Source organism: Streptomyces sp. NBC_00989 (assembly GCF_045162655.1).
Taxonomy (GTDB): Bacteria; Actinomycetota; Actinomycetes; order Streptomycetales; family Streptomycetaceae; genus Streptomyces.
The window spans coordinates 804,622-919,964 of sequence record NZ_CP108728.1; the positions used below are offsets into that span (position 1 = coordinate 804,622).

Consider the following 115,343-nt stretch of genomic DNA (forward strand, 5'->3'; position numbering starts at 1 on the left):
CGAGCCTGCCGATGTCCTCGCCCATGAGCAGGACCTGTGGATCGTCGCAAAGGGCCTGGCGCAGGCCGTCGTTGAGGGCCTTGACCATGGAAACGGTCATGTCCGCTCTCCGTCCTGCGGGCCGGCGGAGACGAACTCCACGTGTGCGCGCAGCTGTTGGCGCAGATCGGCGGGCATGTGCGCGTAGGTGTGCTCGAAGGGAGAGGACGGGTCGGGGTCGGCCAACCCGCGGCAGCCGGACCGCAGTTGTTCGGCCAGGTCCCGCTCGCGCTGTTCGAGGTCGGTGAAGTACTCGTCGTTCACGGCGCCCACGGACTCGAGATGCGTGCGCAGCCGCTCCAGTGGGTCCCGGGCGGTCCAGTCCTCGGTCTCCTCGGCGTCCCGGTAACGCGTCGCGTCGTCGGCCGTCGTGTGGGCGTTGACCCGGTAGGTGACCGCCTCGATCAGCGTCGGGCCACCGCCGGTTCGCGCCCGGTCCAGCGCCTGGCGCGTCGCGGCGAGGCAGGCCAGCACGTCGTTGCCGTCGACGCGGATGCCCGGAAAGCCGTATCCGGCGGCTCTTTGGGCCGCGGGGATGCGGCTCTGCACGCTGTAGGGGGCTGAGATGGCCCATTGGTTGTTCTGGCAGAAGAAGACGACCGGCAGGTTCTGGGCGGCGGCCCAGATGAACGCCTCGTTCGTCTCGCCCTCGCTCAGCGCGCCGTCGCCGAGGAACGCCAGCACGGCCGTGTCGCGATCGGGATCGCCCGAGCCTGTGCTGCCGTCCCGGTACAGGCCCATGGCGTAACCGACCGCGTGCAGGGTCTGCGCGCCGATGACCAGCGTGTACAGGTTGAAGTGATGGGCGTAGGGGTCCCAACCGCCCAGCGTGGTACCCCGGAAGAGTCCGAGGAGCGACACCGGGTCGAGGCCGCGGCACCAGGCCACGCCGTGCTCGCGGTAGGTGGGGAAGACCATGTCCCGGTCGTACAGCGCGTACGCCGCTCCGACCTGTGCCGCCTCCTGCCCGCGCAGCGAGGGCCACAGCCCCAACTCACCTTGCCGTTGCAGGGCGATGGCCTCCGTGTCCAGGCGGCGGACGAGCGTCATGTCGCGGTAGAGGGCGGGGAGGTCGACGGTCGCCGGGTCGAGGGGCAGCCGGGGGTCCGTGCCCAATCTCCCTTCCGGATCGAGCAGTTGGATGGGCGGATCGGCCAATGCCGTTTCCGGCAGCGGGTCTTGTACGGCGTGTGCCATGCGCGTTCTCTTTCCGGGAGATGCCCTCGACGTGGAGAGCGGGTCAACGGGCCTTGTCGGTGCGGGGGTTCAGCGCGGGGCCATGCGCAGGGCGCCGTCGAGGCGGATGACCTCGCCGTTGAGCATCGGGTTGTCGAGAATCTGGGTGACCAGGCCGGCGTATTCGTCCGGTGAGCCGAGCCGGGACGGATGCGGTACGGCGGCGCCCAGTTGGGTCCGCGCCTTCTCCGGCAGGCCCGACAGCAGCGGGGTGTCGAACAGTCCTGGGGCGATCGTGACGACCCGGATGGCCGAGTCCGCGAGGTCCCGGGCCGCGGACAGGGTCAGCGAGACGACCCCGCCCTTGCTCGCCGCGTAGGCGGCCTGGCCGATCTGGCCGTCGTAGGCGGCGATGGACGCGGTGCAGACGATGACGCCCCGATCCCCGTTGTCCGGGGTGTTGTCGGCCATGACGGAGGCAGCGGCGGCGAGCACGTGGAAGGTCCCGAGCAGGTTGATCTCGATCACGCGCCGGAAGTCCTCGGCCGGCAGCACTCCCCGTTTGCCCAGGATGCGGCCCGGCGTCGCGACTCCGGCGCAGTTGACCGCCACGCGCACCGGCCCGTGGTCCACCGCGTGCGCGAAGGCCTGCCGGACCTGCGCCGGATCGGTCACATCCGCCGCGACGAAGTGGGCGCGCTTCCCCAACGCGGCGGCCGCGGCCTCCCCTTGGCTGTTCGGGAGGTCCAACAGCACGACGGTACGGCCCTGTCGGTGCAGCCGGTGTGCGGTCGCCCGCCCCAGCCCCGAGCCGCCTCCCGCTATGACGGCAACAGCATCGCGAGGTGTCACGGTGCCCGCCTTCCTTCAAGTCGTCGGAACGTGCAAGTCGTAGGGAATGTGCAAGTCGCGGAGAATGAGGCCGAGTTCAGGAGTCGGCGAGATGGCGGCCGATGACCATGCGCTGGATCTGGTTGGTGCCCTCGAAGATCTGCGTGATCTTCGCCTCGCGCATATAGCGCTCCACGGGGTGCTCGCGGACGTATCCGGCACCGCCGAGGACCTGTACGGCATCGGTGGTCACGGCCATGGCCGTGTCCGTCGCGATGAGTTTGGCCATGCTGGCCTGGCGGCTGAACTCCTGGCCGGCGTCCTTGCGGCGGGCGGCGACCAGGTAGGTGGCGCGGGCCGCTTCGGTGCGCGCGGCCATGTCGGCGAGCAGGAACCCGACGCCCTGGTGCTCGATGATGCGACGGCCGAAGGTCCGGCGCTCGCGGGCGTAGTCGACCGCGTGATTGAGCGCCGCCTGCGCGATCCCGACCGCGACCGCGGCGATGCCGAGCCGGCCTGCGTCGAGTGCGGACAGCGCGATCCTCAGGCCCTGGCCGGGCTCGCCGATCAGCCGGTCGCCCGGGACCCGCACATCGTCGAAGTGCATCAGCGCGGTGGTCGAACTACGCAGCCCCATCTTCCGCTCCGGGGCACCCGCACTCAGGCCGGGCGACCGGGCGTCGACGTGGAAGCAGGAGATGCCGTTGCGCGGGTCCGCGGACGTACGCAGGAAGGCGGTGTAGAAGTCGGCCTCGCCGCCGTGCGTGACCCAGGCCTTGGTGCCCCGGGCCACCCACGCCTCGCCGTCACGTGCCGCGCCGGCCCGGATGGCGCTGGGGTCGGAACCCGCGTGCTCCTCCGACAGGCAGTAGGCGCCGAGGGCGGCGCCGCTCAGTTGCCACGGCAGCAGCGCCTGCCGCTGTGCCGCGGAGCCGAAGGCCGAAACCGGGTGGCAGGACAGGGTGTGGACGCTGACACCGACGGCGACAGCGGCCCAACGGGCGGCCACTTCTTCGAGTACTTGCAGGTAGACGGCGTAGGGCTGTCCCCCTCCCCCGACGTCCTCACCGAACGGAAGGGTCAGCAGCCCCGCTTCGCCCAGGAGGCCGAACACCTCACGGGGGAAACGGCCCTCCTCCTCGAACTCGGCCGCACGCGGGGCGAGTTCCTTGTCCGCGAGGTCGACCGTCAGCTCCAGTAGCTCCCGGGCCTCGCCGGAGGGTAGTTCGCGCTCAACCTTCACCGCTGGGTCCCTTCCTCACGCCCTCGAACGGCGGTCGCCGACCAGTTGCAGGCGTTGTCAGTGGACCGGCGGGACACAGGCGCTGGCAATTAAGTTGCGGGTATCTTGCACGTGATGCAAAAAAGCTGATCGAGAACAGGCTCACTCGCACAAAACGTGCATCAGGAGGCGGACCACATGACCGACACGGGGCTCATCGACAGCGTCGACCGCGCGATTCTCGAGCTACTGGTCGAGGACGGCCGCCGGACGATGACGGAGATCGCGGAGCGGGTCAGCCTCTCCCCGTCGGCGGTCAAACGCCGGGTGGACCGGCTGGAGCGGGTCGGAGTCATCACGGGCTACACGGTCACCCTCGACCACGGCAAGCTGGGCTCCAGTTTCGAGGCGTTCGTCGAGTTGCGGTTCGCCGGCGACGTCAAGGTCGAGGCGATCACGATGGCCGCCACCAGCGTCCCGGAGGCCCTGGAGGTCTTCACCGTCGCGGGCGATCCCGACGCCCTGGTCCGCGTCCGGGTGACCAACGTGCAGCACCTGAGAGACGTCATCGACCGGCTCCGGCGCACGGGCGCGGTGATCGGCACGAAGACGCTGATGGTGCTGGGCGCGTGGCGCAGGGGCGACTGAGCAGACAGGAGCCTTGTGCCTCATGGGCAACTTTTCTTGCCTCTGAGGTTGACAGCGGACGGGAGATGGTTGCAGCCTGAAAGAAATTCACCATGCATCGGAAAGGACGTCCCGATGTCCATCACCACCGGCGGCAACGACATCGACTTCGAGAACACCGAGGAACTGGACATTCCTCGCCTGGCGGAGAGCCGCGAGACCATCGAGGCCGAACGCGCCCACCGCAAGCGGCAGTTGGCGGCGGCGTTCCGGATCTTCGCCCGCTACGGCTTCGACGAGGGCATCGCCGGCCACATCACCGCGCGGGACCCCGAGTTCCCCGACAGGTTCTGGGTCAACCCGTACGCGGTGCACTTCTCCAAGATCCGCGTCAGCGACCTGCTGCTCATCGATGAGGAAGGCCGGGTCATCGAGGGCGGACGCAGGACGAACAAGGCGGCCTTCTGGATCCACTCCTCCATCCACCAGGCCCGCCCGGACGTCGTGGCCGTGGCGCACGCCCACACCATCCACGGCAGGGCCTTCGCGTCGCTGGACAAGCTCCTGGACCCGATCGTGCAGGAGTCCTGCGCCTTCTACGACGACCACGTCCTGTTCGACGAGTACAAGGGCCTGGTGCTGGAGCGGACCGAGGGCGAGCGGATCGCCGTCCGGCTCGGCGAGCGGCGGGCCGCCATCCTCCGCCACCACGGCCTGCTGACGGTCGGACGCTCCGTCGAGGAGGCCGCGTGGTGGTTCATCACCATGGACCGCGCATGCCAGATGCAGCTCCTCGCCGACGCCGCCGGCAAGCCCCGCGTCATGACCGAGGAGGAAGTCACCCTGGCCCACCGCCAGTTCAGCAACGCCAACATGGCGCGCCACAACTTCAACCTCCTGGCCGACCTCGTGGTGGAGGAGGAACCCGACGTCCTGGGCTGAGGCGCCTCGACTCCAGCCGCACGTCGACGGCTACACCTCGGGCGCATAGTGCTTGCCGTCACCCCGCCGCTCCTCCGGCGGCAGGTTCCGCCGCGGCGTCTCGACCGGTCCTACGGCGAGACCGCGCGCCCGCCGCCAACCCGCCCTGGCCCGTGGGTGGTAGCGCCGCTCGAACGGCACGAGGTGCCAGCCGAGTGCGACGGTGCGGCCCACCAGCCACAGCCCGACCGCGCTCCGACGGGACCATCGGTAGCCCAGCTTGGCACGCACGGTGGGCGGATACATCCCGACGGTGAGCCAGACGAAGGGCCGTGTCAGCGGACCCCGGATCACTCGCCACACCGCCTCCGGCAGCCACTTCAGAAAAGGCGGCTTACCGATACGGCCGATGTCGAGCACGGCGCGTGCCGCCCAGTTGTCCTCCAGGGTGTCGGCGCACATCCGCTCGAAGTACGCGCTGAATCCCGCCCAGCCGGCCGGAGCGGGCCGGTCGCTGACTCCGTAGAGCCGGTACCACTGAAGGCTCTCGGCGTAGAACTGCTCCTTCTGTTCCTCCGTCAGCGGCCGGCCGAAGTACTGGCACACCAGGACCGGGACCATGACGAAGGTCGCCTGCGCCCAGAAGAAGGTGTCCGGATCCAGGGCGTGGTAGCGCCGCCCCTGGCTGTCAACACCCTTGATATCGACGTGATAGTCGCGCACTTCGCGGGCGGTACGGGCCGCGTCCGGGCCGTCGTAGATCACTCCGGCGATCGGGTAGAGCGAGCGGAGCAGCCGTTCCCAGCGCTCGTCGAAGAACTCCGAGTGTTCCTCGACTCCGGCGCCGAGGGCGGGATGCATGTTCTGCATCGACCCGGCCCAGAGGCCGATCAGCATGCCCCGCCAGTCGCTGAAATACCGCCAGGCAAGAGACGACGGCCCGAGCGGCTCGGGCGTCGACGAGTCGCCGGATGTGCTCACGGGCCGCTCCTGACTGCCGAGTTGTGGTTCCTACAGCCCACCGGCACTACAGCCGTCGGCTCTCCGCCGCGGCTCTCCGGGCCGGGCCGGACAACCCATGGAGCAGTTCCACCGTCTTGGTGGGCGTGAATCTCAGTTCCGCATCCGGGCCGCCCTGTTCATCGCGTACGCCGACACCACCCTCGTCACTCGCGGCCGAGAAGTACACGCGCATCACCATGCCGTAGAGCGTGCCCTATGCAGCCGCTTGACGGCGACTGTCGTACGGTGACCGCTCACGGTGGGGGGAACGAAAGGGTGGGAATAGGAATGTACGGGGGCGAGTCGGTGCGCACACTGCCGGACATCTTGCGGGAGCACGCGACCCGGATCGGCGGGAAGACCGCGTACCAGGACGACCGACGTGCCGTCACCTACCGGGAGTTGGAGCAGCGCACCGCCCGGCTGGCCGGGCATCTGGTACGGCTCGGGGTACGGCGTGGGGACCGGGTCGCGCTCCATCTGGGCAACCGGGTCGAGCTGGTGGAGACCTGGCTCGGTGTGCTCCGCGCCGGAGCGATCGGCGTACTCCTCAACCCCGCTGCCTCGCAGGAGGAGTTGGCGTACTTCCTCGACGACTGCGGCGCCGTGGCCGTGGTGAGCGAGGGACCGCTCGCCCAACTCGCCTCCGTACAGCGGGTGATCATCGTCGGGCAGGGCGCCCCGGCCGAGGGCGCGATCGCCTTCGAGAGTCTTGCCGGTACGGATTCGGGTACGGCACCCCGTGACGACCTCGATCTCGACGAGCCGGCCTGGATCCACTACACCTCGGGCACCACCGGGCAGAGCAAGGGTGTTGTCTCCACGCAGCGTTCGGGACTGTGGTCGGTGACGGCGGCCTACGTGCCGGCGTTCGGACTGGAGCAACAGGACCGGCTGCTCTGGCCGTTGCCGATGTTCCACGCCCTCGGCCACTCCGTGTGCCTGTTGGGCGTCCTCTCGGTCGGTGCGACCGCGCGCGTACTCGCACCCGGCGCGAACCTCGCCGAGGCGCTCACCGCCGAGCCGTTCACGATCCTGGGCGGGGTGCCCGCCACCTACCGCCTCCTGCTGGAGTCACTGCGGGAGACGGCGCGTCCGGTGCCCACGTCGCTGCGGGTGTGTGTCAGCGGAGGCGCGCCCTGTTCCCCCGAGTTGCGGGCCGAGGTCGAACTGGCCCTGTCTGCACCCCTGTTGGACGGGTACGGCTCCACGGAGACCTGCGGGAAGATCGCGATCGAGCGTCTCGACGGCCCCCGACAGGACCCCTCGCGTGGTTTTCCGCTGCTGGTGCTGGACGTCCGGATCACCGATCCGTCCACCGGCGCGGAGGCCGGCGACGGGGACGAGGGCGAGGGCGAGATCTGGGTGCGTGGTCCCGGGTTGATGGCCGGCTACCACAACCGTCCGGACACGACCGCCGAGGCGTTCACCGACGGCTGGTACCGAACCGGCGACCTCGGCCGGCGCGACGCGCACGGTCATCTCCATGTCACCGGCCGCGTCAAGGAGTTGATCATCCGGGGCGGTGTGAACATCAACCCCGCCGAAGTGGAGCGGGTGCTGCTCGCCCGCCCCGACATCGCCGACGCGGCTGTGGTCGGCCGGCGGCACGACGTGCTGGGTGAGGTGCCGGTGGCGTTCGTCGTGCCCGGCCCGGACGGGGTCGACACGGAGCGGGCCCTCGCCGCCTGCCGGGAGCGGCTGTCCGGGTTCAAGGTGCCGGACGAGATCTATCCGACCGCCGCCCTCCCCCGTACCGCTTCCGGCAAGATCGCCCGGGCCGTGCTCGCCGAACAGCTGCCGGAGCGCCTCGCCGCGGAACGTACGTCCGCGTCGGCCGCGCTGCGCGAGCGACTCGCGGCCGCGTCCGACGCCGTACTCGGCCTGGTTCTCGACGTGACGGCACGGACTCTCGACGTACCCGTGCGGGAGCTGGACTCCGAAGTGCCGTTCAGCGAACAGGGTTTGACCTCGCTCGGCGCTGTCCTCCTGCGCGACCGGCTCGGCACGGCGACCGGCCTCTCACTACCCGCCACCCTCGTCTTCGACCACCCCACGCCCACCGCCGTGGCGACCCTGGTACGCGACGCGCTGCACGGCGACAACCGCCCCGGCCCCACGCGTACGCCCGGCGACGGCCACCGCACCGGACCCGGCGAACCGATCGCCATCGTGGCCATGGCCTGCCGCTACCCGGGCGGAGTCGAATCCCCCGAGGAACTGTGGCAGTTGGTCGCCGACGGCACCGACGCGACCTCCGACTTCCCCACCGACCGCGGCTGGAACGTGGCCGACCTGTACGACCCGGACCCCGACCGCCTCGGCAAGTCCGTCACGCGCCGGGGCGGATTCCTGGACCGGGCGGCCGACTTCGACGCGGCCTTCTTCAGCATGTCGCCCCGCGAGGCGCTCGCCACCGACCCCCAGCAGCGACTGCTCCTGGAGACCAGCTGGGAACTCCTGGAGCGGGCGGGCATGGACCCGGCAGGTCTGCGCGACAGCGACACCGGCGTCTTCGTCGGCGTCATGCACGCGACCTACGCGAGCCGTCTACTGCACCGCGGCGGGCACGAGTTGGAGGCGCATCTCGCCCTCGGATCGGCGGGCAGCGTGGCCTCCGGCCGTATCGCCTACACGCTGGGGCTGCGCGGGCCCGCCGTGACGGTGGACACCGCGTGCTCGTCGTCGCTGGTCGCGATGCATTCGGCGGTACGGTCCCTGCGCGACGGGGAGTGCTCGCTCGCCGTCGCCGGCGGGGTCACGGTGATGGCGTCCCCCGGCCCGTTCGTCGCGTTCAGCAGACTGCGCGGGCTGGCACCGGACGGCCACTGCAAGCCCTTCTCGGCGGCGGCCGACGGTACCGCCTGGGGCGAGGGTGTCGGCCTGGTCCTGCTGGAGCGGCTCTCCGACGCACGGCGCCACGGCCATCCCGTACTCGCCGTGCTGCGCGGCTCGGCCGTCAACTCCGACGGCGCGTCCAACGGGCTCACGGCCCCCAACGGCCCTGCCCAGCAACGGGTGATCCGCTCGGCGCTGGCCGACGCGGGACTGTCCCCGGCCGACATCGACACCGTGGAGGCGCACGGCACGGGCACCGCGCTCGGCGACCCGATCGAGGCACAGGCGCTGCTCGCCACCTACGGTCAGGACCGCACCGCCCAACGCCCCCTGTGGCTCGGCTCGTTGAAGTCCAACCTCGGGCACACCCAGGCCGCGGCCGGTGTCGCCGGCGTCATCAAGACCGTCCTCGCGATGCACCACGACCGACTCCCCCGCACCCTCCACGCCGACGAACCGTCGCCCCACGTGGACTGGTCGTCGGGCACCGTACGACTCCTGTCCCAGGACGAGGAATGGCGACCCGAGCCCGGCCGCCCGCGACGCGCGGCGGTGTCGGCGTTCGGCATCGGCGGGACCAACGCGCACGTGATCCTGGAGGAGCCCGAGGCGGCCGCGGTCGACGAACCACCGCTGCGCGACCCCGTGACACCCCCACTGCTGCTCTCGGCCGCGAGCCCGACAGCCCTGCGCGAACAGGCCGCACGCACCGCCGACTTCCTGCGCGCCCACCCCGGACTCCCCTTGCCGGACCTGGCGTTCACGCTCGCCACCGCGCGAGCCGCACTACCGCACCGAGCCGCCGTCACCACCGACGACCGCACGGCGATCCTGTCCGCCCTCGACGACCTGACGGCATCCACTCCACCGCACACCACCAGCTCCGTCGCCCGCCTGGCTCTGCTCTTCACCGGCCAGGGAGCCCAACGCACGGGCATGGGAAGGGAGTTGTACGACACCTTCCCAGGGTTCGCAAGCACCTTCGACGCCTTGTGCGCGCGCTTCGACACCCGTCTGGAACGTCCGCTGCGCTCCGTCCTCTGGGACGCGGACGCGAGCGCGCTGCTGAACCGCACGGACTTCGCCCAGGCCGCCCTGTTCACCTTCGAGGTGTCCCTCTTCCGGCTGCTCGAATCCTGGGGCGTACGCCCGGAGTTCCTGGCCGGACACTCCGTGGGCGAGCTGGCGGCGGCCCACTGCGCGGGCGTGCTGTCCGAGGCGGACGCCGTCGAACTGGTCGCCGCGCGTGGGAGGTTGATGCGGGAGCTCCCGGAGGGCGGTGCCATGGTGGCGCTCGACGCCACCGAGGTGGAGGTGACGGCCGAACTGACCGACGGGGTCGCGATCGCGGCCGTCAACGGACCCCGTGCGGTCGTCGTCTCCGGCGCCAAGGAGCCGGTCCTCGCCCTCGCGGAGCGTTTCGCCGTACGCGGCCGTCGTACCGTCCGGCTACGGGTCAGCCATGCCTTCCACTCCCCTCTCATGGAGCCGATGCTCGCCGAATTCGGCCGCGTGGCGGGTGAGTTGACGTATCACTCCCCCAGCATCCCGGTGGTCTCGGGCCTGACCGGGCTTCCGGCCACCGGGGACGAGCTGCGGTCGGCCGAGTACTGGGTCCGACATGCCCGTGAGGCCGTGCGGTTCGGGGACAGCGTGCGCTGGCTGGCGCACGACGGACGGGTGACCGCGTTCGCCGAGATCGGCCCGGAAGCCCAGCTCACGGCCCAGGCCGCGGCGAGCCTGGCCGGGACCGGCACGGAACTCCTCTTCACCTCGGCAGCCCGCCGGGACAGCGCCGAGCCACGGACAGTGTTCGACGCGCTCGGCCGACTCCACGTCCATGGTGTGCGGTTGGACTGGCGCCGGGTGTACGCGGGCAGCGGCGCCCGACGCGTCGACGGCCTGCCGACCTATCCCTTCCAACGGCAGCGCTACTGGCTGCCCGACAGCGGCACCGACGCGACCACCGGCCACGGGCACCCGCTCCTCACGCAGACGGTCACCGTGCCGGGCACCGAACGCCTCCTGTGCACGGGCAGGTTGTCCGGCGCGGCCCAACCATGGCTGCGCGACCACGTCGTGGGCGGGCACGAACTCGTCCCCGGTGCCGCGTTCGTCGACCTCGTACTGCACGCGGGCGACCTGTGCGGTCTCGCCGTAATGGAGGAACTCGCCCTGCTGAACCCGCTGTTCCTCCCCGAGGACGACGAAGCGGGCATCCAGCTCCAGGTGGTCCTGGGTGAGCCGGACGACTCCGGACGCCGAAGCGCGGACGTGTACGCGCGGCCCGAGGAGTCCGGTGCGCTCGGCGCCTGGACGCAGCACGCGACCGGGCGGCTCGGCCCGGCCGTTCCCGGCGCCCCGGACAGCACGGTCTCCCTCACGGCGTGGCCGCCGGCGGGTGCTGTGCGGGTGGATCTCCCCGGTGCCTACGAACGAGTGGCCGCGGCCGGGCTGGCGTACGGCCCGGCGTTCCAAGGCGTCACGGCGTTGTGGCGACGGGGCGAGGAACTCTTCGCCGAGGTCGGCCCGTCGCCGGTCGCGGACGCCCGGCGCCACATGCTCCACCCGGCTCTGCTGGACGCCGCCCTGCACCCGGGACTGCTCGCCGAACCCCCAACCGGCGCACCCCGACTACCGTTCGCCTGGCGGGGGTTGACCCTGCACGCCACGGGTGCGACGGCCCTGCGGGTCCGTATGACGTCGACCGGTCCGGATTCGATCACCCTCGACCTCGCGACCTCGACGGGCGTGCCCGTGGGCCGACTGGAGTCGATGACGACCCGACCCGCACCGGCGATGACTCCCACCCCGGCCGGCGAGCTGTACCGGCTGCGCTGGACGGGCGTTCCCGCCACCGGTGAGGTACCCGCCGTAGCGATGTCGGAGACGGACGACCTGGACCTGGCCGCGTTCCTCGCCTCCGCCGACGACGAGTCGTCCTGGTCCGAGAAGGACCCGGAGTTGGTCGTGGCGTCCTTGTCCGCTCCCGGCGACGCGCACCGGGACCCGGTTGCCGCAGCGCACGAACTGACCGTACGCGCGCTGGAGTTGCTGCAAACACATCTCGCCGGTTCCGGGCGACTGGCCGTGGTCACGCGCGGTGCCGCCGATGCCTCCCCCGACCTGCCGGCCGCCACGGTCTGGGGCCTGCTGCGGACCGCGCAGTCCGAGTACCCAGGACGCCTCACCCTCGTGGACGTCGACGGCCGCCCCGAGTCCCTACGACAAGTGTCCGCCGCCCTTGCCACCGGGGAGCCCCAAATCGCCGTCCGTGACAGCGTGTTGAGCGTCCCCCGGCTGGCAGGCACATCTGGTTCCGCGACCAACGACTCCCTCGGCGGGGGCACCGTCCTCATCACCGGTGGCACGGGGTCCCTGGGGACGATGCTCGCTCGCCATCTGGTCGACCGACACAGAGTCCGACGTCTCGTACTCCTCAGCCGTCGCGGCGAACAGGCCCCGGGTGCACGGGAGTTGCGGGACGATCTCCAGCAGGCGGGCGCGCAGGTTGACCTGGTGGCCTGCGACATTGCCGAGCGGGACCAACTCGCCGCCGTACTCAAGACGTTCGGGCCCGACCTGACCGCCGTGGTTCACGCGGCCGGGGTGCTGGACGACGGCGTGCTGGCCTCGATGACTCCTGAGCGGCTGGCGGTGGTGCTGCGGCCGAAGGCCCACGCGGCTTGGCGGTTGCACGAGTTGACGAAGGATCTGCCGCTGGTGCGGTTCGTGCTGTTCTCGTCGGCGGCCGGGCTGCTGGGCAATCCCGGTCAGGCCAACTACGCGGCGGCGAACTCCTTCCTGGACGCGCTCGCCCGCCATCGCGCCGAACTGGGCCTGCCCGCACTGTCGTTGGTCTGGGGCGCGTGGGCGGACGAGGAGGGCATGGCGGCCCGCAGCGGCCGGGTGCACGGCGGGCCGGTGCGCGCGGTCTCCCCTGAGCAGGCGTTCGCGCTCTTCGACGCGGCGCTCGGCAGCGCTGAACCGGTCCTCGCGCCACTGCCGTTGGACCGCTCGCCGAAGGCGGTTCCGGCCGGGACGGTCGTCCCCCCGCCGCTGCGCGGGCTGTTGCGCGCGGACCGGCGCTCGGCCTCCTCCGCCATCCCGGCGGACGGTGCCGCCGGGACCTGGCGGGACCGGCTCGCGGCACTGCCCGTGCCCGAGCGGCTGCCCGCGCTACAGGCGCTGATCCGTACCGAGGTCGCGGGTGTCCTCGGGCACACGGACGCCGACGCGGTCGACCGGGACTTCTCGGAACTGGGCCTCGACTCCTTGACGCGGGTCATGCTCTGCAACCGGTTGAGCCTGCTGACCGGGACACCCCTCGCGGTCACCGTGGCCTACGACTGGCCGGACACGGAACAGCTAGCCGAGCATCTGTACGGCGAGCTGCGCGGCAGTCTGTCCGACGGGACCGCCGCCGCGAGCGCCCCGTCGCCGGTCCGGCACGGTGGGCCCGGGCGCGGCGCCGGGCGGTCACTGCCCACCCTGTACCGGAAGGTCTGCGAGACCGGAGACGTCGTATCGGCCATGCATCTCCTGGTGACCGCGTCCATCGGCGCGCCCGCCTTCGGGCCCGAGGATGCCGCCCGGCACGCACTGCCGCCCTTGCGGCTGGCCGCCGGTACCCAGGGGCCCGCCCTCGTCTGTGTTCCCGGCTTCGCCAGCAACCTGGGCCACCCCTGGTACGCGGGGCTCGCCCCCTGTTTCGAGGGCGAGCGGGACGTCTTCGAGGTGCGGCACTCCGGCATCGACGACGGAGACGCGGTGGCACGGGACCTGGAGTCGCTGACCGCGTCGCACGCCTCGGCCGTACGGCACCAACTCGGCGACCGGCGTTACGTGTTGGTCGGGCACTCCATGGGCGGTACGGCCGCCCACGCGCTCGCCACTCGCCTGGCGTCCCTCGGCACTCCCCCGGCCGGACTCGTGCTGATCGACTCGTACCACCTCACCCCGGACCGGGAGGCCGAGCCGTGGCTGCTGTCCCTGCCCGCCCGGATTCCGCTGATGGCCGGCGAGAGCTTCGACACGATGGTGGACGATCTGACGCTGTTGTCGCTGGGTGCGTACACCCGGATGTTCCGGGGCTGGCAGCCGGAGCACACCGAGGTGCCCACCCTGCTGGTGCGCGCTTCCGAGCCGCTCCCGGACATGCCTCGGGAATGGCGTTCGTCCTGGCCGGGTGTGCGGGACACGGCGGACACGGCCGGCACGCATCTCAGCGTGCTGGAGGAGGACACCCCGACGACCGCCAAGGTCGTCCGCGACTGGATCGAGGCGCTCGCGTAGTCCGGCACGAAACCCAATATCTACGTCGGCGACATGAGAAATGAAATTAACGACCGCACACGGCCGATCGCGCCGTGCTACTATTGATCTCAGTTGCAGTTGTGGTTGCCAAACCCTTCAGATGCCCACACCGCCCTCCGGGACGGTGGAGCATTTTTTTGTGTGTCCGGTTTCTTTCCGGCGGGGTGATCATCACGGCGACACGGAGTCCGCACACTGTGGGCTCCGCTGACCGCCCCGAAGGAGAACAAAATGGCCAGTGGCACCGTGAAGTGGTTCAACGCGGAAAAGGGTTTCGGCTTCATCGAGCAGGACGGTGGCGGCGCTGACGTCTTCGCCCACTACTCGAACATCGCCGCCCAGGGCTTCCGCGAGCTGCAGGAGGGTCAGAAGGTGACCTTCGACATCGCGCAGGGCCAGAAGGGCCCGACGGCCGAGAACATCGTTCCTGCGTAACGACGACGTTTACTTCGCAGCTGGGGCCCGCACCTTGGGGTGCGGGCCCCAGCTCGCTGCATTTTCCAAGCTTTCGGCGCTATTCCGCCGAAGCCACCGGCTCGTTCTTGCGATTCTCTGCGCCGTTCATTCACCGCGGGAATTCCTTGATACGTGCCATATCAAGGAAGGTTCCACATTTTGAACCGCGCACGTACGAATGACCGCTTCTCGCGAAAGCGTAATGGAAATCCGGAATCCGGAAAGAGCGGCGGCGGCTACCGCTCGGCAGCTCCGTCCGGCAACCGCTCCAGCGCGCCGCGCCGCTCCAAGGGCGGCGGCGGTGGCCGCCCGGTCGCCCTGCAGGGCGAGTTCGCGCTGCCGAAGACGGTCACCCCCGGCCTCCCGGCCGTGGAGTCGTTCGCCGAACTCGACATGCCCGCAAAGCTGTTGGCCGCGCTCGGCCACGAGGGCGTCACCGTCCCGTTCCCGATCCAGGCGACGACGCTCCCCAACTCCCTCGCCGGCCGCGACGTGCTCGGCCGCGGCCGCACCGGCTCCGGCAAGACCCTCGCCTTCGGTCTCGCGATGCTGGCCCGTACGGCGGGCCGCCGCGCCGAGCCGCGTCAGCCGCTCGCACTGGTCCTCGTCCCGACCCGCGAGCTGGCCCAGCAGGTCACCGACGCGCTCACCCCGTACGCCCGCGCCGTCAGCGTGCGGATGACGACCGTCGTCGGCGGTATGTCGATCGGCCGTCAGGCCGGGGCGCTCCGCGGTGGCGCGGAGGTCGTGGTCGCGACGCCGGGACGCCTCAAGGACCTCATCGAGCGCGGCGACTGCCGCCTGGACAGCGTGTCCATCACCGTCCTCGACGAGGCCGACCAGATGGCCGACATGGGCTTCATGCCGCAGGTCACCGCGCTGCTCGACCAGGTGCAGACGGGCGGCCAGCGGATGCTGTTCTCGGCCACCCTGGACCGCAACGTGGACCTCCTGGTCCGCCGCTACCTGACCGACCCCGTCGTCCACTCCGTCGACCCCTCCGCGGGCGCGGTCACGACGATGGAGCACCACGTCCTGCACGTGCACGGCACGGACAAGCAGCGGGCGACCACCGAGATCGCGGCGCGCGAGGGCCGGGTCATCATGTTCCTGGACACCAAGCACGCGGTGGACCGGCTGGTGAAGCACCTGCTGAACAACGGCGTCCGCGCTGCCGGTCTGCACGGCGGCAAGTCCCAGCCGCAGCGCACCCGCACGCTCGCCCAGTTCAAGGACGGGCATGTGACGGCGCTGGTGGCGACCAACGTCGCGGCGCGCGGCATCCACGTCGACAACCTCGACCTGGTCGTCAACGTCGACCCGCCCACCGACCCCAAGGACTATCTGCACCGCGGCGGCCGTACGGCCCGTGCGGGCGAGTCCGGCAGTGTCGTGACCCTGGTCACCCCCGACCAGCGCCGTGACTTCACCCGCCTGATGACCATGGCCGGCGTCACCGCCGAGGTCACCTCGGTGCGGTCGGGCGAGGAGGAGCTGACCCGGATCACGGGCGCCCAGGCCCCGTCCGGTGTCCCGGTCGTCATCCAGGCCCCGGTCGTGGAGCGCGAGCGCACCCGCCGTAGCCCGTCCTCCTCGTCGTCGCGGGGCCGTCGTGGCCGTCCGGCCGGGGCAGGCGAGGGCCGGTCCGCCGGTGGTGCGGCTCGGCGTGGCGGCAGTGGCGGCAGCGCCGGCGGCAGCAGCAGCCGGGGGCAGCGACGGTCGTCCTTCGGTCCTGCGGCCTGAGGACCAACTCGGCGCCTTCGGGCGCCCGTTCGGCCCCCGATCCTCCTTCTCTCTGTGAGGCAACATGCGCTGTGTCATCGCCCGGTATCCCTTCGACCTCACCAAGATGGGTGTCCTGGAGACGATGAAGGGCATCAAGCCCGAGCTGATCACGGGTGAGTCCGTGACCATCGGGCGGCGCCGCTACCCCGTCAAGCAGGTGGGGCAGGTCATCACCCGGCAGGACCCCCGCGACTTCAACAGCGGCGAGGTCATCCGGGCCATGACCCGGCTCGGCTTCACCTGCCACGGACTGCCCGAGGCCGTGCCCGCGCACGTCCTCACCCCGCTGGAGAACGCGTCGGCCCTGCTGGGCAGCGGCGCGGCCCAGGACGTGTCGGAAACCGTGTAGAAGCGACACCAGTACAGCTGAGAGGGGCCCTGCCGACGCGCGTCGGCAGGGCCCCTCTCGGCGTTCTCCGGGCCGGGCGGTACCCCTGCTGAACGGGCAGATGAACAGCGGGTTAGCATATGAGCGCCGCCTAGCTCGAAAGAGAAACCTGTGCCTGTCAACGAGGACTCGTTCACCAACTGGAAGACCCGCGAGGAGATCGCGGAGTCGATGATCCCGATGATCGGGAAGCTGCACCGCGAGCGGGACGTCACGGTCCTGCTGCACAGCCGCTCCCTGGTCAACAAGTCGGTGGTCAGCATCCTCAAGACCCACCGGTTCGCCCGCCAGATCGCCGGCGAGGAACTCTCGGTCGTCGAGACCCTCCCCTACCTGCGGACCCTCACCACGCTCGACCTGGGCCCCTCGCAGATTGACATCGGCATGCTCGCCGCGACCCACCGGAGCGACGAACGCGGCCTGTCCGTCGAGGAGTTCACCGCCGAGGCCGTCGCCGGTGCCACCGGCGCCAACAAGATCGAGTGCCGCGAGGGCCGCGACGTCGTCCTCTACGGTTTCGGCCGCATCGGCCGCCTGGTCGCCCGCCTGCTCATCGAGAAGGCCGGCTCGGGCAACGGTCTGCGGCTGCGCGCCATCGTCGTACGACAGGGTGGCGAACAGGACATCGTGAAGCGCGCCTCGCTGCTGCGCCGCGACTCGATCCACGGCCAGTTCCAGGGCACGATCACCGTCGACGAGGCGAGCAACACGATCGTCGCCAACGGCAACGAGATCAAGGTGATCTACGCGGGCGACCCGTCGGAGGTCGACTACACGGCGTACGGGATCAAGGACGCCATCCTGATCGACAACACGGGCAAGTGGCGTGACCGGGAAGGGCTTTCGCAGCATCTGCGGCCCGGCATCGACAAGGTCGTACTGACCGCGCCCGGCAAGGGCGACGTCCCCAACATCGTGCACGGCGTCAACCACGACACGATCAAGCCGGACGAGCAGATCCTGTCCTGCGCGTCCTGTACCACCAACGCGATCGTGCCACCGCTGAAGGCGATGGCCGACGAGTACGGTGTGCTGCGCGGCCATGTGGAGACCGTCCACTCGTTCACCAACGACCAGAACCTGCTGGACAATTACCACAAGGCCGACCGGCGCGGCCGTTCGGCGCCGCTGAACATGGTGATCACCGAGACCGGTGCCGCCTCCGCAGTCGCCAAGGCGCTGCCCGACCTCAAGGCCCCGATCACCGGCAGCTCGATCCGGGTCCCGGTGCCGGACGTCTCGATCGCGATCCTCAGCCTGCGGCTCGGCCGCGAGACCACCCGCGCCGAGGTCCTCGACTATCTCCGCGATGTCTCACTGACCTCGCCGCTCAAACGGCAGATCGACTTCACCACCGCCCCGGACGCGGTGTCGAGCGACTTCATGGGCTCGCGCCACGCCTCGATCATCGACGCGGGCGCCACCAAGGTCGACGGCGACAACGCGATCCTCTACCTCTGGTACGACAACGAGTTCGGCTACTCCTGCCAGGTCGTCCGCGTCGTCCAGCACGTCTCCGGGGTCGAGTACCCGACGTATCCCGCACCCGCCGTCTGAGGCCTTCTGCCCCGGCGCGCCGAACGTGTGACGGCCCGGCCACCCCCAAGTCGGGGCGGCCGGGCCGTCGTTGTCACAGACTCGCGCGGACGTGCGTTGCGTCAGCGTGTACTGCGCTTACCTCGGTAGAGCACCACGAATCCGGCGACGAGGAGCAACGCGCCGGCCACCGCGGGCCACAGATTCGCGCCGGTCTCCGCCAGCCCGCCCTCTGCCTGCGGTTGGTTCGGGCCTACGGCGGCGTAGCTCTCCCCGCCCGAGGACGAGTCGGGCGGTGTCGCCACGGGGCTGCCGACCTGGCCGCCGGAGCCGTTGTCCGAACTCCCCTGCGTCTCGGTCGGCTTGGACCCCTCGGTCTTCGTGTCGGCCTTGGGGACCGAGACGGCGGTCGTCAGGTCACCGGGGTCGGTGGTCTGGGTGTCGGTGGGCTCGGAGGCATTGGTCCCGGTGTCCGGGGCGCTCGTCGCGGGATCAGCGGTGGGCTGGTCACCATTGCCGCCGTTACCGCCGTTGCCGCCGTTCCCCTCGTTGCCACCGTTCCCGGCGGGCTCGTCGGACGCGGTGGCCGTGGGCGCCGCCGTAGCGGTGTCGGTGGCCGACGGGGACTCCTGCGGCTCACCGGAACCCCCACCGTTCCCGGAGCCGCCACCCGAACCCGAACCGGAGCCGTCACCGGAACCGGAGCCGTCGCCCGAGCCCCCGGGGTCGTTGTCCGTCCCGGCGCCGCACCTCTTGTCGTCGTTGATGCAGTTGACCATGTCCTTCATCAGGCCCTCGTCGAAGACGTTGATGAAGTCGCCGTGGTCGGTGACGGGCTTGTGCTGCTGCTCGGGGAAGGAGTCCACCGCGAACAGCGGGGTCGTCTTGCCGCCGTCCTGGAGGCTCGGCGCGTCGACGTCGTAGACGATCCGCTGCACCAGCTGCGGAATGGCCTCGAAGCCCGCGGGGCAGGTGCCGTCGGCGGCCTCGAAGGCCACGTGGGTGCGGTGGTTGGCGCTGTCGATGTTGCGGCCGTCCCAGCAGCTCTGGAACTTGAAGGTGCGCACCACGTCGCTGCCCGAGGGGCACAGCGGGTACTTGTCCTTGAGCTGCCGGTCCTCGAACCCGGTGCAGCTCCAGGAGGCGTTGGCGTTGGCCGGGCCGTTCACGAAGGCCTTGGCGTCGCCGGTGATGATGCGCAGGAGGCGCGGCATCGCGACGACCTTGCTCTTCGGGTTTCCGACGAACGTCAGCGTGGCCGCCTTCGCGGTGACGATCTGACCGGAGTTGCCCTCGGTGCCGCCGCCGGGCTTGTCGGCGTCCTGCTCCTGCTTGCCGTTCTGGAGGCGCAACACGGGCCAGTAGTAAGTGGACTTGTCGCCCGGGTTCTCGCAGCTCGTGTCGGCCTTCGCGAGATCGTCGTCGCTGGCGAAGGCGTTGTTCGACTGGTTGCCGATGTAGTCGTGGAAGTGGTGGGCGCCGTTGGTGACTCCGGGCGCGACGATCACGTTGTCGGAGTTGAACAGGCCGTTCTCGTTCACGCCACACGCGGTGACGAACGTGCCGCGGGAGGCGTCGGCCTGGTCCTGCGGAGTGTTCACGTTGGGCTGTACGGAGGTGATGTCCGCGTAGTCCGAGGCGACGGGCCCGTTGGTGGACTGCTGGTTGCCCTGCTGGTCCTGCCCGTCGCCCTGCTGCTGGTCCTGGCCGCCCTGGTCGTCGCCGCCGCCGTCCTGGCCGCCGCTCTGATCGCCGTTCTGGTCACCGTTCGTGGGGGCGATCAGGGTGCAGCCGGCGAGTGCGTCGAGGCCCTCCGGGCGGTCCCCGACACGCGCGATGGCGTCGTCGATCCGTCCGATGGTCGCGGCGCGCTTCTCCTTCAACGGATTCATGATCGCGTTGTCGGCGAAGGAGGCGTCCTGGCGTATGGACTCCGTCGAGTCCTTCAGTTTCTGGTAGGCCTCGGTTATCTGCTGGTCCAGAAGCGCGAGTTGGGTGTCGACGTCGGTCTTCGCCTCGTCGGGGACCGTCGTCAACTGGGTGCCGATGTCCGGGCAGTCGATCGTGGCGCCGTCCGATGCCGCATCCGGAGAGCCTTGCTGGGCAGAATCACCGCCCCAACCACCTTCGGACGCCGACGCGTAGACGTTCGCCGCCACCAGTCCTCCGCCGCCCAGCATCAGGGCGACTGCTGCCATCGTCGCGCGTCGTGCGCCTGTGGGGCGTCTGCGCGTGTTGCGTGCCAAGGAAGTTGCTCCTACGCGTATCGGTCGGCCCGGATCGTCCCGGCATGGAAATCCCCCGTCCCAATACGGAGCCGGACCCCGGTGTGTTCAACCGTCCCAAAAATTCATAGCGACCTCATATGGATCACCCGGCCCGATGGGCCTCATGAGCCCGGGTCACGTTCAGGAGAGGTAAAGGTCACAAAAACGTATCGGACATATCGCGCTTCAACCTTCACACGAGGCACACACGTTGGCTAAGTTGACGCTCAGACCGTACGACCTACTCCGGCGATCAGCGCCGGGCCGCACGGTTTGCGCCGAGTCCGGTGTGTCGCTCGCGACAGCCGGAGCCGAGGACCCAACCGACTTGGGGTGAATCGGCCCAACTGCCCGTTTGGGCAAGGGTCGTAGGGCAATCCTTCCGTGATCGGCCGCCCGAACCCGACAGCTAACTCGGTAGGCGCGTTACGGAAGGAGCACGTCTGCCATGCCGGCAGAACGAAGTACGCGCACCGGAGGCAGTGGCCCCACCGTGGACGACCGACCCAGCCGTGACGAAGTTCAGCGGCGGATCAACTCCCTTTACGACAGGGCCGAGACGGCCACCGGAAACTACAACGCCACACGCAAGATGTCCGGCGGCCCGCGCAAGCGCGTCGAGCCCCGTCCCAGCGCGTCGCGTCCTTCCGACCCCGCCCAAGACGCAGTCACCCGGCAGTTGTTCGACCGCGCTCGCGCCCAACTGGGCCCGACCGTGCCGGCGAAGCTGCCGCCCGGCAGGACTCCCGCCCGCTCGGCGGCACCCCGGCCCGAGCGGTCCGAGCGACGCCCCGAGCCCGAGGGCGGCGGCCGCGCACTCGAGGCGCAGCCCAGCCGAGCCGTGGCCGAACTGACCGCTGGGACCGGCGCACCAGAGTTCGCCGCCCCGCAACTCACCGCGCCTGTCGCGGAGTTGACGGCCGGACCCATCGCCGCACTGCCGCCCGCCGCACCCCAGTTGCCTCAGATGCAGCAGCTGGCTCAGATGCCCCAGCCGACCGTCATCGACCTGCCGCCCGTGCCCGCCATCGAAGTGCCGCCCACGCCCGCCGTACAGCCGCAGCAGTTCGCCGTCGCGGCCGCCCCGGCGCCGGTCTTCGACCCGCTGACCGCGGACCTGGAGCTGCTCCCGTACATCGCCGGACCGCGCACCGAACCCGCTCAGGCGAGTGCCCCCTGGCCGACGCCGGAGACGGCCTGGTCCGCCCCGGAAGCGGCCTGGTCCACCGGGCAGATGCCCATGGTCACCGAGCAGCAGCCGGCCTGGGCCACCGGTCAGATACCTGTAGTTGCCGAACAGCAGCCCGCCTGGTCCACCGGCCAGATGCCCGTGATGACCGAACAGCAGCCGTCTTGGTCAACCGGACAGATGCCCGTGGTCACCGAACAGCAGGCCTGGTCCACCGGGCAGATACCGATGGTGCCCCAGCAGCCCGCCGGCCAGCCCACCTGGTACACCACACCGGAACCGGACTGGCGCCCGCCGCAGCAGGAGTGGCAGCCGACCGCCCCCGCCGCCGAGGTCTCCTTCGCCGCGGCCCCGGCCGTCGCCCCCGAACTCACGCTGCCCACGGCTCCGACGATGGCCCCGGAAATCATCCTCCCGCCGGCCCCGACCATGAGCCCGGCACCCACCGCGGCCGCACCCGCCGCACTTCAGGACCCCACCGCGCAGAGCAAGACCAGCACGGCGCTCGCCTTCGCCCGCGCACAGATCGGCAGGCCGTGCCTGTGGGGCGCGGCGGGACCGGACGCGTACGACTGCTCCAGCCTCACCCAGGCCGCCTGGAAGGCGGCGGGAGTCCTCCTCCCGCGCACCACCCAGGAACAGTCCGGCGCCGGCGCCCTCGTCCCGCTCACGGACATCCGCCCCGGCGACCTGATCTTCTTCTACGACAGCATCGACCACGTCGGCCTCTACACCGGCAACGGCCTGATGATCCACGCGCCGAGCCCGGGTACGCCGATACGCGAGGAGTCGATCTTCTACGCCGGTGCCGCCGCGATCCGGGGCGCCGTACGGCCCGCCTGATCCGATCGGGGCCGGGCATTTCCCGGCCCTGACCGCACACCCCGCGACACTCCCGGCCAAGCGCCTCATTGATCCGTACGAGTGGTGCATCCTGGGACACGGTCGTAGCGTCGTCAGAGACACGACGACCGTGCCCCGGCAGGCGGGCCCACCGCCGGTGCGGGTGCGGGGCGACGAGGACGAACAGACGGCCGGGAGCGGACATGTACAAACACACCATGGTCGGAATCGTCACGCTCTGTGCCGCGGCCCTGATCGGGCCGACCGTCGGCACCTCGTCGGCGGCCCCGGCCACGGTCCCGGTGACCGCCCACCGACAGCTCCAGGACCCCGTGCTCGTCGACTGCCTGTGGCACCCCGAGGTGCGCCCCACCGACTTCATGCTCGCCTGCGGCGACGGCAACAGCCGCCTCACGTCGCTGCGTTGGACGTCCTGGAACGCCAACTCCGCGACGGCCACGGGCATCAACGTGGTGAATGACTGCAAGCCCTATTGCGCGGTGGGCAAGTTCCACTCGTTCCCGGTGACCGTCCGCCTCGACTCCGCGCAGACCTGGAAGCGGCATCCGCAGGTGCGGCAGTACGGCGAGATCACTCTGACGTACCCCGGCGCGAGGCCGGACAAGTTCCAGCACACCGTGACCTACCCGCTGTGGAACTGACTCAGAGCGACAACTCCGCCACCAGCGGCCGGTGATCCGAGATCTCCGTCCTCGGCACGCACACCTCCCCTACGGCGCCCTCCCCTAGCCCCGTCGTCATGATGTGGTCGAGCTGGACGAGCGGCCGGTGTGACGGAAAGGTCGCCGGCCGGGCCGAACTCCGCCAGCCACGCGGCGCGGTCGCGTTCAGGGTGAGGCGGGGAAGGGCTCCGAAGAGGTTGAAGTCGCCCATCAGCACCTGGGGTTGGGGCAGCTCGGCGATCCAGCGGCGCACGGTGCGCAGTTGCCCGATGTTCCACCCCGGCACGAACGAGAGATGGACGGCCACGACGGTGAACGGGCCGCGCGGTCCTTCCAGTACGGCGGCCAGGACGGCCCGGGGCTGATCCCGGGCCAGCACCGGAACCGCCCGCCCGGCCACCCGCAGCGGCATGCCGAAGGGCGCCGCCGGCAGCCGTAGGGCCCGCCACTCGTGGACCGGAAGCCGGGACAGCAACGCCAGTCCGTGCGAAGGGACTTCGGGCTGCTGGACGGTGGGGCCGTAGACGCGCATCCCGGGTTCGGTCGGGTCCTGGACCCAGCCCCGGCCCGGCACAGAACGGCAGTGCAGCGCCGTCGCGTAGCGCCAGTCACGGGCGCCCATCGCGTCGGCGGCGACGGCTGCCTGATCGACACCGCCCGACCGTTCCTGGAGGCAGTCGATCTCCTGGAGTGCCAGCACGTCGGCGTCCAGGCCCGCGACGGCTTCGGCGAGGGGAGCCGCGGGATCGCCGGGGGCACCGCGGGTCGGGCGGCCGTCCGGCTGGATCCGCCGGCCGTGCAGCACGTTGAACGTCGCGCATCTCACCAGTAACTCACCCATGATCAGGCCGCATTGTACGTAGGTCACCTGTGGGTGAGCTCCCCCGGTTCCCCCGCCGCGAAAATATACTTGCGTAACTCAATCAATCCGCTATAGTTGAGTAAGTCAAGCAAACTTACGCGGTCGCATCACAGAGGCGCAGCGTACGGAGCGGATGGAGACCGCCATGGACGACGCGCCCCGGACCCCGGCCGCTCCCGGTCCGCTCGCCTCCTTCGCCCGGTTCGTGGCGCTGGGCGGCGGTGTCGGGCTCCTCTCCAGCGGCGCCGTCGCGCTGCTGGCCGAGCAGCTGCCCTGGGCGCTGGCGAACGCGCTGATCACCGTCGTCTCCACCCTCCTGTGCACGGAACTCCACGCCCGTTTCACCTTCGGCTCGGGCCGGCACGCTGGATGGCGCCAGCACTGGCAGTCGGCGGGCTCGGCCGCGGCTGCCTACGTGGTGACCTGCGCCGCGATGTTCGTCCTGCACCTGGTGCAGTCGTCGCCCGGGGCGCTGACCGAGCAGATCATCTACCTCGGTGCTTCGGGGCTCGCCGGACTCGCCCGGTTCCTTCTGCTGCGCCTGTACGTCTTCGCCACCGGTCGTGGCCGGGCGGCCCCGACCGGCTCGTGGCAACTCCAGCGCCCTCAGGGCATGTTGAAGGCTCCGGCTACCGTAGGCACCTTGCATCAGCGACAGTTCGTTCTCGCCTCCAACTGAGTTCTCCCGGTGATCAGTTACGCTGACCGTTTCCAATTCACAGGCGGCGGGGGCATGTTCACCAAGCGATTGATTGCGGGCGCACTGACAGCACTTCTGATCGGAGCGCTCAGCGCATGCGGCGGCGGAAGCGGGAGCGACGACAGTTCGCGTGCCGTGTCCGGTGTCGGTCAGAGCGGTTCGAGCACCGCGCAGGAGGCCCGGCCGACCCCCGACACCGTGACCGGGCTCCGCGACTCGGTCCGTCACCTCGCCAGGCAGACGACGAAGGGGACCCGGCCGCACACCGTCACCAAGTGCTCGTCCGCCACCAAGAAGGTCCGGCACACGTCCAGTTCGGGCACGGGCTCCAAGAAGAAGACCCGCACCTGGTCCACCACCGAGCAGTACCGGAAGTGCTCGAAGGTACGCAGCGGCACCGAGACGTACACCCGGATCGTCCGCGCGGAACGGTGGTGCGTGAGTCTGGACGACGTCGGCGGCAACACCGCAAAGGACGACGTCTGGTACCAGGTCACGCGCGCCGCCTACGACGAGGCACGCATCGCGGACGAGCACGCGCGCGTGGAGTTCACTCCGACCGGTTCGGGCTGCTGAGAGCCCGGTCCGACGACGCGACCCCGGAACGAATTACGAATCGGGGTCCCGTTCTTCGAGTCATTTCGCGATCACAGACGTACCTGCGGTCATGGGCGCCCAGCGCCGACCCGCCACGTCACCGACTCGGAGAACAGGCACCCCATGAACGCATCCGCACCGCACAACCCCGCCGCCGACGGAACCGCCCAGATCGGCGTCACCGGCCTCGGCGTGATGGGCCGCAACCTCGCACGCAACTTCGCCCGCAACGGCTACACGGTCGCCGTCCACAACCGATCGCCGCACCGCACCCATGAGTTGATGAAGGAGTACGGCGACGAGGGCGCCTTCGTCCCGGCCGAGACGGCCCAGGAGTTCGTGGCCGCGCTCGAAAAGCCCCGCCGCCTGATGATCATGGTGCAGGCCGGTCCGGCCACCGACGCCGTGATCGACGAGTTCGCCGCGCTGATGGAGCCCGGCGACATGATCATCGACGGCGGCAACGCGCACTTCGCCGACACCCGCCGCCGTGAGGCCGCCCTGCGCGACAAGGGCCTGCACTTCGTCGGCGCCGGGGTCTCCGGCGGCGAGGAGGGCGCGCTGAACGGGCCGTCGATCATGCCCGGCGGTTCGGCGGAGTCGTACGCCGTGCTGGGTCCGATGTTCGAGTCCGTCAGCGCGAAGGTCGACGGTGAGGCCTGTTCCACGCACATCGGGACCGACGGCGCCGGGCACTTCGTCAAGATGGTGCACAACGGCATCGAGTACGCCGACATGCAGCTCATCGCCGAGGCGTACGACCTGCTGCGACAGGTCGGCGGCTACACCCCCGCCGAGATCGCGGACGTCTTCCGCCGCTGGAACGAGGGCCGGCTCGGCTCCTACCTGATCGAGATCACCGCCGAGGTCCTCGCCCACACCGACGCGGAGACCGGGAAGGCCTTCGTCGACATCGTCATCGACGCGGCCGGGCAGAAGGGCACCGGCCGCTGGACCGTGCAGACCGCGCTGGAGCTGGGTTCGCCGGTCACCGCGATCGCCCAGGCCACGTTCGCCCGTGCCTCCTCCAGCCAGGGCGACCTGCGCGCGGCCTACCGCGGACTGCCCGGCGGCACCACTCCCCCGCTGAGCCGCACCGAGGCCGACCGGTTCACCGCCCAGGTCGAGCAGGCGCTGTACGCCTCGAAGGTCATCGCCTACGACCAGGGCTGGAAGATGATCCAGGACGCGGCGACCGAGTTCGACTGGTCGATCGACCTCGCCGCGGTCGCCGGGATCTGGCGCGGCGGCTGCATCATCCGCGCCTCCTTCCTCGACCGCATCCGTGCCGCGTACACGGCCGACCCGGGGCTGGTCAGCCTGCTGGGCGAGGAGCGTTTCGCGCAGGAGATCGGCGACGCGCAGGTCCCCTGGCGCGAGGTGGTCGCCTCCGCGGCCCGCCGCGGCATCCCCGTCCCCGCGTTCTCCGCCGCGCTGTCGCACTACGACACGCTGCGCGCCGACCGGCTGCCGGCGGCCCTGCTCCAGGGCCAGCGCGACTTCTTCGGCGCCCACACCTACGGCCGTACGGACCGTACCGGTGCCTTCCACACGCACTGGTCCCGGCCCGGCCGCCCGGAGACGACGGCCTGAGCCGTGCGCGCATGACGTTCCGGCCCTCCTGCTCAGGCAGGGGGGCCGGAGTTCTGTGTGCCGCTACCCGACGGGCGGTGCCGTGCTGTCGCGTATGACGAGTTTCGTGGGCACCAGCGTGGTGCCGTGCTCGTCACCGCGCTCCCGCATCCGCCGTAGGACACCTTCGACGCACAGGCGGCCGACCTCGGCGAAGTCCTGGTGGACGGTGGTGAGGGGTGGCAGGAAGGAGCCGGCCTCGGGGATGTCGTCGAAGCCGATGACGCTGACGTCCTCGGGGATGCGCCGGCCGCGCTCGTGGAGGGCCCGCAGCAGGCCCAGCGCCATCTGGTCGTTGGCCGCGAACACCGCCGTGCAGTCGGCCTGTTGGGCAAGTTCCAGTCCCACGCGGTAGCCGGACTCCGCGGACCAGTCGCCGCGTACGACGGGGGGCACGAGCCGTCCCGCGTCGGTGAGTTCGGCGCTCCAGGCGTCGGCTCGGCGCTGGGCCGCGAAGGACTCCTCGGGGCCCGCCAGATGCCAGACCGTGCGGTGGCCGAGGTCGAGGAGGTGGCGTACGGCGGCCCGCGCGCCGCCGTTCTGGTCGGTGTCGACCACGCTGTAGCGGTCGCCCGCGTCGGAGTCGGCGACGACGACCTGGACGTGGGGTGGCAGGGAGATGGTCGCCGCGTCCAGGAGGTGGACCTCCATGATGGCGATGACGGCGTCGACGGCGAGTTCGCCGAGGCGGGAGAAGGCGCCGCGCACCTCGTCCTGGGTGGGCACGGCGACCGGCAGGAGCGTGACGGCGTAGCCCTCGTGCGCGGCGGAGGTGGCGATCGCCTCCAGGGTGCGCATGTTGCCGGTGGTGGAGAGGTTGAAGGTGATCACGCCGATGGTGCGGAACTCCCCGCGTTTGAGCGCGCGGGCGGCACTGTTGGGCCGGTAGCCCAGCTCCTTCATGGCGGCGAGAACCTGTTGCCGGGTCTCCTCGTTGACGCCCTCGAAGCCATTGGACACGCGGGAGACCGTCTGTGACGACACGCCGGCGACACGCGCGACATCCGCCATGGACGCGCTCGGGGCGCGTCTCGACGACCGTTTCCCGGTGCGTCTGCGTGGCTTCTCCGTACCGCCCGGGGCACCGTCCACTGTGTCCACCTGTATCCCTCACATATCGATCCGATCGCCTCGGCCGTGTTTCCCCAAACGACCCTTGACCACCGACATTGGGGCAGTGTAGACATGCCGCCATCAGATGTTTACGTAAACATAACAGCCCGGGGCCGTTCTGGACCGTGCCGTTTACGCAACATCGCGACGGCGTGTGACGCCGGTTCCGAGATGGACGAGCGAGGAACTACATGACGACGCTTCAACCCCCTGCGGCCGCGACTCGGCCTCCTACCAGGCCATCGGCGAAACGAGACCGCCGTTCCTGGACAGGGTGGGGTTTCATCGGACCCTTCGCGGTGGTCTTCGCCTTCGTCTTCCTGGCTCCGATCGCGTACTCGATCTATCTCAGCCTCTTCCGCGACCAGCTCATCGGCGGCAACCACTTCGTCGGCCTGGACAACTACAAGCAGGCCTTCCAGGACGACCAGTTCTGGTCCTCCCTGGAGCGGGTCTCGCTGTTCCTGGTGATCCAGGTGCCGATCATGCTCGGCATCGCCCTGTTCGTGGCGCTCGCCCTGGACAGCGGCCGGCTCTTCGGCCGGGACTTCTTCCGGATCTCGATCTTCCTGCCGTACGCCGTGCCCGCCGTGGTCGCCACCCTGATGTGGGGCTTCATGTACGGCACCCAGTTCGGTCTGGTCGGTGACATCAACAGCGCGTTCGACGTCACGCTGCCCGACCCGCTCTCGGCCCATCTGGTGCTGGCCTCGATCGGCAACATCGTGACCTGGGAGTTCGTCGGCTACAACATGCTGATCTTCTACTCCGCGCTGCGGGTCATCCCGACCTCGCTGTACGAGGCGGCGGAGATCGACGGCGCCGGCCAGTTCCGCGTCATCACGGCCATCAAGCTACCCGCGATCCGCGGCGCCCTGGTCATCGCGACGATCTTCTCGATCATCGGCAGCTTCCAGCTCTTCAACGAGCCGAGCATCCTGCGGCCGCTGGCGCGCAACGCGATCACGACGGACTACACACCGAACTTCTACACGTACTCACTGTCCTTCAACGGACAGCAGCACAACTACTCCGCGGCGGTCGCCATCATCATGGGGCTGATCACCATGATCATCGCCTACGTCGTGCAGCTCCGCGGCATGCGCAAGGGAGCCTGAGCCATGAGCACCCCCGTCACCACCGCCTCTCCCTCCGCGTCCACGCCGTCCGGCGGCGGCCACAAGGGCGCGCCCCGCTTGCGCACACCCCGCAAGAAGCACTCCCCCGGGCGCCCCAAGCGCAGCATCCTGCTGACCGTGCTCACCGGTCTGGTCCTGGTCTACACCGTGGTGCCGCTGCTGTGGCTGGTCATCAACGCGACCAAGACGCAGCAGGGACTCTCCGACTCCAACGGCCTGTGGTTCGCCCACCACTTCGCCCTCTGGTCGAACATCCACGACACGTTCACCTACCACGACGGCATCTTCGGCCGCTGGCTGCTGAACACCCTGCTGTACGTCGTGCTCGGCGCCGGCGGTGCCACCTTCCTGTCGATCCTCGGCGGCTACGCGCTGGCGAAGTTCAGCTTCCCCGGGAAGCGCGCCGTCTTCGCCGTGGTCATCGGTGCCGTAGCGGTTCCCGGTACGGCCCTCGCGGTGCCGACCTTCCTGATGTTCAGCAAGGTGGGGCTCACTGACACTCCGTGGGCGGTGATCATCCCCTCGCTGGTCTCGCCGTTCGGCCTGTATCTGATGTGGGTCTTCGCCACCGAGGCCATCCCGGTCGAACTCCTCGAAGCCGCGCGGATCGACGGAGCGGGCGAGATCCGCACCTTCTTCCAGGTCTCGCTGCCGCTGCTCGCGCCCGGTGTCGTGACGGTGCTGCTGTTCACCACGGTCGCGACGTGGAACAACTACTTCCTGCCGTTGATCATGCTCAGGGATCCGAACTGGTATCCGCTGACCCTGGGCCTGAGCGCCTGGAGCTCCCAGGCCCAGACGATCGGCGGCGACGTCATCTTCAACTTGGTGATCACGGGTTCGCTGCTCACCATCGTGCCGCTGATCGCCGCGTTCCTGCTGCTCCAGAAGTACTGGCAGTCGGGTCTCGCCGCCGGAAGCGTCAAGGAATAACCCAACCCTCAAGAAGTCCCACCCACGAAGAAGTGGAAGCACCTCCATGCGCAGAACCACCAGCCGCCTGCTGCGCGGCCTCGCCGTCCTCTCCGTCCTCTCCCTGGGGGCGACCGCGTGCGGCAGTTCGGACGACAGCAGCTCCAGCACCAAGGCAGTCTCCGCGTCGGACATCCAGGCGGCCCTGAAGAAGGGCGGCACGGTCAACGTCTGGGCCTGGGAGCCCACGCTGAAGACGGTCGCCGCCGACTTCGAGAAGAAGTACCCCAAGGTCAAGATCAACCTGGTCAGCGACAAGTCCGGTGACAAGTACTACACCGCGCTGTCGAACGCGATCGCGGCCGGGAAGGGCGTCCCGGACGTCTCCCAGGTCGAGTACTTCGCGCTGAGCCAGTACTCGCTCACCAAGGGCCTGACCAACCTGGCGCCGTACGGCGCCGACAAGCTGGCCTCCAAGTACACGGCCGGTCCGTGGAACGCGGTGAGCGACGGCGACAAGGTCTACGGCCTGCCGATGGACTCGGGCCCGATGGCGATGTTCTACAACAAGAAGGTCTTCGACAAGTACAAGATCGCCGTCCCGACCACGTGGGACGAGTACGTCGTCGCGGCCCAGAAGCTGCACAAGGCCGACCCGAAGGCGTACATCGCCAACGACGCCGGTGACGCGGGCTTCACCACCAGCATGCTGTGGCAGGCCGGTTCGCGCCCCTACAAGGTCGACGGCACCAAGGTGACGGTCAACTTCGAGGACGCGGGCGCCAAGAAGTACACGGAGACCTGGCAGAAGCTGATCGACCAGAAGCTCCTCGCGCCGATCAACGGCTGGACCGACGACTGGTACAAGGGCCTCGGTGACGGCACCATCGCCACCCTGACCACCGGCGCCTGGATGCCCGCCAACTTCGTCAGCGGTGTCGCCGGTGCCTCCGGTGACTGGCGCGCGGCCCCGATGCCGCAGTGGACCGCGGGCGACAAGGCCAGCGCGGAGAACGGCGGTTCGTCCCTCGCCCTGCCGACGCTCGGCAAGAACAAGGAACTCGCCTACGCGTTCGTCGAGTACGCCAACGCCGGCGCCGGCATCCAGACCCGCGTGAACGAGGGCGCCTTCCCGGCGACCAAGGCGGAGCAGCAGTCGGCGGCGTTCCAGAACAAGGCGTTCCCGTACTTCGGCGGGCAGCAGGCGAACAAGATCTTCGCCCAGTCCGCGTCCGAGGTCGCTTCCGACTGGTCGTACCTGCCCTTCCAGCAGTACGCCAACTCGATCTTCAACGACACCGTCGGCAAGGCCTACATCTCGGGCACCACGCTGGCCCAGGGTCTGAAGAGCTGGCAGGACGCCTCGATCAAGTACGGCAAGGAGCAGGGCTTCACGGTCTCGAAGTGACCCGCTCGAAGTAACCGGCTCGAAGAAGTAACCGGCACCACCCCGGGAGCCGCCGCTGAGCAGCGATCGCTCAGCGGCGGCCCGCCCGGAATCCACCACGCATCTCGTACCGCCCGCCTGTGCAGTAACCGGAAGGACCATCATGATCTCCACCCTCCTGTCCCAGTTGCGGCACGGGCCGGACGGTGCCACCACCCCCCGTCTCGCCTACGGCGCCGACTACAACCCGGAGCAGTGGCCGCGGGAGGTGTGGGACGAGGACATCCGGCTGATGCGCGAGGCCGGCGTCAACATCGTCTCCCTGGGGATCTTCTCCTGGGCCCGCATCCAACCGGCCCGGGACGCATGGGACTTCGGCTGGCTCGACGAGATCATGGACCTGTTGCACGCGGGCGGCATCGGCGTCGACCTGGCCACCGCCACCGCGTCCCCGCCGCCGTGGCTGAGCACGGAGCACCCGGAGATCCTCCCGGTCACCGCGGCCGGCGAGACCCTGTGGCCCGGGGGCCGTCAGCACTGGCGCCCCACCTCGCCCGTCTTCCGCGAGCACGCGCTGCGCCTGGTACGGAAGTTGGCCGAACGCTACGCGGACCACCCGGCGCTGGTCGCCTGGCACGTCTCCAACGAGCTCGGCTGCCACAACGTCTACGACTACTCCGACGACGCGGCCCGCGCCTTCCGCGACTGGCTGCGCGCCCGCTACACCACGATCGACACGCTCAACCAGGCCTGGGGCACGGCCTTCTGGTCCCAGCGGTACAGCGACTGGGAGCAGATACTGCCGCCCCGGCTTGCCGCCTCCTTCCCGAACCCCACCCAGCAGCTGGACTTCAAGCGCTTCTCCTCCGACGCGCTCAAGGACCATCTGCGCGTGGAGCGCGACCTGTTGCGCGAGATCACCCCGAACGTGCCGGTCACCACCAACTTCATGGTGATGGGCAACACCAAGGGCATGAACTACGCCGACTGGGCCGCCGAGATCGACTTCGTCTCCAACGACCACTACGTCACGCCCGGTTCGCAGGACCGCGACGAGTTGTCCTTCTCCGCGAACCTCGTCAGCGGCATCTCCGTCGGCCGCCCGTGGTTCCTCATGGAGCACTCCACCAGCGCCGTCAACTGGCAGCCCGTCAACGTGGCCAAGCGCCCCGGCGACCTGGCCCGCGACTCCCTGCTGCACGTGGCGCACGGTGCCGACGCCGTCTGCTACTTCCAGTGGCGCCAGTCGGCCGCAGGCGCCGAGAAGTACCACTCCGCGATGGTTCCGCACGCCGGTGCCGACAGCGAGGTCTTCCGCGCGGTGGCCGAACTCGGCCGCACGCTGCGGACGTTGGCCCCCATCGCCGGATCGGACCGCGAGACGGCCCGGGTCGGCATCGTCTTCGACTGGGAGTCCTGGTGGGCGAGCGAGCAGGACTCGCACCCCACCGACCGGCTCGACTACCGCCAGGAGGCGCTCGACTGGTACTCCGCCCTCCTCGACCTCGGCGTACGGGCGGACATCGTCACCGCGCAGACCGCCCTGGACCGCTACGACGTGGTGATCACGCCGGTGCTGCACATGATCCCGGCGGCCTTGTCCAAGGAGCTCACGCGCTACGTCGAGCAGGGCGGCCACCTCGTCTCCACCTACTTCTCCGGTGTCGTGGACGAGAACGACCACATCTGGCTCGGCGGCTACCCGGGCGCCCTGCGCGACCTGTTGGGCATCCGCATCGAGGAGTTCGGCCCGCTGCTCGACGGCGACACGGTCGAGGTGGACCTCGACGGCACCGCCACGGGCTCCCTGTGGACCGACCGGATCACGGTGACCGACTCCGAGGTGGAGGTGCTGGCCCACTACCGCAGCGGTGCGTACGCCGGCCGCCCCGCCGTCACCCGCCGTACGGTGGGCGGGGGTTCGGCCGCGTACGTCTCCACGCGCCTGGGCCGCGAGGGCCTCACCGGCCTGCTCCCCGAGTTGCTCGCACCCGCCGGCGTCGGCAGTGAACTCCCGGACACCGCAAGGGGAGTTGTCGAGCTGACCGTGCGCCGCAACGCCGAGAGCCGCTACCTGTTCCTGGTCAACCGGACCGACGACACAGTGCCGTTGACCGGCCTGTCCGGGGAACTGCTGGTCGGCAGTGCGGGCGAGGACGGCTTCCCCGTACTCTCCCCCAGGGATGTCGCCGTAGTACGCCAGCCCGCGCACTGACGACGGCTCAGGTGAGTTCGAGCAGCCCCCGGCGGACGGCCTCCGACACGGCCGCCGCCCGGTTGTCGACCTTGAACTTGCGGTAGATCCGCACGAGATGGGTCTTGACCGTGGCCTCGCTGAGGAACAACACCTCGGCGATGGCCCGGTTGCTGCGTCCCTCGGCCATCAGCCGGACGACCTCGACCTCGCGCTGGGTCAACTCCTGTGCGGGGCTGACCACTTGGCCGACGAGTTCGCCGACGACCTCCGAGGCCAGCCCGACCGATCCCCCGGCGGCCGTACGGACCGCCTGGAAGAGTTCCTCCGGCGCTCCCGCCTTGAGCACATAGCCACGGGCGCCCGCCTCCAACGCCCGTACGACATCGGCCCGTCCGGCATAGCTGGTCAGCATGACGACGGCCACACCCGGTGCCCGCGCGGCGAGCCGACGCACGGCTTCGACGCCGTCGATCCCGCTCCCCGGCCCGGCGAACCGCAGATCCATCAGCGCGACATCGGGCGTCAACTGGGCTGCCAGCCGCACGGCTTCCTCACCACTGCCGGCCTCGGCGATCACGTCGAGGTCCGGTTCGCCGTCGAGCAGGGCGCGCAGTCCGGCCCGTACGACGGCGTGGTCGTCCGCGACCAGGAGGCGGAGCGGTGCGGCGGTCATGCGGTGGTCGCCGCGGTCAGAGGTGCGACGGGCTGGATCCGCGGCAGGGCGGACACCGTGGCACGGACCCTGGTTCCCCGCCCCGGCATGCTGCTGACGTCGAGGTCTCCGCCGCATTCGCGCAACCGTGCCCTGGCCGCGGGCAGCCCGAAGCCGCGGTCAGCGCGGGCACCGGCCGCGAAGGCCACGTCGGGGTCGAAGCCCCGCCCGTCGTCGCTCACTTCGAGTTCCACCCGGTCCCGGTGCCGCCGGTAGCTGACCAACACGCTTGTCGCGCGGGCGTGTTCGCGTACGTTCGCCAGCGTGCTCTGGGCGACGCGGAAGAGGGTGGTGGCCGTGTGGTCGTCGAGGACCGGGTGATGCGCGCCCACCGCCCGGAACTGGACCCGGGTCCCGGCGCCCTCAGTCCGCGAGCGGGCGCACAGCAGCCGCAGCGCGTCCTCCAGGCCCGCTTCGGCGACGGCGGCGGGAGTGAGATCGCGGATCATCCGCCGGGTCTCCGCCAGATTCGCGCCGAGGCCGTCGGTGACGGCGCGGACCCGGGTGCGTGCCACGTCCGGCCGCTCGTCCCAGTCGCGCTCGGCCACCTGGAGCAGCATCACGCTGCCGGCCAGTTCCTGGGCCAGGGTGTCGTGCAGGTCGCGGGCGATGCGGGTGCGCTCCGCGAGTACGCCCGCCTGCCGCTGTTGCTGGGCCAACGTGTCCCGGGTGTCCCGCAGTTCCTCCACGAGCCGCTGGCGGACGGTCGCGTCCCGCTGCTGCGTCCGGTACAGGGCGACGGTCGCCCACACCGCCGCCAGGGGGACCAGCACGACCTCGGGGTCGAACCGCCCCACGGACCGGACGAGCGACCCCACGAGTACGACGGTGATCACGGCCACCGTCACCGCGGCGGCCCGCCGGTCGAGCACCCTCAGGGCGGCGCAGGCGAGCGGAACGGCGCACCACACGTAGGCAGTTGTCAGCGGTGCCTGGGTGAGGAAGGTCAGGACGGTCCACAGCAGGATCAGTACGGGAATCCAGGCGCGTCTGCCGAACGGCCCGAGCCGGTCCCACCACGTCAGTCCGCCCGCGTACACCAGGGCCAGCGCTCCGCTGAGGCTCACGATGTACCAGCACAACGGGATGTCGATCACGGCGAGCCGGACGAAGCCCGCCCCGACGACGAGGAACAGCGCGAGATGGGAGACGTGCTCCAGGGTGTGCCAACTGCCGTGAGCGGTCGGCGGAGTGCGAGTGGGCACGGCGGATCCCCTTGGGCCACATGATCCGGACAGGGCCCCCGAGTCTATCGACCACCTGTATGACCAGTGTGAACGGTGGGCACCGTCACGCCCCCGGATGCAGCCCCAGCCAGCCCGGCGAGGGATCGCCCTTGACCTCACCGAAGTAGAGGGAGAAGGTCTGCTTCCAGCGTTCGACCTCCGCGCGGTCGGCCATGAAGCGCGGGAAGCCGTCGATGTTCGCGTTGGGGTACTCCCAGATCGGCTTCAGTCCCGCCGGGAGCGTGGTGTCGGTCCGTACCGACCAGCCGTTGAAGGACGCCCGCTGCTGGGCGTCGGACAGCTGCCAGTTGAGGTAGAGCTTGGCGGCCGTCTGATTCCTGGCCTGCTTCAGGATCGCGGCGCGCTGGCCCCAGGCCATGAAGGGGTGGCCGTCGGGAACGACCCACTTCACGGGAGACGTGGAGGTCAGCGCGCCCGATGTGGCGACGCCGATCGCCTTCTGCCCGCCGCGGACCGCGTCTCCCGGGGAGTTGCTGCCCCGGGCGAACCGCACGTCCTGTCCGGCGAGCGCGGCCACCCACTCCCAGCCGTACCGCTGCGCGTACAGCGAGTAGAGGTAGAGGGACGCGTCGTCGTCGTGCGGGTAGGACGAGGCGATCTTCCCCTTCCACCTGGGGTCGATCAGATCGAGCGGGGACTTGGGAGCATCCGCACCGACCGCGGCGACGTCGTAAAGGAAGCTGAAACCGATCGCGCCGATGGCGACCCAGGCGCCCTGCGGGTCCTTGAACTTGTCGTAGACCTTCGAGAAGCCGGCCGCCTTGTAGGGCAGCAGGCGGCCCTGCTCCTTCCAGCGCGTGAAGTCCTGGAGCGTCTGGAGCTGTACGACATCGGGGACCAGGGTGTCGGTCGCGAACTGGTTGTCCACGCGCACGTCGTGGTACTTGCTGTAGTCGACGATCAGCGTCAGATCCATCTCGGGAAAACGCTTCCTGAAGGCCGCCTTGGTGGCGTCCTGCTGGGTCGGCGTGTCACCCCCGGCATAGATCACCAACTTGCCACCGTCCGCCAGAGCGGCCCGGTACAGCTCGTCGAGCGTCCGGGTCTCCTCGGCTCCTGAGCCACTCCGGGAGGACCGCCCGGACGAGGCGGCAGCGGCGGGCGTGGCCGCGGCACCAAGCACACTCATCCCGAGGGCGGCACCGGCTCCACCGGCAAGTACACGTCGTCTACTCAGAAAACTGGACACTCTACGGGGCCTCTCTGAGGGGGGCTTGAACCCATGAGCCGCGCGGGCGGAAGCCCGGTGCCATGGTCATCCGTGATTCTTCAGCCGCCCGGGGGCCGCTCGCGTCGTCCGTACGGAGCGAGGGATGCGCAAAAGGTTGAAGTGGCGTTCAACCGATCGGTTGAACGGATGCCCGGCGCCTGCCTTCGGTCATACGGGCGGCTCGACCCGTGCCGCATCGCCGACCTGCCGCACCTGATCAACCGTCAGGCGCCGGACGTCCCAGAGCAGTTCGGCCACGTCTGTCGCCACCGGTCTCTGGGATGGGGTGCCGTCGGGGAGGTCGATACCGGTGAGGACGGACAGGGTGTCGGCGGGGATGCCCAGGAGGGTCGCGAAGTCGACGAGCAGGTCGGGGGTCAGCTCCTTGCGGCCGTGGCCCACCATCCCGTACGTGGACGCGGACCAGTAGCGGCCGGTCATGAACAGGAACGTCCGGGCCATACCCATCCAGCTCAGGTTCCGGTTGCTGAGCATACGTACGAGCACGCCCCCGAAACCCCGCTCGTACTGTTCGTACACTCGCGACGTCGGAACCGGCTGCGTGCGGTTCTCCTGGGGCAGCGACTGGACGAGTTGACGCAATCGGTGCCTGCGCTCAGGCGGCAGACTCATGGCGGCCCGCACGAGACCGGGGACCATCCCTCCCGCCCTTACATCCAGGGGAGCCAACTCGTCCGGTACCGCCACCCCGGCGATCACGCACAGGTCGGCGGCGTGCAGGTGCAATGCCGGACCGAGTCTCCGGAGCAGCGACGGGCTCGGCACCATGCCGTCGAACACCGCCCGGAGTTCGGGTTCCGGGATCCCCGCCGACCTCGACAGGTCAGTGAGGTCCAAGTGCCGGTGTCTCGCCAACCGTGCCAACAGCACGTCGAAACCCGGGAGTTCCGTCATTCCGGCGCCGGGCGCAGGCCCGTGACCGTGACCGTGACGAGTCGTCGTACCGCTGCTTTGGAGGGCAGGACGCCGGCCGCGGCGAGGGCGTGGAGGCAGTAGGTCGCCAGTTCGTCCGGGGAGATGTCGTCGCGGATGTCGCCTGTCTGTGCGCCCTCGGCCAGGAGTTCGCGGAGGAAGTGGTGGAGGTGCTGCTCGGCGCCGACGACGTGTGCGCCCTGGTGCAGCAGGGCGCCGAGTTCGGGGCCGTGGCCGTGGCGCCGCTGCTGGATGAAGGCGTAGGCCTCCAGGACCGCTCGCAGCCGTTCGCCCGCGCTGCCGGGGCCGTCCCGGAGTTCGGCGAGTTCCTTGAGGTGCCCGGCGATCTGCTGCTCGTGCCACGCCGTCATGATCGACTCGACGTCCGGGAAGTACTTGTACAGCGTGGCCCGGCCGATCCCGCTCTCCTCGGCGATCTTCGACATCGTCACCGAGCGCAGCCCGCGCTCGGTCACCAGCACCGCCGTGGTCTCCAACACCGTGTCGCGTACGGCGCGACGGTGTTCCTCGATGGTCTCGTTCCAGAGCTTCGGCACCGCCTCAGCGTACATCCCGCCGCCATCGAGACACCATGCGTTGACAGCGACACTGTGTATCGATAAAGCTTCGGGGACCCGACCGAACCGAGGAACCGAACCCATGCTCACCGCCGAAGCACACATCCCCACCGACCGCCCCGGCCGGTACCTCGTACAACTCTGCAAGCACTTCGCCAACAAGGGCCGCCACCTCACTCATCGCCCGCGGACCCACACGCTCCCGGAGCTTCGGCCCGACCAGATCCAGGTCGAGTGGACGGACAGCGACGGGACGCTCCGCCTGCCGTGGGGGCAGTGCACCCTGCACGCCGCCCCCGGCACTCTGCGGGTGCGCATCGAGGCCGACGACCAGGAGAACCTGGAGCGACTTCAGGACCTCGTCAGCACGCACATCGGCAGGTTCAGCAGGCGCGATCCGCTGCGGGTCGAGTGGCAGTCGTCCGGGGCGTCCGTCGACGCACCCGGCAGGGCGACAACTCCACCGCACCAACTCCACGGCGGCCGGACCCGGTTCGTCGTCATCGGCGTGGCGGTCGTCGCCGTAGCCCTGCATCTCGCGCTCGGCGGAACCGTCCTGGCGCACACGTCATGGACCGGCCGGGTCGTGGGGTTTCTGGTGACGGTCGTCGCGGTGAAGATGACCCTCGTGGGTCTCGCCCTGCGTCGCCACAGGAGCCGTATCGGATAGGCCTTGCCGGACGGGCCCTGTCGCGCACAATTAATACCCCCTGGGGGTATAGTCGTCCTGCCAGTCGGACACCGGAGAGGGGCGGGTTCATGGGAGCGATCGGGCACGCGTTGTCCATTGCCGGTTCGATGACCTGGGAGGTCACCTGGGCGCTGATCCTCGGGTTCACGCTCTCCGCCGTCGTACAGGCGGTGGTACGTCGGTCGACGGTCGTACGGCTGCTCGGTGACGACCGGCCGCGCACGCTCGCCCTGTCCGCCGGGCTCGGCGCGGCCTCGTCCTCCTGTTCGTACGCGGCCGTCGCGCTGGCCCGCTCCCTGTTCCGCAAGGGTGCGAACTTCACCGCGGCCATGGCGTTCGAGATCGCCTCCACCAATCTGGTCGTCGAACTCGGCGTGATCCTGGCCCTGTTGATGGGCTGGCAATTCACCGCCGCGGAGTTCGTCGGCGGGCCGATCATGATCGTCGTCCTCGCGGTGCTGTTCCGTCTCTTCCTGCGTCAGCGTCTGCTGGACCGGGCGCGGGAGCAGGCGGAGCGCGGGCTGGCCGGTTCCATGGAGGGGCACGCGGCGATGGACATGTCGATCGGGGGCGAGGGGAGCTTCGTCCGTCGGCTGTTCTCGCGGGACGGGTTCACGTCCGTCGCGCACATCTTCGTGATGGAGTGGGCCGCGATCCTGCGCGACCTGGTGGCCGGACTGCTGATCGCGGGCGCGATCGCCGCCTGGGTGCCGGACAGCTTCTGGCACACCTTCTTCCTCGCGGACCATCCCCTCGCCGCGAAGCTGGTCGGACCGCTCGTCGGCCCGTTGGTGGCCATCGCGACCTTCGTCTGCTCGATCGGCAACGTGCCGCTCGCGGTGGTGCTGTGGAAGGGCGGCATCAGCTTCGGCGGAGTGATCGCCTTCATCTACGCCGACCTGCTGATCCTGCCGATCCTGAACATCTACCGGAAGTACTACGGCGCCCGGATGGCCGGCTTCCTGCTGGTCACCTTCTTCGCGGCGATGGCCGTCGCCGGGTACATCGTCGAGTTCGCTTTCGGCGGTCTCGGCCTGATCCCCGACCAGGCCGACGCCAAGATCCCCGACGACGGGATCACCTGGAACTACACGACCTGGCTCAACATCGTCTTCCTGCTGCTGGCCGCGAGTCTGGTCGTACGGTTCCTGCGCAGCGGCGGCCCGGCCATGCTGCGGATGATGAGCGGTTCACCGGAGCACGGCGAGCAGGAACAGGCGCACGAGCACCACCACCACTAGGTTCTGTCCGGTCGTTCGCTCCGTGAAGCGGCCTGGTCCGGCCCGGTCCGAGGCGACTGGGCCCGCTGGCGCAGGGTCGCGATACCGGCCAGGAAGATGTCGACACCGGCGATGAACTGCTCACGGTCGTCGTGCTCGCGCAGCTTCGTCGCCGCCGCGTGCACGTACGGGTACCTGCTGGGGTCCAGGCGCGCCCACTGCTCGGCGGCGGTGTCCAGGAAGGCGACGCGGTCCGTGTCGCCGGCGGCACGGCGTCGGGCGTTCGCGGCGTTCTGCCCGGCGACGCCGAGGACGTAGTTCACTAGCGTGCCGGCCGCGTCGAAGCGGGCCCGCTCCGGGACGGCGAGTGCGTCCAGCAGCCTGCCGATGCTTTCGTAGAAGTCCAGCATCGCGGGCCGCCACGGTTCACGGGAGAGTTCGGCACCGACCCAGGGATGCGCGTCGATCGCGTCGAACAGACCCACGGCCACACGGCGCAGTGCTTCCCCCGGGTCCGCGTCCACGGCCACGTCGGTCAGCACGCGCGCGATGATGTCGTCGGTGGCCGCAGCGAGCAGGTCACCCTTGTCCGCGACGTGGTGGTAGATCGCTCCGTAGCCGGTGCTCAGGCGCACGGTGAGCGCACGCAGCGTCAGCGCGCTCTCGCCTCCGCCGTCCAGAAGGTCGGTCGCGGCCCGGATGATCACCTCCCTGGAGAGGCCGTCCGTGCGCCGCGGGGCCCGCGGGGATCCCTTCGCCGTTCTCTTCGCCATGGTCCCCAGTGTCGCATGAATGGATCGCCGATCCACAGCAGTGCTAGCTTGTTGGAGCGACGATCCAATACGGGTCGGCGACGGGCGTTTTGCGAATCCGGCGAGCTTGTGAGGGAAGCCATGACGACACCGGTCACGATCATCGGCGCGGGGCTGGGCGGTCTGGTGCTGGCCCGCGTGCTCCATGTGCACGGCATCCCGGCCACGGTCCATGAGGCGGAGCCCTCGCCGACGGCGCGCCACCAGGGCGGACTGCTCGACATTCACCCCGAGAACGGCCAACCGGCGCTGGCGGCGGCGGGTCTGACCGAGGAGTTCCGCAGGCTGGTCCTGCCCGGCCGCGAGTCCTACCGGGTCCTGGACCGGACGGGAACCGTACTGCTCGACCTCCCGGACAACGGCACCGGTCGGCGCCCCGAGGTGCCGCGCGGCGCGCTGCGACAGATGCTGCTCGACGCGCTTCCGGCCGACACGGTCCGCTGGTCCCACAAGGTCACCGGCGTGCGGAGCCTCGGCGAGGGCCGTCATGAGGTCCGGTTCGACGACGGCACCACCCTCGTCACAAGCCTGCTCATCGGCGCCGACGGCGCGTGGTCGCGGGTGCGCCCGGTGCTCTCCGGGGCCACTCCCGAGTACGTCGGCGTGTGCAGCGTGGAGACGTTCCTGTTCGACGCCGACACCCGCCATCCCGCCGCTGCGGAAGCGGTCGGCGCCGGATCACTCTTCGCGCTCGCTCCGGGCAAGGGGCTGCTGGCCCATCGAGAGGGCGACGGAACCCTGCACACCTACGCGCAGTTGAGGAAGCCCGAGGACTGGCTCGCCGACCCGGACACCACCGGTTCCACGACCGTGCCCCTGACCGCACAGGTCGCGAAGGAGTACGACGGCTGGGCCCCTGAACTCACCGCCCTGATCAGCGACAGCGACACCCCGCCGATCCTGCGCCGCATCTTCACGCTGCCGGCCGGGCACCGCTGGGACCGCACGGCGGGAGTGACCCTGCTCGGCGACGCGGCCCACCTCAGGGCGCCGAACGGCGAAGGCGCCAACCTGGCCATGCTGGACGGCGCCGAACTCGGCCAGGCCCTCGCAGCACACCTGAACGACGTCGAGGCCGCGCTCACCGAGTACGAGCGGAGCATGTTCACCCGCGCCGCCGCCGTAGAGGCGAACGACGACGACATGTACACCACCATGATCGACGACGACGCACCCCACAGCATGCTGGCCCTGATGACCGGGGCCGAGCGCGATTCATGATGCACGGCACGTCGAGGCGCACCTAGCTGGCCACCTCTTCGGCAGCACCGAACGAGCCCTACGGTCCGACGACAAGACGAGACCAGACCTCGGCGTGGTTCCGGATGTAGTCGATGTCCCGTACGTACAGGGCGAGATGGCCCTCCTCGATGTGCCGCTGGAAGTTCTCGTCACCGGCGGCGGCACCCTCCTGCATGAAGTCCGCGAGGGCCTTCAGCCGGGGTGCGGCCATGTCCATCACCTTCCGCCGTTCCTGACGCGTGCAGCCGTACGCGTCGAGGAAGTCCCGGGCGCGACGGGCCTGATGCTCGGCCGTGCCCCAGCCGTCGTGGTTGTCGGGGTGGGTGAGCGGGGCGTAGCGGTAGAGGGCGTAGGCGAGGTCCCAGGCCCGGGGGCCCGGGCGGGCTGCGTCGAAGTCGATGAGTCCTACGGCCTTCTCGCCGGTGAAGACGCAGTTGTACGGCGCGAAGTCGCCGTGGCAGATCACCTCGACCGGCGCGAGCGCCTCGAACTGCCAGTCACCGCCGGGGTGTTGGGCGAGGTCGGTGGTGGCGTCGTGGTAGCGGCGCAGGAGGCGGGCCGAGGTGGTGAGTGCCTGGCCGCTGCGGACCGCGTCGGGCAGGGGGTAGTTGCCGACGTCGCCCACCAGGTAGGTCAGGATCGTCCGGCCCTGTTCGTCGGTTCCGTGCGCGGCGGGAGCACCTTCGAAGCCCTGACGTTCGAGGTGGTCCAGCAGCCGGTGCACGGCGGGGCTCCAGGGCATGACCGGCTTGCGTACGGTCTCACCGATCCGGAAGACGCGGGCAGTGCCACCGCCGGTCAACTCCTGTGCCTCCGGCTCCGCTTGCCCTTTCCCTTCGGCGGAGTACGGGCGGGCGTCGGCGGACATGGTGATCTCCTCGCGTGCCGGGATGTTCTGGTCGTTGCGGTCCGGGCTCTTCGCCGATGGGAAGCGGCGATGGTGGACTGCCGATCAAGTAGCTTACGTGGACGGCCTGTTGCCGTGCCGCGGCGAAAACGGGGGGTGCGATGTCGGCGGGCATTGAGCTGGAGAAGGTCTGGGCGCCGTCCGTCACCGATGGCTGGGCAGGGCGGCGCCCGCTGTGGTGGACCGTCGGCCCGGCAGGAGAACTCGCCGTTCTGCTCGTTCATCGGAAGTACCTGCACCGGATCCACTACATCAAGGGCTGGGTGGGATGGGGCCCGAAGCTGCCGTTCGACGGGGTGTTGGTGATGCGGCTGGCCGACGGGTCGGTTCAACGCCGACCGATCACGGATGTACAGGTCTGGCCCAGTCATATCGCGCTTCTCCCGGACTCCCGACTCCTCGTCGCGGGTGGTCGCACGCGCAAGGAGGACACGGGTTCATGGAAGCCGAACGCCGCCGTGTTCTCCCTGGCGAGCGGTGAGCAGCAGGACTCCTTCTGCGTCGGCGACGACATCCCCGCTCTGGTGACCGACCACAACGGATCGATCTGGACGGCGCACGGTGACGAGGGCATCTACGGAGGGCATCCGGAGTCGGCAGCCGGGCTGGCCGGCTGGAGTGTCACGGGGGAAGCGATCTGGGGCCCTGAAGGTCGCCTCCCCGACAGGCCGTTGCAGGGTTGCACCGCCGCCACCGAGGGCGACCGGGTGTGGCTGATCTGGTACTCCGGTACGCGTCGCGGCGGCACGTTCCTCACGCGGATCACCCCCTCCACGGGCGAGGTGACGAGCTGGCCGAGCCCTGTACCTCAACCGGACGGATTCGCCGTACGCGGCGATCGGGCCGTCCTGACCAGGCGCGATCACAACGAGCCGACAACCGAAGTGGTCCGGGCCCTGCTGCTCGACGACACCTGGAGTGTGACCGGGCGGGACAAGGTCCGAGTGCCGGGGCGGGTTGTCCTGCGCTGCGGTCAAGGGCGCGACGGATTGTTGTGGCTTCGCACCGGCGACACCTGGCTGCGCATCGAGGCCTGATGCAGCGCGCCGAGCGTCGCCACTGTCGAGACCTGCCCGACGTGGGCGCCGGGCAGTCACTTCCGCACTGAAGCAGCCCTGCGGAAAAGGCAGTTGCCGATCCGGTACCGGTCATGAACGATCTCCGTTCATGATGACGAGCCCCACCCACTCCACTCCCCGCCCGCTCGCCCTGATCACCGGAGTGGGGCGGACCGTCGGCATCGGCGCGGGTGTCGCCCGTCAACTCGCGGCCTCCGGTTGGGACATCGCCTTCACCTACTGGACTCCCTACGACGAGCGCATGGCCTGGGGCCCCGAGGCCGACGCGACCGACGCCATCACCGACGCCCTCGCCCAACACGGCGCCGCCACAACGGCAGTTGAGGCGGATCTCACCGACCCGGACACTCCGGCCCGTGTCTTCGACGCGGTCGAACGCGACCTGGGCGGTGTCACGGCCCTGGTGATGTGCCACTGCGAGTCCGTGGACTCCGGTCTGCTCGACACCACCGTCGAAAGCTTCGACCGGCACTTCGCGGTCAACGCCCGCGCCACCTGGCTGCTGATCCGCGAGTACGGCCGACGGTTCGCCGCCGCGCCGGGCAGCGGCCGGATCGTCGCCCTCACCAGCGACCACACCGTCGACAACCTCCCCTACGGCGCCAGTAAGGGCGCCCTGGACCGCATCGCCCTGGCCGCCGCGCACGAACTCGCCCACCTCGGCATCACCGCCAACGTCATCAACCCGGGGCCGGTGGACACCGGTTGGATGACCGACGAGGGCCGCGCGCACGTGCTCGGCCGGACGCCGCTCAACCGCCTCGGCACCCCGCAGGACACCGCCCACCTCGTCGACTTCCTCTGCTCGCCGGAAGGCCAGTGGGTGAACGGTCAACTCCTCATGAGCAACGGCGGATTCGCGTAGTACCGCCCACCGCTTCAGGCGGCACGAGCGCACTCCTCGGCCAGCCGCAGGCTCTGCCCGACGGCGTGCGGGATGTCGTCGACCGGGAACAGCGTGTGCCGTACGGTCCGTTCGGCGTCGACGATCAGGATCAGGCGTTTGTGGCGGAGGCGGCCGGCGCCCCGGAAGGTCGGTAGCCGTAGGGCCGCGCCCAGTTGGTGGTGGGCGTCGGAGAGGAGCGGGTACGGGATCTCCTCGGCGCGGGCGAACTCCGCTTGTTCGTGCGGGAGTTGGGTGCTGATGCCGCGTACGTCCACGCCTGTGCGGCGGAAGTCGGGCCAGGCGTCCCGGAACAGGCGGTTCTCCAAGGTGCAGCCCGGGACTCCGGGGATCTCCTCGTCCCAGTCGACTCCCGTACCGGGGTAGGTGAACAGCACGGTCGCGGCGGCGTCCGGTGAGAGCACGGGCAGGTCGGCGCCCTGCGCGCCGGGGAGTTCGAGGTCCTCGGGCACACGAGTGCCGGGGAGCCGGAGTTCGTCGGGCACGCGGGTGCCGGCCAGGGCATGCACGCGAGTGTGCTCGGCGCTGTCGGCGTCGGCCGTGGCGGTGAGGCTTCCGTCGCCGAGCACCCATCGGTCGCCCCAGTCCTGCATGGCGACGAGGAGGGGCAGCAGCGCGAGTCCGGCATCGGTGAGCACGTACTCGTAGCGCACCGGGCGTCGTTGGTAGAGGCTGCGGCGCAGGACGCCTTGGGCGACGAGCCGGCCGAGGCGTTCGGTGAGGACGTTGCGGGACAGGCCGATCTCGGCGGCCAGCGCGTCGAAGCGGACGTGGCCGCGGGCGATCTCCCGCAGGATCAGAACGTTCCACCAGTCTCCCAGAACCACGGCGGCCCGGGCGATGCCGCAGGTCTCGTCGGCGTTGTGCATCCTCATGCGCCCATAGTAGGTTCTCTTTCAGGACTCACTTTGTTTCTCAGTGGAACTTACCGCCCGCCGATGTCCGAGACGCGGGCCCAGCGTGAGGAGCTGCACCGTGACCGCCATCAGCCGGGTCGTCGCACGGGAGATCATCGACAGCCGGGGCAATCCGACCGTCGAGGTGGACGTGGAACTCAAGGACGGATCGCTCGGCCGCGCCGGCGTACCGTCGGGCGCCTCCACCGGCGCCCGGGAAGCGGTCGAACTCCGCGACGACGACCCAACCAGGTTCCATGGCAAGGGAGTTCGGCGCGCCGTCGACGCCGTCAACGAGAGCATCGCGGACGCCGTGATCGGACTCGACGCCGAGAACCAGGCCGCCGTGGACCGGACCATGATCGAACTGGACGGCACGGACAACAAGTCGCGGCTCGGCGCCAACGCCCTGCTCGGCGTCTCCCTGGCCACCGCCAAGGCGGCCGCGACCGCGCACCGGCTGCCGCTGTACCGCTACATCGGCGGCGTCGACGCCCGCCTGCTGCCGGTGCCGATGATGAACATCGTCAACGGCGGCGCCCACGCCGACAACCCGCTCGACTTCCAGGAGTTCATGATCGCGCCCATCGGCGCGGCCACCTTCGCCGAGGCCGTCCGGATGGGCTCCGAGGTCTTCCACACCCTGCGCCGCGACCTGATCGCCGCCGGCCACAGCGTGAACGTGGGCGACGAGGGCGGCTTCGCCCCCGACCTGCGCACCGCCGACGAGGCCCTCGACTTCGTCGTGCACGCCATCGAGAAGACCGGCTACAAGCCCGGCACCGACATCACCCTCGTCATGGACCCGGCCACGTCCGAGTTCTTCCACGACGGCGTCTACGACTACACGGGCGAGGGTGTCCGCCGCACCCCGGCCGAACACGCCGACTACCTCGCGACGTTGGTGGACCGCTACCCCGTCGCCTCCATCGAGGACCCGATGGCCGAGGACGACCACGACGGCTGGCAGGCGCTCACCGCCCGGCTCGGCGAGCGCTGCCAGCTGACCGGCGACGACGTGTTCTGCACCAACGAGGCGCTGTTGAGCGCCGGAATCCGGGACGGGATCGCCAACTCGGTCCTGGTGAAGGTCAATCAGATCGGCACCCTCACCGAGACCCTGGCCACCGTGGCGACGGCCCACCGTGCCGGCTACACCGTCGTCATGTCCCACCGTTCCGGCGAGACCGAGGACACCACCATCGCCGACCTCGCCGTCGCCACCGGCTGCGGTCAGATCAAGACCGGTTCACTGTCCCGATCCGACCGCACCGCCAAGTACAACCAACTCGTCCGTATCGAGGAGGACTTGGGCGACCAGGCGCGCTACGCGGGGCGCGCCGCGCTGGGGCTGCGCCGCTGACACCGGGGAGGATCGTCGTGCATCGCCCGGGGTCGTCACCTCAGCAGCGGCAGGCCAGGGGTTCCCGAAGCCGGACGGACGGGCGTCCGCTCCGGTCAGGAGACCTTGGCCCCCAGCAGGTCGACCGCGGTGATCACCGGCGGCGCGCCGAGCTTCGTCTGCGCGGCCTCCCCCAGGGCGGCGGCGATCCGGCCCACCAGGTGCGCCTGACGTCCCTCCTCGTCCTCGAAGGTGTCGAACACCCCGAAGGTGGTGGCGCTCTCACGGAACGCGAACCACGCCACCGTGCCCTCTTCCCGCTCGGCCAACTCCTGGGCTCCGCGCAGCATGGCCTCCACCTCGTCGGCGTATTCCGGCTTGGCCTCGATGCGTACCAACAGACCGACCTTCACTGCGACCACTCCTTGCGTACGAACCGCCGGGCTCCCGGCGCACGACGAACCTATGGCGGCGGCCGGTGATCACATCAGCGGCAGAAACGACACCGTTGATAGTGTTTCCGCCATGCAGGTAGCGGTCGTCGTCTACGACGGAGTGTTCGACTCGGGGCTCTCGGCGGTCCTCGACGTGCTGAGCAACGCCAACGCGCTGGGCGGGCGCATCCACGAGTCGTCGCCCACCTGGAACGTGACGCTGGTCGGCCCGACTCCGCAGGTGCGGACGGGAGCGGGATTCCTCGTGTCCCCCGAGCCGCTCGAGGTCGCCGAGACCGCGGACCTCCTGGTCGTACCGGCACTCGGCGAGAGCGATGCCTCGGCGCTGCTCGACCATGTCGGTGGCGAGGTGTCCCGGCCCGTCCGCGACCTGATCGCGCGAACTCGCGCCCGCGGCACGACCGTTGCGTCGGCCTGCGCGGGTACCTTCCTGCTGGCCGAGGCAGGCGTGCTGGACGGGCTGCGCGCGACGACGACCTGGTGGCTGTCGCCGGCGTTCCGGACCCGGTATCCCAAGGTCCGGCTCGACCACAGCCAGATGGTCATCGGCTGCGAGGGCGTCATCACCGCCGGCGCGGCCTTCGGCCATGTCGATCTCGCGCTGGCGATCGTCCGGGCCGGCAGCCCCGCGCTCGCCGACCTGGTCGCCCGCTATCTCGTGGTCGACGAACGCCCGTCGCAGGCGGCGTACACGATTCCCAGTGCGCTGGCCGAGAGCGATCCCACCCTCGCGGCCTTCGAGGTGTGGACCCGCGAGCATCTGGCCGAGCCCATCAGCATCCCCGAGGCGGCCAGAGCCATCGGTGTCAGCGAACGGACGCTGCAGCGTGCCGTGCAGCGCACGGTCGGGACGTCTCCGATCCGGTTCGTCCAGGACCTGCGCATCGAACGCGCGTCACATCTCCTGCGCACCACCGGCCTGTCCCTGGAGACCATCTCCCGGAGGGTCGGCTACGAGCACCCCAACACGCTGCGGGTGCTCCTCCGCGAACGCACCGGGAAGACGACGTCGGCGCTGCGCGGCAGCAAGTGATGCCAGGTCGCTTCAGGGGATGAGCACGATCTTTCCGCGCGTGTGACGCTTCTCCAGTTCGGCGAACGCGTCACGGACGCCGTCGAGCGGATAGGTGGCGGCGATCGGAATCTCGATACGGCCGGAGGTGACGAGGTCGGCCATCTCGGTGAGCACCTCACGGGTGGAGGCGTCGGCGCTGCCCGCGCTCCTGGTGCCCAGCTCCTGCGCCTTCTGGAACGAGATGATCGTCTCGATCCGGTCCCTGGGAATGCCCAGTTCTGCGGCGAGTTGGACGTACTCGGGGCCGAAGAGGTCGATGAACGCGTCGATCCCGTCGGGCGCCGCCGCGGTGAGCGCATCGGCGAGCCGGTCTCCGTACGGGACCGGGGTCGCGCCGTGGGCGGTGAGCCAGTCGGCGTTGGCGGGCGAGGCGATGCCGAGGACGTGTACGCCCCGTACGGCGAGGAGTTGGACGACGACGGTGCCCACACCGCCGGCCGCGGCAGAGACGGCGACGGTCTCACCGGGCTTGGGAGCCACCGCTTCCACGGCGGCCCACGCGGTGCAGCCGACGACGTAGAGGGCGCCGGCCACCTCCCAACTCAGGGCGTCCGGCTTGGAGATGAGGTGCGACACCGGTACGACGACGTGAGTGGCCTGGCTGGAGCGCTCCCAGGAGAAGCCGAGAACCTCGTCGCCGACGGCGAAGTCGGTCACGCCCTCGCCGAGTTCGGTGACGACGCCCGCGAGGTCGCTGCCCTGGCCGGACGGGAAGGCCGCGGGGAACCGCTCGTGCATCGCGCCCGAACGGATCGCCGCCTCACCGGGGTTGATACCGGCCGCCCGGACCTCCACGAGGACTTCTCCCGCGGCGGGTCGGGGCATCGGCACCTCGGTGACGTGGAGGACGTCACGGTCGCCGTACTGGTCGAAGCGCACTGCTCGTGCTTGTGCGGGGCTCATCTGGTCTCCTTGGTCAGGGGTGTTGGCCCGGGGCCGGGATCCGCGGGGGTGGCGGCGCGGAGTACGGCGAGCGCGCTCGCGAGGTGGCCGAGTGCCGTGTCCGGGAGTGGGCAGGCCAGTCGCGCCGCGAGTTCGCGGTCGAACACGGGACCCGCCTCCGCCACCAACTCCCGCCCCGCCGCCGTCAGTTCGACGATCGAGGAGCGGCGGTCGGCGGGGTGCGGGCGCCGGGTGCAGTGGCCGAGCTTCTCCAGCCGGTCGACGGCCTGACTCGCGCCGCCGACCGTGATCGAGAGGGCGGCGGCTATGTCGTTCACCCGGCAGGAACCCGCGTGTTCGACGACGAGCATCACGTTCAGACCGCCCAGGGTCACCTCGCACTCCTGCCGGAGCCGGGCGTCGATCCCGTTCCACAGGTCGGTCTCGAAGCGCACCAGGTCGTCGAACACTTGCCGCAGGTCCACGGGCGGGCCCTCCCCGCTAGATACATTAGCTCTAATCATATTAGAGCTAATGCACTGTGGACGCATCCCTCTGGACCGACTCGGGCTCGGGCGTGGGACCGCCCTCGCTCAGACCGAACCGCTCGTGGAACGTCCGCAGGAAGCCGGGCGCGTACCAGGCCGAGCGCCCGAGCACGCGCATCGCGGCGGGGACGAGGATGCCGCGTACGGCGACGGCGTCGATGAGGATGGCCAACCCGCTGCCCAGGCCGAAGAGTTGCATGAAGCTGAGCTTGGCCGTCCCGAAGGCGAAGAAGCTCACCGCGAGCAGGCAGGCCGCCGCGGTGACGATGCGTCCCGTGTGGCCGAGGCCGTTGGTCACGGCGGACTCGTTGTCCTCGCCGAGGTCGTGGAGTTCCTTGATCCGACTGGTGACGAAGACCTCGTAGTCCATCGAGAGCCCGAAGGCGATGCAGAACATCAGCACGGTCATGGAGACGTCCATGGGCTGCGCAGTGAAGCCGAGCACGGAGGAGAGGTGGCCGTCCTGGAAGATCCAGGTCATGACGCCGAGGGTCGCGCCCAGGCTGACCATGTTGAGGAACAGCGCGCGCAGCGGCTGGACGACGCTGCCGGTGAAGAGGAAGAGCAGGAGGAAGGTGGTGAGGGCGACCAGGGCCACGGCGAGCGGGAGCCGGCTGCCGACGGAGTGCTTGGAATCGACCAGTACGGCGTCGACTCCGCCCACCAGAGGGTGCGTTCCGGCGGGCGGGGCGACCGCCCGCACATCCCGGACCAGGTTCTGGGCCGCGTCGGACTTCGGTGTCAGGGTGCTCACCACGCTGATCTGCTGTGCGTCGGGGCGGCCGAGGGCGGCGCTGCCGGAGCCGGTCGCCGTGGACTGTCCGTCGGCGTAGGTTCCCGCGCTGGTCTCGACGCGGACGACGCCCTTGAGGCCGGACAGCTCGGTGGCGTACGACTCCAGCGGGGCCTTGCCCAGGGGCTTGTCGATGACGATGTGGAGGGCGGAGTCGTCGTTGCCGTTGAACTTGTCGCGCAGGACCGAGGAGACCTGGCGGCTCTGGGCGTCCTCGGGCAGGACGCGCTCGTCCGGTGTGCCGAAGGTGATGCCGAGGAGCGGGCCGGCGGCGACCAGCAGGACCGCGAGCACGGGCAGCGCGGTGAGCGCGGGCCGCTTCATGACGGTGGCGGCCAGCCGTCCCCACAGGGGTGCCCGGGTGGCGGTACGCGTGCGGTTCGCCCAGGGCAGCCGGCCGCCGTTGACCCGGTGGCCCAGGACGACGAACAGGGCCGGCATGACGAACAGGGTGCTGACGGCCGCGATGACGACGACCCCGACACCGGCGTAGCCGAACGAGCGCAGGAAGTACTGCGGGAACACCAGGAGTGCCGCGAGCGCGGCCGCCACGGTCGCGGCGGAGAACGCGACCGTACGGCCCGCCGTGCTCACCGTGCGCCGGACGGCGTCGTCCACGCTCGCCCCTGTCGCGAGCTGCTCGCGGAACCGGCTGACCATCAGCAGGGCGTAGTCGATGCCGAGGCCCAGGCCCAGCGCGGTGGTCAGGTTGATCGCGAAGACGGAGACGTCGGTGACGCTGCCGAGGACGTACAGCTCGGCGAACGTGCCCGCGATGGCGATGGTCCCGATGGCCAGCGGCAGCAGGGCCGCGACCATGCTGCCGAAGACGAGCAGGAGGAGTACGAGGGTGAGCGGCACGGCGATGGACTCGGCCAGGACGAGGTCCTCGCCCGACTGGGTGCCCATATCGCTGGTCACGGCGGCGCCGCCGCCCGCCCGGACCGTGAGGGTCTTCTCGTACGGCCCTGTGTAGGCGTCGATGACGCTCTTCGCGTTCTCGTCCCGCTCGGTGTCGTCGCCCTTCACATGGGCGAGCACCATGGCGTCGCGGCCGTCCTTGGAACGGAGGTCCGAACTGCCCGTGTCCCAGTACGAGATGACGTTCTCGAGGTGCTGGTCCTTCTTGAGTTCGGCCACCAGAGCCTGTCCGCTCCGCTGCGCGGCCGGGGCGTCGACGCGCCCTTCGGAAGCACCGACCAGCAGGACCAGATTCGTCTCCCCGCCGAACTTCCGGTCGATGACCTTCGCGGCCCGGGAGGACTGGGAGGCCGGGTCGTCATAGCCCCCGCCCTGCAACTTCGCGAACGCGCCGGCGCCCAGGACGCCCATGAGGGCCACAGCCACGACGGCGACGACGAGTACCAGCCGGGAGCGGCGGATCGCCAGTTCGGCTATGCGTTCAAACACGCCTGTTCTCCTTAGATATCCATACGTTTAATGTCCATACGGTGAAAGAGGCGCGAAACAGCCGGAGTTGATCAACGGGGCACTCTTCGTCGCCGCACACGACGTTAGTGAGGAGCAAGAAGATTTGGCAGTGTTAGATTTTCCTCACACTTCGCAACAACGGGGTACACACAAGGAGTTGGCGTCGTACGGTCGCCGCATGGCCGTCGACGAACGCACCACCACCCCTCCCTCGCTGCGCGAGCGGCGCCGGGCCGCCGCCACCCAGGAGATCGTGGACGCGGCCGAGCGCCACCTCACCGAACACGGGCCCGCCGCCCTGTCGTTGCGAGCGGTCGCCCGCAGTCTCGGCATGACCGTGCAGGCGCTCTACCACTACTTCCCGAGCCGGGACGCCCTCGTCACCACGCTCGTCACCAAGGCGTACGACGACCTGGCCGATGCCGTACAGGCCGCCGTCGACGCCCCGTCGGACGAGCCGGACCTGCCCCGCCTGGTGATCGCGACCGAGGGCTATCGCCGCTGGGCCATCGCCCACCCCGAGCGCTTCCAACTCCTCTACGGCACACCCCTGCGGGACTACGTGGCGCCCACCGACGGCCCGACCACGCAGGCCTCGCGCCGGATGAGCGAGATCTTCGAGCGCGAGCTGTTCGAGGGGTACAGCGCGGAGCGACTCGCCGCGGCCGACGTCCCCGTGCTCTCCCCCGCACTCCGCACCTACCTGGAACAGTTGCCGCACTACGGCCAGGGATACCTCCCCTCCCCCGCGACCGCTCTGCTGATGAGCGCGTGGGGGCACCTGCACGGCATGGTCGCCCTGGAGGTGTTCGGGCACACGGCCTTCCTCGGTGACCACCAGGCCGAGCTCTTCCGCATGGCCATGCGGAACCTGCTGGCGGACATCCACCGCAGGATCCCGTGACACGGTCCGCTTGAGAACACCGTTGCTTGCAGCCCGCGTCGACGTCGCACTAGCTTGCCGAGGTGGATCTCTTCTCACGCTCGTGGACGGCGCTGCTCGCGGCGGTGGCAGACCTCAAGGACTCGGACTTCGCTCAGCCGTCGGGCTGTGCCGGATGGCTGGTGCGGGACCTGGTCTGTCATCTGGTCATCGACGCCCAGGACGTCCTGATCACCCTCGTGACGCCCGCCGACACGGAACCGACCCGCGACGCGGTGACCTACTGGGCGGTCACCCGGACACCACCCACCGGCGACGATCCGCTCGACGCGCTGACCGTCCGGCTGGCCGCCGCGTACGAGGAGCCCGGGCTGCTCAAGTTCCATCTGGACGACGTCGGTTCGGCCGCGGGCCGCGCCGCCCGGCTCGTCGACCCCGGCCTGCGGGTGAGCACGCAGGACGAGGTTCTCACCGCGGGCGACTACCTCTCCGCGTACGTCCTGGAGTGGACCCTGCACCACCTCGACCTGGTCGCACACCTCCCGGACGCGGCGGGGCCGTCCCCTGAATCGCTCGCCGGGGCACGGGAGTTGCTGGAGAGGATCGCCGGGGCGACGTTCCCGTCGTCGTTCTCCGATACGGATGCGCTGCTCGTCGGCACCGGACGGCGTGCGCCGAGCGATGCGGAGAAGGCGCGACTGGGCTCGCTGGACACCGAGTTGCCGCTCGTCCTGGGATAGTCGCGCCCCTTCGGCAACTCGGGCTGGGGTGAGCCGAGTTGCCGAGGGGCGGAGAGCTGCCGTGGTCGGTCAGAGCGCGGCGGCCGCCGCACGTCCCGCCTGGCGGCCGGAGAACAGACAGCCGCCGAGGAAGGTGCCCTCCATCGAGCGGTAGCCGTGGACTCCCCCGCCGCCGAAGCCGGAGACCTCACCGGCCGCGTACAGACCGGGAATCGGCGTACCGGTGGCGTCCAGGACCCGGCCCGAGAGGTCGGTCTGCAGGCCGCCCAGCGTCTTGCGGGTGAGGATGTTCAGCCGGACGGCGATCAGGGGTCCGGCGCTGGTGTCGAGGATCTTGTGGATCGCGGCCGTACGGCTCAGTGAATCCCCGGGGTAGGAAAGGGCGTTGCGGATGCCCATCACCTGGGCGTCCTTCGAGTACGCGTTGTCGATCTCCCGGTCCCGGGCCTCGATCTGCCGCTGGAGATCGGGCAGTTTGATCAGGCCGTCGCCGGTGAGCTTGTTCATGCCGAGGACCAGCTCGGAGAGGGTGGTGGCGGTGACGAAGTCGACCCCGTTCTTCCTGAACTTCTCGATCGGCTCCGGCGTCTGCCAGATGCGCGAGAGCAGCATCAGGATGTCCTTGTTGGTGAGGTCCGGGTTCTGCTCGGACCCGGAGAGCGCGAACTCCTTGGCGATGATCTTGCTCGTGGTGACGAACCACGAGTAGTCGTAGCCGCTGGCGGTGATCGAGCCCAGGGTGTGGAGGGTGTCGTAGCCCGGCATGTCGGGGGCGGAGAACCGCTTGCCGGTGGCGTCGAACCACATCGACGACGGTCCCGGGAGGATGCGGATGCCGTGGTTGGGCCAGATCGGGTCGTAGTTCCTGAGGCCCTCGGTGTAGTGCCACATCCGGTCGGGGTTGACGATACGGCCGCCCGCCGACGCGGTGATCCCCAGCATCCGGCCGTCCACGTACGCCGGCACACCGGTGATCATGGTCTTGGGTGCGGTGCCGAGCCGGGCCGGCCAGTTCTGCCGTACGAGATCGTGGTTGGCGCCTATGCCGCCCGAAGTCACGATCACCACAGGGGCCTTGAGCGCGAAGTCGCCCACCACGGTGCGGGAGGTGGCCTTGCCGCGCTGGGCGGTGCTGGGTTCGAGGATCGCGCCGCGCACGCCGGTCACGGCACCGTTGGTGCGGACGATCTCGTCGACGCGGTGCCGGAACTTGAAGGTCACCTTGCCGCTCGCGACCCCGGCGCGCACCTGCTTCTCAAAGGGCTCGACAATGGCTGGGCCGGTGCCCCAGGTGACGTGGAAGCGGGGTACCGAGTTGCCGTGTCCGTCCGCGAGGCCGCCGCCGCGCTCGGCCCAGCCGACGATCGGGAACCAGCGGATGCCGAGGCCGTAGAGCCAGGACCGCTTCTCGTTGGCCGCGAAGTCCACATACGCTTCGGCCCACTTGCGGGCCCAGTAGTCCTGGCCGGTCGGGTCGTCGATGCCCCGGTCGAAGCCGGCCGTGCCCAACCAGTCCTGCCACGCCAGCTCTTGGGAGTCCTTGATGCCCATGAGCCGCTGCTCGTCGGAGTCGATCAGGAACAGTCCGCCGAAGGACCAGAAGGCCTGGCCGCCGAGGTTGGACTCGGGTTCCTGGTCCAGGAGGAGCACTTTCTTTCCTGCGGCGACCAGTTCGGCGGTCGCGACGAGACCGGCGAGGCCGTGTCCGACGACGATGGCGTCGGCGTCCGAGGTGCCGGCCGCGAACGCCGGTACCGCGTGCGCCGCGAGGGCGGCGCCGGCGGCGACACCGCCGGCCACCGTCAGGGCTCTTCGTCTGCTGATCGGTGTGGGGGCCGAGTTCTCCATGGGGTGCCTTCCGGATCAGATACGGGAGGTGCGGGAGGTGTGTCCGACACGTGGAACGTGCCGCGACACCTCAGTTGTTACCGCCGGTAGCACCTAGGGAAACCAAGCTGTGTCAGCCGTGTTGCGGGAGTGTGGTTCAAAACGGAGTGAGTGGGGTTTCAGAACAGGGTGAGTGAGGTTCAGGACAGGGCGAGCGGGCCGTCGCGGTCGATGAAGCGGCCCGATCCCGAACCGGGCTTCTCGGTCGCGAGCCGGACGATCGCGTCGGTTCCCTCGGTGACGGTCTGGGGGCCGCTGTGGCCGTTGAGGTCGGTCGCCGTGTAGCCGGGATCGGCGGCGTTGACGCGAACGTCCTTGAGCGCCTTGGCGTATTGGGTGGTCAGCATGGTCAGGGCCGCCTTGGACGCGGTGTAGAGCGGCGCGATCACGGAGGACTCGATCCGCGCCGGGTCGTGGGTGATGGCGAGCGAGCCCATGCCGCTGCTGACGTTGATGATCACCGGGTCCGGTGAGTGGCGCAGCAAGGGGAGGAACGCGGTGATCGTGCGGACCACGCCGAAGACGTTGACGTCGAAGACGCCGAGCGCGTCCGCGCCGGTCAGGTCGGCGGGGTCGCCGTGCGGGCCGTGTACACCGGCGTTGTTGATCAGGACGTCGAGGACGCCTTCGTGTGCGGCGACATCGGCTGCCGCGGCGGCGACGGAGGCGTCGTCGGTGACGTCGATACGGACGAACCGCGCACCGAGTGCGGCGGCGGCCTCCGTGCCCCGTTCCTCGTCGCGGGCTCCGACGATCACGGTGTGGCCGAGGGCGAGGAGGCGGCGGGCGGTCTCGTGGCCGAGACCCTTGTTGGCTCCGGTGATGAACATGGTGGTTATGCGTCGATCGTGCCCACCGCGCGGGTGCACTGCCAGGGACGCTTCGACCGTAGGAACGGCATTACCAGGCTCGGGAGTCGGAGGAACATGGAGGAGGATGGAGGACATGGCGACGAACGAGAGGCTGGGACCAGGATCAGGAGTGGAACCGGGATCAGGCGTGGGACTGGGACTGGGTGCGACGATCCGTGCCTGGCGGGAGCGGTTGTCCCCGTCGGCCGTGGGGCTGCCGTCCGGTCGGCCGCGGCGTGCGACCGGTCTGCGCCGTGAGGAACTCGCCGAACGCGCCGGGGTGTCGGTGGACTATGTGGTGCGCCTGGAGCAGGGGCGGTCCACGGCGCCCTCGGCGCAGGTCGTCGCCTCGCTCGCACATGCCCTCCAACTGACCGCCGTCGAGCGGGAGCACCTCTACCGCATGGCCGGGCTGGTCCCGCCGAACGGCGAGCCGATCCCCGATCACCTGCCGTCGGGGGTGCACCGGGTGCTGAACCGGCTCGGGGACGTCGCCGTCGCCGTGTTCGCCGCCGACTGGCAGCTGATCTGGTGGAACGCCGGCTGGGCGGCGCTGCTCGGCGACCCGTCGACCAGGCCGCCCGAGCAGCGGAACTTCGCTCGCGAGCGGTTCCCGGTCCGTTCCGACGACGGCGCACGTGACGTACGCATCGCCTCGTGGCCGGTGCTGGTGACGAACGGCGACGCCTCGGACCTCGCGATCGTGTCCGACCTGCGCCGCGCCACCGGTCGTTTCCCGCACGACGTCCGCCTGGCGGAGCTGATCCGTCAACTCACCGCGGGCAACGCCACGTTCGCCCGGCTGTGGGCGAGCGGCACGGTGGCCGCGCACCGCGAGGACCGCAAGACGGTCGAGCATCCCGAGGTCGGGCCCGTGAACGTGGACTGCGATGTCCTGACGGACGGCGACTCCGACCTGAAGATCGTCATCCTGACCGCAGCGCCCGGGAGTTCGGACGAGGCGACGCTGCGGCGGACGATAGCCGGCGACGCCTCACGCGCGCCGACCCGCTGAATGGGGTCAGTGCTTGGCGAACTGGACCCGCGTGGCCTGCGTGACGTTCGCCCGGACCGCGAGTGCGGGGACGGTGAGTTGTTCGCCGTAGATGTCGGTGAGCCTGAGCGCGCCGCCGCAGCCGCTGCCGTCCTCGGAGATGAAGTAGTTGTAGTCGGTGCGCTCCAGCTGACGCCAGCCGCTGCCCGCGCGAACTTCGAGGCGGGCCAGGGGATTTCGGTGACCGATCGCCTGGATGCCGCACCAGTAGCGGGTGGAACCCGTCTTGTAGCGGATCGAGATCGTGTCGGAGGTGCTGGGGCTCGCCAGGTTCCAGGTGATCGGGATCCGGCCGGCCGAGGGGGCGGCTAGTTTGGCGAAGGCCTGGGCGCTGAGGTCGATCTGGCCGGGTGCGCAGTCCCCGGGGCATTCGTTGGTGATGCGGACCGTGATGGTGGCGCCGTTGGCCGCGTGGACGAGTACGTACGCTCCGCACGCCTTGGACGACTCGTAGTCCGAGGTGTTCATCGCGCCGGTCATGACGTCACCACTCGGGTCGTACAGGCAAGCGCCGCCGCCGTCCGCGTCGTAGAAGGTGGCGACTCCCCGGTAGGTGACACTGGGGCGGATGCGTCCGGCCAACGGTGCGGTGCCGGAGGCCTGTTGACCGGTCTTCGTGGCCGGCGGTGCGGCCGAGGTGGTGGGCGCGTGGGCGGACGGCGTCGCCGACGGCTTCTTCGATGCGGCGGTCGCCCGCGCGGAGGCGGTCGAACTGCCGCTCGGGGACGGCGAGTTGGACGTACTCGTGCTGGTCGCGGAGGGCTCGGTCACGACGCTTCCCGCCTCGGCCTTCACTTCCTCGTTGCCCTTCTGGCCGGGCAGGAGCACCAGGGCCAGGGAGACGACGATGAGTACCGCGGCCGCCGACAGGAACAGCCACCGCTTGTTCACCGGACCTCCTAGATGGCCGCCACCCGTTGCTCGGAGTGAGGGAAGCAGCGATCGTGCCAGCCGCGGCGGGGCGGCGGCAAGCCCTTTCTCTGGCGGCGTAGTTGGAGACGGGTGTGGCGTCGTCGTGCTCACGGGGTTACTGATGCGTACCGAAGAGGATCCATGCGGCCTGAAGGCCGGCTACTTACGCTCGAACCCGCCGGCCCGGCTCCAACGGAGAGTGCTGTCCGCCGTGAAGACGACCTGCTGCCCGTCGTCGGAGACGGAGGCCCGTTCCCAGCCGTCGAAGTTCTTCGTGACGTTGACGTTCCACTCGGTCAGGCTGCTGGTACCGATGGCCGCGATGGACTCGGTCGGCGGTTCACCGTCGTAGCAGTAGGTCCCGAAGTCGGCGATCGCGGCGACGGTTCCGTTCTTGGCGCGCAGTTCGATGCCCTGGCACGCGTCGGTCTTGGTCCGGTAGATGACCTTGGGTTCGGTCCACGCCTTCGCCCGGGGGCTGTAGTGCTGCTCGACGAGCCCCTTGCCGCTCAGGTAGTGCAGGGCCACGCGGCGTCCGTCGGCGAGTTTCACCTGGGCGTTGTACGGGCTGGGGCTGCCGCTCCACTCGAGGTCGCTCTTCTCCAACTCGGCGCTGTACACAGAGGAATCCGGGGAGGCGACCCTTGAAGGGGCTGTCGTCGCCGGATCCTGATGATCGCCGCAGGCCGCCGCGGCGATCATCACCGACACCACCACCGTCGCCCTGGCCAGCACTTGAATGCCGGGCTTGTGCATACACGCCTCCCGTCGACCTGCCTCAGCGCAGCATAGGCACGCCGTCGCGGTGGCGGACGTCCAGCCGGTTCATGGCGTGTCCGGTGACATCGTCCAGATACGCCGTTCCGCGCTCAGTGGGTCGTCGAGGGCCTGCGGGTCGGTGTCCCAAGTCATCGTCGTGCGGCGCTTGTTGGTGTAGCGGGGCCAGTGCGGGCCCGGGTCGAGGTCGCGGATGAAGGCGACCCAGGCGCCGTGCATCGCGTCGGCGAGGGACTGGGGTGGGTTCGGGCCCGTCGCGGCGGTGACGCGTTCGGCGTTCAGGAGGTCGAAGGCGAAGGGGATCTCCACGCAGTGGGCGGCGCTGCCCCAGGTGAAGTGGTAGAGCCAGGTGGGGAGTTCGTGGTGGGCGTGAGACTCGGCGAGGGCGAGGGACGGGCCGCGGAAGATGGCGTCGGTGAGGGCTTGGCCCATGCGGAGTGACGGGTCCGCCCTGTCCTGGAGGGCCGTGTAGACGGTGACGGCGTCGGGGCCGAGGCCGTGACCGGTCAGCATGGCGTCAACGGCCTCGGTGGGTAGGGGTGTTGGGGTGGTTCCGGGCGGGGGGTAGAACTCGCGCTGGGTGAAGCCGAGCAGGAGCGGGACAGGGGCGGCGCTGCCGTTCGCGAAGGCGTCGGACACCGGGACCGGGATCAACTCCCCGTCCGCGAAGGGCGCCAGCGTCAGGCCTGCCTCGGGCGTGGCCAAGGCGTCCTGGAGGGCGAGCAGTTCGTCGCCGGTGAGGTCGCGGAGGGCGGATGCGAGGGCGGGGACGCCGGTGCGTTCGGTCAGGCGGGCCGAGTCGGCGAGGGCGTCGCGGCGGTGCTGTGGGGACTTGATGGCGCCGGACTGGGAGATCACGGCGCGGAAGAGCCCGTGCGCGGAGGGGGTCGCCATCAGGGTCTGCGCGGCACCGCCACCCGCCGACTGGCCGGCGATGGTGACCTTTCCGGGGTCGCCGCCGAACGCGTCGATGTTGTCGCGTACCCAGGTCAGCGCGGCGATCCAGTCGAGCACGGCGCGGTTGTCGGGGGCGTCGTCGAGGTGGAGGAAGCCCTCGATGCCGAGCCGGTAGCCGATGGACACGAGGACGATGCCGTCGCGGGCGAAGGCGGAGCCGTCGTACCAGGGGCTGGCGGCGGATCCGGCGACGTAGCCGCCGCCGTGGATCCAGACGAGGACCGGCAGGTCGGCGCCGGGGTTGGGGTCGGGGGTGAAGACGTTGAGGTTGAGTACCCCGTCGCCCGGTATCGACGGCTCGGGGATGGTGGTGGGGCCGTCGAGGACGAAGGGGCGGCGTTGCGCGGTGGGCCCGTACCGGGTGGCGTCGAGGGGTTCGGTCCACGGCTTGGTCGGGACGGGGGCGGCGAAGCGGAGGTCTCCGACGGGGGCCTCGGCGTAGGGGATGCCGAGGAAGCGGGCGGTGGTGTGCTGCCACGTCCCGAGGACGGGGCCCAGGGACGTGGCAGCGAGTACGGACTGGGGCACGGAGCAACTTCCTTGTGAAGGTGGGGGCGGAGTGTGGGTGTCGATACTCGGTCCGCTATTTGACGCCCTTGATCGGCCGGATGGCCAGCGCGCTGATCAGTACCACGGCCATGGCGAAGGCGAACAGCACCCGGTAGCCCGGGAGTTTGTCGGAGCCCGCGGCGAACGAGGTGATGAGCACGGAGGCGATGATCGGTCCCAGCGCCTGCGGGATGTTGGTGGCGATGTTGAGGATGCCCAGGTCCTTGCCGGCCGCCGCGCCCTTGGGCAGGACCTCGGTCATCAGGGCCATGTCCAGCGACATGTACGTACCGAAGCCCATGCCGCTGACCAGCGCGTACGCGTACATCGCGGGCAGGGTGGGGCTGACCAGCGGGATGGCCATGGACAGGGCGAGCAGGACGGACGCGCCGATGACGAAGATCTTGCGGCGGCCGGTGCGGTCGGAGATCTTCGCCGCCGGGATGGCGGCGGCGAGGGTGCCGACGAGGGCGAGCACGGACATCAGCTGCTGGGCGCTGTCCACCGCGCCGCCGTCCAGGCCGACGTAGTCCTGGAGGGCGTAGCGCTGGTAGGTGGCGACTCCCCAGTAGCCGAGGATGAAGGTCATGCGGGCCACGAACGCCCAGGCGAAGTCGGGGTGTTGGCGCGGTGAGACCCAGAAGCCGGTGAGGAACTCCCGCCAGGAGAAGGGCTCCGGGGGCTCGGGGCGGGTCCGGTCGCGGTTGAGGAGGACGAAGGCGAGCACCGTCACCAGGACGACGGCCGCGATGACGCCGTAGCCGAGGCCGAGGCGTCCGGCGTAGCGGGCGGCGAGGATCACGCCGAGTGTGACGCCGAGGTTGGAGCCGAGGCCGACGAAGGCGGAGACGATGCCGAGCCGGCGGGGAGCCACACGGTCGGCCATGACGGCGGTGAGCGGAGCCTGGACCACGTTGAGCAGTACCTGGACGGCGACCCACATCAGGGTGAGCCAGAGCAGGGTGGTGGCGTGCGAGATGGCCAGCAGGGAGAGGGTCGCGCCGACGGCGCCGAACAGCATCCAGGGGGTACGGCGGCCCAGGCGCCCGCGGGTGCGGTCGGAGATGGCGCCGATGATCGGCTGGGCGAAGAGCGTGACGATCGACGAGGTCATCGTCACCAGCGCGAGGTTCGATTCCTTCGCGGCGGCGTCGAGGTTCTGGATCTGAGCGGGAAGCAGAACCACGACGAGACCGGCGTAGGCGGTGTAGAGAGCGGCGAATCCCGCACCCATCGACCACATCAGGACGTTCACCGGGGAGCTGCCCGGGGTGTCGTCCGTTCGGGGAGTGGCGGGGGCGGAAGAGGTCGAAGCGGACAAGGACGCCTCCACGGGGACGGACCGGCACCGTTGCCGGTGCCGGGAGTATGGCCACGCCGATTTATTTATTTCAAGAGTCGAAAAAAAATGTCTTCGCCACCATGTCCGGATCCCGTCGGGCGGGGGCACAATCGTTGACGTGAACGCCCCCGCCGACTCCGCCGACGTTCGACGCCGCAATCTGGCCCTCGTGCTGCGGTACCTCGACGCCCACGGCCCGTGTGCCCGTACGGAGGTCGCGGCCGGCACCGGACTGGTGCACGCCACGGTCACCGCGCTGGTGGCGGAGCTCATCGACCGCGGCCTGGTCGCCGAGGCGGGTTCCGTACCGGCCGCCGGGCGGGGCCGCCCCCGGCGTCTGCTGCGGCTGGTCCCCGAACGCGTGGTCGTGCTCGCCGCCCAGGTGAGCCTGGAGTCCGTGCACGTGATGGCGGCGGACTTCCGGGGCCGCGTCCTGCACCGCGAGTCGGCTCCCCACCACGCGCCGTACGGCGATCCGCGCGCGCTGGCCGCGGTCATCGGCCGCGTGGTGCGGTCGGCCGAGGCGGCGGTACGGGAGGCTTCGCCGTACGTCCATCTCGCTCAACTCGCCGTCGCCATGGCCGGTCCGGTCGTCGGGCACTCCCAACTGGTGGCCGCCGCGATCGACTTCGGCTGGCGCACCACCGACCTCCGCGCCCTCGTCGTGGCCGAACTCCCCTTGCTGGCCTGCCCTGTTGACGTGGTGAACGACGCGAACATGGCCGCGCTGGCCGAGTACCACGCCCTCGCGGCCGAGGGCCTGGAGCATCCCGACACGGTCGCCTACATCAAGGCCGACACAGGCGTGGGCGGCGGGCTGCTCGTCAACGGCCGTGTGCACAGCGGGAGTCACGGCATGGCGGGTGAGATCGGGCATCTGCCGATCGCCCTCGACGGCCCCGACTGCCGTTGTGGGACCCGGGGCTGCCTGGCGACGTACATCGGACCCGAACCCCTCATCCACGCGGCCGGGTTGGACCGCGTCGCCGAGGCGGAGGGGGGCGAAGCGGCGCTGGCCGAGCTGGACCGCCGGCTGCACGCGGGCGATCCGGACGCGGTCGCCGCGCTCGACGCGGCCGGGCACGCGCTGGGCGCCGCCGTCCTCGGCGTGTCCGGTGTCACCGACGCCGGCGAGATCATCCTCGGCGGATACCTCGCCACCTGGGCCCCCTGGCTCCTGCCCGGCCTGGACGAACGCCTCGCCGGACGCCGTGCCCTGGCACCCGACATGCAGCCGTCCATCACCTTCGGCGTCCTCGGCGGCGAGGCGACGCTGCGCGGTGCGTTCCAGACCTGTCGCGACGCCCTGCTCGACGATCCGACCAGTGTTCCGGCGCTCCCCCGGACCCCGGTGACCGTGCCGTCCCAGTAGGCCGGCACCCTCGCTGTCGCCGTCCCGGCTTCCGGCCGTGGCTTCGTACGGCCGCCCTCGTACATGCATACTCGGGCTCTGCGCGCGCACCTGCGTTCGCGAGAAGCGGGAGGTGGGCGATGGTGGTGCCGTCGGCAACGGGGACGGAACCCCGGAAGATCACGATCAATGACGTCGCCAAGTCCGCCGGGGTGTCCCGGCAGACGGTGTCACGGGCGCTGAACGACAAGGACGAGATCGACAGCGTCACCAAACAGCGGGTGCTCGACGCCGCTCGCGCGCTCGGCTACCGCCCGAGCCGGTTCGCCCGGGGTCTGGTCCGCCAGGACACGATGACCATCGGGCTGGTGATCCCCGATCTGCTCAACCCGTTCTTCACCGAGGTCGCCGCCGCCGCGCTGGAGGCGGCCAGGACCCGGGGCTGGCAGGTCGTCGTGTACGACACCGGGGACCGGGCGGAGGTGGAACGCGGCACACTCCAGGTGATCAGTTCCCAAGTGGACGCGGTCATCGGCTACTTCAGCTGCCCCGAGAGCGAACTGGAGAAGTCCACGCGCGGCATGCCGGTGGTGCTCATCGGCCGGGAACAGCGCACGCGGTTCAGCGCGATCCAGATCGACGGCGCGGCCGGCGTCCACGCCGCGGTCGCCCACCTGGTCGCGCGGGGGCACACCCGGATCGGCATGCTCGACCACCACACGCGTGCCGAGCCGAGCATCCGGTACGAGTGGTTCACCACGGCCGCGACGGCCCACGGGATCGAGGCCGGCCTGATGGTCCCCGCGGACCAGACGGCCGACGGCGGCGGATCGGCGCTCAGGGAACTGCTCGCCGAGCACCCCGACGTCACCGCCGTCTTCACGTTCAACGACATCATCGCGATCGGCGCCCTGCGCGAGGCCCGCCGGCTCGGCCGGAGCATCCCGCAGGAGCTGGCTGTCATCGGCTTCGACGGTCTGCAGCTCGGGGCACTCGTCGAGCCCCCGCTCACCAGCGTCGCCCTCGACACCCGCCGGCTCGGCGCCCTCGCCATCGAGCAGGTCGCGCGGCTGCTCTCGGGAGGGGAAGCGCTTACCGCCGACGACCTGGTCGTACGCGGCGAACTGCGGCTGAGCGGCTCCGCCTGACCGCCACTCGTGCGCATCCGGTCCGAATGTCTTGACACTCGCCCGGGCCGAAGCGCAGACTTCCGAACATTCCAAAACGCATGTCGAGGTCTATCTGCAAGCAGTCCCGTGAGCGCTCACGGGAGCGCTCACGGGAGCGCTCACGGGACGCTCTTAGACCCCTGGGAAATGGTGTGCCCACGTCCCTTCCACCCAGAAGGCATTCCGCCCTCGGGATCAGCATCGAGCCGCCTAGCACCGCCGCTAGTCGTTGTCTGGAACGGAAACCATGAGCAGCACAATCACGCGCATCCGCCTCGGCGCCGTCGCCGTGGCCGCCAGTGTCGCCGTACTCGCCGGATGCTCGTCGTCCTCGCCGTCGACGAAGACATCCGCAGCCTCCTGCGCACCGGCGAAGGGCAAGGTCACCCTCCAGTACTGGAACACCGTTCCGGGCATGGACAAGGTCGTCGCCCTGTGGAACAAGAAGAACCCGAACATCCAGGTCGAGACGAAGAACATCTCCAACGACCAGTACGGCACCCTCAGCAACGCCCTCAAGGCCGGGAAGGCCCCCGACCTCTCCCAGGTCGGCTACGACGAGTTGCCCAACCTGCGCACCCAGAGCGCGTTCGTGGACGCCTCGGCCTGTTCGGCGGCCACCGCGGCCAAGTCGAAGTTCGTGCCGTGGACCTGGTCGCAGACCAGCTTCGGCGGCACCGGCGTCTTCGCCCTGCCGCAGGACACCGGCCCGATGGCCCTCTACGTACGCAGTGACATCTTCAAGAAGTACGACATCGCGATCCCGAAGACGTGGGACGAGTACGCGGCCGCCGCGGCCAAGCTGCACAAGGCGGACTCCAAGCTCGACATCACGTTCTTCGACCCGAACAACGCCGAGTGGTTCAACGGGCTGCTCTGGCAGAACGACTCGCAGATGTACAGCTACTCCGGCGACAAGTGGCAGGTCACCGTCGCCTCGGACCAGAGCAAGCAGGTCGCCGACTACTGGCAGAAGCTGATCGCCGGCAAGCTGGTGCGCACCGACCTCGCCAACGGTTCGACGCAGATGTACGCCGCGTACCAGAAGGACCAGATCGCCAGCTACGTCGGCGCCGCCTGGGGCTACAGCATGTTCCGCGACAACCTCCCCAAGCAGGCCGGGAAGTGGACGATCGTCCCGATGCCGACGTGGGGCTCGAACGGCGCCTCCGGTGACTGGGGCGGCTCGACCGTCGCGTTCATGAAGGGCAGCAAGCACCTCTACGAGTCGGTCAAGTTCAACACCTGGCTCAACACCGACCCGGAGGCCCTCGCGCTGGAGAACCAGCTGGGCGGCCTCTACCCGGCGGCCAACGCGGGGCTCCAACTGCCCGCGCTGTCCAAGGGAGTTCCGTACTACAACAACGAGAAGATCTTCGACGTCTTCGCCGACTCGTCCAGGAAGATCAACACCAGCTTCGCCTGGGGTCCCACGCAGAAGACGGTGAACCTCGCGCTGCAGGACGCGATGGCCAAGGCAGCGGCCGGGAACGGCACGCTCAGCGACGCGCTGGCGGCGGCTCAGGCGGCCGCGCTGAAGTCCATGAAGGACCAGGCGATCCCGGCCGCGGCGGGCAAGTGACCGCGCAATGACCGACATCGCAACTCGCGCGGCGCGCGTGGTGCAGTCACCCGGGGGCCGTCGCCGACTCAACGGCGGCGGCCCCCGGGCGGGCACCATCTTCGCGTTCGTGATCCCGTTCTTCCTCCCGTTCGTGCTCTTCTACCTGGTGCCGGTCGGCTACGCGCTGTGGCAGAGCGTCCGCGTCGTGCGCCGCACCGGCGGGCAGTACGGCACCTCGTACACGACCTTCGGCGGCTTCGACCAGTACGAGAAGGTCTTCCAGAACAGCGAGTTCTGGTCCAGCGTCGGGCGCATCGGCCTGTTCGGCATCGTGCAGGTGCCGGTCATGCTGTTCGTCGCCCTGGTCATCGCGCTGCTCCTCGACACTCCCCTGCTGCGGCTCAAGTCGGTCTTCCGCATCACGGCGTTCATGCCGTACGCCGTACCCGGCGTGATCGCCGCGATCATGTGGTCGTACCTCTACTCGCCCCAACTCAGCCCCGTCGTGGACCTGTTGAACGGCATCGGGCTCCACCCCGACTTCCTCGGGCCGGGTGCCGTGCTGTGGTCGGCGGCGAACATCTCCACCTGGTTGTGGACCGGCTACAACATGCTGATCATGTTCTCGGCACTTCAGTCGATCCCGCAGGAGCTGTACGAGGCCGCCAAGCTCGACGGCGCGAGCAACTGGGCCATCGCGTGGCGGATCAAGGTCCCGATCATCGCCCCGTCGATCGTCCTCACCACGGTGTTCTCGATCATCGGCACCCTCCAGCTCTACGCCGAGCCGGCCGTGCTGCGGCAGATCTCCTCGAACATCTCCAGCACGTTCACGCCGAACATGCTCGCCTACGCGGTGGCCTCCGGGAACAACTACCAGCAGGCCGCGGCGATCTCCGTGGTCATCGCCGTCATCACCTTCGTCCTGAGCTTCGGGTTCATGCGACTGACGTCGAAGAGGGCCGGCCTGTGAACAACCCATCCATGAGCGGCCGATCCATGAACAAGCCATCCGTGAACCGCGAGAGCCAGGTCAGCCGTACGGCCGCGATGGCCCTGATGCTTCTCCTGGCGATCTACTTCCTGCTGCCGATCTACTTCCTGATCGTCGCCGCCACCAAGCCGCAGGGGGACCTCGCCGCCACCAACGGCCTGACGTTCTCGCACTTCAACCTGTTCGAGAACCTGCGCGTCCTGTTCACCCGCAGCGACGGCATCTTCGGGCGGTGGGCCCTCAACACCGTGATCTACGCGGTGCTGGGCGCGGCCGTGGGAACGCTGATCTCGGCGCTGTGCGGCTACGCGCTCGCCAAGTTCCGTTTCCGGGGGCGGGAGTTCCTGTTCTCCGTCATCCTCGGCGGTGTCCTCGTCCCGACCACCGCGCTGGCGCTCCCGCTGTTCCTGCTGTTCTCGGCGACGGGGATCGTCAACACGTACTTCGCGGTGTTCCTGCCCAGCATCGTCAGCCCGTTCGGCGTCTATCTCGCGCGGATCTTCGCCAACGCGGCCGTCCCGCAAGAGCTGTTGGAGTCGGCGCGCCTCGACGGTGCCGGTGAGTTCCGCACGTTCTTCTCGGTGGCGTTCAAGCTGATGACGCCGTCGCTGGTGACGATCTTCCTGTTCCAGTTCGTCGCGATCTGGAACAACTTCTTCCTGCCGATGGTGATGCTGCAGAAGGAGTCCCTCTTCCCGATCACGCTCGGCCTGTACGAGTGGAACGGCCAGACGGCCCGCGCCCCGCTCCTCCAGGAGTCGGTGATCACCGGCTCGTTGGTGTCGATCGTGCCCGTGATCATCCTGTTCGTCCTGCTCCAGCGGTTCTGGCGCACCGGACTCGCCGCCGGTTCCCTCAAGTGACCGTCCCCGCACAGAAGGTGCCTCTCGCGATGCCCAACCCCGCTGTGTTCGTGCCCCATTTCCACTGGGACCGGGAGTGGTACGAGCCCTTCCAGGTGTTCCGGCACCGGCTTGTCGCCGCTCTCGACACCGTGCTGGAGACGGCGGAGTCGGACCCGGACTTCCGGTTCACCGTCGACGGTCAAATGGCCGCGATCGAGGACTACTTGGAGATGCGGCCGGAGAACCGCGAGCGTGTGGCGGCCCTGGTCGGCGAGGGCCGGCTCGCGGTGGGGCCGTGGCTGATCCTGCTCGACGAGTTCCTCTGCTCCGGCGAGACCATCGTCCGTAATCTGCGGATGGGCTGGGCCGCCGCGGCCGAGCTGGGCGGGGCGATGCCGATCGGCTATCTGCCGGACATGTTCGGGCACGTCGCGCAGATGCCGCAGATCCTGGCGCGCGCCGGCATCGAACACGCGGCGCTGTGGCGCGGGGTGCCCGGCTCCGTCGAGGGCCACGCCTTCGAGTGGCGGGCGCCGGACGGCTCCCAGGTCCGCACCGAGTTCCTCTTCGACGGCTACGACAACGGCCTCGACGTCCTGCTGGTACCCGACCGGATCGGCCGCGCGCTCGGTGACTACGCCGAGATGACGGCCGAACGCTGGGGCGGCGACCCGGTGTTGGCGATGGCCGGCACCGACCACAACGCGCCCGATCCCCAACTCGCCTCCTGGCTACGGCAGGCCGCCGCCGAGGGCCGCGCCATCACCATCGCCACCCTCGACGAGTACCTCCGCAAGCACGTCCGTGACGAGGTGTCCGCCGTCGTCACCGGTGAGCTGCGCAGCCATGTGCGCGGCAACATCCTGCCGGGCGTGCTCTCGGTGCGGCTCGGGCTCAAGCAGCGGATGGCCGGCGCGGAGCGCACGATCGACCACGCCGAGCGCATGAACGCCCTGTGGTCGCGGCGCGACGACTCGCCGTTCATCGACCTCGCCTGGCACAAGATCATCGAGTCGACCGCGCACGACTCGGTCGTCGGCTCCGGCACCGACGAGACCTGCGACCAGGTCGCCGCACGCCTCGCCGAAGCCGCACAGACAGCCCGGGCCGTACGGGACGCGGCGCTCACCGAGCCCGCCGAACTGGTCCCGAGCGACGGCCACTTGGTCGCCAACCCGCTGCCGTTCGACCGCTCCGTGCTGGTCGAGGTGGACGTCGTGGCCCCGCCCGGGGGAACAGCGCTGATCGCGACCACGGCCGACGGCTCGACAGCCCCCGTACAACTGATCTCCGAGGCCCCGACCGTCCTCAGCGACGAGCGCATGGACGCCTCGCGGCTCGAACGCGTCCTGCGCCGCATCCACCGCCGCGAACTCTTCGGCCGCCAGATCGACCACTACGAACTCACCCCCGGCGCCCTCGTCTTCCACCTCGCCGAGGTGCCGGCCAGCGGGCCCTTCGACCTGCTGATCCTGCGCCGCGAGGTCGCCGCGGCGGCGGCCGAACACCCGGGTGAGTGGCGGGTGTTGACGCTGGAGGAGGCCCGGGCCACCGCGCTCGTGCCCGTCGACGTGCCCGCCTCCGGGCTGGTGTCCTTCCGGGTCGAGCCGAGCGACCGCGCCTCCGTCGCCGTACCGTCGCATGCGCCCGCCACGGCGACGGACCGCACCCTCTCCAACGGTCTGGTCGAGGTCACGGTCGCCGCCGACGGCACCCTGGATCTGACCGGGCCGGACGGCACCGTGCTGTACGGCGTCGGCCGCCTCGTCGACGGCGGTGACCGGGGCGACAGTTACAACTACGCTCCCCCGGCGCACGACGTCCTGGTGTCGGAGCCGACGGAGATCGCCGTCGAGCTTGTCGAGAGCGGCCCGTTGCGCGCACGGATGCGGGTCACCCGGGTCTACGCGTGGCCGGCCGCGCTCTCCGGCGACCGTGATGTGCGCGGTGAACAGACCGTGCCGACGCCGGTGGAGACGCTCGTGGAGGTGCGCGCGGGCGAGCCCTTCATGCGGGTGTCCGTCTCCTTCCTCAACCAGTCCGCCGACCACCGGCTGCGCTTCCACGTACCGCTGCCCGAACCGGTGGCGGCGTCCGCGGCCGCCGGTCAATTCGCCGTCACGGAGCGGGGGTTGACCGCCGAGGGTGGCTGGGGCGAGTTTCCGCTCCCGACCTTCCCGGCCGGTTCGTTCGTGTCGGCCGGTGCCGCCACCGTCCTGCTCGACCACTCCAGTGAGTACGAACTCGTCGGCGACGGCTCCGAACTCGCGATCACGCTGCTGCGCGCGATCGGCTCCATCAGCGTCAACATCCACCCCCTGCGCGACGAACCGGCGGCGAGCGAGATCCCCGTACCCGGTGCGCAGGACCTCGGGATGCGGATCGAGAACCGGTTCGCCGTCGTCCCCTCGGCGACGGGCTGGCGCGGTGCGAACGCGGTCGCTCTCGCCGAGGAGTTCCGAAACGACGTACTGGTCACGCGCGGAACCGCGCCCGCAGGCGGTCAACTGCCGCCCGACACAGCCGGGTTGCGCGTCGACGGGAAGGACGTACTCGTCTCGGCCGTCCGCCGTGTCACCGACGACGAGCACGGCCCCGGCATCGAGGTCCGCCTGACCGCGATGAGCGACCGAGCGGCGACGACGGTCCGGGTGACGGGGTCGTTCAGCGAGGCCGCCACGGTCGATCTGCTGGGCCGGACGATCTCCCGCACCCAGGTCCGGGACGCGCTCGACCTCGCCCTCGGTCCATGGGAGATCCACAGCGTCGTGCTCCGGTAGGCCGCCATGATCGAATGCCATACGCCCGTTCTGCTCTCACGAAAGCGTTGTGACCTCGTGCTTCCCGAGTTCTCCCCTCATGTTTCCGACCTCGCACCCGGGCGTGGTGCCCTGCGCCCGGCGCGCTCGTGGCTGCACTCCGACGCGAAGTCCCTTTCCCTGAACGGGTCCTGGCGTTTCCGCCTGTCCCCCACTGCGTCGGCGGCGGAAGACTTCGCGGCCGACGGCTTCGACGACCAGGCCTGGGACAGCATCCCCGTGCCCGCCCACTGGGTACTCGAGGGCGACGGTGCGTACGGCCGCCCCATCTACACGAACATCCAGTTCCCGTTCCCGATCGACCCGCCGTACGTCCCGGACGAGAACCCCACCGGCGACTACCGCCGCACCTTCGACGTCCCCGCCGACTGGTCGGACGCCGAGCGTGTCGTCCTGCGCTTCGACGGTGTCGAGTCGCTCTTCCGCGTGTGGGTCAACGGCACCGGGATCGGGAGCGCCGGCGGTAGCCGCCTCGCCCACGAATTCGATGTGACGTCCGCCGTACGCCCTGGTGAGAACGTCGTCGCCGTGCGGGTGCACCAGTGGTCGGCGGCCAGTTACGTCGAGGACCAGGACCAGTGGTGGCTGCCGGGCATCTTCCGCGACGTGACCCTGACCGCCCGGCCGGCCGGCGGCATCGAGGACGTCTGGCTGCGGACCGGCTTCGACGACGGGCACGGGCGGGTCGAGGCCGAGGTCGTCGCCGACGCCACGGCGTTCCCGGTCACCCTGCGCATTCCCGGACTCGGTGTCGAGCAGGTCTGGGCGACGCCGGACGACGTGGCACCCGTAGACATCGCCGAAGTGGAGCCCTGGTCGGCCGAGTTGCCGCGCCTGTACGACGCCACGGTGTCGACGGCCGCGGAGACCGTCTCCCTGCGGGTGGGTTTCCGTACGGTCGAGATCCGCGGGGACCAGTTCCTGGTGAACGGGCGCCGGGTCGTGTTCCACGGAGTGAACCGGCACGAGACCCACCCCGAGCGCGGCCGGGTCTTCGACGAGGAGCACGCGCGCGAGGACCTGGCGCTGATGAAGCGGTTCAACGTGAACGCGATCCGCACCAGCCACTACCCGCCGCATCCCCGGCTGCTCGACCTCGCCGACGAGCTCGGGTTCTGGGTGATCCTGGAGTGCGATCTGGAGACGCACGGCTTCGACAAGGTCGGCTGGGTCGGCAACCCCAGTGACGACCCGGCCTGGCGCGAGGCGTACCTCGACCGGATCGAGCGCACGGTGGAGCGGGACAAGAACCACCCCAGCATCGTGATCTGGTCGCTCGGCAACGAGGCGGGCACCGGCAGCAACCTCGCCGCCATGTCGGCCTGGGTCCACGCCCGCGACGCCGAACGCCCCGTCCACTACGAGGGCGACCACACCGGCGAGTACACCGACGTCTACTCGCGCATGTACGCGTCCGTGCTGGAGACCGAGCAGATCGGCACCGACGGCTCCCGCGCCCCGCTGCTCAACTGCACGCCCGCGCAGGGCGCCCGGCAGCGGACCAAGCCGTTCCTGCTGTGCGAGTACGCGCACGCGATGGGCAACGGGCCGGGCGCGTTCGACCAGTACGAGGCGCTGGTGCACCAACACCCGCGCCTGCACGGCGGGTTCGTCTGGGAGTGGCGCGACCACGGCATCCTGTCGAGGACCCCGGACGGGACGCCGTACTACGCGTACGGCGGCGACTTCGGAGAGGTGATCCACGACGGCAACTTCGTGATGGACGGCATGGTGTTGAGCGACGACGTGCCGACTCCGAGCCTCCACGAGTTCAAGGCCGTCGTGGCGCCGGTGCGGTTCGCCTTCGACGGCGACAAGGTCGCGATCACCAATCTCCGGCATACGGCCGACACGTCCGACCTGCGCTTCCGCTGGCGGGTCGAGCACGACGGACTGGCTGTGGAATCAGGCGAGTTGGAGGTCCCGTCCGTCGCGGCGGGCGACTCGGGCCGGGTGTCGCTGCCGGCGGTCCCGGTGTCGCCGGACGCCGAGACCTGGCTGACGGTCGACGCGGTGCTGGCGACCGGAACCGTGTGGGCGCCCGAGGGTCATGTCGTCGCAACCGCCCAGCTGGACCGGTCGGTTCGCCGTCCCGTTCCCGCCGGCCGTGGCCGCTTCGACTGGCAGTCCGGCGACGGGACCCTCACGCTCGGCGTCGCCGAGTTCGTCGGCGGGTCTCTCGTCAGGCTGGGCGAACGCGCCGTAGCCGGGCCGCGGTTGGAGCTGTTCCGGGCGCCGACCGACAACGACAAGGGCGCGTGGGGCGAGGTCGACGAGAGTGACGCGAGCGTCTCCGGGGTGTCCAACGCCGAGCTGTGGCTGCGCGACGGGCTCGACCGGCTGACCTCGCGCAGGGTGTCCGTGGAGCAGACCGCGGACGCGCTGCGGACGGTCGACAAGGTGTCGGCCGCCGACTCGGCCCTGTCGGTCCTGGTGGAGTCCGTCTGGTCGCGGGAGGGCGACGGCGAGGTGGAGCTGCGGGTGGAGATCCAGCCCTCGCGCGGCTGGCAGACGGTGTGGCCGCGGATCGGGGTGCGTTTCGACCTGCCCGACGGCACGGCTCCCGTCGACGGCGCGGAGTGGTTCGGCCTCGGCCCGCTGGAGTCCTACCCCGACAGTGTGCGTGCGGCCCGTACCGGTCGTTTCTCCGCCACCGTCCGTGACCTCTCCGTCGACTACGCGCGACCCCAGGAGACCGGACACCGCTCGGAACTCCGCCGACTGGCCCTGACCAGCGGCGACACCGAAGTGCTGCGCGTCGAGGCGCTCCCGGACACCCACGGTCGCCGCCCCGGCTTCACTCTCAGCCGCCACACCCCGCAGGAGATCGCCAAGGCCGGACACCCGTACGAGCTGCCGGAATCGACGACGAGCCGACTGTTCGTCGACGCGGCCCAGCACGGGCTCGGCTCCCGGGCCTGCGGTCCGGACGTGTGGCCCGAGTTCGCGCTGCGCCCCGAAGCCCGGACGATCAGGCTCCGGATCATCGCACCGAACTAGTTCGGTCCATACCGGGTGCGGTCTCGCACGGCGGAGGCCGCACCCTCAGTATGGGAGGAGACGACTGCCGTCTCGGGGCCCTGGCCGGCGCGATCGAACCCGGTCGTCCCCGTGGGAAGGAGCGCTCCGATGCCCACCCTGCTGTCGGTGAATGTCGGGATGCCGAAGGACGTTCCCTGGCAGGGCAGGAACGTCTACACGGGGGTGTGGAAGTACCCGGTGGTCGGTCCGGCGATGGTCCGCCGGCTCAACATCGACGGCGACGGCCAGGGCGACACCGCGGGCCACGGCGGCGAGCAGCGGGCCGTGCTCGTCTACCAGATCCAGTCGTACCGGCACTGGCAGCGGCACTTCGGCCGCGACGACCTCGGCTACGGCCAGTTCGGCGAGAACCTCACCGTGGACGGCCTGCTGGACGACGAGGTGTGCATCGGCGACCGGTACCGCATCGGCGAGGCCGAGTTCGAGGTCACCCAGCCGCGCGTCACCTGCTACCGCGTCGGCATGCGCTTCGGCGCACCCGAGCTGGCCGCGCTACTGGTGAGCCATCACCGGCCCGGGTTCTACATGCGGGTCGTGCGGGAGGGGCAGGTGCAGGCCGGCGACCGGATCGTACGGACCAGGACCGGTCCGGGCGCGCTGAGCGTGGCCGACACCGACGCGCTGCTCTATCTCCCCGGCCGCGACCCGGCCAAGCTGCGCCTCGCCCTGGACGTGCCCGCGCTGAGCCCCGGCTGGCAGGGGTCGTTCCGTGAACTGCTCGCCGCCGCCGACGGTCCGGCGACCGCCGCCCGCCCGGCCTGGGACGGTTTCCGCGCGCTGCGGGTGACGGACGTGGTCCCCGAGAGCACGACGGTCACCTCGATCCGGCTGACCACCCCGGACGACGCCCCACTCCCGGCCGCCCGCGCGGGCCAGTACCTGACCCTGCGCATCCCCGCCACGACCGGCCCCGCCCCGGTGCGCAGCTACTCGCTGTCCGCCGCACCCGACGCCGGCAGCTACCGGATCAGCGTCAAACACGAGCCCCACGGCACCGCGAGCGGCTACCTGACGACACGACTACGACCGGGCGCGGTCCTCGAAGTCGCCGCGCCCCGTGGGGAGTTCGTTTACGACGAGGGCAGCGGACCGGTGCTCCTCGTCTCCGCCGGTATCGGTCTCACGCCGGTGCTGTCCATGCTGCACGAGCTCGCCGAACAGGGCAGCAAGCGCGAGGTCTGGTGGATCCACGGTGCCCGCGGCCCCCGGGAACACCCCCTCGCCGCCGAGGCCCACGACCTGCTCGCCTCGCTGCCGGACGCGCACGAGCACGTGTTCTACAGCGCGGCCACACCCGAGGAACGGCAGCGCGCCCACGCCGCCCCGGGACGCCTCACGAAGGACAGGCTGATCGCGCTCTCGGTCCCGGCCGACGCGACCGCCTACATCTGCGGCCCCGCCCCGTTCATGACCGACATGCGGCAGGCCCTCACCGAGGCGGGCATCGACCCCGCGCGAATCCACACCGAGTTGTTCGGAACCCTGGGCGCCATCAACCCCGGCCTCACCGACCATCCCGCCCGCGCACCCCACCAGCCTCCGGGCCCGCCCGGAACCGGCCCGCTGGTGACGTTCGCCCGCAGCGGCATCGCCGTCCCGTTCGACGACGAGAACAACCGCAGTGTGCTCGAACTCGCCGACGCCTGCGACGTACCCACCCGCTGGAGCTGCCGCACCGGCGTCTGCCACACCTGCGTCACGCCCCTGCTGTCCGGCACGATCACCTACTCCCCCGACCCGCTGGAGCCACCGGCCGACGGCGAGATCCTGATCTGCTGCGCCCGGCCCGGCGAGGACATCGTCCTGGACATGTGAGGGCCGTCGCGCACTCGCCGTAGAAAAGCCGACTCGGTGGACCTGCTCGCGCTGCGTCCCGCCGCCGCGGTGATCGGTGTCGTGTTCGCAGCGACGCATCAGTGGCGGGAGGCCCCGGTCAGGCCCGCGAACGTCCCGTCGGTGTCACCTTCACCCGACGTCACCACCGCCGTACCCGAGGGGCCGGGAGCGGTCGACGCGGTGCCGTCCCCCTGAGCTAGGAGGCCGACTGCCCTGCCCCTGCCGCCCATTCGTGGGTCGGGAGGTCAAGGAGCCGTTCGATCCGGGCGCTGTCGGGCAGGGGACCGTGATCGGCGGTCACCTTGAGGGCCGATGCGGCCGTGATGTGCCCCAGCCGCAGCGCACGCTCCAGGCCCTCGCCGCGCAGCAGCCCGGTCAGGACCCCGGCGGCGAACGCGTCGCCCGCGCCCACGGGCTCCACCACATCCGTGCCCAGCGCGGGCACGGAGCACATGCCCTCGTCGCTGAAGGCGATGGCGGAATGGCCGCCGTCCTTCACGACGATAAGGCGCGGGTGCGGCAACAGCGCCCGTACGTCGGCCGGTTGGAGGTCCGCGTCCCACAACTCCCGCGCCTCGTCGAGGCCGACGAAGGTGATGTCGGCCAGGTCGGCCAGGTCGCGCAGCACGGTGGCGGCCGTACCGGGCGGCCACAGCGCGGGACGGTGGTTGACGTCGAAGCTGATGGCATACGGCCGTTCAGCGGCCGGGACGGTGAGCGCGGTGGCCACCAGGCTCCGGCAGGACGGGGACAACGCCGGTGTGACACCCGTGAGATGGAGGACGGAGGCCGATCTCAGTCTGTCGTCGTCGAGTACGTCGGGACCCATCGCCGAGGCCGCCGAGTTGCCGCGGTAGTAGTGGACCCGGGTCCGCGAACCGGTCGGCTCCTTCACGAGCAGCCCCGTCGGCCGCTCCGGATCGCACCGCACACCACTGACATCGACACCCGCCGCGCCGACCTCGGCGAGCACCCGCCGTCCCAACGGGTCGTCGCCCACGGCCGAGAGCCAGGAGACGGGAATCCCCAAGTCGGCCAGATACATGGCCACGTTGGACTCCGCCCCGGCCACCGACACCCGCAGATCGTCGGCGCACTCGAGCGACGAGGACGGCGCGGGGGCGAGGGCCGCCATGGTCTCCCCGATACAGACGACCGCGCCTTCGGTCGGCTGCCATCCGCTGTTCATGACGCCTCCCGCGCGAACGAGGCTTCCGCAACGACGGTGAGAAAGGCGCGAGTTCGGGCGCGCAGATCCGTCAGGCTGCCGCCGTCGGCCGCGTCGCCGACCAGGGGCGAACCGACGCCGACGGCGGTCGCTCCGGCGTTCAGGTACTCCCGGGCAGCCACCTCGTCGACGCCGCCCACCGGTACGAACACCTCGTGCGGGAACGGGCCCCGCAATGCCTTCAGATAGGCGGGACCGCCGGCCTCCGCGGCCGGGAAGATCTTCAACGCGGCGACACCGAGGGGACGTGCGGCGAGTATCTCGGTAGGCGTCAACACTCCTGCTATCACCGGTAGTTCCAGCCGATGTGCCTCGCGGATACCGTCCACCAGTGCCGGGGTGACGGCGAAGTTCGCGCCGGCCCGATGGGCGGCGCGGGCGTCGTCGGCGGTCAGGACGGTACCGGCGCCGAGCGGCCGGTCGGGGCCGAGTTCCTCGCGGGCCCGCTCGATGACGGACAGGGCGTCCGTACCGGTCAGGGACACCTCGATCAGTTTCACGCCTTCCTCGGCGAGGGTCAGTACGGTGCGTACGGCGGCTTCGGGGTCGGTGCCGCGGACGATCGCGACCAGGCGGTGGGCGACCAGGGCCGCCCGGAGATCCATGCTTCGAAGATCCATGTGACGAATTCCCTTCCTGTACAAGGCGGTTCAGGCGCAGCGGCAGTTCGTGGACAGCGTCAGCCGCCACCGCACTTCCCCCGAGGCGGGTACCCGGGCGGCGTCACCGGGGCCCGCCTCGGCGAGGTCGAAGACGCGGCCGAGCATCGGTTCGACGCCGGTGCTGCGGTAGGGGTGCCGGGCGGGAAAGCCGCCCAGGTTGCGCCACAGGGCGATGGACAAGGGCTGTCCGTCGGCTTCGAGACCGAGCGACAGACGGTCGGCCCGGTCGTGGACGCAGCAGTCGGAAGCGTCCACGACAGCCCCTACGGCGGTGCCGTCATCCGGCCCGAACCGGTCCAGGCGCAGCCCGCACGGTGCGGGCCAGTCACCCTCCACCCATGGGGCACCGTCCGGCCACTCCCGGTCCAACAGGCGCGCGGCTTCGGGAAAGAGCCGGGTCCGCGCCCCCTCGCGGAGGTGCGCACGCGCACGGTCGGAGAGGTCGAGCAGGGCATGGGCGGCCCACACGAAGCGGAAGCCCGCGTCGGCCGTCAGAACGTAGTCGGCCACAGCCCCGTCGCCAGTGGCACGCACCGTGCGTGCCAAGGTGAAGCGCTCGCAGCGAACGACATCCGCTTCGCCCTCCCGCGTCCAGGGCCGTGACCAGGCGTCCCCATGGTCGGGAGCGCCCCTGACCGTCGGTATGCACTCCTCCAGTCCGCCCGCGTCCACGAAGGCGTCACCCGGCGAGACCTTCTCCCGCTCCGAAGCCTCACGCCGCCACAACCACTCGCGCCCCGCCGTTGTACGCAGTGAGGTCCAACGCCCGCCCTGGGCACGGTCGATGACGATGTCGAGCGACACGGTCACCACTCCGCGAAGGAGCCGTCGGGGTGCCGCCACACGGGGTTGCGCCAGGCGTGACCCGTGCGGTCGGCGGCGCGTACGGCGGCCTCGTCGATCGTGATGCCGAGGCCGGGGGCGTCGCCGCGCAGCGCGTGGCCGTCGACGAACCGGAACGGCGCGGGGTCGACGAGGTAGGAGAGCAGGTCGGCGTCCTTGTTGTAGTGGATGCCCCGACTCTGCTCCTGGATGAGGAAGTTGGGCGTGGCGAACGCGACCTGCAGACTGGCCGCCAGCGCGATCGGGCCGAGCGGGCAGTGCGGGGCGAGCTGGGCGCCGTAGGCCTCCGCGAGGGAGGCGATGCGGTGGACCTCCGAGATGCCGCCGGCGTGGGACAGGTCGGGCTGGGCGACGGCGATGCCCGCGGCGAGCACGGGCAGGAACTCGGCGCGTCCGTAGAGGCGTTCACCGGTCGCGAGCGGTACCGGGCTCGACGCGACCAGGCCGGCGAGCTGATGACCGTGTTCGGGCAGGACGGGTTCCTCGACGAACAGCGGGTGCAGCGGGGCGAGTTCGGCGAGGACGCGGCGGGCGCCGGCGGCGGTGAAGCGGCCGTGGAAGTCGACGGCGACGTCACGGTCGGGGCCGAGTGCCTCACGGGCGGCGGCCACGCGGGCGACGATCGCGCGGGTCTCGGCGGGGGTGGGGATCGGTGAGGTGGCTCCGGCGGCGTTCATCTTCACGGCGGTGAAACCGGCCTCGACCTGGGCGGTGATCTGCTCGCTCAGCTGGGCGGGTTCGTCGCCGCCGACCCAGGCGTAGACCCGGACGCGGTCGCGCACCGGGCCGCCGAGCAGGGCGTGGACGGGAGCGCCGTACGTCTTCCCGGCGATGTCCCACAGGGCCTGGTCGAGGCCGGCGACGGCGCTGGAGAGGACCGGGCCGCCCCGGTAGAAGCCGCCCTTGGTCAGCACCTGCCAGTGGTCCTCGATGCGCAACGGGTCCTGGCCGACGAGGTGTTCGGCCAGGACGTCGACGGCGGCGCGCACGACCTCGGCGCGCCCTTCGACGACCGGTTCGCCCCAGCCGACCACGCCCTCGTCGGTCTCGACGCGGCAGAACAGCCAGCGGGGCGGGACCAGGAAGGTCTCGACACGGGTGATCTTCACTGAGACCGGGAGCCTTCCGTTTCCTCGGAGTCCTGAACGGAGTCCGCTGGGGAGCCCTCGTCGTCTTCGGAGTCGCCGAGGCGGTCCAGGTCGCGGCCGGCCTGGTCGAGCAGGGCGCGCATCGCGGCCTCGGCGGCCCGCGGGTCCTGGTCGCGTACGGCGTCCAGGACGGCGCGGTGGGCCGGGACGGGGTCCTCGCTGTGCGGGGCGCTGTGCACGATGCGGTCGCGGTGTGCCAGGCCGGACTCGATCACCATCTCCATGCGTTCGAGGAGTTCGTTGTGGGTGGCGGCCAGCAGGGCGCGGTGGAAGGCGAGGTCGGCCTCCACGGCGTGGGAGGCGTCGGAGCCCTGCTCCCCCATCGCGTCGAGGGCGCCGTCCAGGGCGGCCAGGTCCGCGTCGGTGCGGCGCTGGGCGGCCAGGCGTACGGCGGCGGGTTCGATGATGGCGCGCACCTCGGCGAGGTTGTGCAGCAGCGCCCGGTCGGACTCGGTGGTGGAGGCGCCCTCGAACTGCCAGCGCAGCACGTCGGCGTCGAGCAGGTTCCACTCGGCGCGGGGGCGTACGAAGGTGCCGCGCCGCTGCCGGGCGTCGACCATCCCCTTGGCGGCGAGCACCTTCAGCGACTCGCGCAGCGCGGTCAGACTCACGTCCAACTCGCTTTGCAGCGCCACGAGATCCAGCGTGGCGCCCTCGGGGATCTCACCGCCCAGGATGCGGCGGGCGAGGAGTTCCACGGTCTGGCCGTGCACGCCTCGACGGGCATAGGGCGTCATGTCGTACAGCCTTTCTGCTGGTTGGGGAGCGTGGTCATGCGGAGGCCTTGACGACGCTCCAGCCGCCGTCCACCACGAGACTCGTCCCGGTGATGAAGGAGGCTTCGTCGGCGCTGAGGAACGCGATGGCCGCGGCCACTTCCTCGGGCGTGCCGAAGCGGCGTACGGCCGTCTCGGCGATGCTGCTTTCCCGTTCCTCGGGCGGCACTCTGTCCCAGGCAGCGGTCAGTATCGGTCCCGGCAGAACGGCGTTGACGCGCACAACAGGCCCGTATTCGACGGCGAGTTGGCTGCACAGGGAGAGCAGCGCGCCCTTGGCGGCGGCGTAGGCGGGATGCCCGGGGATGCCCTTGTGCGCGTGCACGGACGAGGTCAGCACCACCGCGCCCCGCCGCTCCTCCAGATCGGGCAGCACCGCCCGGAAGCCGAGGAAGCTGCCGGTCAGATTGACGTCGAGCTGCCGTTGCCAGGACACCAGGGTCATATCGTGGGCGGGCGTGACGTCGACGGTGAAGGCGTTGCTGACGAGGACGTCGACGGACCCGAAGGTGTGCGCGGCGTCGACGATCCGCGCCCAGTCGTCCTCGACCGCGACATCGGCGGCCACGAACCGGGCCCGCCCGCCGTCCTTGCCGATCCGCTCCGCCACCGCCTCGCCCCGCTCCTCGGCGATGTCGGCGAGGACGACGGCGGCTCCCTCCTCGGCGAGGCGTACGGCCGTGGCGGCTCCGATGCCGGAGGCCGCTCCGGTGACCACGGCCGTGCGTCCGGTGAACCGGGCGCCGTGCCGTCGTACGGACTGGTCCATCGAGGTTCGACTCCTTCGCGTTTCTCCCGAGAAAGGGCTTGCCGGAAACATACGGGGCTCACTCACGCAGCAGCACGATCAGGTCGGCATCATGATCGCCACTCCACGCGAACGGCAGCCCGTAGTGCAGCAGATGCGCTCCGCTGTACGTCGTCCCCGTCGCCGTGTCCCGGTAGCCCGCCGCGGGTTCGAGTCCCCGCAGCCTGAGCCGGTCCTTCCGCCCCGGCACGAGCGGCGCCCCGTCGAGACGCCCGGTGCTCAGCGCGGCGACGACGGTCCGGTCCCCTGCGTCGTACTGCACCCCGCAGCTCGGCTCGTCCGGCGTGCCGAGGAGCCGTGCCTCACCCTGGTGGATCACGTCCCGTACCTCCTTGTACCGGCCGATCCACCAGGCCGCCTCGGCCCGCTGTTCCGGCGTCCAGGTGCGCAGGTCGGCGCCGATGCCGAGCACCCCGCACATGGCGTTGACGAAGCGGAAGGCGAGGCTGCGCGGACGCGGATCGAAGACGCCGGGCGCGTCGGTGACCCAGGAACTCATGATGTGCGGGGCGTGCGCGTGCAGGAAGCCGTACTGGACCGAAAGCCGGTCCAGTGGTGCGGTGTTGTCGCTGGGCCAGACGACGTCGGTGCGCGCGACGGTCGCGTGCTCGATCCGTCCGCCGCCGCCCGCGCAGCCCTCCACGGTGACGTCGGGGTGGGTGGAGCGGAGGTGGTCGAGGACGCGCAGATATCCGGCGACATGCTCGGCGTCCAGGTCCGCGCGGCCGGCACCGGGACGGCCTCGCTCGGTGGGCGGGCGGTTCATGTCCCACTTGAGGTAGCTGATGTCGTAGGTGCCGAGCAGCCGGTCGAGCGTCCCGATCACGAAGTCCTGGACGTCGGTCCGGCCGAGGTCGAGGAGGAGCTGGTTGCGGACGAGCCGGCCGGGGCGGCCCTCGATCCGGTAGACCCACTCGGGGTGTTCGGCGTACAGACGGCTCCCCGGACTGACGGCCTCGGGTTCTATCCACAGGCCGAAGTCCAGGCCCAACGCCCTTACGTCCGCCACGAATTGATCGAAGCCCTGCGGGAAGGCCGCCGGGTCGGGCCACCAGTCGCCCAGCCCCCCGGTGTCGTCGCCGCGCCCGGTGAACCAGCCGTCGTCCACGACGAACAGTTCGGCCCCGATGTCGGCGGCCGTCTTCGCCAACTCCAGTTGGCCGGCAGCGTCGACGTCGAAGCCGGTGGCTTCCCAGGAGTTGTAGAGGACTTTGCGGGGGCGGTGCAGTCGCTCGCCGGAGAGGTGCCGTTCGTAGCGGTGCCAGACGCGGGAGAGCCCGTCGAGGCCCTCCGAGCTGAAGGCGCAGGCGAGTTGGGGCGTCGCGAGGGTCTCTCCGGGTGCGAGCAGCACCGCTCCCTCGTACGGGACCCGGCCCGCCCGCACCCGCAGGGCACCGCCGGGTTCGGCCTCGGCGGTGATGTGCCAGTTGCCGGGCCAGGCGAGGGTGATGCCGTAGGCGGCCGGCGACACCCCGTCCTGCACCGCGAGCCAGGGCGCGTACGCGTGTCCCGGTACTCCTTGCAGGCTGCCGATGGTGAACGTACCTCTGGGCAGGTCGAGTTGGGTGCGCTGGAACTCCTGCGACCACTGGCCCGTGAGGTACGTCAGCCGGGCGACGCCGCAGATGGGGATGTTCACCGCGGCCGAGTCGAGTCGCTCCAGGCGCAGTTCGTGCGTGGCGGTGAACTCTGCCCAACGGAGGATCACGTCCGTGCCCGGGACGGTCTCGTAGTGGAGGACGGTCCGCAGGCCCGACTGCTCGTCGTGGAACGCGAGTCGTAGCGCGCCCTCGTCCGCTTCCGCGCCTGCGAACTCCCACCACACGCCCCGGTCTTCGCCGTCCGGGCGCGACGCGACCAGCTCGGACCCGGTGAACGGCCGTAGCCCGTACGGCAGATACTCGGCCGGTGCCGCGTCGGCGGGCGTGATGAAGTGCGTGCGCCTCGACCAGTCCAGGGCGCACGGACCGTCCTCGACGCCGAGCGGTCCCCAAGCGTCGAGTTCGGCCCACGGGCCGTCCGGGGACAGGCGCACGGTGTAGCTGGTCTTCTCCGTGCGCAAGGTCCAGCGCTGGTACGTCACTTGACCGCCCCGAGGTTGAGCCCGGCCACGAAGTGCCGCTGGAAGCGCAGGAACACGGCGACCGTGGGCGCGGCGGCGATGACGGAACCGGCCGCGATGACGTTCCACATCGACACGTACTGTCCCTGAAGTCCGATGAGCGCGGCGGTGATCGGCATCTTGGTGTCGCTGCGCAGCACGGTGATCGCCCAGAGCAGGTCGTTGAAGATCCAGGTGAAGGACAGGGCGCTGAGCGCGGCCAGGGCGGGGCGGGTCAACGGGAGGATGATCCGCCAGAAGATCTGCCAGGGGCCAGCGCCGTCGACGACCGCCGCCTGCTGGATCTCCACCGGGATCGAGCGCATGAACCCGTGCAGGACGAAGACGTAGAAGCCGACGCCGAAGCCGATCTGTACGCCGATGAGTGCGGGCAGGGTGTCGAAGATGCCCATCACTTCGCTGAGCTTGGAGACGGGTATGAGGAGGACCTGCGGCGGGAGGAGGTTGCCGCCGAGCATGAGGAGCAACAGAGAGCGGCGGAAGGGGAGTTCGTAGCGGCTGAGGGCGAACGCGGCCATCGCGGCGAGGGCCAGCGTGATCAGGACGCAGGGGATCGTGACGATCAGGCTGTTGATGAGGGCGCGCTGCTGGCCGCCGTCGACCCAGGCCTGGTGGAAGTTGCCGAGGGTGAAGGAGTGCGGCCAACTGCCCAGGCCGTTGGCGGCGATGTCGTCGAAGGAGCGGAGGCTGGTCACCAGGACCAGGGCGATGGGCAGCAGCCACAGGATGGCCAACGCGCCCGCGCCCAGGTGGAATCCGGCGGTCGCGGCACGCTTCCGGCGCAGGGCCGTGGAGTTGGCGGACATCAGTCGGCCTCCCGGAACGCGCGGACGAGGTAGGAGCAGATGACGCCGAAGGCCAGCGCGAAGATGACGACGGCGAGTGCGGAGCCGTAGCCCAGGCGCAGGGACTGGAAGGCGGTCGAGTACATGTAGGTGCTCAGCAGCTCTGACGAGTGGTAGGGGCCGCCGCGGGTCAGGGACCACACGACGTCGAAGGAGCGCAGCGAGTCGATGACGATGACGGACAGAACCACCGCGTTGACACTGCGCAGTTGGGGCAGGGTGACGTGCCTCAGGCGCTGCCAGGCGCCGGCGCCGTCGACCTTGGCGGCCTCGTACAGGGCCGGGTCGATGCCCTTGAGGCCGGCCAGGTAGAGGACCATGACGTAGCCGATCTGGCGCCAGAGCGCGGGCACGATCACGGCGTAGAGGGCGGTGTCCTGGTCGGCGAGCCAGGCGTGGCGCAGGCTGCCGAGGCCTACGGATTGCAGGAGTTGGTTGAGGACGCCGTCGGGCTGGTAGATCGCCTGCCAGACCAGGGCGGTGGCGACGAGGGAGAAGACGACGGGCAGGAACAGGGCCGCGCGGTAGAAACCGACGCCTCGCCGTTCCTGTTGGAGCAGGAGTGCGGCGGCGAGGCCGAGCAGGGCGGACAGGCCGCCGAAGACGACGAGCCAGAGGACGGTGTGGCCGGCCGCGCTGCGGAAGACGTCGTCGTGGGCCATCTCCCGGAAGTTGTCCAGGCCGACGAACTGCGGTGGGGAGACGCCGTCCCATTTCGTCAGGGCGAGGTAGAAGCCCTGGGCGGCGGGCCAGAACACCCACACGGCCTCGACGAGGAGTGGGACGAGGACGAAGGCGAGCACCAGCGGGGAGGTGCGCCGGGGGCCCCGGACCCGCTTGCCCGTGGCGGGCGTGCGGGCCGGGGACTTCCGGTCGGGCGCGGTCAGGACGGCCATGTCACGCGTTCCAGATCTTCTCGGCGTCGCGCTGCCAGTCGGTGAGGATGCTCCCGATCGACTTGGGCTTGGCCAGGAACTTGGTCAACGCGTTGTCCGCGGTGGGCTGGAGGGCGTCGCTGGAGTCCCGGTTGAAGAACTGCGTGATCTCGGTCGCCGCCTCGATGTGCTTGCGGCCCTTGGTGACGAGGGCGGTTCCGGCGTCCTTCGCGGCCGGGTTGCAGGGCAGGACGGTGCCGGAGGAGCCCTTGATGTAGATCTCCTGCGCCTCGGCGGTCGCGAGGTACTTCATCAGGTCGATCACCTGGTCGTGCCGTCCGGTGCGGGCGCTGGCGAAGTAGCCGTCGGTGGGCGCCTCTTCGGCGAGCGGGACCTTCGCGTCGATGACCGGGAAGCGGAAGAAGTCGATGTCGTCGAGGGCGTTCTTCGGTGCCGCGTCGGCGAAGAAGGTGCCGATGAGCATCATGCCGCTGCGGCCGTTGAGCAGGGAGGTCGTGGCGTCCTGGAAGGCGACGGCGGCGCCGTTCGGGTCGAAGTACGGCAGCACCTCCTGCCAGCGGTCGAAGACCTTGCGCACCTCGGGGTCGTCGAACCGGTGCTTCCCCGCGAGGAGTTGGCGGTGGTACTCGGCGCCGTTGATCCGGATGTCGAGGTAGTCGAACCAGGCCGAGGCCACCCAGGCCGTGCCGCCGCCGGCTCCCAGCCCGATCGGGGTGACGCCCTTGCTCTTGAGCTTGTCGCACAGGTCGAGGAACTCGTCCCAGCTCTTGGGCTCGCTCACGCCCCACTTGGCGAAGTTGGACTTCCGGTAGAACATGCCCCACCAGTAGTAGGTGGTCGGCACGAACACCTTCTTGCCGGAACTCGACGATGTGCACAGCGAGTTGAGCGCCTTGGAGTAGCGCTTGAGGTCGGGCGACGAGGTCCACGCCTCGTCGAGGTCGAGCAGCAGCTTCTTCTTGGCGTAGGCCTCCGCGACCGAGCCGGGGTACCAGGTGTACACGTCCGGCGGGTTGGCCGAGGTGAGGTACGTCGGCAGCTGGGTGCGGAAGGTCTCCGCGGCGACCGTGTTGAGGCTCGCGCGGTCGGAGCCCTTCTTGGCGTAGGCGGCGACGAGGTCCTCCATCGCGGCCTTGGCCTGCGGGGCGGAGAGGTTGGACTGGAGGGTCACCGCGCCCTTCGAGGAGCTCTTGCCGGAGGAGGTGGAGGTGACGCAGCCGCTGAGCAGCGCCGCCGTCCCCGCGGCACCGAGTCCGGCGAGGAACCGGCGTCGGTCTGGCTGATGGTTCGTCATGGATGGCTCCCTGTGGATCCCGCGCGGATCCGTCTTCACGCGGTTCCAGATTCACGTGGCGTCCCCGCCACGTCAAGAATAATTACTAATTTAGTTGACCTGGGTCAGGTGCACGTAGCCGTCGACTCCGCGGAACACCGCGTCGACCGTCCCGCCCGGCCCGGCCACCGCTCCGAGCGCTCCGTCGAACGCGGCGCTGGGGAACGCCTGTTGCTTGGTCCAGCCCTGCCACGCACCGTTCTCGTACCGCTGCTGCCAGAGCGTGTAGTCGGCGGCCCGCGCGTACAGCACCACGGCGTCCCCTACGGCGACCAGCGTCGGACTCCCGCTGACGGTCCCGCCGACCGACGCCCACGGCGACCACTCCCCCGACGTGTCCCGGGACCGCGTCCACACGTCGTCGGCCGCGCTGCGCACGGCGACATGGACCCGCCCCTGCGTGTCCACGGCGGCGGACGGCCGCCCGTACACCGACCGGCCACCGGGTGCACCGAGCGAGGTCCAGCCGGTCGACGGACCGCGCTGCACGACCTGCCCGTCGGTACCCGTGGCGAACAGCGTCCAGTGCGCGGGGTCGGTGAACGCCACCGACGGCGCGTCGGCCACCCGGCCGCCCAGGCTCTGCCAGGCGCCCCAGCGCCCGTTGACGTAGGCCCGCCGGTACACCCGGGAGTCGGTGCCGCGCACGAAGACGTCGGTCCGGCCGCCGGCCGAGGCGTACGCGGCGGGCTGGCCGAGGATCCCGCCCTTCGTGGGACCGCCGAGGTCCCTCGTCCCGCCGTCGGCCCGCTGGACGAGCGAGCCGTGCGGTCCGCGCAGGAAGGTCGTCAGCGCGTCACCGTCACGCACGACGGCAGGACTCGCCGTGGCCTTCTGGCCCAGGTTCGTACCGGGCAGTGCGTCCGCCCCGGTCAGCTTGAGGAACGCGGTGCCGTGCGCCGGGACTTCGACGGTGTACGACCCCGTGTGCGTGCCCCGGTCGGTGCGAGCTCGCAGGTCCCGGACCCGGACCGGCCCGCCGAGCCCGGCATCGGCGAACTGCACCGTGCGCAGGGCGGGTTGGTCGGACCGGTTGAGCAGGACGACCGCGCGCTGCCCGTGCCCTTCCAGGACCTTGCTGTACACGTCCCCGACCGAGTCGCTGGCCACGCGTACGCCCTGGACGGCGAGCGGGTCCTGGTCGACGCCGATGATCTCCGGGTTGCGCAGGGTCGCGAGCATCGAGGCGGACAGGGTGCGCGGGTCGGAACCCAGGACGAGCGGCGACCCCATCTCGGCCCACATCACGTACTGCGTAGTTGACTCCTCCTGCGTCAACTCCAGGGATCCGTCGGCCATTTGGCGCATCGGGATGAGGTAGTCCGGGTCGTTGTAGTGCCCGGGTCCCTGCGCCTCGGGGTGCCAGGCGTTCGCATCCATGTTGCGCAGGATGTTGGGCCACTGGCCGGGGCTCGGGGTGCCCCAGGCGATGTCCGTGCCGGTGCGCCAGGAGTCGGCGATCGTCGGGGCGTAGACGTACGTGTTGTGCGCGTCCTGCTCGGGCGTGTGCGGCAGGCCCCAGTCGTCGGTGAGCGGGTTGCACAGGTTCAGCAGCATCTTGCGGCCGGACTTGGCCACCGCGTCGCTGAACTCCTTGAACGCCGGGCCCGGATCGAGCTTGGCGCCGATCCCGCACAGGAAGTCGACCTTGACCGCGTCGATCTTCCAGCCCGCGAACTGCCGTGCGTCCGCGTCGTAGTGGCCCCTGCTGCCGAGCCCGCAGCTCTTGCCGCCGTCGTAGGTGCCGGCGTCGGTGTAGATGCCGACTTTGAGGCCGCGCTTGTGCAGGTAGGAGACCAACGCGGGGATGCCGGAGGGGAATCGGTCCGGATTCGCTACCAACCGCCCGTTCGCGTCACGCGGGTTGTCGGCCTGCCAGCCGCCGTCCAGCCACACGATGTCGTAACCGGCCTCCCGCAGACCGCTGTCGACCAGCTTGTCCGCGACACTGCGCACTTGCTGTTCGGTGGGCGCGCCCAAGCCGTAGTAGGTGTTCCAGCCCATGTAGGGCGTCGGCGCGAGGCCGCTGTCGTAGTAGTCGGGTGCGCCCTGGTCGACACCGGTCCGTGCCGTGGCCACCGGTGCGGCGGTGGCCGCCAGTACGGTCGCGATGGCGACGACGGTGGCGCGGCGCGTCCGTCTCGAAGCCGCGGGTGTGCGGACCTGCGGATGTGAAGTCACTTGCCTCTCCCGAGGGTTGGGAAGCAGGAGGACGTGACCCGGGCCGCACTGCGACAGGGGGCTTCCGGCGTCACGGCGACGACTGTGGCGCGCGGCCGAAACCCTGTCAATATTAATTCCTAATTTATTAGAAGGCTGCATCAAGGGTTGACACAGCTTCCCTCGCGTCACAGCCTTTGGCAACGTTGTCAGTGCCGCCGGTTTTTGATGGGACATCACGCTCATGACAGATCAGCCGAGTTCACCACACGTGTCGCGCCGCTCCTTCGTCACCACGGGTTCCACCCTGCTCGCGGGGTTCGGCCTCGGTCTCCGGTCGCCCGCGTCGGCCGCCGCGGCCTCCTCCCCCGGTGAACTCGCCCTCCACCGCCCCGTGTCCGTCTCCTCGACGGCGTATGCGCCCACCCCGGGTTCGTTCGTGGTGGACCGGCTCGCCTCGCCGGGTGTGCGCGGCAGCGGATGGCGGGCGGCTGCGGGCGACCCGCAGTGGATCGCGATCGATCTCCAGGCCGTCTGCACCGTCACGTCGGTCCGCCTCACCTTCGAGGCCGACGCGAGCGACCCGGTGTTCACGCCTCCCACCTCGGGCAACCCGGCCGACGGCACAACGGGCAAGGAGATCCAGTCCAGTTACTCGGTCGAGTACGTCGTCGAGACGTCGACCGACCGCACGTCCTGGGCCGGCGTGTACCGCACCACGGCGGGCACCGGCGGAGTGGTGGACATCCAGCCCCCACGCCCGGTCACCGCCCGCTGGGTACGGCTGACCTCGACCCGCCGCTCCAACCCCAACCCCCTTGGCCTCAACGGCTTCGAGGTCTACGGCACCGTCGCGGGCCACCGTCCGTCGGCCACGGGCTGGACGGACTGGGGCACGCACTCCGGCCCGGCACCCAGGTTGGCGGTGGCCGAGGACGGCACGGTCCCGGTGGAGTCCGGCTGGCGACTGACACTCGACGACTGGGCGGACGCCGACGGAACGAAGTTGTCGACGGCCACCGTCGACACCAGCGGCTGGCTGCCGGCCACCGTCCCCGGCACGGTGCTCGGCTCACTCGTGGACCAGGGCAAGCTGCCCGACCCCGTGGTCGGACTGAACAACCTCCACATTCCCGAGGCCCTCTCGCGTCATTCCTGGTGGTACAAGCGGGACTTCGAGCTGCCGCGCGGTCTGCGGACCGGTGCCGGGCGACGGATCTGGCTGGAGTTCGACGGCATCAACCACACGGCCGACATCTGGCTCAACGGTCATCATGTGGGCGGTCTGACGTATCCCTTCGCGCGCTCGTCCCACGACGTGACCGAGTCGCTCTCCACGGGCGGGGCGAACGCGCTCGCGGTGAAGATCACGCCCATGCCGGTACCCGGCAGCCCCGGCGACAAGGGCCCGGCCGGCGAGTCCTGGGTGGACGCGGGCGCCAACCAGATGAACCTCAACTCCCCCACCTACCTGGCCTCTTCGGGCTGGGACTGGATGCCGGCGGTACGCGACCGGGCCGCCGGCATCTGGAACCACGTCCGGCTGAGATCGACCGGCCAGGTCGTGCTCGGCGATCCGCGGGTCGACACCGTGCTGCCGGACCTGCCCCAGGTGTCGCTCGCCGAGCTGACGATCGTCGTCCCGGTCCGCAACGCAGACACCGCCGACCACAGGACGACGGTCTCGGCGGCCTTCGACGAGGTGCGGGTCAGCAAGGTCGTCACCGTGCCGGCGGGCGAGAGCGTCGACGTCACGTTCGCCCCTGACGCCTTCGGCCAACTGCGGTTGCGCAACCCGAAGTTGTGGTGGCCCAACGGCTTGGGCGAGCCTGCCCTCCACAAGCTCACCATCACCGCGACGCTCGACGGCTCCGAGAGCGACCGTCGCACCACCCGGTTCGGCATCCGCCAGTTCGGCTACGAGTACGAGGTGCCGCTGCCGTTCGCCAACTCCGGTGACGCGTATACCCAGTCGGTGCCCTTCGACCGGCAGCAGGCCCGGTACGTGCGCGTCAAGTGCCTCACCAGGGCGTCCGGTTGGGGCAACTCCCTGTGGACCCTGGCCGTACGCGACAGTGCTCGGCCCGCCACCGACCTGGCCCTGCACGCACAGGCCGACGCCTCGACCACGGACGGGGACGACCACGCCCCGGGCAACGTGACCGACGGTGATCCCGGCACCCGTTGGTCCTCGGCCTACGAGGACGACCAGTGGATCCGGATCGACCTGGGGTCCGCGCAGTCCTTCGACGGGGTCGACCTGGTCTGGGAACAGGCTTACGCGAAGACCTACTTGGTGCAGGTCTCCTCCGACGACGCCACCTGGACCGATGCCGCGTCGGTGGACAACAGCGCGGTTCCGCTGCCCTTCGGCAACGGCAACGCGAGCCTCCAGGTGGAGGACTTCGCCGCTCGGACCGCCCGTTACGTCCGTATCAACTGTGGTCTGCGCAACACCAGTTGGGGCAACTCCCTGTGGTCCCTCGGCGTCGTCGACAGCACCGCGCCCGGAACCGACCTGGCCCTGCACCAGAAGACGATCGCGTCCACCGAGGATCCGGACCACCCGGCCGCGCACGCCACCGACGGTGACACGAGCACCCGTTGGTCCTCCGAGTACGCGGACCACCAGTGGATACAGGTCGACCTCGGAGCCTCGAAGAGGTTCGACCGAGTGGCGATCCTGTGGGAGTCGGCCTATCCGAAGACCTACGTGATCCAGACGTCGGACGACGCGGACACCTGGACCGACGTGAAGTCGGTGTCCAACACCCCCGACCCGTTGAAGATCAGCGTGAACGGGGTGCGGGTCCTGGCCCGTGGCGGCAACTGGGGCTGGGACGAGCTGTTGCGCCGTATGCCGCCGGAGCGGATGGACGCGGCCGTGCGGATGCACCGCGACATGAACTTCACCATGATCCGCAACTGGGTGGGCACGTCCGACCGGGAGGAGTTCTTCGCCGCCTGCGACGAGCACGGAATCCTGGTGTGGAACGATTTCCCCAACGCGTGGGGCATGGACCCGCCGGACCACGACGCCTTCAACTCGATCGCCCGGGACACCGTCCTGCGCTACCGCATCCACCCCAGCGTGGTCATCTGGTGCGGCGCCAACGAGGGCAACCCGCCGGCCGCCATCGACCAGGGCATGCGCGAGGCCGTGGAGGGACAGGCCCCCGGCATCCTCTACCAGAACAACTCGGCCGGCGGCATCATCACCGGCGGCGGACCGTACGGCTGGGTCGAGCCGGAGAAGTACTTCGACCCGACCACCTACGGCAGCAAGGACTTCGGCTTCCACACCGAGATCGGCATGCCCGTCGTCTCCACCGCCGCCAGCATGCGCAACATGACGGGCGACGAGCCCGAGTGGCCGATCCGCGGCGCGTGGTACTACCACGACTGGAGCGAGCGCGGGAACCAGGCACCGCAGACGTACAAGGCGGCCGTGGAAGCGCGCCTCGGGGCGACCACCGGCCTGGACGACTTCGCCCGCAAGGCCCAGTTCGTCAACTACGAGAACACGCGCGCCATGTTCGAGGCGTGGAACGCGAACCTCTGGGACAACGCGAGCGGCCTGATGCTGTGGATGTCCCACCCCGCGTGGCACAGCACGGTCTGGCAGACCTACGACTACGACTTCGACGTCAACGGCACGTACTACGGCGCCCGTTCGGCCTGCGAGCCCCTGCACGTCCAGGCCGATCCCGCGGGGCAGGTCATCGCGGTCAACCACACGCGCGACGGCCTCAAGAACGCCGTAATCTCAGCGCAGTTGATCGATCTGACGGGCCGTCGGCTCGGCGGGGACAAAAGTGCCCGGCTGGACGTGGCACCGGCCGCGACCGCGAAGGCGTTCACCGCGGCCTGGACCGACGACCTGCCGGACCTGCATCTCCTGCGCCTGACGCTGACCGGTGGCGACGGCCGGGTCCTGTCGCGCAACACCTACTGGCGTTATCGCACGCCGGACGCCATGCGCGCGTTGAGCGGCGCGCCGCGGACCAAGGTGTCCGCGACGGTCGGCCGTCCGTCCCGCTCCGGAGACCGAACCGAACTGACCGCGACCGTCCGCAATCAGGGTCCGGCCGTCGCCGCCATGGTCCGGCTCTCCCTGAAGAACGGCTCGACCGACGATCGCGTACTGCCGACGCTGTACAGCCACAACTACCTGTGGCTGCTGCCCGGCGAGCCCCAGGCCGTCACCCTGTCCTGGCCGACCCGGGCTCTGGCCTCAGGTCGTCCGCTCCTGGAGGTGGAGGCGTACAACAGCCGCCCCGCGACGGCGCGTTCGTAGGAACCGGTCTTTCAGGAGGCCTCCACCGCCGTCTTGATGCGCTGCCCGAACGCGGGCGCGTCCTTGCGTGCCGCACCCAGCGCGAAGCCCACGAGCAGTTTTCCGATGCCGTGGCCTTCGAGGACATTGAAGATCCTCACCTTGGTCGTGCCCGGACCGGTGGCTTCGAGGTCGTAGCCACCTTCGTCCGCCGTCACGGTGTTCTTGGAGGTCTCCGTCCAGCGGATGCGGTGGGGTGCCTCGTACTCGGTGATCCGGAAGGTCCGGCCCGTCTTCATGCCGGCGTCCTTGACCGTGCTCGTGAAGACGGTGCCCACGGCCGTCGGGCCCTCCGGAGTCTTGGTGATCTTCTGGACCCGCGGGCTGAACTTGGGGTCGTTCGTGCCCTCGGCGAGGAACGCGAAGACTTCCTCGACGGGGCGGTTGACCTCGGCTGTCGCCTCGAACTGACCGGCCACGATTCCTCCTGTGCTGCGGTGGGAGTGAGGGCTGGGTGCGCGCTGATGTGCCGAGCACCATCAGCTTATCGGCGCGGCCCCGCCCGTGCTCCCTGTCGCGGAAGCCGCCGGTTCCAGGGCACTGAAACCACGGTGAAACCGAGCTGAATGCCCCCTGCCGCAAGCTCTGCGGCATGACGACAACGACCCACGAACTCGCGATCTCGGCCACCGGGCTGCGCAAGGCCTACGGGGACAAGACGGTGCTCGACGGCATCGACCTGGCCGTGCCGACCGGTACCGTCTTCTCCCTGCTCGGTCCGAACGGCGCCGGCAAGACCACCGCCGTCAAGATCCTCTCCACGCTGGTCACCGCCGACGCCGGCGAGCTGCGGGTCGGCGGTCACGACCTGGCCGTCGACGCGCAGGCCGTACGGGCCGCGATCGGCGTCACCGGGCAGTTCTCCGCGGTCGACGGGCTGATCACCGGCGAGGAGAACATGCTCCTCATGGCGGACCTGCACCGCCTGTCCAAGCAGGAGGGCCGACGGGTCGCCGCCGAGCTGCTGGAGCGCTTCGACCTCAGCGACGCCGCCAAGAAGCCCGCCTCCACCTACTCCGGCGGTATGAAACGCCGCCTCGACCTCGCGATGACCCTGGTCGGCAACCCGCGGATCATCTTCCTCGACGAACCGACCACCGGCCTCGACCCGCGCAGCCGGCACAACATGTGGGGCATCATCCGCGGGCTGGTCTCCGGCGGTACGACCGTCTTCCTCACCACCCAGTACCTGGACGAGGCCGACGAACTCGCCGACCACATCGCGGTGTTGAACGACGGCACGATCGCCGCCGAGGGCAGTGCCGAGGAGCTGAAGCGGCTCGTCCCGGGCGGGCACGTACGGCTGAGGTTCACCGACCCGGACGCCTACCGGTCCGCCGCCGCGGCCCTGCGCGAGGTCACCCGCGACGACGAGGCGCTCTCGCTCCAGATCCCCAGCGGCGGCAGCCAGCGCGAGCTGCGCTCCATCCTCGACTGGCTGGACGCCGCCGACATCGAGGCGGACGAGCTGACCGTGCACACCCCCGACCTCGACGACGTGTTCTTCGCCCTGACCGGCGGAGCCAAGGTCCCCCACCAGCCCAGCGTGTCCGACCAGCCCAAGGAGAACGTCCGATGAGCAGCCTCTCCCTCGCCGTCCGCGACTCGTCCACGATGCTGCGACGCAACCTGCTGCACGCGCGCCGCTACCCGTCCCTCACCCTGAACCTGCTGCTCACGCCGATCATGCTGTTGCTGCTCTTCGTCTACATCTTCGGCGATGTGATGAGCACGGGCATCGGTGGCGCGGACCGCTCCGACTACATCGCCTACCTCGTCCCGGGCATCCTGATGATGACCATCGGCGGCACCGTGATCGGGGCCGCGGTGTCCGTCGCCACCGACATGAACGAGGGCATCATCGCCCGCTTCCGGACCATGGCGATCCACCGCGGGTCCGTGCTCGTCGGGCACGTCGTCGGCAGTGTGATCCAGTGCGTCGCCAGCGTGGTCCTCGTCGGGGCCGTCGCCGTGGCCATCGGCTTCCGGTCCACGGACGCCACACCCCTGGAGTGGCTGGCGGCGTTCGGGCTGCTGGCGCTGTTCTCCCTGGCGTTCACCTGGATCGCGGTCGGGATGGGCATGGCCAGCCCGAGCGCCGAGGCGGCCGCCAACAGCGCGCAGCCGTTGATCCTCCTCCCGCTCATCTCCAGCGCCTTCATCCCGGCCGACACGATGCCGGGCTGGTTCCAGCCGATCGCCGAGTACCAGCCCTTCACCCCGGCCATCGAGACCCTCCGCGGCCTGCTCCTCGGCACCGAGATCGGCAACAACTGGTGGATCGCCGTCGCCTGGTGCGTCGGCCTCACCGTGCTCGGCTACCGCTGGTCCACGGCCTCGTTCAACCGCGACCCGAAGTAACCGCCATGACAGCGCGGGCGGCGTCCCGCAACTCGTCCCGCCCCAGGGCGGCGTACTCCGACACCGCGTCGGCGTACGCCGCCCTGTCGGCGTCCTCGGCCGCCTGCCGGGCGAGATCCGCCGACATCGTCGGCTGGAACTCCCGCAGCACGCCCAGCCGTTCGGCCAGCGCGATCATCCGCACGGCGCCTTCGTCTCCTTCGCCGGACGCGAGCCCCACCATCCCGAGGGCGTGCAACATCGTTCCGAACAAGGGGAGTTCGGAGGGCGAGCCGACCGGTTCTGCGAGCAGCGTCCGCAGTCGCCGGCGCAGCCCGTCGACCAACTCCGCCACCAGCGCCAGCCGTCCGGCACGAGCGTGCGCCGTCACCGCGACCGACTGGACCATGAACGCCCACGGGTCGAGCCAGGCATCGTCGTCGCGCAGCGCGCCGGCCGCGAGCATGCGCTCCACGGCGCCGCGCCACAGCCCGAGTCCGACCTCCGTGAGCCCACGAGCGAGCGCGATCTCGGCGCGCCCGCCCAGGTCGGGCCGGTAGAAGTCGTCCTCCGGCGGGGTGTTGTCGCTCTCCGCCTGCCGCAGCCAGTACTCGGCCTCGTCCGCGTCACCGCGCTGCAGACACGCGAGGACGAGGAGCGAGCGGATGCCGATGTAGTCCTGCCCGTCACCGAGCCGTGGCAACACGCCGAGCGACGCCTTGAGATGCTCGTACGCCTCCTCGCCCCGCCCCGTCCGCAGACACAGCTCGCTCAGCCGCGAGTGCACCATGAGCTGCACGGACGGATTGTCAACTCGGGCCAGTCCGACGACCGTTCGGCGGGCGGAGACCAGCGCGCGCTCGATGTCGTGCTCGAACTCCCAGACGTAGCAGGCGACACACTCGGCGATACCGGAGAGCAACGGCTGCGCGCCGCCCCCGCCTTGCCCCTCACCCTCGCCTTCGCACAGCCTGCGCAGCACGTCGTAGTCGGGCGGCCGTATCTCGGGGATCGCGCTCAGCACGATCGCGGTGGCGCGCATCAACGTGTCCGGCGGCGCCGAGGGCAGCCGCCGGAGGGTGACGAGCTGGCGTACGGCACGCGGGCCCGGGCCCATGAAGACGATCACCGTGCCCAACACGGCGGCCGTGCGGGCGACTTCGACGTATGCGGGCTCGGGGCGGTAGTGCGACAGCGCCGGTCCGGTGTCCTCGGCGAGGGCGATGAGGCGGGGGTAATTGGTGGCGGTGGACCACAGGCTGGCGAGGACGGCGGTCAGGGCGGCGGTCGCCGGATTGTCCGTACGGGCGAGGGCATGCCGCAGGGCCGCCACGAGGTTGTCCTGCTCGGCCTTGATCCGCTCCCACGCGGCCTGCGAGTCCGAACCGAAGAGCACATCATGGTGCGCGACCCCGAAGTCCCGTGCCCAGAGCAGGAATTGGTCTACGGCCGCCGCATCCTCGCCCGCCTCGGTACGCCGGGCCGCGCTGAACTCCCGTACGGTCTCCAGCATGCGGAACCGCACGCCGGCCGGGGTGTCGGCGACGGTGAGCAGCGACTGGTCGGCCAGCTGCTCCAGCAGGAGCAGCGCGTCCTCTCCGAGGACCTGTTCGGCCGCCTCGCCGGAGAAGCCGCCGGGGAAGACGGACAGCGTGCGCAGCGCGGTCCGGGCGTCCTCGGCGAGCAGGTTCCAGCTCCACTCCACGACCGCGTGCAGGGTGCGGTGGCGCTCCGGTACGTCCCGTGCCCCGCCGCGCAGCAGCGCGAACCGGTCGCCGAGGCGGCGCGCTATGTCCGGAACCGACAGAACCCGCACCCGCGCCGCCGCCAACTCCACGGCGAGCGGCAGCCCGTCGAGGTGACGGCACAGCTCGGCCACCGCGTCCGGCGGCAGCTCGACACCGCTCCGGGCGGCCCGGGCCCGCTGCGTGAACAGCTCGACCGAGATACCGAGACCGAGCTCCGGCAGCGCGTACACCGCCTCCGAGGTGAGGCCCAGCGGGGACCGGCTGGTGGCGAGCACCCGTAGGTCCTTGGACGACGAGACCAGCGCCTGTACGAGGTCGGCGGCGCCCCGGATGACCTGCTCGCAGTTGTCGAGAACCAACAACGCGGGTCCGGAGCCGAGCACGCCGAGGATGCCGGACACCGGGTCGCCCGACGCGGGCCCGTTCGTGGCGCCGGCGCCGAGCGCGGAGGCGACCTCCGCGGCCACGTCGGCGTCCTCGGTGACGCCGGCGAGCGGCACGAAGTACACCACGCGCTGCTCGGCCCGGCGGCTGACGGCGTGCGCGAGCCGGGTCTTGCCGAGGCCGCCGGGTCCTACGACGGTGACGGCGCGCGAGGACCGGAGCAGCCCTTCCACCGCCGCGATGTCCTCGTCCCGGCCGAGCAACGGGTTCGGCTCGTGCGGCACACCGTGCCGGGCCACCGGCGCCTCGCCGCGCAGCAACTCCTGTTGTACGGCCTTGAGTCCGGCGCCCGGGTCCGTGCCGAGTTCGTCACGCAGCTCACGGCGGTACGCCTCGTACCGGGTCAGCGCGGCAGAGGGCCCCGCCGTAGCCGCCTCCCCCCGCAGCAGCTCACCGAGCACCTCCTCGTCGCGCGGATGCGCTACGGCGGCCAGGCCCAGCGGTCCAGCCGCCTCCGCGTGCCGTCCGAGGCGGGCGAGCGCGATCGCCTGCGCGCGGACGAGCGTGTCGCGGACAGGCGCCCGCTCGGCGCGCAGCGCGGCCACCGGGTCGTCGGTGTCACCGCCCTGGTCGGGGGTGCCTTCCCACAGCGCGAGCCCGGCCTCGGCCGCGGCCAGCGCTCCCGTGTGGTCCCCGGCCCTGGCCCGGTCCGCGCAGACGGCGGCGTGCAGCAACAGGGCGGAGCTGTCGACCTGGTCCTCGGCGAGGGCGAGCCGGTATCCGGTCGGCGTGCTCACGATGAGTTCAGCACCCAACTGCGCCCGCGCCCTGGACACGAGGACCTGGAGCGCCTTCCCCGGCCGCTCCGGCAACTCGTCCGGCCACAGCCCCTCCACCAGCCGCTCGGTGCTGCAACCGGTGCGCAGGTCGCCCGCGAGCAACGCGAGGAGCCCGCGGAGACGGGGCGCGGTGACCTCCTGTCTTCGATGGGCGACACGCGGCAGCAGGGTCAGGTCGATGGTCACCCGTGCAGATTAACCAAGGTCCCGCCCCAGGCGTGCGAGGGGAGACAGCGCCATCACCACCGGGGACAGCACCATGCCCACGGCCGTCACGAGCAGGCCGGTCCGCAGCCCCCACTCCTGCGCGAGGAGCCCGCCGAACAGCGAGCCCAGCGGCGTCAGCCCCATGCCGGCGAACGTGATCGTCGCGGCCACGCGCCCCTGCAACCCGTGGGGCGTCACGGCCTGCCGGACGGCCATGACCGTGACGTTCACCAGCTGCCCGGCGGTCCCGAACACGAAGTTGACCGCGAGGAGTACGGCCATCGTCGTCGCGGACGGACCGTGCAGCACGGGCACACACACGAACGCGCCGTCACCGAGTGCCGCGGCGACCACGATCACCCGGCCGTATCCGAACCGGCCCGGCAGCCGGGCGGCCAGCACCGCGCCGACGAGCGCGCCCGGACCGGTCGCCGCGAGCGCCAGGCCCACGGCGGTGCCCGACAGGTGCAGTTCCCGGGGGAGGAAGAGGAGATAGACGGTCATCGTGGCAGCGAAGAAGAACTGGAAGGCGGCCGCGGCGAGACACACGGCGCGCAGCGAGGAGTCGCCGGCGACGAAACGTAGGCCGTCATGGATCCGCCGCCATACGCGTGCGGGACGTTCCGGGCGCTCCGGGACGGACTCGGTACGGCGGACCCGGCGGACCGACAGGAACGACAGCGCGAAGAACAACGCGCTGGAGGCGACAGCGACCGGCGCCGACAGCAGGGTCACCAACGCGCCGCCGAGAGCGGGCCCACCGATCTGGGCGGCGGACCGGCTGCCCTCCAACGCGCTGTTGCCCCGCACCAACTGATCGGATGTCACCAGCCGTACGAGAGAGGCTTGGTAGGCCACGTCGAAGAACACGGACAGGACCCCGGCGACGAAGACCAGCACGAACAGCGCTGGCAGACTGAGCCAGTTGAGCAGTCCGGCTACGGCGGCGGCGCCCAGCACCAGGGTTCGGCCGACGTCGGCCACCACCATCACCGTGCGGGTCCGCCAGCTGTCCACCCAAGCGCCGACGAGGAGAGAGAGCAGCAGGATCGGCGCCTGCTCCACCGCACGCAGGACACCCAGCTGTCCGGCACCGACGTCGAGCGTCAGGACGGCGAAGAGCGGAAGCACCACCAGGCTTGACTGTTCGCCGAGTTGGGAGGCTGTCTGACCCAGCCAGAGTCTGCGGAAGTCACGGTCGCGCCACAGGCTCGACGGAACAGGCCGACGGGAATCGGATACAGGCACGGAGACCCTCTGAGTTGCCGACAACGAGACCCGCGACCCGGCGCACGAAAGGCGCGCCCACGGTACGGGCGGGAGAAGGCTCGCTGTGCCGCAGCAACGTCAAGGGCGGCACGCGATGACGGGCCGATCTCGGCCTACGACGTCAACGCGCGCCCGGACGACCGGGCATCTCTGGGCTCCAACATCTCGGCGGTCACTGGCGGTTGGGACACTAGTTCTTGAGGGTCTCGGGCGAAAGGCAATTACTGCACCCCCTCTTCCTTCGGAACATCTCGCCCACTTGACCCCACTCGCCCGGAGCTCAGGAATCGCAGTACCGCCAGCACCCGGCGATGGTCGCTGTCGACCGACGGCAGATCGAGCTTCGTGAAGATGCTGTTGATGTGCTTGGCCACCGCGCTGTCGCTGACGACCAGTTGCCGGGCGATGCCGGAGTTGGAGCGTCCCTCGGCCATCAGGGTCAGTACCTCGCGCTCGCGTGGGGTGAGTCGGTCCAGTGGGTCGCTGGCTCGGCGCAGGAGGAGTTGGGCCACGACCTCGGGGTCCAGGACGGTGCCGCCCGCCTCGACACGACGGAGGGCGTCGATGAAGTCCTCGACGTCGGCGACTCGTTGCTTCAGCAGATAGCCGACGCCGCCGGTGTTCGTCGTCAACAGGTCGGCGGCGTACCGCTCTTCGACGTACTGCGAGAGCAGCAGGACCGCTGTCGTCGGCCACTCGCGGCGGATGACCAGGGCCGCCCGCACCCCCTCGTCGGACTGGGCGGGCGGCATACGGACGTCGACGACGGCGATGGCGGGGCGGTGTTCGGCGACGGCGGCGAGCAGGGCGTCGGCGTCACCGGCTTCGGCGGCGACCTCGTAGCCCGCCATCTCCACCACCTTGACCAGGCCGATCCTGAGCAGGACCGAGTCCTCGGCGATCACGGCGAGACGGCGCACGGCAACTCCACGGTGATGACGGTAGGGCCCCCGGCGGGACTGCTGATCGCGAACGCGCCGTCCACGGAGGCCGCCCGGCGGGCGAGTCCGGCCAGGCCGGAGCCCTGGGCGGGGTCGGCGCCCCCGGGACCGTCGTCCTCGACGGTGACCCGGAGCCTACCGTCGCGGATCTCGGCGGTGACGTCCGCTCCGGAGGCCTCGGGGGCGTGCTTGGTGATGTTGGCCAGCGCCTCGGAGACGGTGAAGTAGGCGACCGCCTCGACGGTCGGGGCGAGCCTCCGGGGCACGTCGACGCGCAGCCGCACCGGCAGCGGGCCGCGCGCTGCGATGCCGGACAGGGCCGCGTCCAGTCCCCGGTCGTCGAGGACGGCCGGATGCAGGCCTCGTACCAGGTTGTTCAGCTCGTCGATCGCCTCCTTCGCCTCCCGGTGCGCCTGGTCGATGACCTGTCTGGCCTCGTCGGACAGGTCGGTGAGCGTCGCCCTGGCGATACCGAGGTTCACGGCGAGGGAGACCAGGCGTTGTTGCGCCCCGTCGTGCAAGTCCCGCTCTATCCGCCTGCGTTCGGCGTCGGCGGCGTCCACCGCTCCGGCCCGGCTCTCGGTGAGGTCCTCGACCCGGCGCGTGAGCTGTTCGGTCCGGCTGGGGCCCAACAGGGCCAGAGCGGCGCGGGTGTCGAGCCGGACGAGGAGGAGAGTGAGCCACGTGGCGGCCAACAGGGCAGCGAAACCAGACGCGTTGATGTAAACGGCCTCGGTGGAAGTCTCCAGGAACTTCAGCCGCTGCTCAGGGGGCACACCCCACATCCACACCAGGGCGGTCCCCGCGAACGCACCCCAGCTCCACAGCACGACGGCGACGATCGTCCCGCACGACACCAATGGCCCCACCAGCAGGTGATAGGTGAGCTGTCGCCAAGTCCCGCCGGACCGGAGCCAGTTCACCGCCCCATGGAGCGTGGGCCTGCGCTGCGCGACCGGGAGCAACGGTATGTCGACGCCCGCGAGCGAGGCGAACCTGCGGCGCTGGACCGCGGTCAGTGCGCCGGTGGCGAAGACCAGCCACGGTTCCACGAGCAGCAGGAGCGGAAGCAACTGCAGCAGTACACCGGCGATGTTGAAAACCGTCGCGCGGCCCACGCGTGCGAACGCGCCGCGCAGCGCGGTGAGTAGGGGCATACACACACCGTAGAACCCGGGTGGATCTCCGGAACATGCAGCTGGCTTCCGCTTCGGGCTGTACCCAGCACCACCCTCAGGTCGGAAATCCACGTTACTGACCTGGGAGTTCGTCCCGACAAGCCTTGTTCGCATGACAACGACAACGTGCTGGAACTGGCCCGCCCGTGTGCTCACCGCCGCCGGACTGGCCCTGGTTCCATGGATGTTCGCGTTGGCGTGGGTGGCGGCCGCACACCCCGTGGCGTGGATCGGGCTGGACGCGATGGAGGCGACGGGCCTTGTCGGTACGGGCCTGTTACTGGCCCGCTGCGACAGGCGGCGGGTCGCCGTGGCCCCAGCCACCGCTGTCCTGCTGACGGTCGACGCCTGGTTCGACGTACTGACCGCCGGCCCCGGAGCGGTCCTCGTGGCACTGCTGATGGCCGCCTGCCTCGAACTGCCGCTCGCCGCGCTGTGCACGGCGGTGGCATGGCACGCCCTGCGCGCACTGCCTCCGTCGCTGCCCTAGCTCGGAGACCACACACGAGGGCATGTACTAAGGCTGCTTTATAAAGTAGCCTTAGTACATGAACGACGACGACCTGGACCCGAACGCGATCGCCTCGGCCCTGCTGGCGAGCATCGGCGTGCTGGTGCGACGGGCCCGCCAGGTGCCGGTCGAGGGCGGGCTCACGATGCCCGAGCGGAGCGCCCTGTCCCGGCTGGAGCGCGCGGGCCCCACGACCTCCTCGGCGCTGGCGCGGGAGGCGCAGATCACCGCGCAGGCCATGGGGGCGACGCTCAACGCGCTGCGGACCCGTGGTCTGGTCGAACGCCGCCCGGACCCGGACGACGGACGGCGCGTGGTGCTGACGGTGACCGACGCGGGCCGGCAGGCGCTGCGGAACAAGCGCAACGAGCGGGCCGAACTCCTCGCCCGCGCCTTGACCAGCGGCGCGTTCACCCCGACGGAGCTGGAGCACCTCGCGGCGGCTGGACCGCTGTTGGAGCGCCTGGCCCAGAACATCTGACGTCGACGGAGCCACGAGGAAGCAGACCGATGACAGACCCTCCCCAGACGCATGCCCTACGCCGCCCGGCGGTTGACGACCGGTACAAGTGGACGGCCCTGACGAACACGACCGCCGCGGTCTTCATGTCCGCACTGGACGGTTCCATCGTGCTGATCGCCCTGCCGACGATCTTCCGGGGCGTACATCTGGACCCACTCGCCCCGGGCAACATCGCCTATCTGCTGTGGATGATCATGGGATACCGGCTGGTCCAGGCCGTGTTGGTGGTCACTGTAGGACGGCTCGGCGACATGTACGGCCGGGTCCGGATCTACAACTCCGGATTCGCGGTCTTCACCTTCGCCTCGGTCCTGCTCTCCTTCGACCCCTTCGACGGCGGCCACGGAGCGATGTGGCTGATCGCCTGGCGGGTGCTTCAGGCCGTCGGCGGCTCGATGCTGACCGCCAACTCGGCCGCGATCCTCACCGACGCCTTCCCCGAGGAACAGCGCGGCTTCGCCCTGGGCATCAACCAAGTCGCCGCGCTGGCTGGGATGTTCATCGGCCTGGACGCCGGCGGCCTGCTGTCGGCCTGGGACTGGCGGGCGGTGTTCTGGGTGAACGTGCCCATCGGCGTGTTCTTCACCGTGTGGGCCTACCGCACCCTGCGCGAGACCGCCAAGCACGACGGCGGCCGTATCGACTGGTGGGGCAACATCACTTTCGCGGTGGGCCTCAGCTCGACCCTGATCGCGATCACCTTCGGCCTCCAGCCCTACGGCGGCCACACCATGGGCTGGACCAACCCGGTCGTCGACGTGCTGATAGCCGGCGGCCTGCTCCTCCTGGCGGCCTTCGTCGTCATCGAGAACCGCGCCTCCGCGCCGATGATCCAGCTGAGCCTCTTCCGCCAACGGGCCTTCACCTTCGGCAACTTGGCGGGTCTGGCCATCTCGATCGGGCGGGGCGGCATGCAGTTCGTGCTGATCATCTGGCTACAGGGCATCTGGCTCCCGCTGCACGGCTACGACTACGGCGACACGCCGCTGTGGGCCGGCATCTTCATGCTGCCGCTGACCGCGGGCTTCCTCGCCGCAGGCCCCGTCTCCGGCTATCTGTCGGACCGGTTCGGCTCCCGGGGGCTGGCCACCGGCGGCGCGGTGCTGTTCGGCGCCACCTTCCTGGGCCTGATGTGCCTGCCGATCGACTTCAGTTACTGGATCTTCGCGGTGCTGATCGCACTGAACGGGATCGCCAGCGGGATGTTCGCCTCCCCCAACTCCTCCTCGATCATGGGCAGTGTGCCCGCCCGGTTGCGCGGTGTCGCCTCGGGCATGCGCGCCACCTTCCAGAACTCCGGCACCGCCGTCTCCATCGGCGTGTTCTTCTCCCTGATGATCGCCGGGCTGGCCGGCAGCCTCCCACACACGCTCACCGCCGGACTGCAACAGCAGGGCGTACCGGCCCACTTGGCCGCCCAGGTCGGCGGGCTGCCCCCGGTCTCGTCCCTGTTCGCCGCGCAGCTGGGCGTCAACCCGGTCCAGCACCTGCTCCAGCCCAGCGGCGTCCTGACCCATCTGACGGCGGCGCAGCAACACACCCTGACCGGAAGCCAGTTCTTCCCGAGTCTGATATCCAGGCCCTTCCACTCCGGCCTGGTCATCGTGTTCGCCTTCGGCGCCACCCTCGCCTTCCTCGCCGCGATCGCCTCCCTGCTGCGCGGCGCGGGCACCGGCCCCACGGCCAAGAGCCCGGAACCACGCGGGGCGGCCACGAGCGACGCCCTCGCACGACCGGACAAGTAACCGCCCCGCCTTCCCCCCGACCGCCCGACACGCACAGGAGAAGCGAGCAACCCCCATGCCACTCACAACGATCGACCCCTCGACCGCGCTCGTAGTGGTCGACCTTCAGAAGGGCATCGTCTCGGCCCTCGCAGACGATCCGATCACCACCGCCGCCGTCAAGCAGGCGACCCACCTGGCCACCCAGTTCCGGCGGCACGGTCTTCCCGTGGTCCTGGTCAACGTCACCGGACGCGCTCCGGGACGTACCGACACCAGTCGGTCCGCCAACACACCTTCCCCGCCCGCCGGTTGGGCAGACCTCATCGACGAACTCGACGTACAGTCGACCGACCACCTGATCACCAAGCGGCGGCGCAGCGCGTTCCACGACACCGGACTCGACACGCTCCTACGGGACTTGGGCGTCACCCAGGTCGTACTCACCGGCATCGCGACAAGCTCGGGCGTCGAGTCGACGGCACGCTCGGCCTCCGACCACGGCTACCACGTCGTGCTGGCCACCGACGCCATGGGCGACCCCGACCCCGAGGCCCATCGCCACAGCGTCGAGCGCGTCTTCCCCAAGCTGGGCGAGACCGCGACCACCGCCGAGGTCGTCGACATGGCGGAGGCGACCCGATGACCCTGCTCGGCCGACTCCTGAAGAACCGCAAAGCGGGCGAGACGCACACGGCGTGGAACCTGCCCAACCTCCAAGGCCCCGAGCAACTGACGCTCACCAGCGAGGACTTCGGCGACGGCGAGGTCATGCCGCTGAAGCAGTGCGCGAAGCAGATCGGCGGCGCCGACCTGTCCCCTCGGCTGGCCTGGACCGCGCTCCCACCCGGTACCGCCCAACTCCTCCTGGTCGTAGAGGACATCGACGTCCCGATGGCCAAGCCCGCCGTGCACTGCCTCGCCTTGATCGACCCGTCGGCAGCCGAACATCTGGAGCCCGGCGCCCTGTCCGCACGGCAGCCCGGCTCGGGGGTGCGGATCCTCCGGTCCACCATCGGACGGGGCTACCACGGTCCCGCGCCCATCAAAGGCCACGGCCCACACCGCTACGTCTTCGAGCTGTTCGCCCTCTCAGCCGCTGCGGACAGCGCCCCCACCACACCACCGATCGACCAGGCCCGACCCCGCGCCTTCCTGCCCACCGTCACCGCGCCCGTCCTCGGCCGCGGCCGCCTGACCGGCGTCTACGAACGCTGAGCCGCCGACACGGCCGCCGCGGCACTCCGGTACGCCGCGGCGGCCGCGTCCCGTACCGGCAACGCACGGTGCGTGTCGGAGAGGATCTCCACACCCCAGGGCCCGCGGAAGCCGGCCGTACGGAGCGCTGCGATGATCCCTGGCAGATCGAACGAGCCCTCTCCGCACAGGCGTCGGCGATGCACGGTGTCCTCGAAGAGCGTGCCGATGACGTCATCGTCGGCGTCGTTGAGCTCCACGCCCACGATCCGCGACCCGGGTACGTCGGCCAGGTCGGCCGGTGGGGTGTGGGCGCGCTCGACGTGCCAGACGTCGATGATGAGGCCGCCCGCCGGGTGGCCGGCGGCCTCGACGAGCCGTAGTCCGTCGTGCACGGTCTTGAGGTTGGACCAGGGAAGCGGCTCGACTCCGAGACGGGCGCCCACCCCGTCGGCCTGGGCCGCCAGCAGGGCGAACTCCTTTGCCCAGACGTCGAGTTCCCAGGGTTCGTCCGCCACGTCGGGGCCGATCTTGAAGGTGCGGGCGCCGAGCGCCTCGATGGCCTTCAGCATGCCGACCCGGACGGTGTCCGACGCGACCCGCCGGGGTCCGTCGGCCCACCAGTCGGTCAGCAGCTCCAACTCGACGTGACGGATCCCGTTGCCCTCGAAGAGGGACCGGATCCCGGCGATCCCGTACGCGCGCTCGGCCTCCACCAGGTCCGCGTACAGCAGCCCGAAGGCGGTGAATCCGGCGTCCCGCGCCGCTTCCACCCGCTCCCGCAGGTCCAGCGGACTGCGCTGGTCATCCTGATCGGGAGCGGTGTCACCCGCCGTGGTCCAACAGGTGGCCAGAAATTCGTCAGCGGTCACTTCTGATCCCCGGATTCCTCGTCACCGCATCGGGCCGAAGCCATCAACCATCAGGCGTCAGGCCCGTATACGACTATGCCTACGCCTACGCGACGCCACGCAGTACCGAGCGCAGGTGCTCGGCACTGGCCCACACGTCCTCGACCGGGCCCTTCGCCTTGGGCTCCTCGGTGAGGATGGTGTCCTGTTCGAGGACGTACCAGCCGTCGTAGCCGCGGGCGCTGAGGTGGGTGACGATCGCCTCGACATCCACGTCGCCCGCGCCCAGCGGGCGGTACATGCCCTTGCGTACGGCGTCGGTGTAGCTGAGCTGGCCGTCCTGGACCTTGGCGGCGAGGGAGGCGTCCACGTCCTTCATGTGGGTGTGGGCGATGCGCTCGGGGGCCTGCCGGGTGAGTTCGGCGGGGTCGGTGCCGCCGATGAGGAGGTGGCCGGTGTCGAGGCAGAGGGAGATCGCCGAGTGCTCCAGGACGCGTCGGACCTCGTCGCCGTTCTCGATCATCGTGCCGACGTGCGGGTGCAGGACGGCGCGGACACCGCGTTCGGCGGCCAGCGAGGCGAGCCGGTCGAGGTTCGACAGCAGCAACTTCCAGCCGTCGGCGTCGAGTTCGGGGCGGGAGTCGTAACCGTCCTGGCCGGTGATGGCGGACAGGACGAGCACCTCCGCCTTCGAGGCGTCGTAGCCCGCCAGGAGCTGTTCGGCCTCGGGCAGCGGGTCGTGGCCGGGCACGTGCAGCAGCAGCGGGGTGAAGCCGCCGACGGCGTGCAGGTCGTGGTCGGCGAGCGTGCGGGCCATGGCGTCGGGCGCGCTGGGCAGGAAGCCCTCGGGGCCGAACTCGGTGGCGGCCAGGCCGACTTCACGCATCTCGTTGAGCACCCGCTCGGGCGTCAACTGGTAACCCCAGCCGGGCACTTCGCACACACCCCAGGAGATGGGAGCGCCGGCGATCCTGTTCAGGGGGGAGGTGGTCATGCTGTGGCCTTTCCGAGCTTCCGGTGGGGGTGGGCGACCGCGGCCGGCGGCGTGACGTCCTGGGTCCGTCTCTCCCCCGCCGACGCTTCTTGCCATCGGCGTGGGACGAGCAGTTCCACAGGCGCCATCGCCTTCTCCCTCGAGAGACCACCAAGGCTGACGCGGTACCGATCAGCCGACGGCCAGGCCGTTCACACGGGCGCAACGCTAGACCGGGTGCGGGGCAACATTGAAGGGGTGAAATCCATCATTAACCCGTCATCGCATACATCTTTTTTCCGTCATCCGTGCCGCCGCCGGTACATTCGCCCGGGATTGCGGACCGTGCGCGGTGAAAGGGGTTCGGGCTCATGACAGATCGCGTGGTTCCGTCTCGCGTGGTGGCCGCGGAGCGGATCGCCTCCGAGCTGGGCTTCGAGCTGAGCTGCATCCCCGAGGTGGGCAGGCTGCTCAAGGTGACCGCCGCCGCGAAACCCCACGGAGTCGTGGCGGAGAGCGGCACCGGCTCGGGTGTGGGTACCGCCTGGCTGCACAGCGGGCTCGGTGCCGGTGCCTGTCTGGTCACCGTGGAACGGGATGAGGGGTTGGCCCGTCGCGCGGCCGGTCTCTTCGCGGACGACGACCGCGTCGACGTCCTCACCGGGGACTGGCGGCTGCTTGAGCGGCACGCCCCCTTCGACGTCTTCTTCTGCGACGGCGGCGGCAAGCGCGACGACCCCGAGCGAGTCGTCTCGCTGCTCGCTCCCGGCGGCCTCCTCGTCTTGGACGACTTCACCCCGTCGCCCCACTGGCCACCACGCTTCGGCGACGAAGTGGACCAGCTGCGCCTGTTCTACCTGACCCATCCAGCGCTGGACGCCACGGAAGTACTCACAACACCCGCCAGTTCAGCGGTCGTTGCCGCACGCCGCCGCTGACGGTCACTGGGGCGGCTGCTTCAGGAACACCGCCAGTCCGGTGAGGAGCCGGTCAACGTCCTCGACGCTGGTGTAGGGCGCGAGCCCGATGCGCAGACCGCCGGAGTCGCCCAGGCCGAGCCGCCGGGAGGCCTCGATGGCGTAGAAGGAGCCGGAGGGCGCGTATACGTCGCGTTCCGCCAGGAAGCGGGAGGCGTCCTGCGTACCCAGCACGCCGAAGGCTTCGTCCAAGGTCAGCAGCACAGTCGGCGTGCGATCGGCCGCCTTCGAGTGCACGGTGATCCCGTCCAGGGCGGCGAGCCCCTGGTCGATGCGCGTACGCAGGGTTTCCTCGTGCCGGTGAAGCGCGGCGAGACTCGCGGTCAGCCGCTCGCGACGACTGCCGCCGGCGTCCATGTCGAGGCGTGCGAGGACGTCGACCGCGGTACGCGTCCCGGCGAGCAACTCGTAGGGCAGGGTGCCGAGTTCGAAGCGTTCGGGCACGGCATCGGAGGACGGGAGGAGCTTGTCCGGCCGCAGGGTCTCCAGCAGCTCGGGCCGGGCGGCGAGGACGCCGTGGTGCGGACCGAGGAACTTGTACGGCGAGCACACGAAGAAGTCCGCACCGAGTTCGCCGATGTCGACCAGGGCGTGCGCGGTGTAGTGGACACCGTCGACATAGACCAGCGCACCCGCCTCATGAGCCAGCCGGGACATCTCGGTGACCGCGGGCCGGGTACCGATCAGATTGGACGCCGCGGTGACGGCGACCAGCCGAGTCCGGTCGGACAGGACGGCGCGGAGGTGATCCAGGGTGAGTTCGCCGGTCGCGGGGTCGAAGTCCGCCCAACGGACGGTGGCGCCGACCCGCTCGGCGGCCTGAACCCAGGGCCGGATGTTGGCATCGTGGTCGAGCCGGGTGACGACGACCTCGTCTCCGGGCGACCAGGTCGCGGCGAGGGTGCGGGAGAAGTCGTAGGTGAGCTGCGTGGCACTACGCCCGAAGACGATCCCCGAGGCCTCCGCCCCAAGAAGATCGGCCATGGCCTCACGGGCCCCGGTGACGATGGCGTCGGCGTTACGCTCCCCCGCCGTCACCTGCCCCCGGTTCGAGAGGGGATTCGCCAACGCCTGCGTGATGGCCTCGATGACCGGTCGCGGCGTCTGGGTACCCCCGGGCCCGTCGAAGTGGGCCGGCCCACCGCTCAGGGCGGGGAACAGGGCGCGCAGGGCGGAGATGTCGTAGGCCACGGAAGTGAGCTCCTGTCGATGCCGTGTGCGGGCCTCGGGGCCCCGGGTGTCCACGACGATCATCGGACATCGAGGCGGTTCGGGGCAGTGGGCGAGGGCTCGGTGTCCCGTTCGGCTCGGCCGACATGCGCCGCCGCCGCACGAGCCCCCCACCCACGGGGACCGGCGAAGCTCCACCACACGGCCGCACCCCACGAAGACCGGCGAAGCCCGGTCTTTCAGGGGCGCGGGGAACTGCGCGACCAGCCCCCACCGCCCCGCACCCACAAGACGACCCAAAGCCCGCGACGCCGACAACTCCCGTCCCAGAAAACCCGATTGAGCACCCCTCGAAGCAACAGCCCAACACCTCACCGCCCCACCCGCCGCGGCAGCAACCCGATCTCCTGCGCCCGCAACACCGTACTCACCCGATCCCGCGTCCCCAGCTTCCGGTACAGCCCCTCCACATGCTTGTGCACCGTACGCACGGAGATACCCAGCCGATGAGCAATGGCCGAAGCCGTAAGCGCATCGGCAAGCAGCAACAGCACCGTGACCTGTCGAGGTGTGAGCCGGGAGTCCGCCGACGCCTCCGGCGCCTCCTCCGGTGCGGCAGTCGCGCGCCAGCGTTCCAGCAGCTGGCGCTGCTGTTCCACCCCCGACAACAGGGGCTGCAACTGCTCAGCCGCCCGCACATGGTCCTCGGTGAAGTCCGCCCCCGCACGGTAGACGAGACATCCGGTCACCGGCGTGGTCGTCCCGGGCAGAGGTATCGCCAGGACGTGGTCGGCGTCCATCAACCGGCTGATCGTGCCCGCGGTGCGGCTGCGCGCCCACCCGTTGCCGGCCATCCGGCGGGCGGTCCCCGGCCGGCGGACGGCACCGGCCCTGGCGTAGTGGTCCGCGAAGGGGTAGCCCCGGCGCAGCACCCCCATCGTCTCGTCCCCGATGTCGTCGATCCGCCCGATGTGCGCCGCGGCGGCGGGCGAGAGTCCCATCGCCCCGGTCCGGTCCGTCCACTCGCCGAGTTTGTAGATCAGCGCCTCGCCTCCGCACAGGCCCGGCAGGGCCGCGGCGACCATCGGCCACAGCCGCTCGGGTTCCCGTTCGTGCAGAGCCGCCACCGCGACCGCCAGCATGCGTTCGTACGCCCCGGCCGGCCCGCCCGTCATACGCCCTCACGATCCCGCGTGTGTCACGTCCACGTACGCGTGTACGCACGTACGTACTTCTCCCCATACCACCACGGCCACGGCACCCGGGAGAATTCACAGCGTTCCGGCAGCGCCCGCGACCGTATGGATCAAGGGAGTTGACGGTACGGATCCGCCTGCGCGGGGGACAGGCGGATTTCGGCCGTCCGGGTCAGGAACCCGGGACGGGAAACAGCAGGCAGCTGCTCGTGGCGTGCGCGAGCAGCCGGTCCTTCTCGTCGAACAGCTCGGCCTGGGCGAGCGCGGTGCGCCGTCCGCCGTTGAGCACGGTGCCTATGGCGCGGACGCGGCCGGTGTCGGCCGTGATCGGGCGCAGGAACTTCACGGTCAGGTCGAGCGACGTGTATCCCATGCCCTGCGGCAAGGTGGACTGCACGGCGCAGCCGGCCGCGGAGTCGAGCAGTGTGGCGTAGACCCCGCCGTGCACGCTGCCGATGGGGTTGTAGTGCTCCTCCCCCGGTATCAGGGAGAACACCGCGTGCCCGTGCTCCACCTCGTCGAGCGTGAAGTTCAGGGTGGCCCCGATGGGCGGCGCGGGCAGGCGTCCGCCGATCAGTTCCCGCAGGAATTCCAGACCCGTGGCCTGTCCTACGGCGGCTGCCGAGACCCCCGGATCCTCCCACTCGTACGTGCGTGACCGTCCCATACGGTGCTACCTCCCCAGCTGGCTTCCTGAAAAGAAGCTAGATCTCTCCGCAGCTGGCTGTCAATGACAGAGCCAGGTGGCTAGGGTGGTCGCATGGAATGGCTCGACGTGAGCACGGAGAACTGCCCGGTCCAGAGCACACTCGATCTCGTCGGCGAGAAGTGGACGCTGCTGATCCTGCGGGACGCGTTCATCAGGGTCCGGCGTTTCGACGACTTCCGGCGCCATATCGGGCTCTCGGACGCGGTGCTCGCCGACCGGCTCCGCAAGCTGGTCGCGGTCGGCATCCTGACGACCGTGCCCTACCAGCAGGCGGGGAGCCGGACCCGGCACGAGTACCGGCTGACGGGCAAGGGCCGCGATCTGTGGCCGGTTCTCATGGCCCTGCGGCAGTGGGGCGAGACGTATGCCGCCGACCCCGGGGGGCCGGTTCTCGACGTACGGCACACCGAGTGCGGTGCGCCGGTGCGGGTGGTGGTGGAGTGCGACGGGCCGCATGGCGCGCTCGCACCGACCGAGGTCACGGCCGCGCCCGGACCCGGGGCGCGGCCGGTACGAAGTCCGCTACCGGAGTGAGCGCTTGGGCGACGCGGAGCCGACCGTGAGCTCGGTTCCGTCGCCCCGGTGGACGGTGGCCGTGGGGAACAGCGGTGCGCTGCGCGTGAGTTGGGCGCTGCCGGGGACCTCGGGGTACAGGCCGAGGCTCGCCCACACCGCCCAGGACGACATGGCGCCGAGGTCGTCGTTGCCGACGAGTCCGCCGGGGGCATCGGTGAACAGCGTGGACAGCGCGCGCTGGACGACGGCCCCGGCGCGGTCGGTGTGGCCGACGTGGGTGTATGCCCAAGGGGTGCCGAACGAGGGCTCGTTGCCCAGGTAGGCGTAGGGCTGACCGGCACCCGCGTTCAGGCTGCTGAAGAAGGTGTCGAGGCGGGCCGTGACAGCGGCGTCGCCGCCCATCGCGGCGAACAGGCCGGGCAGGTCCTGCGGAACCATCCACGTGTACTGGGCCGCGTTGCCCTCCACGTACTCCGTCTTCTGGGCCGGGGTGAAGGCGGGCCAGGTGCCGTCGGCGGCGCGGGGCTGGAGGTAGCCGGTGGCGGGGTTGAAGAGGTTGCGCCAGTTCCCGGAGGCCCGCAGCAGCGTGCCGTAGGCGGTCAAGTCGCCGAGTCGGTGGGCGAGTTGGGCGAGCGCGTAGTCGGCGACGGCGTACTCGAGGGTGGTGGAGGCCGAGCCCCAGACGCCCTTGGTGCCGGCGGGGACGTAGCCGAGGGTGTCGTACTGCTCGTGTCCGGGGCGCTGGCGGTTGTCCTGGCGGTCCGCGAGGGCCGTGCGCAGCAGGGTGGCGGCGTCGAAGTCGGTGCCGCCGAAGGCGTGGATCGTGGACGCGATGGCGGGCAGCGGGTCGCCGACCATGACGCCGCTGCCGCCGTTCGCGAGGGTCCAGCGGTCGAAGTAGCCTGCCTGGAGGCCCTGGTTGAGGACGGACTGCGCGATGTCGGAGGCCTCGCGCGGGGCGAGCAGCGCCAGCAGCTGGACCTGGCAGCGGTAGACGTCCCAGCCGGAGAAGTTCGCGTACTGGACGTGCCCCGCGCTGGTGCGGTGGACGAGTCCGTCCATGCCGGTGTAGCGCCCGTCGCTGTCGCTGAAGACGCTGGGGTGCAGGAGGGCGTGGTAGAGGGCGGTGTAGAAGACCCGGCGCTGCGCGTCCGTGCCGCCGCCGACGGTGACGCGGTTCAGCCACTGGTTCCAGTCGGCGCGCACGGCCTGCCGGATCGTGTCGTACGACTGTGCCTTCTGCTCGGTGAGTGCGTTGCGGCGGGCGCCCTCGACGTCGACGAAGGAGACGCCGACCCGTGCGGTGACCGTGCGCACGCCGGGCGCGAAGGAGACCATGGCCGCGCCCGCCTTGCCGGCGGGGTGGGAGGCCTTGGCGAAGGGCTGGTCGAAGGTGGCGTGGAAGTAGAGCCGGTAGCGGTTCTTGGCCTTGCAGAAGGCGCCGCTGTCGCTGTAGCCGGAGAGTGTGTCGGTGCCGATGTCGACCGATCCGGTGGCCGCGGTGAACGCCTTGGCCGCGTCGATACTGACGGCGGCGGGGCGGGTGTCGGTCGCCGGGTAGGTGAAGCGGGCGATGCCCGAGCGCTGGGTGGTGGTCAGGTCGGTGCCGATGCCGTTGTCGAAGGTGACGTGGTAACTGCCCGGCGCCGCCTGCTCGTTGGCGTGCGAGAACGTGGCGTACGCCGGCGGTTCGGCGTCCTGCGTGGGCATAAAAGGGACGTTGCCGTAGGCCGCGCAGCCTGCTCCGGAGATGTGCGCGAGGCCGAAGCCGCGGATGCGGTTGTCGCCGTAGGAGTAGCCGCCGTGCTGGTACGTCACCGTGTCGGGGCTCCACTGCATTCCGCCGAGCGGTGCCGAGGCCCCCGGGAACGTGTTGCCCGCGCCGCCGCCGTGACCGAAGTCGGGGCCGCCGGGGGCGGTGCCGACGAACGGGTTGACGTACCGCGCGAGATCGTCGACGGCCCGGGGCCGGGGCGTCCCGTCCGCCCGGACCGGGGCGGCGGCCGCTCCGGACGCCACGAGCACCGAGGCCGCCAGGACGGCCCGAAACAGGGGAAGTCGCACCACGTTTCTCCAGCCAGACAGGGAACCCGCCGCCCGCGCGGCGCCGGACCGCGAGTGTCCCCAACGCGGCCCCACCTGCCGCGCCGCCACACCGTCCGGCCGCGAGGACCAGCCGGTCGGGTCATCATTCCGCCGCTTCCCGCCATCGCCGACAGGGTGCGAAGTGGACGTGATGCCGGCGATGTGCGGGAAGGGAGGCGTCTGGAAACATGGGCGCCTCACACGACGGGGGTGGCTGATGCGACGGGTTCGGGTGGCCCACGGGGTGATGGGTGCGGTTCTGTTCGGGGTGATGGCGGTCGGCTGTTCGGGCTCCGGGGGCGCGCGATCCGCCGAGACAGGGCATACGACGACCGCCTCCCCGCCCTCCTCCTCCGCCTCGGCCTCCGCCGTGACGCAGAGCTCCGGCGGCGGCCAGGACCCGTGGCGTGCCTGGACCAAAGACCTCTCCGGCTCGGAGGGGGTGCAGGTCTGCGGTGCCACGGCCCACCAGGTCGTGTGCGCCACCGGCGCGGACGGTTTCGTCGGGCGCTCCCGGACCGACGGCTCGGTCAGCTGGACCGTCCCCGCCGTCGGCAGCGGCAAGAACCTCGGACTCGTCGTGGACAAGGCCGACGAACGCGCGGTGACCAACGGCGGTCGCACACTGCGCGCCGCCAACCTGCGCACCGGCAAGGCGGCC

General features: G+C 70.2%; 95 protein-coding genes and 1 riboswitch (2 of these 96 only partly in view). Of the genes, 46 read left to right on the forward strand and 49 right to left on the reverse strand.

The features are described 5' to 3' along the window. From OG714_RS03645 to OG714_RS03660, 4 genes are all read right to left on the reverse strand, one after another. Positions 1–100: the 5' end (the start) of an alpha-ketoacid dehydrogenase subunit beta gene (locus OG714_RS03645; RefSeq protein WP_406118460.1), read on the reverse strand. The gene continues 869 nt to the left of window position 1, outside the view; the window shows 100 of its 969 coding nt (coding positions 1–100); its start codon is at positions 98–100; its stop codon lies off the left edge, out of view. Beyond that, entirely contained in the window at positions 97–1,236 is a 1,140-nt protein-coding gene (locus OG714_RS03650) for a thiamine pyrophosphate-dependent dehydrogenase E1 component subunit alpha (protein WP_406118461.1), read from the reverse strand. The genes OG714_RS03645 and OG714_RS03650 overlap by 4 nt, the downstream gene beginning before the upstream one ends. A gap of 69 nt (positions 1,237–1,305) precedes the next feature. Further along, positions 1,306–2,067 (reverse strand): SDR family NAD(P)-dependent oxidoreductase, encoded by a 762-nt coding sequence (locus OG714_RS03655; RefSeq protein ID WP_406118463.1) that lies wholly within the window; start codon positions 2,065–2,067, stop codon positions 1,306–1,308. A 76-nt stretch (positions 2,068–2,143) separates the two neighbouring features. Continuing rightward, a complete protein-coding gene (locus tag OG714_RS03660) occupies positions 2,144–3,289 on the reverse strand; it encodes an acyl-CoA dehydrogenase family protein (RefSeq protein WP_406118464.1) in 1,146 nt (381 codons plus the stop codon). 177 nt (positions 3,290–3,466) lie between these two features. On the opposite strand from OG714_RS03660, the gene OG714_RS03665 reads away from it, so the two are divergent. Further along, entirely contained in the window at positions 3,467–3,916 is a 450-nt protein-coding gene (locus OG714_RS03665) for an Lrp/AsnC family transcriptional regulator (RefSeq protein WP_406118465.1), read from the forward strand. A gap of 114 nt (positions 3,917–4,030) precedes the next feature. Then, positions 4,031–4,837, forward strand: a complete 807-nt coding sequence (locus OG714_RS03670) for a class II aldolase/adducin family protein (RefSeq protein WP_406118467.1) — start codon at positions 4,031–4,033, stop codon at positions 4,835–4,837. 30 nt (positions 4,838–4,867) lie between these two features. On the opposite strand, the gene OG714_RS03675 is transcribed toward OG714_RS03670, so the two are convergent. Next, positions 4,868–5,797, reverse strand: a complete 930-nt coding sequence (locus OG714_RS03675) for an oxygenase MpaB family protein (RefSeq protein WP_406118468.1) — start codon at positions 5,795–5,797, stop codon at positions 4,868–4,870. A 46-nt stretch (positions 5,798–5,843) separates the two neighbouring features. Then, positions 5,844–6,017 (reverse strand): hypothetical protein, encoded by a 174-nt coding sequence (locus tag OG714_RS03680; protein ID WP_406118470.1) that lies wholly within the window; start codon positions 6,015–6,017, stop codon positions 5,844–5,846. An 89-nt stretch (positions 6,018–6,106) separates the two neighbouring features. On the opposite strand from OG714_RS03680, the gene OG714_RS03685 reads away from it, so the two are divergent. The 5 genes from OG714_RS03685 (at position 6,107) to OG714_RS03705 (ending at position 18,158) form a co-directional block, all read left to right on the forward strand. Further along, positions 6,107–13,951: an alpha/beta fold hydrolase gene (locus OG714_RS03685; protein WP_406131707.1), complete on the forward strand. Its 7,845-nt coding sequence runs from the start codon at positions 6,107–6,109 to the stop codon at positions 13,949–13,951. A 252-nt stretch (positions 13,952–14,203) separates the two neighbouring features. Next, the gene (locus OG714_RS03690) at positions 14,204–14,407 is read left to right on the forward strand and encodes a cold-shock protein (protein ID WP_019056860.1); all 204 of its coding nucleotides are present in this window, start codon (positions 14,204–14,206) and stop codon (positions 14,405–14,407) included. 180 nt (positions 14,408–14,587) lie between these two features. Next, positions 14,588–16,171 (forward strand): DEAD/DEAH box helicase, encoded by a 1,584-nt coding sequence (locus tag OG714_RS03695; protein WP_406118472.1) that lies wholly within the window; start codon positions 14,588–14,590, stop codon positions 16,169–16,171. 64 nt (positions 16,172–16,235) lie between these two features. Next, a complete protein-coding gene (locus tag OG714_RS03700) occupies positions 16,236–16,562 on the forward strand; it encodes an SCO5918 family protein (protein WP_406118474.1) in 327 nt (108 codons plus the stop codon). A gap of 150 nt (positions 16,563–16,712) precedes the next feature. After that, positions 16,713–18,158 carry a glyceraldehyde-3-phosphate dehydrogenase gene (locus tag OG714_RS03705; protein ID WP_406118475.1) on the forward strand — a complete coding sequence of 482 codons (1,446 nt, stop codon included), beginning with the start codon at positions 16,713–16,715 and terminating at the stop codon, positions 18,156–18,158. Between the two features lie 101 nt (positions 18,159–18,259). Here the strand turns inward: OG714_RS03705 and OG714_RS03710 are convergent, their stop codons facing one another. After that, positions 18,260–20,335, reverse strand: coding sequence for a DUF1996 domain-containing protein (locus tag OG714_RS03710; protein ID WP_406118476.1), 2,076 nt, complete (start codon positions 20,333–20,335; stop codon positions 18,260–18,262). Positions 20,336–20,670: 335 nt separating this feature from the next. Then, positions 20,671–20,844, forward strand: a riboswitch (cyclic di-AMP (ydaO/yuaA leader). Positions 20,845–20,852: 8 nt separating this feature from the next. On the opposite strand from OG714_RS03710, the gene OG714_RS03715 reads away from it, so the two are divergent. Both OG714_RS03715 and OG714_RS03720 read left to right on the forward strand, forming a co-directional pair. After that, a complete protein-coding gene (locus OG714_RS03715) occupies positions 20,853–22,436 on the forward strand; it encodes an NlpC/P60 family protein (protein ID WP_406118477.1) in 1,584 nt (527 codons plus the stop codon). A 203-nt stretch (positions 22,437–22,639) separates the two neighbouring features. Beyond that, a complete protein-coding gene (locus tag OG714_RS03720) occupies positions 22,640–23,098 on the forward strand; it encodes a hypothetical protein (protein ID WP_406118478.1) in 459 nt (152 codons plus the stop codon). A 1-nt stretch (position 23,099) separates the two neighbouring features. Here the strand turns inward: OG714_RS03720 and OG714_RS03725 are convergent, their stop codons facing one another. Continuing rightward, positions 23,100–23,987, reverse strand: a complete 888-nt coding sequence (locus OG714_RS03725) for an endonuclease/exonuclease/phosphatase family protein (protein ID WP_406118479.1) — start codon at positions 23,985–23,987, stop codon at positions 23,100–23,102. Positions 23,988–24,126: 139 nt separating this feature from the next. Between OG714_RS03725 and OG714_RS03730 the strand changes: the two genes are divergently transcribed. The 3 genes from OG714_RS03730 to gndA all read left to right on the forward strand — a co-directional run bounded on the left by OG714_RS03730 (position 24,127) and on the right by gndA (position 26,871). After that, on the forward strand, positions 24,127–24,660 hold the full coding sequence (locus OG714_RS03730) for a GtrA family protein (protein ID WP_406118480.1): 534 nt from the start codon (positions 24,127–24,129) through the stop codon (positions 24,658–24,660). 156 nt (positions 24,661–24,816) lie between these two features. Continuing rightward, the gene (locus OG714_RS03735; RefSeq protein WP_406118481.1) at positions 24,817–25,257 is read left to right on the forward strand and encodes a hypothetical protein; all 441 of its coding nucleotides are present in this window, start codon (positions 24,817–24,819) and stop codon (positions 25,255–25,257) included. Between the two features lie 144 nt (positions 25,258–25,401). Next, positions 25,402–26,871: an NADP-dependent phosphogluconate dehydrogenase gene (gene gndA / locus OG714_RS03740; protein WP_406118482.1), complete on the forward strand. Its 1,470-nt coding sequence runs from the start codon at positions 25,402–25,404 to the stop codon at positions 26,869–26,871. Between the two features lie 63 nt (positions 26,872–26,934). On the opposite strand, the gene OG714_RS03745 is transcribed toward gndA, so the two are convergent. Continuing rightward, positions 26,935–28,011 carry a LacI family DNA-binding transcriptional regulator gene (locus OG714_RS03745; RefSeq protein ID WP_406118483.1) on the reverse strand — a complete coding sequence of 359 codons (1,077 nt, stop codon included), beginning with the start codon at positions 28,009–28,011 and terminating at the stop codon, positions 26,935–26,937. Positions 28,012–28,214: 203 nt separating this feature from the next. On the opposite strand from OG714_RS03745, the gene OG714_RS03750 reads away from it, so the two are divergent. The 4 genes from OG714_RS03750 (at position 28,215) to OG714_RS03765 (ending at position 33,676) form a co-directional block, all read left to right on the forward strand. Continuing rightward, positions 28,215–29,141 carry a sugar ABC transporter permease gene (locus OG714_RS03750; RefSeq protein ID WP_317773859.1) on the forward strand — a complete coding sequence of 309 codons (927 nt, stop codon included), beginning with the start codon at positions 28,215–28,217 and terminating at the stop codon, positions 29,139–29,141. Positions 29,142–29,144: 3 nt separating this feature from the next. Then, a complete protein-coding gene (locus OG714_RS03755; protein ID WP_406118484.1) occupies positions 29,145–30,095 on the forward strand; it encodes a carbohydrate ABC transporter permease in 951 nt (316 codons plus the stop codon). A 46-nt stretch (positions 30,096–30,141) separates the two neighbouring features. Beyond that, positions 30,142–31,482, forward strand: a complete 1,341-nt coding sequence (locus OG714_RS03760) for an ABC transporter substrate-binding protein (protein WP_406118486.1) — start codon at positions 30,142–30,144, stop codon at positions 31,480–31,482. Positions 31,483–31,624: 142 nt separating this feature from the next. After that, the gene (locus OG714_RS03765) at positions 31,625–33,676 is read left to right on the forward strand and encodes a beta-galactosidase (protein WP_406118487.1); all 2,052 of its coding nucleotides are present in this window, start codon (positions 31,625–31,627) and stop codon (positions 33,674–33,676) included. A gap of 7 nt (positions 33,677–33,683) precedes the next feature. Here OG714_RS03765 and OG714_RS03770 read toward each other — a convergent pair whose 3' ends face one another. From OG714_RS03770 to OG714_RS03790, 5 genes are all read right to left on the reverse strand, one after another. Next, positions 33,684–34,331, reverse strand: coding sequence for a response regulator (locus OG714_RS03770; RefSeq protein ID WP_406118488.1), 648 nt, complete (start codon positions 34,329–34,331; stop codon positions 33,684–33,686). Next, positions 34,328–35,575, reverse strand: a complete 1,248-nt coding sequence (locus tag OG714_RS03775; protein WP_406118489.1) for a sensor histidine kinase — start codon at positions 35,573–35,575, stop codon at positions 34,328–34,330. The genes OG714_RS03770 and OG714_RS03775 overlap by 4 nt, the downstream gene beginning before the upstream one ends. An 85-nt stretch (positions 35,576–35,660) precedes the next feature. Next, positions 35,661–36,806, reverse strand: a complete 1,146-nt coding sequence (locus OG714_RS03780) for an ABC transporter substrate-binding protein (protein ID WP_406118491.1) — start codon at positions 36,804–36,806, stop codon at positions 35,661–35,663. Positions 36,807–36,995: 189 nt separating this feature from the next. Continuing rightward, the gene (locus tag OG714_RS03785) at positions 36,996–37,685 is read right to left on the reverse strand and encodes a hypothetical protein (RefSeq protein ID WP_406118492.1); all 690 of its coding nucleotides are present in this window, start codon (positions 37,683–37,685) and stop codon (positions 36,996–36,998) included. A gap of 53 nt (positions 37,686–37,738) precedes the next feature. Further along, positions 37,739–38,317 carry a TetR/AcrR family transcriptional regulator gene (locus OG714_RS03790; RefSeq protein ID WP_406118494.1) on the reverse strand — a complete coding sequence of 193 codons (579 nt, stop codon included), beginning with the start codon at positions 38,315–38,317 and terminating at the stop codon, positions 37,739–37,741. Between the two features lie 103 nt (positions 38,318–38,420). Here OG714_RS03790 and OG714_RS03795 point away from each other — a divergent pair, with 103 nt between their 5' ends. Both OG714_RS03795 and OG714_RS03800 read left to right on the forward strand, forming a co-directional pair. Then, a complete protein-coding gene (locus OG714_RS03795) occupies positions 38,421–39,008 on the forward strand; it encodes a DUF2218 domain-containing protein (RefSeq protein ID WP_406118496.1) in 588 nt (195 codons plus the stop codon). Between the two features lie 89 nt (positions 39,009–39,097). Further along, a complete protein-coding gene (locus OG714_RS03800; protein ID WP_406118498.1) occupies positions 39,098–40,270 on the forward strand; it encodes a permease in 1,173 nt (390 codons plus the stop codon). Here the strand turns inward: OG714_RS03800 and OG714_RS03805 are convergent. Then, positions 40,267–41,022 (reverse strand): TetR/AcrR family transcriptional regulator, encoded by a 756-nt coding sequence (locus OG714_RS03805; protein WP_406118500.1) that lies wholly within the window; start codon positions 41,020–41,022, stop codon positions 40,267–40,269. The genes OG714_RS03800 and OG714_RS03805 overlap by 4 nt on opposite strands. Positions 41,023–41,142: 120 nt before the next feature. Here OG714_RS03805 and OG714_RS03810 point away from each other — a divergent pair, with 120 nt between their 5' ends. Then, positions 41,143–42,282, forward strand: a complete 1,140-nt coding sequence (locus tag OG714_RS03810; RefSeq protein ID WP_406118502.1) for an FAD-dependent oxidoreductase — start codon at positions 41,143–41,145, stop codon at positions 42,280–42,282. Between the two features lie 58 nt (positions 42,283–42,340). Here OG714_RS03810 and OG714_RS03815 read toward each other — a convergent pair whose 3' ends face one another. Continuing rightward, the gene (locus OG714_RS03815; RefSeq protein ID WP_406118504.1) at positions 42,341–43,171 is read right to left on the reverse strand and encodes a phosphotransferase enzyme family protein; all 831 of its coding nucleotides are present in this window, start codon (positions 43,169–43,171) and stop codon (positions 42,341–42,343) included. 140 nt (positions 43,172–43,311) lie between these two features. Between OG714_RS03815 and OG714_RS03820 the strand changes: the two genes are divergently transcribed. Both OG714_RS03820 and OG714_RS03825 read left to right on the forward strand, forming a co-directional pair. Beyond that, positions 43,312–44,247: a hypothetical protein gene (locus tag OG714_RS03820; protein ID WP_406118505.1), complete on the forward strand. Its 936-nt coding sequence runs from the start codon at positions 43,312–43,314 to the stop codon at positions 44,245–44,247. 133 nt (positions 44,248–44,380) lie between these two features. Further along, a complete protein-coding gene (locus tag OG714_RS03825) occupies positions 44,381–45,154 on the forward strand; it encodes an SDR family oxidoreductase (RefSeq protein ID WP_406131709.1) in 774 nt (257 codons plus the stop codon). A gap of 14 nt (positions 45,155–45,168) precedes the next feature. Here OG714_RS03825 and OG714_RS03830 read toward each other — a convergent pair whose 3' ends face one another. Next, on the reverse strand, positions 45,169–46,068 hold the full coding sequence (locus OG714_RS03830) for a winged helix-turn-helix transcriptional regulator (RefSeq protein ID WP_406118506.1): 900 nt from the start codon (positions 46,066–46,068) through the stop codon (positions 45,169–45,171). Between the two features lie 100 nt (positions 46,069–46,168). On the opposite strand from OG714_RS03830, the gene eno reads away from it, so the two are divergent. Continuing rightward, positions 46,169–47,452 carry a phosphopyruvate hydratase gene (gene eno, locus OG714_RS03835; RefSeq protein ID WP_406118508.1) on the forward strand — a complete coding sequence of 428 codons (1,284 nt, stop codon included), beginning with the start codon at positions 46,169–46,171 and terminating at the stop codon, positions 47,450–47,452. 95 nt (positions 47,453–47,547) lie between these two features. Here the strand turns inward: eno and OG714_RS03840 are convergent, their stop codons facing one another. Beyond that, positions 47,548–47,844 carry a putative quinol monooxygenase gene (locus OG714_RS03840; RefSeq protein ID WP_406118509.1) on the reverse strand — a complete coding sequence of 99 codons (297 nt, stop codon included), beginning with the start codon at positions 47,842–47,844 and terminating at the stop codon, positions 47,548–47,550. 112 nt (positions 47,845–47,956) lie between these two features. Between OG714_RS03840 and OG714_RS03845 the strand changes: the two genes are divergently transcribed. After that, positions 47,957–48,919 carry a GlxA family transcriptional regulator gene (locus OG714_RS03845; RefSeq protein WP_406118510.1) on the forward strand — a complete coding sequence of 321 codons (963 nt, stop codon included), beginning with the start codon at positions 47,957–47,959 and terminating at the stop codon, positions 48,917–48,919. Positions 48,920–48,931: 12 nt separating this feature from the next. On the opposite strand, the gene OG714_RS03850 is transcribed toward OG714_RS03845, so the two are convergent. The 3 genes from OG714_RS03850 to OG714_RS03860 are packed head-to-tail and all read right to left on the reverse strand — an operon-like array spanning position 48,932 to position 52,594. Further along, the gene (locus tag OG714_RS03850) at positions 48,932–49,864 is read right to left on the reverse strand and encodes an NADP-dependent oxidoreductase (RefSeq protein WP_406118511.1); all 933 of its coding nucleotides are present in this window, start codon (positions 49,862–49,864) and stop codon (positions 48,932–48,934) included. Beyond that, positions 49,861–50,328: a MarR family winged helix-turn-helix transcriptional regulator gene (locus tag OG714_RS03855; protein ID WP_406118512.1), complete on the reverse strand. Its 468-nt coding sequence runs from the start codon at positions 50,326–50,328 to the stop codon at positions 49,861–49,863. The genes OG714_RS03850 and OG714_RS03855 overlap by 4 nt, the downstream gene beginning before the upstream one ends. Before the next feature lie 46 nt (positions 50,329–50,374). After that, the gene (locus OG714_RS03860) at positions 50,375–52,594 is read right to left on the reverse strand and encodes an MMPL family transporter (protein WP_406118514.1); all 2,220 of its coding nucleotides are present in this window, start codon (positions 52,592–52,594) and stop codon (positions 50,375–50,377) included. A gap of 199 nt (positions 52,595–52,793) precedes the next feature. Here OG714_RS03860 and OG714_RS03865 point away from each other — a divergent pair, with 199 nt between their 5' ends. Both OG714_RS03865 and OG714_RS03870 read left to right on the forward strand, forming a co-directional pair. Continuing rightward, the gene (locus OG714_RS03865; protein WP_406118516.1) at positions 52,794–53,519 is read left to right on the forward strand and encodes a TetR/AcrR family transcriptional regulator; all 726 of its coding nucleotides are present in this window, start codon (positions 52,794–52,796) and stop codon (positions 53,517–53,519) included. Positions 53,520–53,581: 62 nt separating this feature from the next. Further along, positions 53,582–54,238: a maleylpyruvate isomerase N-terminal domain-containing protein gene (locus OG714_RS03870; RefSeq protein WP_406118517.1), complete on the forward strand. Its 657-nt coding sequence runs from the start codon at positions 53,582–53,584 to the stop codon at positions 54,236–54,238. A 69-nt stretch (positions 54,239–54,307) separates the two neighbouring features. Here OG714_RS03870 and OG714_RS03875 read toward each other — a convergent pair whose 3' ends face one another. Together OG714_RS03875 and OG714_RS03880 are read right to left on the reverse strand one after the other, a co-directional pair. Continuing rightward, positions 54,308–56,086 (reverse strand): FAD-binding dehydrogenase, encoded by a 1,779-nt coding sequence (locus OG714_RS03875; protein ID WP_406118518.1) that lies wholly within the window; start codon positions 56,084–56,086, stop codon positions 54,308–54,310. Between the two features lie 179 nt (positions 56,087–56,265). Beyond that, positions 56,266–56,964, reverse strand: coding sequence for an SDR family NAD(P)-dependent oxidoreductase (locus OG714_RS03880; RefSeq protein ID WP_406131710.1), 699 nt, complete (start codon positions 56,962–56,964; stop codon positions 56,266–56,268). 106 nt (positions 56,965–57,070) lie between these two features. Between OG714_RS03880 and OG714_RS03885 the strand changes: the two genes are divergently transcribed. Further along, complete coding sequence (locus OG714_RS03885; protein WP_406118519.1) at positions 57,071–57,991, forward strand: helix-turn-helix transcriptional regulator; 921 nt, start codon at positions 57,071–57,073, stop codon at positions 57,989–57,991. 6 nt (positions 57,992–57,997) lie between these two features. On the opposite strand, the gene OG714_RS03890 is transcribed toward OG714_RS03885, so the two are convergent. From OG714_RS03890 to OG714_RS03905, 4 genes are all read right to left on the reverse strand, one after another. Beyond that, complete coding sequence (locus tag OG714_RS03890) at positions 57,998–58,921, reverse strand: expansin EXLX1 family cellulose-binding protein (RefSeq protein ID WP_406118521.1); 924 nt, start codon at positions 58,919–58,921, stop codon at positions 57,998–58,000. Positions 58,922–59,101: 180 nt separating this feature from the next. Continuing rightward, a complete protein-coding gene (locus OG714_RS03895; protein WP_406118522.1) occupies positions 59,102–59,698 on the reverse strand; it encodes a hypothetical protein in 597 nt (198 codons plus the stop codon). A gap of 69 nt (positions 59,699–59,767) precedes the next feature. Beyond that, positions 59,768–61,204 carry a carboxylesterase/lipase family protein gene (locus tag OG714_RS03900; RefSeq protein WP_406118523.1) on the reverse strand — a complete coding sequence of 479 codons (1,437 nt, stop codon included), beginning with the start codon at positions 61,202–61,204 and terminating at the stop codon, positions 59,768–59,770. A gap of 55 nt (positions 61,205–61,259) precedes the next feature. Next, complete coding sequence (locus tag OG714_RS03905) at positions 61,260–62,546, reverse strand: MFS transporter (protein WP_406118525.1); 1,287 nt, start codon at positions 62,544–62,546, stop codon at positions 61,260–61,262. Between the two features lie 139 nt (positions 62,547–62,685). Between OG714_RS03905 and OG714_RS03910 the strand changes: the two genes are divergently transcribed. The 9 genes from OG714_RS03910 (at position 62,686) to OG714_RS03950 (ending at position 76,382) form a co-directional block, all read left to right on the forward strand. Continuing rightward, positions 62,686–63,939, forward strand: a complete 1,254-nt coding sequence (locus OG714_RS03910; protein ID WP_406118526.1) for an ROK family protein — start codon at positions 62,686–62,688, stop codon at positions 63,937–63,939. A gap of 119 nt (positions 63,940–64,058) precedes the next feature. Continuing rightward, positions 64,059–65,066, forward strand: a complete 1,008-nt coding sequence (locus OG714_RS03915) for a LacI family DNA-binding transcriptional regulator (RefSeq protein WP_406118528.1) — start codon at positions 64,059–64,061, stop codon at positions 65,064–65,066. A gap of 268 nt (positions 65,067–65,334) precedes the next feature. Continuing rightward, positions 65,335–66,669, forward strand: a complete 1,335-nt coding sequence (locus tag OG714_RS03920; protein WP_406118529.1) for an ABC transporter substrate-binding protein — start codon at positions 65,335–65,337, stop codon at positions 66,667–66,669. 7 nt (positions 66,670–66,676) lie between these two features. Further along, entirely contained in the window at positions 66,677–67,624 is a 948-nt protein-coding gene (locus OG714_RS03925; RefSeq protein WP_406118531.1) for a carbohydrate ABC transporter permease, read from the forward strand. Positions 67,625–67,650: 26 nt separating this feature from the next. Then, entirely contained in the window at positions 67,651–68,508 is an 858-nt protein-coding gene (locus OG714_RS03930; RefSeq protein WP_406118532.1) for a carbohydrate ABC transporter permease, read from the forward strand. Between the two features lie 29 nt (positions 68,509–68,537). After that, positions 68,538–71,270: an alpha-mannosidase gene (locus OG714_RS03935; protein WP_406118533.1), complete on the forward strand. Its 2,733-nt coding sequence runs from the start codon at positions 68,538–68,540 to the stop codon at positions 71,268–71,270. Positions 71,271–71,327: 57 nt separating this feature from the next. Then, a complete protein-coding gene (locus tag OG714_RS03940; RefSeq protein WP_406118534.1) occupies positions 71,328–74,309 on the forward strand; it encodes a glycoside hydrolase family 2 TIM barrel-domain containing protein in 2,982 nt (993 codons plus the stop codon). Positions 74,310–74,438: 129 nt separating this feature from the next. After that, entirely contained in the window at positions 74,439–76,166 is a 1,728-nt protein-coding gene (locus tag OG714_RS03945) for an MOSC domain-containing protein (RefSeq protein ID WP_406118535.1), read from the forward strand. A 36-nt stretch (positions 76,167–76,202) separates the two neighbouring features. After that, the gene (locus tag OG714_RS03950; protein WP_406118536.1) at positions 76,203–76,382 is read left to right on the forward strand and encodes a hypothetical protein; all 180 of its coding nucleotides are present in this window, start codon (positions 76,203–76,205) and stop codon (positions 76,380–76,382) included. 1 nt (position 76,383) lies between these two features. On the opposite strand, the gene OG714_RS03955 is transcribed toward OG714_RS03950, so the two are convergent. From OG714_RS03955 to OG714_RS04005, 11 genes are all read right to left on the reverse strand, one after another. After that, complete coding sequence (locus tag OG714_RS03955) at positions 76,384–77,376, reverse strand: sugar kinase (protein ID WP_406118537.1); 993 nt, start codon at positions 77,374–77,376, stop codon at positions 76,384–76,386. Beyond that, complete coding sequence (locus tag OG714_RS03960; protein ID WP_406131711.1) at positions 77,373–78,020, reverse strand: bifunctional 4-hydroxy-2-oxoglutarate aldolase/2-dehydro-3-deoxy-phosphogluconate aldolase; 648 nt, start codon at positions 78,018–78,020, stop codon at positions 77,373–77,375. The genes OG714_RS03955 and OG714_RS03960 overlap by 4 nt, the downstream gene beginning before the upstream one ends. Before the next feature lie 45 nt (positions 78,021–78,065). Beyond that, positions 78,066–78,887: a hypothetical protein gene (locus OG714_RS03965; RefSeq protein WP_406118538.1), complete on the reverse strand. Its 822-nt coding sequence runs from the start codon at positions 78,885–78,887 to the stop codon at positions 78,066–78,068. Beyond that, on the reverse strand, positions 78,884–80,029 hold the full coding sequence (dgoD, locus tag OG714_RS03970) for a galactonate dehydratase (RefSeq protein WP_406118539.1): 1,146 nt from the start codon (positions 80,027–80,029) through the stop codon (positions 78,884–78,886). Before dgoD ends, OG714_RS03965 begins: the two co-directional genes overlap by 4 nt. After that, a complete protein-coding gene (locus tag OG714_RS03975; RefSeq protein WP_406118541.1) occupies positions 80,026–80,805 on the reverse strand; it encodes a FadR/GntR family transcriptional regulator in 780 nt (259 codons plus the stop codon). The genes dgoD and OG714_RS03975 overlap by 4 nt, the downstream gene beginning before the upstream one ends. A 34-nt stretch (positions 80,806–80,839) precedes the next feature. Beyond that, positions 80,840–81,613, reverse strand: coding sequence for an SDR family NAD(P)-dependent oxidoreductase (locus OG714_RS03980; protein ID WP_406118543.1), 774 nt, complete (start codon positions 81,611–81,613; stop codon positions 80,840–80,842). A 58-nt stretch (positions 81,614–81,671) separates the two neighbouring features. After that, positions 81,672–83,735 (reverse strand): alpha-galactosidase, encoded by a 2,064-nt coding sequence (locus tag OG714_RS03985; protein WP_406118545.1) that lies wholly within the window; start codon positions 83,733–83,735, stop codon positions 81,672–81,674. Continuing rightward, the gene (locus tag OG714_RS03990; RefSeq protein ID WP_406118546.1) at positions 83,732–84,580 is read right to left on the reverse strand and encodes a carbohydrate ABC transporter permease; all 849 of its coding nucleotides are present in this window, start codon (positions 84,578–84,580) and stop codon (positions 83,732–83,734) included. Before OG714_RS03990 ends, OG714_RS03985 begins: the two co-directional genes overlap by 4 nt. Beyond that, positions 84,580–85,515 (reverse strand): carbohydrate ABC transporter permease, encoded by a 936-nt coding sequence (locus tag OG714_RS03995; protein WP_406118547.1) that lies wholly within the window; start codon positions 85,513–85,515, stop codon positions 84,580–84,582. Before OG714_RS03995 ends, OG714_RS03990 begins: the two co-directional genes overlap by 1 nt. A 1-nt stretch (position 85,516) precedes the next feature. Next, entirely contained in the window at positions 85,517–86,809 is a 1,293-nt protein-coding gene (locus OG714_RS04000) for an ABC transporter substrate-binding protein (protein WP_406118549.1), read from the reverse strand. Between the two features lie 90 nt (positions 86,810–86,899). After that, positions 86,900–89,029, reverse strand: a complete 2,130-nt coding sequence (locus OG714_RS04005) for a glycoside hydrolase family 27 protein (RefSeq protein WP_406118550.1) — start codon at positions 89,027–89,029, stop codon at positions 86,900–86,902. Positions 89,030–89,252: 223 nt separating this feature from the next. On the opposite strand from OG714_RS04005, the gene OG714_RS04010 reads away from it, so the two are divergent. Continuing rightward, positions 89,253–93,305: a discoidin domain-containing protein gene (locus OG714_RS04010; protein ID WP_406118551.1), complete on the forward strand. Its 4,053-nt coding sequence runs from the start codon at positions 89,253–89,255 to the stop codon at positions 93,303–93,305. A gap of 11 nt (positions 93,306–93,316) precedes the next feature. Here OG714_RS04010 and OG714_RS04015 read toward each other — a convergent pair whose 3' ends face one another. Beyond that, positions 93,317–93,763: an SRPBCC family protein gene (locus tag OG714_RS04015; RefSeq protein ID WP_406118552.1), complete on the reverse strand. Its 447-nt coding sequence runs from the start codon at positions 93,761–93,763 to the stop codon at positions 93,317–93,319. 173 nt (positions 93,764–93,936) lie between these two features. Here OG714_RS04015 and OG714_RS04020 point away from each other — a divergent pair, with 173 nt between their 5' ends. After that, positions 93,937–94,923 (forward strand): ATP-binding cassette domain-containing protein, encoded by a 987-nt coding sequence (locus tag OG714_RS04020; RefSeq protein WP_406118553.1) that lies wholly within the window; start codon positions 93,937–93,939, stop codon positions 94,921–94,923. Next, a complete protein-coding gene (locus OG714_RS04025; RefSeq protein WP_406118555.1) occupies positions 94,920–95,705 on the forward strand; it encodes an ABC transporter permease in 786 nt (261 codons plus the stop codon). The genes OG714_RS04020 and OG714_RS04025 overlap by 4 nt, the downstream gene beginning before the upstream one ends. Here OG714_RS04025 and OG714_RS04030 read toward each other — a convergent pair. The 4 genes from OG714_RS04030 to OG714_RS04045 form a co-directional block, all read right to left on the reverse strand. Next, the gene (locus tag OG714_RS04030; protein ID WP_406118556.1) at positions 95,686–98,841 is read right to left on the reverse strand and encodes an ATP-binding protein; all 3,156 of its coding nucleotides are present in this window, start codon (positions 98,839–98,841) and stop codon (positions 95,686–95,688) included. The genes OG714_RS04025 and OG714_RS04030 overlap by 20 nt on opposite strands. Before the next feature lie 9 nt (positions 98,842–98,850). Continuing rightward, positions 98,851–100,071 carry an MFS transporter gene (locus OG714_RS04035; protein WP_406131712.1) on the reverse strand — a complete coding sequence of 407 codons (1,221 nt, stop codon included), beginning with the start codon at positions 100,069–100,071 and terminating at the stop codon, positions 98,851–98,853. A 281-nt stretch (positions 100,072–100,352) separates the two neighbouring features. Further along, positions 100,353–100,982, reverse strand: a complete 630-nt coding sequence (locus tag OG714_RS04040) for a LuxR C-terminal-related transcriptional regulator (RefSeq protein ID WP_406131713.1) — start codon at positions 100,980–100,982, stop codon at positions 100,353–100,355. Positions 100,983–101,032: 50 nt separating this feature from the next. Further along, the gene (locus tag OG714_RS04045; protein ID WP_406118558.1) at positions 101,033–102,229 is read right to left on the reverse strand and encodes a histidine kinase; all 1,197 of its coding nucleotides are present in this window, start codon (positions 102,227–102,229) and stop codon (positions 101,033–101,035) included. Positions 102,230–102,362: 133 nt separating this feature from the next. Between OG714_RS04045 and OG714_RS04050 the strand changes: the two genes are divergently transcribed. Genes OG714_RS04050 through OG714_RS04070 form a run of 5 tightly spaced genes read left to right on the forward strand, consistent with a single transcriptional unit; the run spans position 102,363 to position 106,226 of the window. After that, on the forward strand, positions 102,363–102,740 hold the full coding sequence (locus OG714_RS04050; protein ID WP_406118559.1) for a hypothetical protein: 378 nt from the start codon (positions 102,363–102,365) through the stop codon (positions 102,738–102,740). A 58-nt stretch (positions 102,741–102,798) separates the two neighbouring features. Beyond that, the gene (locus OG714_RS04055; RefSeq protein ID WP_406118560.1) at positions 102,799–103,242 is read left to right on the forward strand and encodes a MarR family winged helix-turn-helix transcriptional regulator; all 444 of its coding nucleotides are present in this window, start codon (positions 102,799–102,801) and stop codon (positions 103,240–103,242) included. A gap of 29 nt (positions 103,243–103,271) precedes the next feature. Then, a complete protein-coding gene (locus tag OG714_RS04060; RefSeq protein WP_406118562.1) occupies positions 103,272–105,029 on the forward strand; it encodes an MFS transporter in 1,758 nt (585 codons plus the stop codon). 55 nt (positions 105,030–105,084) lie between these two features. Further along, a complete protein-coding gene (locus OG714_RS04065) occupies positions 105,085–105,654 on the forward strand; it encodes a cysteine hydrolase (RefSeq protein ID WP_406118564.1) in 570 nt (189 codons plus the stop codon). Then, positions 105,651–106,226 carry a YbhB/YbcL family Raf kinase inhibitor-like protein gene (locus OG714_RS04070; RefSeq protein WP_406118566.1) on the forward strand — a complete coding sequence of 192 codons (576 nt, stop codon included), beginning with the start codon at positions 105,651–105,653 and terminating at the stop codon, positions 106,224–106,226. Before OG714_RS04065 ends, OG714_RS04070 begins: the two co-directional genes overlap by 4 nt. On the opposite strand, the gene OG714_RS04075 is transcribed toward OG714_RS04070, so the two are convergent. Further along, positions 106,214–107,077, reverse strand: coding sequence for a sugar phosphate isomerase/epimerase family protein (locus tag OG714_RS04075; RefSeq protein WP_406118567.1), 864 nt, complete (start codon positions 107,075–107,077; stop codon positions 106,214–106,216). The two genes, OG714_RS04070 and OG714_RS04075, sit on opposite strands and share 13 nt — an antisense overlap. Before the next feature lie 85 nt (positions 107,078–107,162). Beyond that, entirely contained in the window at positions 107,163–108,050 is an 888-nt protein-coding gene (locus tag OG714_RS04080) for a sugar phosphate isomerase/epimerase family protein (protein ID WP_406118568.1), read from the reverse strand. 350 nt (positions 108,051–108,400) lie between these two features. Between OG714_RS04080 and OG714_RS04085 the strand changes: the two genes are divergently transcribed. Continuing rightward, entirely contained in the window at positions 108,401–108,967 is a 567-nt protein-coding gene (locus tag OG714_RS04085; protein WP_406118570.1) for an O-methyltransferase, read from the forward strand. 3 nt (positions 108,968–108,970) lie between these two features. Here OG714_RS04085 and OG714_RS04090 read toward each other — a convergent pair whose 3' ends face one another. The 3 genes from OG714_RS04090 to OG714_RS04100 form a co-directional block, all read right to left on the reverse strand. Continuing rightward, positions 108,971–110,197: a cysteine desulfurase-like protein gene (locus OG714_RS04090; protein ID WP_406118572.1), complete on the reverse strand. Its 1,227-nt coding sequence runs from the start codon at positions 110,195–110,197 to the stop codon at positions 108,971–108,973. 350 nt (positions 110,198–110,547) lie between these two features. Then, positions 110,548–111,351, reverse strand: a complete 804-nt coding sequence (locus tag OG714_RS04095; protein WP_406118573.1) for a response regulator transcription factor — start codon at positions 111,349–111,351, stop codon at positions 110,548–110,550. 193 nt (positions 111,352–111,544) lie between these two features. Continuing rightward, on the reverse strand, positions 111,545–112,039 hold the full coding sequence (locus tag OG714_RS04100) for a PaaI family thioesterase (protein ID WP_406118574.1): 495 nt from the start codon (positions 112,037–112,039) through the stop codon (positions 111,545–111,547). Between the two features lie 93 nt (positions 112,040–112,132). On the opposite strand from OG714_RS04100, the gene OG714_RS04105 reads away from it, so the two are divergent. After that, positions 112,133–112,615, forward strand: a complete 483-nt coding sequence (locus OG714_RS04105; RefSeq protein WP_406118575.1) for a winged helix-turn-helix transcriptional regulator — start codon at positions 112,133–112,135, stop codon at positions 112,613–112,615. Here the strand turns inward: OG714_RS04105 and OG714_RS04110 are convergent. After that, positions 112,604–114,661: a GH92 family glycosyl hydrolase gene (locus OG714_RS04110; RefSeq protein WP_406118576.1), complete on the reverse strand. Its 2,058-nt coding sequence runs from the start codon at positions 114,659–114,661 to the stop codon at positions 112,604–112,606. The genes OG714_RS04105 and OG714_RS04110 overlap by 12 nt on opposite strands. Positions 114,662–114,929: 268 nt before the next feature. Here OG714_RS04110 and OG714_RS04115 point away from each other — a divergent pair, with 268 nt between their 5' ends. Beyond that, positions 114,930–115,343, forward strand: the 5' end (the start) of a protein-coding gene (locus OG714_RS04115) for a PQQ-binding-like beta-propeller repeat protein (RefSeq protein ID WP_406118578.1). Its footprint extends 822 nt past the window's final position; the window shows 414 of its 1,236 coding nt (coding positions 1–414); the start codon lies at positions 114,930–114,932; its stop codon lies off the right edge, out of view.

Bases quoted from the DNA above. Each gene is read 5' to 3' on its own strand.
- OG714_RS03715 (WP_406118477.1), top strand. From the start codon at position 20,853: ATGCCGGCAGAACGAAGTACGCGCACCGGAGGCAGTGGCCCCACCGTG.
- OG714_RS03650 (WP_406118461.1), bottom strand. From the start codon at position 1,236: ATGGCACACGCCGTACAAGACCCGCTGCCGGAAACGGCATTGGCCGAT.
- OG714_RS03700 (WP_406118474.1), top strand. From the start codon at position 16,236: ATGCGCTGTGTCATCGCCCGGTATCCCTTCGACCTCACCAAGATGGGT.
- OG714_RS03975 (WP_406118541.1), bottom strand. From the start codon at position 80,805: ATGACGCCCTATGCCCGTCGAGGCGTGCACGGCCAGACCGTGGAACTC.
- OG714_RS03930 (WP_406118532.1), top strand. From the start codon at position 67,651: ATGAACAAGCCATCCGTGAACCGCGAGAGCCAGGTCAGCCGTACGGCC.
- OG714_RS04085 (WP_406118570.1), top strand. From the start codon at position 108,401: ATGACAGATCGCGTGGTTCCGTCTCGCGTGGTGGCCGCGGAGCGGATC.
- OG714_RS04100 (WP_406118574.1), bottom strand. From the start codon at position 112,039: ATGGGACGGTCACGCACGTACGAGTGGGAGGATCCGGGGGTCTCGGCA.
- OG714_RS03770 (WP_406118488.1), bottom strand. From the start codon at position 34,331: ATGACCGCCGCACCGCTCCGCCTCCTGGTCGCGGACGACCACGCCGTC.
- OG714_RS04025 (WP_406118555.1), top strand. From the start codon at position 94,920: ATGAGCAGCCTCTCCCTCGCCGTCCGCGACTCGTCCACGATGCTGCGA.
- OG714_RS03925 (WP_406118531.1), top strand. From the start codon at position 66,677: ATGACCGACATCGCAACTCGCGCGGCGCGCGTGGTGCAGTCACCCGGG.
- OG714_RS03980 (WP_406118543.1), bottom strand. From the start codon at position 81,613: ATGGACCAGTCCGTACGACGGCACGGCGCCCGGTTCACCGGACGCACG.
- OG714_RS03690 (WP_019056860.1), top strand. From the start codon at position 14,204: ATGGCCAGTGGCACCGTGAAGTGGTTCAACGCGGAAAAGGGTTTCGGC.
- OG714_RS04045 (WP_406118558.1), bottom strand. From the start codon at position 102,229: ATGCCCCTACTCACCGCGCTGCGCGGCGCGTTCGCACGCGTGGGCCGC.
- OG714_RS04060 (WP_406118562.1), top strand. From the start codon at position 103,272: ATGACAGACCCTCCCCAGACGCATGCCCTACGCCGCCCGGCGGTTGAC.
- OG714_RS03885 (WP_406118519.1), top strand. From the start codon at position 57,071: ATGGCGACGAACGAGAGGCTGGGACCAGGATCAGGAGTGGAACCGGGA.
- OG714_RS03830 (WP_406118506.1), bottom strand. From the start codon at position 46,068: ATGAGGATGCACAACGCCGACGAGACCTGCGGCATCGCCCGGGCCGCC.
- OG714_RS03805 (WP_406118500.1), bottom strand. From the start codon at position 41,022: ATGGCGAAGAGAACGGCGAAGGGATCCCCGCGGGCCCCGCGGCGCACG.
- OG714_RS03685 (WP_406131707.1), top strand. From the start codon at position 6,107: ATGTACGGGGGCGAGTCGGTGCGCACACTGCCGGACATCTTGCGGGAG.
- OG714_RS03710 (WP_406118476.1), bottom strand. From the start codon at position 20,335: ATGGCAGCAGTCGCCCTGATGCTGGGCGGCGGAGGACTGGTGGCGGCG.
- OG714_RS03665 (WP_406118465.1), top strand. From the start codon at position 3,467: ATGACCGACACGGGGCTCATCGACAGCGTCGACCGCGCGATTCTCGAG.
- OG714_RS03955 (WP_406118537.1), bottom strand. From the start codon at position 77,376: ATGAACAGCGGATGGCAGCCGACCGAAGGCGCGGTCGTCTGTATCGGG.
- OG714_RS03915 (WP_406118528.1), top strand. From the start codon at position 64,059: ATGGTGGTGCCGTCGGCAACGGGGACGGAACCCCGGAAGATCACGATC.
- OG714_RS03800 (WP_406118498.1), top strand. From the start codon at position 39,098: ATGGGAGCGATCGGGCACGCGTTGTCCATTGCCGGTTCGATGACCTGG.
- OG714_RS04040 (WP_406131713.1), bottom strand. From the start codon at position 100,982: ATGGCGGGCTACGAGGTCGCCGCCGAAGCCGGTGACGCCGACGCCCTG.
- OG714_RS04105 (WP_406118575.1), top strand. From the start codon at position 112,133: ATGGAATGGCTCGACGTGAGCACGGAGAACTGCCCGGTCCAGAGCACA.
- OG714_RS04080 (WP_406118568.1), bottom strand. From the start codon at position 108,050: ATGACCACCTCCCCCCTGAACAGGATCGCCGGCGCTCCCATCTCCTGG.
- OG714_RS03845 (WP_406118510.1), top strand. From the start codon at position 47,957: ATGCAGGTAGCGGTCGTCGTCTACGACGGAGTGTTCGACTCGGGGCTC.
- OG714_RS03875 (WP_406118518.1), bottom strand. From the start codon at position 56,086: ATGGAGAACTCGGCCCCCACACCGATCAGCAGACGAAGAGCCCTGACG.
- OG714_RS03720 (WP_406118478.1), top strand. From the start codon at position 22,640: ATGTACAAACACACCATGGTCGGAATCGTCACGCTCTGTGCCGCGGCC.
- OG714_RS03815 (WP_406118504.1), bottom strand. From the start codon at position 43,171: ATGTCCGCCGACGCCCGCCCGTACTCCGCCGAAGGGAAAGGGCAAGCG.
- OG714_RS03995 (WP_406118547.1), bottom strand. From the start codon at position 85,515: ATGGCCGTCCTGACCGCGCCCGACCGGAAGTCCCCGGCCCGCACGCCC.
- OG714_RS03865 (WP_406118516.1), top strand. From the start codon at position 52,794: ATGGCCGTCGACGAACGCACCACCACCCCTCCCTCGCTGCGCGAGCGG.
- OG714_RS04095 (WP_406118573.1), bottom strand. From the start codon at position 111,351: ATGACGGGCGGGCCGGCCGGGGCGTACGAACGCATGCTGGCGGTCGCG.
- OG714_RS04070 (WP_406118566.1), top strand. From the start codon at position 105,651: ATGACCCTGCTCGGCCGACTCCTGAAGAACCGCAAAGCGGGCGAGACG.
- OG714_RS03680 (WP_406118470.1), bottom strand. From the start codon at position 6,017: ATGGTGATGCGCGTGTACTTCTCGGCCGCGAGTGACGAGGGTGGTGTC.
- OG714_RS03750 (WP_317773859.1), top strand. From the start codon at position 28,215: ATGACGACGCTTCAACCCCCTGCGGCCGCGACTCGGCCTCCTACCAGG.
- OG714_RS03960 (WP_406131711.1), bottom strand. From the start codon at position 78,020: ATGGATCTCCGGGCGGCCCTGGTCGCCCACCGCCTGGTCGCGATCGTC.
- OG714_RS03990 (WP_406118546.1), bottom strand. From the start codon at position 84,580: ATGTCCGCCAACTCCACGGCCCTGCGCCGGAAGCGTGCCGCGACCGCC.
- OG714_RS04020 (WP_406118553.1), top strand. From the start codon at position 93,937: ATGACGACAACGACCCACGAACTCGCGATCTCGGCCACCGGGCTGCGC.
- OG714_RS04000 (WP_406118549.1), bottom strand. From the start codon at position 86,809: ATGACGAACCATCAGCCAGACCGACGCCGGTTCCTCGCCGGACTCGGT.
- OG714_RS03795 (WP_406118496.1), top strand. From the start codon at position 38,421: ATGCTCACCGCCGAAGCACACATCCCCACCGACCGCCCCGGCCGGTAC.
- OG714_RS03850 (WP_406118511.1), bottom strand. From the start codon at position 49,864: ATGAGCCCCGCACAAGCACGAGCAGTGCGCTTCGACCAGTACGGCGAC.
- OG714_RS04065 (WP_406118564.1), top strand. From the start codon at position 105,085: ATGCCACTCACAACGATCGACCCCTCGACCGCGCTCGTAGTGGTCGAC.
- OG714_RS03765 (WP_406118487.1), top strand. From the start codon at position 31,625: ATGATCTCCACCCTCCTGTCCCAGTTGCGGCACGGGCCGGACGGTGCC.
- OG714_RS03730 (WP_406118480.1), top strand. From the start codon at position 24,127: ATGGACGACGCGCCCCGGACCCCGGCCGCTCCCGGTCCGCTCGCCTCC.
- OG714_RS03895 (WP_406118522.1), bottom strand. From the start codon at position 59,698: ATGCACAAGCCCGGCATTCAAGTGCTGGCCAGGGCGACGGTGGTGGTG.
- OG714_RS04050 (WP_406118559.1), top strand. From the start codon at position 102,363: ATGACAACGACAACGTGCTGGAACTGGCCCGCCCGTGTGCTCACCGCC.
- OG714_RS03820 (WP_406118505.1), top strand. From the start codon at position 43,312: ATGTCGGCGGGCATTGAGCTGGAGAAGGTCTGGGCGCCGTCCGTCACC.
- OG714_RS03945 (WP_406118535.1), top strand. From the start codon at position 74,439: ATGCCCACCCTGCTGTCGGTGAATGTCGGGATGCCGAAGGACGTTCCC.
- OG714_RS03670 (WP_406118467.1), top strand. From the start codon at position 4,031: ATGTCCATCACCACCGGCGGCAACGACATCGACTTCGAGAACACCGAG.
- OG714_RS03825 (WP_406131709.1), top strand. From the start codon at position 44,381: ATGACGAGCCCCACCCACTCCACTCCCCGCCCGCTCGCCCTGATCACC.
- OG714_RS03755 (WP_406118484.1), top strand. From the start codon at position 29,145: ATGAGCACCCCCGTCACCACCGCCTCTCCCTCCGCGTCCACGCCGTCC.
- OG714_RS03760 (WP_406118486.1), top strand. From the start codon at position 30,142: ATGCGCAGAACCACCAGCCGCCTGCTGCGCGGCCTCGCCGTCCTCTCC.
- gndA (WP_406118482.1), top strand. From the start codon at position 25,402: ATGAACGCATCCGCACCGCACAACCCCGCCGCCGACGGAACCGCCCAG.
- OG714_RS04055 (WP_406118560.1), top strand. From the start codon at position 102,799: ATGAACGACGACGACCTGGACCCGAACGCGATCGCCTCGGCCCTGCTG.
- OG714_RS03935 (WP_406118533.1), top strand. From the start codon at position 68,538: ATGCCCAACCCCGCTGTGTTCGTGCCCCATTTCCACTGGGACCGGGAG.
- OG714_RS03920 (WP_406118529.1), top strand. From the start codon at position 65,335: ATGAGCAGCACAATCACGCGCATCCGCCTCGGCGCCGTCGCCGTGGCC.
- OG714_RS03810 (WP_406118502.1), top strand. From the start codon at position 41,143: ATGACGACACCGGTCACGATCATCGGCGCGGGGCTGGGCGGTCTGGTG.
- OG714_RS04010 (WP_406118551.1), top strand. From the start codon at position 89,253: ATGACAGATCAGCCGAGTTCACCACACGTGTCGCGCCGCTCCTTCGTC.